This window comes from Truepera radiovictrix DSM 17093, assembly GCF_000092425.1.
GTDB classification, from domain to species: domain Bacteria; phylum Deinococcota; class Deinococci; order Deinococcales; family Trueperaceae; genus Truepera; species Truepera radiovictrix.
Window position 1 is genome coordinate 2,725,340 of record NC_014221.1, and the last position, 111,612, is coordinate 2,836,951.

The 111,612-nt window shown below is 69.0% G+C and carries 113 protein-coding genes and 3 tRNA genes (2 of these 116 only partly in view); 64 read left to right on the top strand and 52 right to left on the bottom strand.

Annotated features, from left to right (window positions below):
• A protein-coding gene (locus tag TRAD_RS12445; RefSeq protein WP_013178965.1) for a hypothetical protein crosses the window boundary here: on the bottom strand, positions 1–4 show its 5' portion. 461 nt of this gene lie to the left of the window's left edge; the window shows 4 of its 465 coding nt (coding positions 1–4); the start codon lies at positions 2–4; the stop codon falls past the left edge of the window.
• Between the two features lie 34 nt (positions 5–38).
• A complete protein-coding gene (locus tag TRAD_RS12450) occupies positions 39–320 on the bottom strand; it encodes a helix-turn-helix transcriptional regulator (RefSeq protein WP_013178966.1) in 282 nt (93 codons plus the stop codon).
• Positions 321–412: 92 nt separating this feature from the next.
• On the opposite strand from TRAD_RS12450, the gene truB reads away from it, so the two are divergent.
• Positions 413–1,318 (top strand): tRNA pseudouridine(55) synthase TruB, encoded by a 906-nt coding sequence (gene truB, locus TRAD_RS12455; RefSeq protein WP_013178967.1) that lies wholly within the window; start codon positions 413–415, stop codon positions 1,316–1,318.
• Positions 1,319–1,432: 114 nt separating this feature from the next.
• On the top strand, positions 1,433–2,560 hold the full coding sequence (gene ald, locus TRAD_RS12460) for an alanine dehydrogenase (protein WP_013178968.1): 1,128 nt from the start codon (positions 1,433–1,435) through the stop codon (positions 2,558–2,560).
• Between the two features lie 140 nt (positions 2,561–2,700).
• On the opposite strand, the gene TRAD_RS12465 is transcribed toward ald, so the two are convergent.
• Both TRAD_RS12465 and ruvA read right to left on the bottom strand, forming a co-directional pair.
• Positions 2,701–3,663 carry a peptidoglycan-binding domain-containing protein gene (locus TRAD_RS12465; RefSeq protein ID WP_185095170.1) on the bottom strand — a complete coding sequence of 321 codons (963 nt, stop codon included), beginning with the start codon at positions 3,661–3,663 and terminating at the stop codon, positions 2,701–2,703.
• 244 nt (positions 3,664–3,907) lie between these two features.
• Positions 3,908–4,501: a Holliday junction branch migration protein RuvA gene (gene ruvA, locus TRAD_RS12470; protein ID WP_041947290.1), complete on the bottom strand. Its 594-nt coding sequence runs from the start codon at positions 4,499–4,501 to the stop codon at positions 3,908–3,910.
• A 139-nt stretch (positions 4,502–4,640) separates the two neighbouring features.
• On the opposite strand from ruvA, the gene TRAD_RS12475 reads away from it, so the two are divergent.
• Positions 4,641–6,938 carry an endonuclease MutS2 gene (locus TRAD_RS12475; RefSeq protein WP_013178971.1) on the top strand — a complete coding sequence of 766 codons (2,298 nt, stop codon included), beginning with the start codon at positions 4,641–4,643 and terminating at the stop codon, positions 6,936–6,938.
• 50 nt (positions 6,939–6,988) lie between these two features.
• Here TRAD_RS12475 and TRAD_RS12480 read toward each other — a convergent pair whose 3' ends face one another.
• Positions 6,989–7,645 (bottom strand): hypothetical protein, encoded by a 657-nt coding sequence (locus TRAD_RS12480; RefSeq protein ID WP_148221249.1) that lies wholly within the window; start codon positions 7,643–7,645, stop codon positions 6,989–6,991.
• Positions 7,646–7,793: 148 nt separating this feature from the next.
• The gene (locus TRAD_RS12485) at positions 7,794–8,222 is read right to left on the bottom strand and encodes an acyl-CoA thioesterase (protein WP_013178973.1); all 429 of its coding nucleotides are present in this window, start codon (positions 8,220–8,222) and stop codon (positions 7,794–7,796) included.
• Positions 8,223–8,344: 122 nt separating this feature from the next.
• Between TRAD_RS12485 and TRAD_RS12490 the strand changes: the two genes are divergently transcribed.
• The gene (locus TRAD_RS12490; RefSeq protein WP_013178974.1) at positions 8,345–8,986 is read left to right on the top strand and encodes a DUF2270 domain-containing protein; all 642 of its coding nucleotides are present in this window, start codon (positions 8,345–8,347) and stop codon (positions 8,984–8,986) included.
• Between the two features lie 17 nt (positions 8,987–9,003).
• Here TRAD_RS12490 and TRAD_RS12495 read toward each other — a convergent pair whose 3' ends face one another.
• A complete protein-coding gene (locus TRAD_RS12495; protein ID WP_013178975.1) occupies positions 9,004–9,252 on the bottom strand; it encodes a hypothetical protein in 249 nt (82 codons plus the stop codon).
• A gap of 82 nt (positions 9,253–9,334) precedes the next feature.
• On the opposite strand from TRAD_RS12495, the gene TRAD_RS12500 reads away from it, so the two are divergent.
• On the top strand, positions 9,335–10,039 hold the full coding sequence (locus TRAD_RS12500) for an LOG family protein (protein ID WP_013178976.1): 705 nt from the start codon (positions 9,335–9,337) through the stop codon (positions 10,037–10,039).
• Between the two features lie 276 nt (positions 10,040–10,315).
• Here TRAD_RS12500 and TRAD_RS12505 read toward each other — a convergent pair whose 3' ends face one another.
• Both TRAD_RS12505 and TRAD_RS12510 read right to left on the bottom strand, forming a co-directional pair.
• Complete coding sequence (locus TRAD_RS12505; protein ID WP_013178977.1) at positions 10,316–10,948, bottom strand: response regulator; 633 nt, start codon at positions 10,946–10,948, stop codon at positions 10,316–10,318.
• A gap of 6 nt (positions 10,949–10,954) precedes the next feature.
• Positions 10,955–12,112, bottom strand: coding sequence for a sensor histidine kinase (locus tag TRAD_RS12510; protein WP_013178978.1), 1,158 nt, complete (start codon positions 12,110–12,112; stop codon positions 10,955–10,957).
• 122 nt (positions 12,113–12,234) lie between these two features.
• Here TRAD_RS12510 and TRAD_RS12515 point away from each other — a divergent pair, with 122 nt between their 5' ends.
• Entirely contained in the window at positions 12,235–12,729 is a 495-nt protein-coding gene (locus TRAD_RS12515; protein ID WP_013178979.1) for a hypothetical protein, read from the top strand.
• Complete coding sequence (locus TRAD_RS12520; protein WP_049773121.1) at positions 12,726–13,430, top strand: DUF2306 domain-containing protein; 705 nt, start codon at positions 12,726–12,728, stop codon at positions 13,428–13,430. The genes TRAD_RS12515 and TRAD_RS12520 overlap by 4 nt, the downstream gene beginning before the upstream one ends.
• Positions 13,431–13,485: 55 nt before the next feature.
• Here the strand turns inward: TRAD_RS12520 and TRAD_RS12525 are convergent, their stop codons facing one another.
• The 5 genes from TRAD_RS12525 to glpK all read right to left on the bottom strand — a co-directional run bounded on the left by TRAD_RS12525 (position 13,486) and on the right by glpK (position 18,845).
• Positions 13,486–14,883, bottom strand: coding sequence for a S8 family peptidase (locus TRAD_RS12525; RefSeq protein WP_013178981.1), 1,398 nt, complete (start codon positions 14,881–14,883; stop codon positions 13,486–13,488).
• Positions 14,884–15,207: 324 nt separating this feature from the next.
• Positions 15,208–15,903, bottom strand: coding sequence for an IS110 family RNA-guided transposase (locus TRAD_RS15420; RefSeq protein WP_342606920.1), 696 nt, complete (start codon positions 15,901–15,903; stop codon positions 15,208–15,210).
• A gap of 11 nt (positions 15,904–15,914) precedes the next feature.
• On the bottom strand, positions 15,915–16,205 hold the full coding sequence (locus TRAD_RS12535; protein WP_041947291.1) for an IS110 family transposase: 291 nt from the start codon (positions 16,203–16,205) through the stop codon (positions 15,915–15,917).
• A gap of 256 nt (positions 16,206–16,461) precedes the next feature.
• Positions 16,462–16,947, bottom strand: coding sequence for a hypothetical protein (locus TRAD_RS12540; protein ID WP_013178982.1), 486 nt, complete (start codon positions 16,945–16,947; stop codon positions 16,462–16,464).
• 383 nt (positions 16,948–17,330) lie between these two features.
• Positions 17,331–18,845: a glycerol kinase GlpK gene (glpK, locus tag TRAD_RS12545; protein WP_013178983.1), complete on the bottom strand. Its 1,515-nt coding sequence runs from the start codon at positions 18,843–18,845 to the stop codon at positions 17,331–17,333.
• Between the two features lie 337 nt (positions 18,846–19,182).
• Here glpK and TRAD_RS12550 point away from each other — a divergent pair, with 337 nt between their 5' ends.
• The 3 genes from TRAD_RS12550 (at position 19,183) to metH (ending at position 25,270) form a co-directional block, all read left to right on the top strand.
• Positions 19,183–20,373, top strand: coding sequence for a trans-sulfuration enzyme family protein (locus TRAD_RS12550; RefSeq protein WP_013178984.1), 1,191 nt, complete (start codon positions 19,183–19,185; stop codon positions 20,371–20,373).
• 398 nt (positions 20,374–20,771) lie between these two features.
• Positions 20,772–21,566: a methylenetetrahydrofolate reductase gene (locus TRAD_RS12555; RefSeq protein WP_013178985.1), complete on the top strand. Its 795-nt coding sequence runs from the start codon at positions 20,772–20,774 to the stop codon at positions 21,564–21,566.
• Complete coding sequence (gene metH, locus TRAD_RS12560; RefSeq protein ID WP_013178986.1) at positions 21,563–25,270, top strand: methionine synthase; 3,708 nt, start codon at positions 21,563–21,565, stop codon at positions 25,268–25,270. The genes TRAD_RS12555 and metH overlap by 4 nt, the downstream gene beginning before the upstream one ends.
• Here metH and TRAD_RS12565 read toward each other — a convergent pair.
• Positions 25,260–26,513, bottom strand: coding sequence for an MFS transporter (locus TRAD_RS12565; protein WP_185095171.1), 1,254 nt, complete (start codon positions 26,511–26,513; stop codon positions 25,260–25,262). The two genes, metH and TRAD_RS12565, sit on opposite strands and share 11 nt — an antisense overlap.
• Positions 26,514–26,840: 327 nt before the next feature.
• Between TRAD_RS12565 and TRAD_RS16405 the strand changes: the two genes are divergently transcribed.
• Positions 26,841–27,005, top strand: a complete 165-nt coding sequence (locus tag TRAD_RS16405) for a hypothetical protein (RefSeq protein WP_013178988.1) — start codon at positions 26,841–26,843, stop codon at positions 27,003–27,005.
• A gap of 66 nt (positions 27,006–27,071) precedes the next feature.
• On the opposite strand, the gene TRAD_RS12570 is transcribed toward TRAD_RS16405, so the two are convergent.
• A complete protein-coding gene (locus TRAD_RS12570) occupies positions 27,072–27,371 on the bottom strand; it encodes a hypothetical protein (protein WP_013178989.1) in 300 nt (99 codons plus the stop codon).
• Positions 27,372–27,540: 169 nt separating this feature from the next.
• Between TRAD_RS12570 and TRAD_RS16410 the strand changes: the two genes are divergently transcribed.
• Positions 27,541–27,690 (top strand): hypothetical protein, encoded by a 150-nt coding sequence (locus TRAD_RS16410; RefSeq protein WP_013178990.1) that lies wholly within the window; start codon positions 27,541–27,543, stop codon positions 27,688–27,690.
• Here the strand turns inward: TRAD_RS16410 and TRAD_RS16660 are convergent.
• The 5 genes from TRAD_RS16660 to TRAD_RS12595 form a co-directional block, all read right to left on the bottom strand.
• Positions 27,668–28,267, bottom strand: coding sequence for a response regulator transcription factor (locus TRAD_RS16660; RefSeq protein WP_013178991.1), 600 nt, complete (start codon positions 28,265–28,267; stop codon positions 27,668–27,670). The two genes, TRAD_RS16410 and TRAD_RS16660, sit on opposite strands and share 23 nt — an antisense overlap.
• 369 nt (positions 28,268–28,636) lie before the next feature.
• Entirely contained in the window at positions 28,637–28,882 is a 246-nt protein-coding gene (locus tag TRAD_RS12580) for a VOC family protein (protein WP_013178993.1), read from the bottom strand.
• On the bottom strand, positions 28,879–29,265 hold the full coding sequence (locus tag TRAD_RS12585; protein WP_013178994.1) for a luciferase domain-containing protein: 387 nt from the start codon (positions 29,263–29,265) through the stop codon (positions 28,879–28,881). Before TRAD_RS12585 ends, TRAD_RS12580 begins: the two co-directional genes overlap by 4 nt.
• Positions 29,262–30,356, bottom strand: coding sequence for an S-adenosylmethionine:tRNA ribosyltransferase-isomerase (locus tag TRAD_RS12590; protein ID WP_013178995.1), 1,095 nt, complete (start codon positions 30,354–30,356; stop codon positions 29,262–29,264). Before TRAD_RS12590 ends, TRAD_RS12585 begins: the two co-directional genes overlap by 4 nt.
• Positions 30,353–31,429, bottom strand: coding sequence for an SDR family NAD(P)-dependent oxidoreductase (locus TRAD_RS12595; protein ID WP_342606921.1), 1,077 nt, complete (start codon positions 31,427–31,429; stop codon positions 30,353–30,355). The genes TRAD_RS12590 and TRAD_RS12595 overlap by 4 nt, the downstream gene beginning before the upstream one ends.
• Positions 31,430–31,799: 370 nt before the next feature.
• On the opposite strand from TRAD_RS12595, the gene TRAD_RS12600 reads away from it, so the two are divergent.
• The 5 genes from TRAD_RS12600 to TRAD_RS12620 all read left to right on the top strand — a co-directional run bounded on the left by TRAD_RS12600 (position 31,800) and on the right by TRAD_RS12620 (position 35,789).
• Positions 31,800–32,159: a hypothetical protein gene (locus tag TRAD_RS12600; RefSeq protein WP_013178997.1), complete on the top strand. Its 360-nt coding sequence runs from the start codon at positions 31,800–31,802 to the stop codon at positions 32,157–32,159.
• A gap of 86 nt (positions 32,160–32,245) precedes the next feature.
• The gene (locus TRAD_RS12605; RefSeq protein ID WP_013178998.1) at positions 32,246–33,232 is read left to right on the top strand and encodes an aldo/keto reductase; all 987 of its coding nucleotides are present in this window, start codon (positions 32,246–32,248) and stop codon (positions 33,230–33,232) included.
• A gap of 6 nt (positions 33,233–33,238) precedes the next feature.
• On the top strand, positions 33,239–33,910 hold the full coding sequence (locus tag TRAD_RS15425; RefSeq protein WP_013178999.1) for an HAD family hydrolase: 672 nt from the start codon (positions 33,239–33,241) through the stop codon (positions 33,908–33,910).
• A 195-nt stretch (positions 33,911–34,105) separates the two neighbouring features.
• Positions 34,106–34,471, top strand: coding sequence for a hypothetical protein (locus TRAD_RS12615; protein WP_013179000.1), 366 nt, complete (start codon positions 34,106–34,108; stop codon positions 34,469–34,471).
• A 121-nt stretch (positions 34,472–34,592) separates the two neighbouring features.
• A complete protein-coding gene (locus TRAD_RS12620) occupies positions 34,593–35,789 on the top strand; it encodes a cytochrome P450 (RefSeq protein WP_013179001.1) in 1,197 nt (398 codons plus the stop codon).
• A 146-nt stretch (positions 35,790–35,935) separates the two neighbouring features.
• Here the strand turns inward: TRAD_RS12620 and TRAD_RS12625 are convergent, their stop codons facing one another.
• Positions 35,936–36,256: a hypothetical protein gene (locus TRAD_RS12625; protein ID WP_013179002.1), complete on the bottom strand. Its 321-nt coding sequence runs from the start codon at positions 36,254–36,256 to the stop codon at positions 35,936–35,938.
• 166 nt (positions 36,257–36,422) lie between these two features.
• Here TRAD_RS12625 and TRAD_RS12630 point away from each other — a divergent pair, with 166 nt between their 5' ends.
• The 3 genes from TRAD_RS12630 to TRAD_RS12640 all read left to right on the top strand — a co-directional run bounded on the left by TRAD_RS12630 (position 36,423) and on the right by TRAD_RS12640 (position 37,638).
• Complete coding sequence (locus TRAD_RS12630; RefSeq protein WP_013179003.1) at positions 36,423–36,941, top strand: NADH-quinone oxidoreductase subunit 15; 519 nt, start codon at positions 36,423–36,425, stop codon at positions 36,939–36,941.
• Positions 36,919–37,116: a hypothetical protein gene (locus tag TRAD_RS12635; protein WP_013179004.1), complete on the top strand. Its 198-nt coding sequence runs from the start codon at positions 36,919–36,921 to the stop codon at positions 37,114–37,116. The genes TRAD_RS12630 and TRAD_RS12635 overlap by 23 nt, the downstream gene beginning before the upstream one ends.
• 90 nt (positions 37,117–37,206) lie before the next feature.
• Positions 37,207–37,638 carry an RlpA-like double-psi beta-barrel domain-containing protein gene (locus TRAD_RS12640; RefSeq protein WP_041947293.1) on the top strand — a complete coding sequence of 144 codons (432 nt, stop codon included), beginning with the start codon at positions 37,207–37,209 and terminating at the stop codon, positions 37,636–37,638.
• A gap of 19 nt (positions 37,639–37,657) precedes the next feature.
• On the opposite strand, the gene TRAD_RS16550 is transcribed toward TRAD_RS12640, so the two are convergent.
• Positions 37,658–38,437, bottom strand: coding sequence for an E3 binding domain-containing protein (locus tag TRAD_RS16550; protein ID WP_013179006.1), 780 nt, complete (start codon positions 38,435–38,437; stop codon positions 37,658–37,660).
• Between the two features lie 141 nt (positions 38,438–38,578).
• Here TRAD_RS16550 and TRAD_RS12655 point away from each other — a divergent pair.
• From TRAD_RS12655 to TRAD_RS12665, 3 genes are all read left to right on the top strand, one after another.
• Positions 38,579–38,655: transfer RNA gene (locus TRAD_RS12655), tRNA-Pro, on the top strand.
• A 47-nt stretch (positions 38,656–38,702) separates the two neighbouring features.
• Positions 38,703–38,778 (top strand) — tRNA-Gly (locus tag TRAD_RS12660).
• Between the two features lie 89 nt (positions 38,779–38,867).
• Complete coding sequence (locus TRAD_RS12665) at positions 38,868–40,742, top strand: ABC transporter ATP-binding protein (protein ID WP_013179007.1); 1,875 nt, start codon at positions 38,868–38,870, stop codon at positions 40,740–40,742.
• A 76-nt stretch (positions 40,743–40,818) separates the two neighbouring features.
• On the opposite strand, the gene TRAD_RS12670 is transcribed toward TRAD_RS12665, so the two are convergent.
• The gene (locus TRAD_RS12670; RefSeq protein WP_013179008.1) at positions 40,819–41,235 is read right to left on the bottom strand and encodes an OsmC family protein; all 417 of its coding nucleotides are present in this window, start codon (positions 41,233–41,235) and stop codon (positions 40,819–40,821) included.
• Between the two features lie 117 nt (positions 41,236–41,352).
• Here TRAD_RS12670 and TRAD_RS12675 point away from each other — a divergent pair, with 117 nt between their 5' ends.
• From TRAD_RS12675 to TRAD_RS12715, 9 genes are all read left to right on the top strand, one after another.
• On the top strand, positions 41,353–41,607 hold the full coding sequence (locus tag TRAD_RS12675; RefSeq protein ID WP_013179009.1) for a DUF3072 domain-containing protein: 255 nt from the start codon (positions 41,353–41,355) through the stop codon (positions 41,605–41,607).
• Between the two features lie 81 nt (positions 41,608–41,688).
• Positions 41,689–43,737, top strand: a complete 2,049-nt coding sequence (gene uvrB, locus TRAD_RS12680; RefSeq protein ID WP_013179010.1) for an excinuclease ABC subunit UvrB — start codon at positions 41,689–41,691, stop codon at positions 43,735–43,737.
• A gap of 260 nt (positions 43,738–43,997) precedes the next feature.
• Complete coding sequence (locus TRAD_RS16130; protein ID WP_185095172.1) at positions 43,998–44,606, top strand: hypothetical protein; 609 nt, start codon at positions 43,998–44,000, stop codon at positions 44,604–44,606.
• Positions 44,607–44,661: 55 nt separating this feature from the next.
• Positions 44,662–45,159: a CarD family transcriptional regulator gene (locus TRAD_RS15790; protein WP_013179012.1), complete on the top strand. Its 498-nt coding sequence runs from the start codon at positions 44,662–44,664 to the stop codon at positions 45,157–45,159.
• A 29-nt stretch (positions 45,160–45,188) separates the two neighbouring features.
• The gene (gene rsmA / locus TRAD_RS12695; protein WP_013179013.1) at positions 45,189–45,983 is read left to right on the top strand and encodes a 16S rRNA (adenine(1518)-N(6)/adenine(1519)-N(6))-dimethyltransferase RsmA; all 795 of its coding nucleotides are present in this window, start codon (positions 45,189–45,191) and stop codon (positions 45,981–45,983) included.
• A 302-nt stretch (positions 45,984–46,285) separates the two neighbouring features.
• Complete coding sequence (locus TRAD_RS12700; RefSeq protein ID WP_013179014.1) at positions 46,286–47,233, top strand: carbohydrate kinase family protein; 948 nt, start codon at positions 46,286–46,288, stop codon at positions 47,231–47,233.
• A 48-nt stretch (positions 47,234–47,281) separates the two neighbouring features.
• Entirely contained in the window at positions 47,282–48,283 is a 1,002-nt protein-coding gene (locus TRAD_RS12705) for a S41 family peptidase (protein ID WP_013179015.1), read from the top strand.
• The gene (locus tag TRAD_RS12710; RefSeq protein ID WP_013179016.1) at positions 48,280–49,128 is read left to right on the top strand and encodes an MBL fold metallo-hydrolase; all 849 of its coding nucleotides are present in this window, start codon (positions 48,280–48,282) and stop codon (positions 49,126–49,128) included. The genes TRAD_RS12705 and TRAD_RS12710 overlap by 4 nt, the downstream gene beginning before the upstream one ends.
• Before the next feature lie 163 nt (positions 49,129–49,291).
• Entirely contained in the window at positions 49,292–50,758 is a 1,467-nt protein-coding gene (locus TRAD_RS12715) for a potassium/proton antiporter (RefSeq protein ID WP_013179017.1), read from the top strand.
• Between the two features lie 10 nt (positions 50,759–50,768).
• Here TRAD_RS12715 and thrC read toward each other — a convergent pair whose 3' ends face one another.
• From thrC to TRAD_RS12735, 4 genes are all read right to left on the bottom strand, one after another.
• The gene (gene thrC / locus TRAD_RS12720; protein ID WP_013179018.1) at positions 50,769–52,070 is read right to left on the bottom strand and encodes a threonine synthase; all 1,302 of its coding nucleotides are present in this window, start codon (positions 52,068–52,070) and stop codon (positions 50,769–50,771) included.
• 91 nt (positions 52,071–52,161) lie between these two features.
• On the bottom strand, positions 52,162–53,184 hold the full coding sequence (locus TRAD_RS12725; protein WP_013179019.1) for a homoserine dehydrogenase: 1,023 nt from the start codon (positions 53,182–53,184) through the stop codon (positions 52,162–52,164).
• Positions 53,185–53,223: 39 nt separating this feature from the next.
• On the bottom strand, positions 53,224–54,675 hold the full coding sequence (locus TRAD_RS12730; protein ID WP_013179020.1) for a sodium:solute symporter family protein: 1,452 nt from the start codon (positions 54,673–54,675) through the stop codon (positions 53,224–53,226).
• Positions 54,668–54,880, bottom strand: coding sequence for a hypothetical protein (locus TRAD_RS12735; RefSeq protein ID WP_013179021.1), 213 nt, complete (start codon positions 54,878–54,880; stop codon positions 54,668–54,670). The genes TRAD_RS12730 and TRAD_RS12735 overlap by 8 nt, the downstream gene beginning before the upstream one ends.
• A 500-nt stretch (positions 54,881–55,380) precedes the next feature.
• Here TRAD_RS12735 and ychF point away from each other — a divergent pair, with 500 nt between their 5' ends.
• Together ychF and TRAD_RS12745 are read left to right on the top strand one after the other, a co-directional pair.
• Positions 55,381–56,466: a redox-regulated ATPase YchF gene (gene ychF, locus TRAD_RS12740; protein WP_013179022.1), complete on the top strand. Its 1,086-nt coding sequence runs from the start codon at positions 55,381–55,383 to the stop codon at positions 56,464–56,466.
• A gap of 227 nt (positions 56,467–56,693) precedes the next feature.
• Positions 56,694–57,332 carry a helix-turn-helix domain-containing protein gene (locus TRAD_RS12745; protein WP_013179023.1) on the top strand — a complete coding sequence of 213 codons (639 nt, stop codon included), beginning with the start codon at positions 56,694–56,696 and terminating at the stop codon, positions 57,330–57,332.
• An 81-nt stretch (positions 57,333–57,413) separates the two neighbouring features.
• On the opposite strand, the gene TRAD_RS12750 is transcribed toward TRAD_RS12745, so the two are convergent.
• Positions 57,414–58,019 carry a biotin transporter BioY gene (locus tag TRAD_RS12750; RefSeq protein WP_041948062.1) on the bottom strand — a complete coding sequence of 202 codons (606 nt, stop codon included), beginning with the start codon at positions 58,017–58,019 and terminating at the stop codon, positions 57,414–57,416.
• A 230-nt stretch (positions 58,020–58,249) separates the two neighbouring features.
• On the opposite strand from TRAD_RS12750, the gene TRAD_RS12755 reads away from it, so the two are divergent.
• The 4 genes from TRAD_RS12755 (at position 58,250) to TRAD_RS12770 (ending at position 63,528) form a co-directional block, all read left to right on the top strand.
• A complete protein-coding gene (locus TRAD_RS12755) occupies positions 58,250–58,879 on the top strand; it encodes a hypothetical protein (RefSeq protein WP_013179025.1) in 630 nt (209 codons plus the stop codon).
• Between the two features lie 80 nt (positions 58,880–58,959).
• Positions 58,960–59,466 carry an acyl-CoA thioesterase gene (locus TRAD_RS12760; protein WP_013179026.1) on the top strand — a complete coding sequence of 169 codons (507 nt, stop codon included), beginning with the start codon at positions 58,960–58,962 and terminating at the stop codon, positions 59,464–59,466.
• 95 nt (positions 59,467–59,561) lie between these two features.
• On the top strand, positions 59,562–61,559 hold the full coding sequence (gene tkt / locus TRAD_RS12765; protein ID WP_013179027.1) for a transketolase: 1,998 nt from the start codon (positions 59,562–59,564) through the stop codon (positions 61,557–61,559).
• A gap of 175 nt (positions 61,560–61,734) precedes the next feature.
• Positions 61,735–63,528, top strand: a complete 1,794-nt coding sequence (locus TRAD_RS12770; protein WP_013179028.1) for a hypothetical protein — start codon at positions 61,735–61,737, stop codon at positions 63,526–63,528.
• A gap of 69 nt (positions 63,529–63,597) precedes the next feature.
• Here TRAD_RS12770 and coaE read toward each other — a convergent pair whose 3' ends face one another.
• Positions 63,598–64,215 (bottom strand): dephospho-CoA kinase, encoded by a 618-nt coding sequence (coaE, locus tag TRAD_RS12775; RefSeq protein WP_013179029.1) that lies wholly within the window; start codon positions 64,213–64,215, stop codon positions 63,598–63,600.
• A gap of 53 nt (positions 64,216–64,268) precedes the next feature.
• Between coaE and TRAD_RS12780 the strand changes: the two genes are divergently transcribed.
• Positions 64,269–65,615 (top strand): HD domain-containing protein, encoded by a 1,347-nt coding sequence (locus TRAD_RS12780; RefSeq protein ID WP_221401608.1) that lies wholly within the window; start codon positions 64,269–64,271, stop codon positions 65,613–65,615.
• Here the strand turns inward: TRAD_RS12780 and TRAD_RS12785 are convergent.
• Positions 65,569–66,726 carry an AI-2E family transporter gene (locus TRAD_RS12785; RefSeq protein ID WP_013179031.1) on the bottom strand — a complete coding sequence of 386 codons (1,158 nt, stop codon included), beginning with the start codon at positions 66,724–66,726 and terminating at the stop codon, positions 65,569–65,571. The two genes, TRAD_RS12780 and TRAD_RS12785, sit on opposite strands and share 47 nt — an antisense overlap.
• Positions 66,727–66,869: 143 nt before the next feature.
• On the opposite strand from TRAD_RS12785, the gene TRAD_RS12790 reads away from it, so the two are divergent.
• Together TRAD_RS12790 and TRAD_RS12795 are read left to right on the top strand one after the other, a co-directional pair.
• The gene (locus TRAD_RS12790) at positions 66,870–67,766 is read left to right on the top strand and encodes an ornithine cyclodeaminase/mu-crystallin (RefSeq protein ID WP_013179032.1); all 897 of its coding nucleotides are present in this window, start codon (positions 66,870–66,872) and stop codon (positions 67,764–67,766) included.
• A gap of 78 nt (positions 67,767–67,844) precedes the next feature.
• Positions 67,845–68,372: a CPBP family intramembrane glutamic endopeptidase gene (locus TRAD_RS12795; protein ID WP_049773124.1), complete on the top strand. Its 528-nt coding sequence runs from the start codon at positions 67,845–67,847 to the stop codon at positions 68,370–68,372.
• Positions 68,373–68,411: 39 nt separating this feature from the next.
• On the opposite strand, the gene TRAD_RS12800 is transcribed toward TRAD_RS12795, so the two are convergent.
• From TRAD_RS12800 to galE, 9 genes are all read right to left on the bottom strand, one after another.
• Positions 68,412–69,587, bottom strand: a complete 1,176-nt coding sequence (locus tag TRAD_RS12800; RefSeq protein WP_013179034.1) for an LL-diaminopimelate aminotransferase — start codon at positions 69,585–69,587, stop codon at positions 68,412–68,414.
• The gene (locus TRAD_RS12805; RefSeq protein ID WP_013179035.1) at positions 69,584–69,898 is read right to left on the bottom strand and encodes a hypothetical protein; all 315 of its coding nucleotides are present in this window, start codon (positions 69,896–69,898) and stop codon (positions 69,584–69,586) included. Before TRAD_RS12805 ends, TRAD_RS12800 begins: the two co-directional genes overlap by 4 nt.
• A 231-nt stretch (positions 69,899–70,129) precedes the next feature.
• On the bottom strand, positions 70,130–71,443 hold the full coding sequence (locus TRAD_RS15795) for a LuxR C-terminal-related transcriptional regulator (protein ID WP_013179036.1): 1,314 nt from the start codon (positions 71,441–71,443) through the stop codon (positions 70,130–70,132).
• A gap of 27 nt (positions 71,444–71,470) precedes the next feature.
• Positions 71,471–71,953 (bottom strand): carboxymuconolactone decarboxylase family protein, encoded by a 483-nt coding sequence (locus TRAD_RS12820; protein WP_013179037.1) that lies wholly within the window; start codon positions 71,951–71,953, stop codon positions 71,471–71,473.
• Between the two features lie 180 nt (positions 71,954–72,133).
• A complete protein-coding gene (locus TRAD_RS12825; RefSeq protein WP_013179038.1) occupies positions 72,134–72,922 on the bottom strand; it encodes an SDR family oxidoreductase in 789 nt (262 codons plus the stop codon).
• 1 nt (position 72,923) lies between these two features.
• On the bottom strand, positions 72,924–73,310 hold the full coding sequence (locus TRAD_RS12830; protein WP_013179039.1) for a hypothetical protein: 387 nt from the start codon (positions 73,308–73,310) through the stop codon (positions 72,924–72,926).
• A 57-nt stretch (positions 73,311–73,367) separates the two neighbouring features.
• The gene (gene ribH / locus TRAD_RS12835) at positions 73,368–73,841 is read right to left on the bottom strand and encodes a 6,7-dimethyl-8-ribityllumazine synthase (protein WP_013179040.1); all 474 of its coding nucleotides are present in this window, start codon (positions 73,839–73,841) and stop codon (positions 73,368–73,370) included.
• 20 nt (positions 73,842–73,861) lie between these two features.
• Positions 73,862–74,485 carry a hypothetical protein gene (locus TRAD_RS12840; RefSeq protein WP_013179041.1) on the bottom strand — a complete coding sequence of 208 codons (624 nt, stop codon included), beginning with the start codon at positions 74,483–74,485 and terminating at the stop codon, positions 73,862–73,864.
• A 153-nt stretch (positions 74,486–74,638) separates the two neighbouring features.
• Positions 74,639–75,619 (bottom strand): UDP-glucose 4-epimerase GalE, encoded by a 981-nt coding sequence (gene galE, locus TRAD_RS12845; protein ID WP_013179042.1) that lies wholly within the window; start codon positions 75,617–75,619, stop codon positions 74,639–74,641.
• 133 nt (positions 75,620–75,752) lie between these two features.
• Between galE and TRAD_RS12850 the strand changes: the two genes are divergently transcribed.
• The 3 genes from TRAD_RS12850 to TRAD_RS12860 all read left to right on the top strand — a co-directional run bounded on the left by TRAD_RS12850 (position 75,753) and on the right by TRAD_RS12860 (position 78,404).
• Positions 75,753–76,715 (top strand): branched-chain amino acid transaminase, encoded by a 963-nt coding sequence (locus tag TRAD_RS12850; RefSeq protein WP_013179043.1) that lies wholly within the window; start codon positions 75,753–75,755, stop codon positions 76,713–76,715.
• Positions 76,716–76,958: 243 nt separating this feature from the next.
• Positions 76,959–77,735 (top strand): HpcH/HpaI aldolase family protein, encoded by a 777-nt coding sequence (locus tag TRAD_RS12855; RefSeq protein ID WP_013179044.1) that lies wholly within the window; start codon positions 76,959–76,961, stop codon positions 77,733–77,735.
• A gap of 33 nt (positions 77,736–77,768) precedes the next feature.
• Positions 77,769–78,404, top strand: coding sequence for a DJ-1/PfpI family protein (locus TRAD_RS12860; RefSeq protein ID WP_013179045.1), 636 nt, complete (start codon positions 77,769–77,771; stop codon positions 78,402–78,404).
• A 120-nt stretch (positions 78,405–78,524) separates the two neighbouring features.
• Here the strand turns inward: TRAD_RS12860 and TRAD_RS16415 are convergent, their stop codons facing one another.
• Positions 78,525–78,665, bottom strand: coding sequence for a hypothetical protein (locus TRAD_RS16415; protein WP_185095174.1), 141 nt, complete (start codon positions 78,663–78,665; stop codon positions 78,525–78,527).
• Between TRAD_RS16415 and TRAD_RS12865 the strand changes: the two genes are divergently transcribed.
• The gene (locus TRAD_RS12865) at positions 78,660–79,418 is read left to right on the top strand and encodes a GNAT family N-acetyltransferase (RefSeq protein WP_041947301.1); all 759 of its coding nucleotides are present in this window, start codon (positions 78,660–78,662) and stop codon (positions 79,416–79,418) included. The two genes, TRAD_RS16415 and TRAD_RS12865, sit on opposite strands and share 6 nt — an antisense overlap.
• A gap of 227 nt (positions 79,419–79,645) precedes the next feature.
• On the opposite strand, the gene TRAD_RS16420 is transcribed toward TRAD_RS12865, so the two are convergent.
• From TRAD_RS16420 to TRAD_RS16430, 4 genes are all read right to left on the bottom strand, one after another.
• Positions 79,646–79,810: a hypothetical protein gene (locus tag TRAD_RS16420; protein ID WP_013179047.1), complete on the bottom strand. Its 165-nt coding sequence runs from the start codon at positions 79,808–79,810 to the stop codon at positions 79,646–79,648.
• A 49-nt stretch (positions 79,811–79,859) separates the two neighbouring features.
• Positions 79,860–80,006, bottom strand: a complete 147-nt coding sequence (locus tag TRAD_RS16425; protein WP_013179048.1) for a hypothetical protein — start codon at positions 80,004–80,006, stop codon at positions 79,860–79,862.
• Between the two features lie 441 nt (positions 80,007–80,447).
• A complete protein-coding gene (gene proS, locus TRAD_RS12870; RefSeq protein ID WP_013179049.1) occupies positions 80,448–81,902 on the bottom strand; it encodes a proline--tRNA ligase in 1,455 nt (484 codons plus the stop codon).
• A gap of 304 nt (positions 81,903–82,206) precedes the next feature.
• On the bottom strand, positions 82,207–82,488 hold the full coding sequence (locus TRAD_RS16430; protein WP_013179050.1) for a hypothetical protein: 282 nt from the start codon (positions 82,486–82,488) through the stop codon (positions 82,207–82,209).
• Positions 82,489–82,749: 261 nt separating this feature from the next.
• Between TRAD_RS16430 and TRAD_RS12880 the strand changes: the two genes are divergently transcribed.
• From TRAD_RS12880 to TRAD_RS12900, 5 genes are all read left to right on the top strand, one after another.
• Positions 82,750–83,523, top strand: a complete 774-nt coding sequence (locus TRAD_RS12880) for an SDR family NAD(P)-dependent oxidoreductase (protein ID WP_013179051.1) — start codon at positions 82,750–82,752, stop codon at positions 83,521–83,523.
• Positions 83,520–84,746, top strand: a complete 1,227-nt coding sequence (locus TRAD_RS12885) for a M20 family metallopeptidase (protein WP_013179052.1) — start codon at positions 83,520–83,522, stop codon at positions 84,744–84,746. Before TRAD_RS12880 ends, TRAD_RS12885 begins: the two co-directional genes overlap by 4 nt.
• A gap of 198 nt (positions 84,747–84,944) precedes the next feature.
• Entirely contained in the window at positions 84,945–86,423 is a 1,479-nt protein-coding gene (locus TRAD_RS12890) for an ABC transporter substrate-binding protein (protein WP_013179053.1), read from the top strand.
• Between the two features lie 15 nt (positions 86,424–86,438).
• Entirely contained in the window at positions 86,439–87,383 is a 945-nt protein-coding gene (locus TRAD_RS12895; RefSeq protein WP_013179054.1) for an ABC transporter permease, read from the top strand.
• 31 nt (positions 87,384–87,414) lie between these two features.
• Positions 87,415–88,227, top strand: coding sequence for an ABC transporter permease (locus TRAD_RS12900; RefSeq protein WP_013179055.1), 813 nt, complete (start codon positions 87,415–87,417; stop codon positions 88,225–88,227).
• Between the two features lie 7 nt (positions 88,228–88,234).
• Here the strand turns inward: TRAD_RS12900 and TRAD_RS12905 are convergent, their stop codons facing one another.
• Entirely contained in the window at positions 88,235–88,579 is a 345-nt protein-coding gene (locus tag TRAD_RS12905; RefSeq protein WP_013179056.1) for a hypothetical protein, read from the bottom strand.
• A gap of 161 nt (positions 88,580–88,740) precedes the next feature.
• On the opposite strand from TRAD_RS12905, the gene TRAD_RS12910 reads away from it, so the two are divergent.
• The gene (locus tag TRAD_RS12910; RefSeq protein ID WP_013179057.1) at positions 88,741–89,916 is read left to right on the top strand and encodes a THUMP domain-containing class I SAM-dependent RNA methyltransferase; all 1,176 of its coding nucleotides are present in this window, start codon (positions 88,741–88,743) and stop codon (positions 89,914–89,916) included.
• Positions 89,917–90,424: 508 nt separating this feature from the next.
• The gene (locus tag TRAD_RS12915) at positions 90,425–92,428 is read left to right on the top strand and encodes a 30S ribosomal protein S1 (protein WP_148221254.1); all 2,004 of its coding nucleotides are present in this window, start codon (positions 90,425–90,427) and stop codon (positions 92,426–92,428) included.
• A 197-nt stretch (positions 92,429–92,625) separates the two neighbouring features.
• Here TRAD_RS12915 and TRAD_RS12920 read toward each other — a convergent pair whose 3' ends face one another.
• The 5 genes from TRAD_RS12920 to hisIE all read right to left on the bottom strand — a co-directional run bounded on the left by TRAD_RS12920 (position 92,626) and on the right by hisIE (position 96,820).
• Entirely contained in the window at positions 92,626–93,171 is a 546-nt protein-coding gene (locus TRAD_RS12920; RefSeq protein ID WP_013179059.1) for a LemA family protein, read from the bottom strand.
• A 79-nt stretch (positions 93,172–93,250) separates the two neighbouring features.
• Positions 93,251–94,369, bottom strand: coding sequence for a tRNA 2-thiouridine(34) synthase MnmA (mnmA, locus tag TRAD_RS12925; protein ID WP_013179060.1), 1,119 nt, complete (start codon positions 94,367–94,369; stop codon positions 93,251–93,253).
• A 91-nt stretch (positions 94,370–94,460) separates the two neighbouring features.
• Positions 94,461–94,850 (bottom strand): nuclear transport factor 2 family protein, encoded by a 390-nt coding sequence (locus tag TRAD_RS12930; RefSeq protein ID WP_013179061.1) that lies wholly within the window; start codon positions 94,848–94,850, stop codon positions 94,461–94,463.
• Between the two features lie 197 nt (positions 94,851–95,047).
• Entirely contained in the window at positions 95,048–96,019 is a 972-nt protein-coding gene (gene glpX / locus TRAD_RS12935; protein ID WP_041948072.1) for a class II fructose-bisphosphatase, read from the bottom strand.
• A 138-nt stretch (positions 96,020–96,157) separates the two neighbouring features.
• Complete coding sequence (gene hisIE, locus TRAD_RS12940; protein ID WP_013179063.1) at positions 96,158–96,820, bottom strand: bifunctional phosphoribosyl-AMP cyclohydrolase/phosphoribosyl-ATP diphosphatase HisIE; 663 nt, start codon at positions 96,818–96,820, stop codon at positions 96,158–96,160.
• Positions 96,821–96,941: 121 nt separating this feature from the next.
• Between hisIE and dusA the strand changes: the two genes are divergently transcribed.
• The 9 genes from dusA (at position 96,942) to truD (ending at position 105,818) form a co-directional block, all read left to right on the top strand.
• Positions 96,942–98,006 (top strand): tRNA dihydrouridine(20/20a) synthase DusA, encoded by a 1,065-nt coding sequence (gene dusA / locus TRAD_RS12945; protein ID WP_013179064.1) that lies wholly within the window; start codon positions 96,942–96,944, stop codon positions 98,004–98,006.
• Between the two features lie 14 nt (positions 98,007–98,020).
• Positions 98,021–98,644 (top strand): phosphoribosylglycinamide formyltransferase, encoded by a 624-nt coding sequence (purN, locus tag TRAD_RS12950; protein ID WP_013179065.1) that lies wholly within the window; start codon positions 98,021–98,023, stop codon positions 98,642–98,644.
• Positions 98,641–99,897, top strand: coding sequence for a phosphoribosylamine--glycine ligase (gene purD / locus TRAD_RS12955; RefSeq protein WP_013179066.1), 1,257 nt, complete (start codon positions 98,641–98,643; stop codon positions 99,895–99,897). The genes purN and purD overlap by 4 nt, the downstream gene beginning before the upstream one ends.
• 4 nt (positions 99,898–99,901) lie before the next feature.
• Positions 99,902–100,801: an SIS domain-containing protein gene (locus TRAD_RS12960; protein ID WP_013179067.1), complete on the top strand. Its 900-nt coding sequence runs from the start codon at positions 99,902–99,904 to the stop codon at positions 100,799–100,801.
• A gap of 3 nt (positions 100,802–100,804) precedes the next feature.
• A complete protein-coding gene (locus TRAD_RS12965) occupies positions 100,805–101,521 on the top strand; it encodes a hypothetical protein (protein WP_013179068.1) in 717 nt (238 codons plus the stop codon).
• Positions 101,522–101,726: 205 nt separating this feature from the next.
• The gene (gene dxs / locus TRAD_RS12970) at positions 101,727–103,607 is read left to right on the top strand and encodes a 1-deoxy-D-xylulose-5-phosphate synthase (RefSeq protein ID WP_013179069.1); all 1,881 of its coding nucleotides are present in this window, start codon (positions 101,727–101,729) and stop codon (positions 103,605–103,607) included.
• An 85-nt stretch (positions 103,608–103,692) separates the two neighbouring features.
• Positions 103,693–103,768: transfer RNA gene (locus TRAD_RS12975), tRNA-Asp, on the top strand.
• Positions 103,769–103,981: 213 nt separating this feature from the next.
• On the top strand, positions 103,982–104,695 hold the full coding sequence (locus TRAD_RS12980) for an LON peptidase substrate-binding domain-containing protein (RefSeq protein ID WP_148221255.1): 714 nt from the start codon (positions 103,982–103,984) through the stop codon (positions 104,693–104,695).
• A gap of 31 nt (positions 104,696–104,726) precedes the next feature.
• A complete protein-coding gene (truD, locus tag TRAD_RS12985; RefSeq protein ID WP_013179071.1) occupies positions 104,727–105,818 on the top strand; it encodes a tRNA pseudouridine(13) synthase TruD in 1,092 nt (363 codons plus the stop codon).
• Between the two features lie 480 nt (positions 105,819–106,298).
• Here the strand turns inward: truD and TRAD_RS12990 are convergent, their stop codons facing one another.
• Positions 106,299–108,707 (bottom strand): vWA domain-containing protein, encoded by a 2,409-nt coding sequence (locus tag TRAD_RS12990; RefSeq protein ID WP_013179072.1) that lies wholly within the window; start codon positions 108,705–108,707, stop codon positions 106,299–106,301.
• Positions 108,708–108,895: 188 nt separating this feature from the next.
• Between TRAD_RS12990 and TRAD_RS12995 the strand changes: the two genes are divergently transcribed.
• From TRAD_RS12995 to TRAD_RS13005, 3 genes are all read left to right on the top strand, one after another.
• Entirely contained in the window at positions 108,896–110,050 is a 1,155-nt protein-coding gene (locus tag TRAD_RS12995) for a sensor histidine kinase (RefSeq protein ID WP_013179073.1), read from the top strand.
• Positions 110,051–110,141: 91 nt separating this feature from the next.
• Entirely contained in the window at positions 110,142–110,777 is a 636-nt protein-coding gene (locus TRAD_RS13000; protein WP_013179074.1) for a ribonuclease HII, read from the top strand.
• A 230-nt stretch (positions 110,778–111,007) separates the two neighbouring features.
• Positions 111,008–111,612, top strand: partial view of a PSP1 domain-containing protein gene (locus TRAD_RS13005; protein ID WP_013179075.1) — the 5' portion only. 223 nt of this gene lie beyond the right edge of the window; 605 of the gene's 828 nt are visible here — the first part of the coding sequence; it begins with the start codon at positions 111,008–111,010; the stop codon falls past the right edge of the window.

The following is a 111,612-nucleotide window of genomic DNA, read 5'->3' on the forward strand; positions in this document are numbered from 1 at the left end:
TCATCTCTCTCCTTTGGGGTAGCTGCGGCGGTGCCGGGTCAGCGGTCGGGGTCGTCGCTGGCCTCGCCGTTGCGGTGGGCGTAGAGCGATTCGCTCAAAGGTTTCAGCGGCTCCGTCGAAAAAATCGCCTCGATCGGCAGCCCGAAAAGCTTGGCGAAGCGAAAGGCGAGCTCGAGGCTGGGGTTGTAGTCGCCGCGCTCCAAGTAACCGATGGTTTGGTAGTTCACCCCCACGGCGTCCGCGAGCGCTTGCCGCGAGAGCCCCCGCTCGGCGCGCAACACGGCCAGGCGGTTGTAGATGGTGGTTTTCTGGGTCGGCACATCACCTCCTTATTTGCTTGATACGTATTGTTGTACATCTACAACAGAATGTCAAGTCCAACCGAAAGTGTCGCGGGTCGGTACAATGCGCCATGCCCGTCTACATCGTCGATAAACCCTTGGGGCTCACCTCGCACGACGTGGTCGCGCACGCGCGCAAGGCGCTTAGGACGCGTCAGGTCGGCCACGCGGGGACGCTCGACCCGCTCGCGACGGGGGTGCTCGTGCTGCTCACCCACGAGGCGACCAAGCTCTCCCCCTTTCTGAGCGGCTCGGACAAGGCGTACCTGGCGTGGGTCGCGTTCGGCGCGAGCACCCCGACCTTGGACACCGAGGGGCCCATCAGCGAGACGGGCGACGCCTCGCAGCTCACGGCCGAACGCGTCGCGGCGGCGCTGCCGCCCTTTTTAGCGCTCACCGAGCAGAGGCCGCCGCAGTACTCGGCGGTCAAGCGGGGCGGGGTCAAGGGGTATGAAGCGGCGCGACGCGGGGAGGCGCTCGAGCTCGGCGCGCGGCCGGCGGGGTACCGGCGGCTCGAGCTGCTCGGCTTCGCCCCCACCCGCGACGCCCTGCCTAGCCCCGTCCCCGCGACCCTACCCGAACCGCTCGGCGCTCTCCCCACAGCGCTCCTTAAGCTCGAGGTGCGAGCCGGCACCTACGTCCGCGCCTTCGCCAGGGATCTCGGCGCCGCGCTCGGCGTCCCCGCCCACCTCGCCGGCCTCGTCCGGACGCGCGCGGGGCGGTTTTCCCTCGCCGACGCGCTCCCCCTAACCGCGCTCGGCGAGGCCGCGGGTCGCCCCCTCGCCGACGCGCTCCCCTACCCCTTGCTCACGCTCAGCCAACAGGAGGCGCTGCGGGTGCGGCAGGGCCAACCCCCCGCGCTGCGTGAGGCGCTCGACGTCGGTGCCCGCGTCGGCCTCGTCGACCCCGAGGGCCAGCTCGTCGCCGTCGCCGAACGCCAGGAAGGCCGGCTTAAACTGCTGCGGGTGTGGGTGTAACGGCGCGTCGCCGTCAACCCCACAGGGGCGTTGTCTGGCAACCCAATGCGGGGCGTATACAGGCGCGCGCGCCTGACATAAACTGGGGCTAGTTCCGTATACAGGAGTGTAGCTATGAATATCGGTATCCCCAAAGAGGTCAAACGGCACGAGTACCGCGTCTCGGCCACCCCCGGCATCGTGGGGGCGCTCGTCAAGCGCGGGCACACGGTCGTGGTCGAGAGCGGCGCGGGCGAGGGCAGCTCGTTCGAGGACGCCGCCTACGAAGCGGCGGGCGCGCGCATCGTCGGGAGCGCGGCGGAGGCGTGGGCGCAGGAGATGGTCCTCAAGGTCAAAGAGCCCGTGGCGCAGGAGTACGGCTTTTTACGCGACGACCTGCTGCTCTTTACCTACCTCCACCTCGCCGCCGACAGACCTCTCACCGAGGCGCTCTTGGCCGCCGGAACGACCGCCATCGCCTACGAGACGGTGCAGCTCCCCAACGGGACGCTGCCGCTGCTCACGCCCATGAGCGAGGTCGCCGGGCGCATGGCCCCGCAGGTCGGCGCGTACCACTTGGAGCGCTTTCTGGGGGGTCGCGGGGTCCTCTTGGGGGGTGTACCGGGGGTCCAAGCGGGTGAGGTCGTCATCTTGGGGGGCGGCGTCGTCGGGACAAACGCCGCGAAGATCGCTCTCGGTCTGGGCGCGCGGGTGAGCATCATGGACATCTCGCACGCGCGGCTGCAGTACCTCGACGACGTCTTCGGCGGGCGCGTGCAGACCCTGGCCAGCAACCCGGGCAACATCGCCGAGGCCGTGCAGCGCGCCGACTTGCTGATCGGGGCGGTGCTCATCCCCGGCGCCAAAGCGCCGCACCTCGTCACCCGCGAGATGCTCGCGACCATGAAGCGCGGGAGCGTCATCGTCGACGTCGCCGTCGATCAGGGGGGGTGCATCGAGACGATCCGCCCGACCACCCACGACGAACCCACCTACGTGGTCGACGGGGTGGTTCACTACGGCGTCGCCAACATGCCGGGGGCGGTACCCAACACGAGCACGGTCGCGCTCTCCAACCAGACGCTGCCCTACACCCTCGCGCTCGCCGAAAAGGGCCTAGGGGCGCTTCACGAGGACCGCGCCCTGCTGCAGGGGCTCAACACCCACAAGGGGCAGCTGACCTACAAAGCCGTCGGGGAAGCGTTCGGCATCGCGACCGTGGCGCCGGAGACCGCGCTCGCCGAGGCGCCGCTGCTGGCCTGACGCGGGCCCCGACCCGGTGTTACCCAAAGCTCACCCAGAGCTCTCCCAAAGCTTTTAAGGTGGTGGCTTTAAGGTGGTGCGGTTTGGGCCGCACCACCTTATGTGGTTTCCTGATCTGGTTTGTACCTTTGGCGGCCACCCTACCGCGGCCAGGCGCAGTGCACGTGGCCCCAGTGCCCCGCGTCCCCCGGCCCCAACACCTCGTCGGCGCCGAGCTCACGGCAGAGCCGCATAAACCCAGCGACCACCGCGTCACGCCCACGCGCCCCGACGCTGACGCCGTTGATGACGTCCGTGTCGTACGCCAGCCCCGCGTAGTGGCGCGACGTCGCCGAGTGCGACCCTCCGGCGATGGAGGTCACGCGGAAGCGGTAGGTCTCAGCCGCTCTCAGCATCCCGCTAAGCATCCGCGGGTCCAAGTAGACGCTGCCGCCCGGCGCGGTCCCGTACGACGAGCGCCGCGCTGGGCCGCCGCTCGCGGTGTCACGGATGTTGCTGCGCGCGTCCGCCCCGTCGCTCGAGCTGCTGCTCACCGGGCTGTAGGGCCACAGCGTGATGTTGCCGCTCGCTAAAATGCGCTGCGCGAGACCGGCGCGGTCCGTCCCCCCGCCCACGTTGGTCACCAGGGCGTTCCACGTGCTCGGCCCCACCACGCCGTCTTGGGCCAGCCCCCATGACGCTTGAAAGCTCTTGACCGCAGCCTCGGTCGCCGGCCCGAAGACCCCGTCGACGGCGAGCGCGTAGCCGTAACGGTTGGCGAGCTGGTCTTGCACCGCCCGCACGGCGTTGTTGTTGTCGCCGCGGCGCACCACGGTGATGAGCGCGCCCCACGTGCTCGGCCCGACGACGCCGTCCACCGTAAGGTTGCGAGCGCTCTGAAAGCTCCTCACGGCGCTCTCGGTAGCGCTCCCGAAGCTGCCGTCGACGCTGAGGTTGCCCCCGTGGTGACGCAGCAGGTACTGCACCGTGACCACGGTGCGGCCCGCGTCGCCACGCCGCACCGTCGGCCAGGTCGCCTGGGGGCCGAGCTCCCCCCCACGCAGGTCGGCGCACCCGCCCAGGAGCGCCACGAGGGTGATGAGGACGCCTCCCCACACCCTCACACGCAGGGCCCTTACGCGTAACGACAAAGGGTCGATGGTTTGTCGCACAGCTTTCCTCCTTAGACCATTTTGGGGTAGCCAGCAGCACCCGCACCCTCTTTGGCCCAGCTGGAACGCCCGGCACAAGGATAGCAAACGTTAACAAAAAGCCGTCAGCCGCTCGTCACGCCCGGCCGTGTAGGGCCGCAGGCCCAGTCGTAGCGTCGGGCGCGGAGACCCCTTTCGCCTTCGCGACGCGCCGGGCTTACCGCAGCTGCGCGAGCGCCTTGCGAATGAGGGTCTCCGCGCCCGCCTCGGGCTCTTTGAGGGCGAGCTGCGCCACGACCCCTTTGACCTGCGTCTCGCGGTAGCCGAGCGCCAAAAGCGCCCCTACGGCGTCCTCGGCGGCCGGTGAGGAGAGGGTCGTCACCTTGCCGCGCGCGCCGGGGGCCAAAAGCTCCTCGGGTAGCTTGTTTTTGAGGTCCAAGATGATGCGCTCGGCCATCTTTTTGCCCACCCCCGGGGTGCTCGCCAACAGCCCCGCATCCCCTTGCAAGATCGCTCCGGCAAGTAGTGGCGTCTGCATCGATGACAGGAGCGCCAGGGCGAGCTTGGGCCCCACCCCCGAGACGCCGATCAGGTGGGTAAAGAGGGTGTGCAGGTCCCGGTCGTGAAAGCCGTAGAGCGCCAGAAGCTCCTCTTTGACCAGAAAGTAGGTGTGCAGCCGCACCGCCGAGCCCACGCGGCAGACCATCAGCGTGGGCTTGGGGGCGAAGACCTCGAGCCCAAAGGCGCCCGCTTGCACGATCAGGCTCCCCGCCCGGATCTCGGCGACGACTCCGTCTAGGTAGGCGATCACCTTATTAGTGTAGCCCTCCAAGGACTCCGCCAACGCCCCCTCCCCGACGTGCTGGGCGCGCGTGCAGCCCTTTTGCCCTCGCCGGTCTGGGTAAGCCTAAGCGCCAAAACGCCCCTCCAAACCCGTATAATCCCTCCTCGTGAACGTCACGGCCACCACGCTCCACAAGCTCGACTTCCCCCGCGTCCAGGGGGCGCTCGCCGCGCGCGCCGCCTCACCCTTGGGGGTCGAGCGCGCCCTCGCCGTCTCCCCCACGCTCGAGCCCGCCGCGGCCGAGCGGGCGTGGGCGCGGGTGTCCGAGGCGCTCTCGGGCCCCGAGCTCTCCTTGGGCGGGGTAAGCGACATCCGGCCCCTCATCGCGCGCATCAAGGAGGGGCAGGTGCTAGAGGGGCTCGAGCTCTTGGAGATCGCCTACACCATGGACGCCGCCGGCACCATCAAGCGCGCGGTCCTCGCTTCGGAACGCCCGGCGCTCGCCGAGCTCGCCGCACGGCTCGGCAGCTTTAGCGGCGCGCTTCGGCTCGTGCGCGAACAGCTCGACCCGGACGGCCGGGTGCGCGACGACGCGACGCCCAAGCTGCGCGAGATCCGCAGGCGGCTAAACCCACTGCGCGGCCGCATCCGCGAGCGCCTGCAGGAGCTCTTGGGGCGCTACGCCGATTACGTCCAGGAGGGGCTCATCACCCTGCGGCGCGACCGCTACGTGATCCCGGTGCGCGCTTCGGCGCAGTCGCGGGTGCCGGGCATCGTCCTCGACACCTCCGACTCGGGGGCGACGGTCTTTATCGAACCGCAGTCGGTGGTCCCCTTGAATAACGAGCTGGCGCTTTTGGAGTTCGAGGAGCGCGACGAGGTGCGGCGCATCCTGGTGGCGCTCGGGCAGCGCCTGGCGTTTGAACCGGCGCTCGAGGGGACGCTCGAGGCGCTCGCCGAGCTCGACGTGGTCGCGGCGAGCGCGCGGCTCGCCAAGGACTGGCGGCTCACCAAGCCAAGCTTCGACACCTCGGGCGCCGTGCGGCTCACCCGCGCCCGTCACCCCCTGGTCGACGGGTGCGTGCCGAACACCCTCGAGCTGGACGCCGAGCGGCGCCTGCTCATCGTCACCGGCCCCAACGCCGGCGGGAAGACGGTGCTCCTCAAGACCCTCGGGCTCGCCGCCGTGATGGCACGCAGCGGGCTCTTCGTCGCCGCCGAAACGGCCACGCTCCCCCCTTTCCGGGCGCTTTTGACCGACATCGGCGACGAACAGAGCATCGAGGCGAGCCTCAGCACCTACGCCGGGCACCTTAGAAACCTGAGAGCCATCGTCGAAGCGGCGGCGCCGGACGTGCTCGTGCTGGTCGACGAACTCGGCTCCGGCACCGACCCCGACGAGGGGGCGGCGCTCTCGCAAGCTATTGTGGAGCGGCTTTTGGAGAGCGGGGCGCGCGGCCTCATCAACACCCACCTCGCGCCCCTCAAGGTCTTCGCGTCGCAGACCCCGGGGGTGCAAAACGCCGCCATGAGCTTTGACGTCGGGGCGCTCTCGCCGCGCTTCGAGCTCATGGTCGGGCAACCGGGCCGGAGCTACGCGCTCGCCATCGCCGAGCGCTTGGGGCTGCCCGAAGCGCTCCTCGCGCGCGCTCACGACATCCTCGGGCCCGAGGGGGCGGCGCTGGAGACGCTCTTGCAGACCCTCGAGCGCCAGCGCGAGGCGCTTCAGGCCGAGCGCGACGAGCTCGCCGCCGCGCGCGAGGTCGCCGCGCGCGAGGCCGCGGTGCTGCGCGAGCAGATCGAGCGCCTACGCGAGCGCGAGGGGGAGGTTTTGGCCGCCGCCGCCGCGCGGGCCGACGAACTTTTGCAGGAGACGTTGCAGCGCGCCAAGGAGCTCAAGCGCACCGCCACCACCGACCCCGAAGCGAGGCCGCGCGCGCTCAGCGAGCTTCAGAGGCTGCGCAAGGAGGTGCAGGCGCGCACCCCGCACCGCACCCCGAAGGCCAAAGGCCCCGCCCCGAAACCGGCGCTAGCGCCGGGCGCGACGGTCTTCGTCGAGGCGTACGGCGCCAAGGGCCAGGTGCTGGAGCTGCGCGGCGACGACGTCGTGGTGCAGCTCGGCCTCCTCAAGGTGACGGTGCCCAAAAGCGGCGTAAGGCTCGACAGAGCGCCCAAACCCCAGCGCGGCGCGGGGGGTGGCTACAGCGCGCCGGCGCGCTTCGAGAGCGAGCTCAATATCCGCGGCGAACGGGTCGAGGCGGCGCTCGACAAGCTGCGCGACTTTTTGCTCGAGGCGCACGCGCTTAAGGCCGAGCGCGTCCGCATCCTCCACGGCAAGGGCACCGGTACCCTGCGCGACGTGGTGCGGAGCTTTCTTAAAGACGACAAACGGGTCGAGCGCTTCGAGGACGCCCCCCCCTACGAGGGGGGCCACGGGGTGACGGTCGCGCACCTGCGGCGCTGAGTCGCTCCTGGCACCGGCCTTTACGTTCACCTACAAAGTCGCTTGGAACGTCAGAAAGCGACGCCTAGCGCGGGCACGAGCCAGAAGCCGATGGGCTGCACCCCCTCGCGTGGCCCGAACCCGTTGAAGGTGGCCCCCTGCAGCGTGAGCTCGGCGAACACGCGCTGCGCGTCCGACACGGGGACCTGCACGCCGAGCGTGAGGGTACCGGCGCCGGCGAGCCCGGGTTCGCCCAACCAGGAGAGGGTGCCGAGGCCGCGCAGCGCGCCGTAGAGCTCGGCCGCCCCGAGGGGCGTCGCCGCCGAGACCCCGAGGTCTAGCGCGGCGTTCGACACGAAAAGGGCGGCGCCGTAGTCGAGCGCGAAAGGCCCCGCGCCGAGCCGCTCGGTCGCCCCGTAGCGGAGGCCCGGGGCGGGGAACGACGCGTAGGGAACGAGCAGCGCGGTGAGGTTGGTGGTGCGGCCCTCGGCGACGCCGCGCGCGAGGTTGAGCTGCACCGGCGTCGCTACCGGCCAGTACCCCGGGGCGACGATACCGGTAGCGCAGTCGGGGTTGGGCGGCATCCCCGTGCACGGCGCGACCGCCGTCAGCGGCGTGGGGTAGCCCAGCGCGACACGCGTCTCGCGCTGACCGGGCTCGAGCGGTTGGGGCGCGCGCCCCCAGATGACCGGCGCACACGCGCTCAGGGCGACGAGCAGGCTGGCCAAGATGATGACCCGCGCGTTTCGGCGAAGGTTTCGGTACGTGTCTCGGCAGGTATCGCGCACCAGCTACCCCCTCGTGCACCCCAACACCACCCCGTGGGGCGTGCGCTTAGCCTACCCCCGTAGGGTACTGCCGGGCTTCACCAAACCTTCACCCTTCCGCCGAGACCCCGAACGCCTCTAGGATCGCCGCCGGCGCCCGCGTCGGTCGCCCGCGCGCGGCGCTCACCCACACCCAGTCGGTCTCGACCTCGGCAAGGAGAGCGCGGTCGCGCTCGCGGTAGATGCGGGTGTGGCGGCCCGCGCGCGCCCCCGAAAACGCCTGTACCCGCGTCTCGACGCTGAGCGCGTCCCCCAAGACGGCCGATTGGAAGTAGGTGATGCGGTGCTGCCGCACCACCGGCACCACCCCGAGCGCCTGATAGGCGGCGAGCGAGAGCCCCTGCCGCTCGGAGTGCGCCCGCGCCACCTCCTCGGCGTAGCGCAAGTAGACGGTGTTGTTGACGTGGCCGAGCTCGTCGATGTCGGCGGGCGCTACGCTGACGGTGTGTGCGAAGCGGTTTTTGACGTTGCCTTCCATCTCCCCCACTCTACGTTCTGGCGGTCGCCAAGCGCGTGTCACGCGGCCGCGTGCCATACTACCCCTGTGGCGACCCGCTGCCGCATGGGCCGGCCCCACCCCGCTTAGTCCCCGCACCCGCTATGACGCCTACCAAACCCCCCAACCTCAGAGACACGAACACGGTCAACAGCCTTATCCACCTCTACCGCGGCGAGCTGGGCCGCATGGCGCTCTACCGCGTCCGCCTCGACACCACGACGAACTGGGCGATCGTGACAAACGCGGGCATCGTCACCTTCGTGCTCGGCAACGGCGCCTTATCGCACGCCGCCCTCCTTTTCGCGATGCTGCTGACGCTCTTTTTCCTCACCCTGGAGGCGCGCCGCTTTCGCGTCTACGAGGTGTCGCACCAACGCGTGCGGCTCTTTGAACGGGGCTTTTTCGCCGAGCAGCTGGGCGCCACGTGGGTTACCGATTGGCCCACGCGGCTTCTGCAGAGCCTTGAAGAGCCGCAACCCCCGATCTCCTGGGCGAGCGCCCTCGGTTGGCGGCTGCGGCGCAACTACCTCTGGCTCTACGCGGCGCTCGTCGCCGCTTGGGTCGGCAAGTTGGCGATCACCTCGGGCGAGGCGGTGACGGGCGCTTTACAACCGCTTCTCGCCGCCGCGCGGGTTGGACCCCTCCCTGGGGGTGCGGTCTGGGCGGCGGTCGGAGCGTTCTACGTGGGCCTCGTGCTCCTCGCCCTGTTCGGCAGCCAGACCTACCCGCTCGAGGCGGACTAAAAGCGAGCGCGGGGGCGCTAGGCTTGTAACCCCGGCCCGGCAGCGCCGCTCTCTCGGGCGATGAGCCGCAGCAGCTCCGCCATGTCAAAAGCGTCTAGCGCGTCTTGCACCCCTTGGAGATACGCGTAGGTGAGCACGTCTGCCGCCTGGCCCTTGAGGGCGTCGCCCCGAAACGCCCGGAGACGTTCGGGGAGCCTGTCGCGCAACCGGTCAAAGAGGCGGAGCTTGTAGGCGTCTGCCAGTTCGACGATGTCTCGAGCGTCCACACTTCACCCTAGCGCGCCCTCTAACTGCGAGCAACGGCGGAGGCTACCGCACGCGCGTCCACGGCGTGCGGTACGATGCGCCATGGACCGCATCGAGCAGGAGCGAGGCAAACCGGAGCAGCAGTACGTCATCGACGCGCTCGCGGCCGAATCGTGGCGCCTCTTTCGCATCATGGGGGAGTTTGTCCAGGGCTTTGAAGAGATGAGCGGGGTGCAAAAAGCCGTCACCATCTTCGGTTCGGCGCGGCTGGGACCCGAACACCCCTACTACCGCCAAGCCGAAAGCCTGGGGCGCGACCTCGCGCGCGCAGGGTACACGGTGATTACGGGGGGCGGCCCCGGCATCATGGAAGCGGGCAACAAAGGGGCCTTCGAGGCGCAGGGCAAGAGCGTCGGGCTCAATATCGACCTGCCCTTTGAGCAGGGGCCCAACCCCTATCAGACCACCGAGCTTAAGTTCCGCTACTTTTTCGTCCGCAAGGTGATGTTGGTCAAGTACTCCTCGGCGTTTGTCGTCTTTCCCGGCGGCTTCGGCACCATCGACGAGCTCTTCGAGGCGCTCACCCTGGTGCAGACGCGCAAGATCCACCCCTTTCCGGTCTATCTGGTCGGGGTGAGCTACTGGCAGGGGCTGACGGACTGGCTGCGGGACACGCTGCTGGCGGCGGGCACGATCGCGGCGAAGGACTTAGACCTCCTCAAGCTGGTGGACGACACCGCCAACATCCCCGACGAGATCAGCGCCTACTACCAAAGCGCGTCGCACGCGGGGTTCGAGGTGCCTTAGCACACGAGAACGTGTTCCAAAAACACGCCATGTCATTGCGAGCGTAAGCGGTGCCCACCTCTGGCGAAGCCGTTCCGCTAGCCTGCGGCTGAGAGCTGCTCGGACACTGCTTGCAATCTCTACTTGCAACCTCTAGTGGTAGCGCAGCAAGACGAGACTGCTTCGGCCTACGGCCGAGGCTTCGCCCGACTTCGTACGCTTTACAATCTGGAGCTGCGCGACCAACCTTCGGACAGAACGCAATGACGTAAGCGGGTATGGCTCTAAGACAAACGCTTACACGTAACCCAGCTCGAGCGCCTTCAAGACCGCCCGCGTCCGGTCGCGCACGCCGAGCTTTGAAAGAACCGACGAGACATGGTTTTTGACCGTCCCCTGGCTTATATGAAGCGCGAGCGCGATCTCCCGGTTCGAGTAGCCCCCCGCCATGAGGCGCACGACCTCGCGCTCGCGGCCCGTCAGGGGGTCGGGGGTCTCCAAGCTGGGGTAGTCGCGCGGCACACCCGACAGCCCACGCAAGACGCGCTCGGTGACGGCGGGCTGCACAAGCGTTCCGCCCGCCGCCAGGGTCCGCACCGCCGTGACGAGCTGCTCCAAGGACACGTCCTTGAGGAGGTAGCCCTTGGCACCGGCACGCAGGCCGTCAAGGACGAGCGCGTCGTCGTCAAAGGTGGTCAGGATCAGCGTGGGCGGCGGATGGGCAAGCGCGCGCAGCACCCCGAGGCCGTCCAGCTTGGGCATCCGCAGGTCGAGAAGCACCACGTCCGGGGCCGTTTCGGCGATGAGCCCCAACGCCGCCTCGCCGTCCGCCGCCTCACCGACGACCTGCATCTCGGGGGACAGCTCTAAGAGGCTGCGGATGCCCTGCCGCACCAGCGTCTGGTCGTCTACCAAGAGCACGCGGATCATCGCGCCTCAACCCGTCAGGCCGAGCGGCAGCCACGCCTCGAGCGAAAACCCCCGGCCCGGATTCGGGTGCAGCTCGAGCCGCCCGCCCAGGCCTTCTAGGCGCTCCCCCATCCCCGTGAGGCCGTTGCCGCGGCCCAGCGCGTGCGCCCCCCCGCCGTCGTCGCGAGCCGAGAGGGTCAGCCCGCGCTCCGTGCGCGCGACCCTTACCCAGAGGTTCCGGGCGCCCGCGTGCCGCACGGTATTCGTCACGACCTCCTGAACGCAGCGCAGCACCACCTGCGCCCGCTGCGGGTCGTCCACGCTCAAGTCCTCGGGAACGTCTAAGTGGATGCGGAGGTCGGGGATGCCTTGAATCAGCGTGCGCAGCGCCCCGGCGAGGTCTAAGCTGCTGCCCGCGCGCACCTCGCTCACGACCTCGCGCACGTCACCCAGGAGACCCTTAGCGAGCGACTGGGAGGTTCTCACGTGCGCCAAAGCCTTGCTCTCTCCCTGAGCTTCGAGCACAAAGCTGGCGACCTCGAGGTTGAGGCTTAAGGCCGTCAGGTGATGGCCGATGAGGTCGTGCAGCTCCCGCGCGATCCTGAGGCGCTCCGCGACGCGCGAGCTCTCGCTTAAGAGCGCCTGGGTGGCCCGCAGTTCGGCGTTGACCCGAGCGAGCGCCTCGCGGGCGCGGGCTTCGCTCAGCGCCGCGTGGCTGGTAAAGAGGGCGAAGGACTGAAACCCTAGATAGAGCGCCGCCTGGACGAGCGCCGGGACGGTCTCACCCGTCGCCAGGAAAAGCGCCCCCATCGCCACGGTCTGCCCCAGCACCCAGAGCGCGGCGTGCGGCAAGGACAGAAGGTGCGCCGCGTAGCTCGCCACGATGATCAGTAAAATGCCGCCCAGCCAGTAACCGGGTCCGAAGCCGATCACCCCCAAGCTGCACAGCGTCATGAGCGAGAGGGGCAGGAGGTGGACGCGGTGAACCCACGGGTCGAGGCGCGGCGCGTTGATCAGCGCGAAAAGGGCGCCGAAACCCACGAAACAGCCCCCCCAGAGCACGGAGAGCCACGCTGGACCCTGGGCGGGCTCGAGCGCCATCGGCACCCCGACCGCAAGCCAGGTGATGTAGCCCGCAACCTGCGACAAAACCTCGACGGGGAGGGCGGAGCGCGCGCTGGGCATACGCGCAGTATAGAGGACGCCTTGCGGGGTCACCCCTGCCGAAAGTCATGGCTTCTGGAGATGACCTTTCGCACATGCGCGCCGCCCGATCGCCCCGCTAGAGTCTCGTCCAGGAGGTTTCCATGCTGCACGCCAAAGCTTGCGAAGTCGTGCCCATCGGCCTCGTGCTGATCGTCCTCGGCGTCTTCTTTCTGCTCGCTCGCCTTATGGATACCGGCGTACTTACCCTGCCCCTACTCAGCGCCCTGCTGATCGCCGTGGGTCTCCTGCGCCGCGAGTCGGCCTGGTTCATCCCCGGCGGCATCCTGGCCGGGATCGGGCTGGGCGCGTTTCTCGTGGAGGCTTTGCCGCTCGCACCGGTTTTATCCGACGAGGCCGAGGGGGGCGTCTTTCTGCTCTCGTTCGCGCTCGGGTGGGTAGGGGTGTTCGCCCTGTCCTCACGTTTCGGCGACGAGAAGCTCACCTGGGCGCTCATCCCCGCGCTGGTGATGACGGTGATCGGCGGCCTCCTCCTCAGCGCCGGGGTAGGGGCGCGCATCCTGGAGGGGCTCTCGTATGCGTGGCCGCTCGCGCTGGTCGGCTTCGGCGCGTACCTGCTCTTTAGAGGGGAACGGTGATGCTTGAGACAGCGCTCGTGCTCCTGCACGTCGTGGCAGGCATCTTCGCGCTCGTATTGGCACCCGTGGCGATGGCGACGCGCAAAGGGGGGCGTGCGCACCGGCTGGGGGGCCGGGTGTACTTCTGGGCGATGGCCGTTCTTTTCGTCACCGCGCTCGGCCTCCTGGCGGTCCGCCCCAACGTGTTTCTGCTGATCATCTCCGTGCTGAGCTTCTACGGAGCGTTCTCCGGGTACCGCGTCCTCTCCCGCAAACGCCCCCAAGCCGAGCAAGGAGCGACCTGGCTCGATTGGGGCGGCGCGTGGGTCGCGCTCGCGGCGGGCGTCGGCTTTATCGCCTGGGGTGCGCTGACGCTTCTAGACGTCTGGGAGAGCGCTATACCGACCGCCTTCTCGTTTCTGGGGGTCGGCTTCGGCACCCTTTTGGGGCGCGAAGCCTGGAGCGACCTGACGAGCTTCCGGCAGCCCCCTGCGGACCCGAACTGGTGGTGGTTCTACCACATGGACCGGATGCTGGGCTCGTACGTTGCGGCCGTCACGGCCTTTATGGTGCAGACCGTGGGTCCGAGGCTGCCTTCGGGGCTCGAGTGGACCGTCTGGATCGCTCCCGCGCTCGTAGGGGGGCCGCTCATCGGGGTGTGGATCGGGCACTACAAAAAGCGGTTCAGCGCCCGCCCCCGAGTTGGGAAGGCTAAGGCGTGAACCGCTCGAACGTTAAAGCTTGCAAAAGGGGGAGGGTTCGCCCCTCCCCTAGCGCTTAGCGCGCGGCGTTAAAGGCGTTGACGATCCCCGCGCCAAAGCCCTGCGGGTTGCCCACCCGGTCGGCGGTGCGCTTGAGGCGCGCCTCGACCTGGTTCGGGCTCAGGTTCGGATGCTGGTCCATCACCAACCCGGCTACCCCGGCGACGTGCGGCGCGGCCATGCTGGTGCCCGCCTTCCAACCGTAGCCGACCGCACAGCTCTCGGTCGCGGCGCAGGTGAGGTTGGGGGCGACCGTCGTGCTCAGCACCAGGTGCTCAAACCAGTCGGCCGGACGGGTCGCCGGGTCGCAAGAACCGTCGATGCCGCAGTCGCCGCCGGGGGCGGCGAGGGTGATCGAGGCGCCGTAGTTGCTGTAGAAGGCCAGCACATCAAACGCGCCCGGCTGCGGAAAGCGCGGCTCGGGGCGGATACCCGTCGCGGACACGTTGACGATGCCGGGGATGCCGCCGGGGAGGTTGATCGGCTGGCCGTTGAGGTCGGTCGCCGAATTGCCCGCCGAGGCGATCATGATCGTCCCCTCGCGCTGCACAAAGCGCGCCACGCGGTTTTCCGCCCGGATAAAGGCGTTGAGGTCCTGCGTGCCCTGACCACCGCGCCGCCCCATGCTGCCCAGGCTCATGTTGATGACCTCGAAGCCGCGTTCGGCGGCGTCGATCATCGCGGCCCAGCGGGAGTCCGAAAAGGCGCAGACGCCGCAGCCGGGGATCGGTTCGAAGACGTTGTAGCCCGCCAGACCCAAGTTGGGTCCGACGCCGACCACCTCGCCCCCGTCAAACACAGCGGCGACCGTACCGGCAACGTGGGTACCGTGATCGCTGTAGGCGGGGTAGGCGGTGCACGCCCCCTCGGCTTTGCTCCCGGCCGAGGTGTGGCAGTCGGTGTAGACGATGTTCTCCTTCAGGTCGGGGTGGTTGGTCGCGATCCCGGTGTCGATCACCGCGACCACGGTGTCGTGCGAACCGGTGATCCCGGCTTCCCACGCCTGCGGCGCGTGAACGCGGTCGATCCCCCAGAGCAGCCCCTGGTTGTAGAGGGTGTCCGCTCCCGTGGGCGCCTCCTGCACGGCGGCGCTCGGCGTTTCGGGCACGGCGAAGGCGGGCGCAACCCCGACCTCCTGGACGTTACTCACACGCGACGCTTTGGCGACGAACGCTGGGTCGTCGGAGACCATCACGGCGACACCTACCTGAGGCAGCGTGCGCACCACCTGGCCGTGCGCCTCGAGCGCCCGCAACGCACCTGCCGGCGTCTCGTTCTGCCGGAAGACGACCAAATAGCGCTCGCCTTGGGCCGCCTCGGCCTGCGGCTCGAGCATGGGCTGATCGGTGCTACACGCAGCGATCAGCAGCGCGAGCGCGAGTAGCGCTGGATAAAGCGAAAAGCGTTTTATCATGTAGGGTCCCTCTCCTGGACGGTCTCTCCAAGTGCTACCCGGCAGGCACTTGAAGGTCATACCCTCACCGGACGAACGCGACCGCTTGCGAAGCTCATGCGGCCGGACGCGCGAGAGTGTAGGTGACCGTACCATCGGCTCTAAAACCGCTCTGGCACCAGGAAAAGTGTTGTACTTTAGTATGGGTAAATCATGAAAGCTAAGGAGATGGTAGGTAAGGCGAAAAGTCGACAGCAAAAGCTGTGTTCTCACCTTTACCTCATCCAAACGACAGCACTTTTTCAAAAGCTGGCACTGGTAACGCTAGAGATACTGTGATGAATGTCAAGCCCTGGCGTGGGCAGGGTCGAAGGGCCGCCCAGAGTGCAACACCCCATAGGTGATGCGCAGCAGCTTCGCCATGCAGGCGACCAGCGCAGCCTTTCTAGCTTTGCCCCTAGCGACTAGGCGCTCGAAGAACGCCTTAAGCAGCGGGTTGTAGCGCAACCCGCTGAGAGCGGGCATGTAGAGAAGACGACGCACGTGTGCCGAGCCCAGACGACTGATGTGGCTCTGTTTGTGGAGACTTGAACCCGACTCACAGCGCTCGGGGGTAAGGCCAGCATAGGCCACCAGGCTACGGGCGGTGGCAAAGCGCAAAGGGTCGCCTAACTCAGCGAGAAGTAAACAGGCCGTTCGTGTACCCATGCCAGGAATGCTCTGTAGGAGTCTAAGTTCTTGAGGCTTTTCCTGCTCGAGGTCGCCTTTGAGTTCGTCCTCTAGAGCTTGTTTCTCTTTCTCCAGAGCTTCGATACGCCGTCTGAGCGAGGTGACCACTTGAGGGTGGGTCACGCCAGCCTGGGCGGCCTCAAGCCGGTTCTTCAGGCGGGTTAGGTCGTGGCTCAGTGCTTCGAGTTCACGAGCCAGCGACTGCTGCACGCCAACCGGAGGGGGTGCTTGCTCGGGCTCACGTTCTCTGCCGTACTGGGCCAGCAGGAGAGCGTCCACAGCGTCAGTTTTGTTACGGCATAGCAGACCCACTAGGGTCGGGTCTAGTGACCCCTATGCTGGCGCTGGCTTTTAGCGTAGTCCCGAGCCTGGGCAGGGTTGATGACGCTCACCCATACGCCGCAAGCCTGAAGGTGCTTGACCAGGCGCTGATGGTAGCTGCCCGTCGCTTCACACACGACCTGGCACAACTCATACTTCCCCAGCCAGCTCACGAGCGCTTGGTGGGCGGCCTCATCGTTGCCCAACTGAACCCGTAAAATCTCCCCATCCCCTGAGAGAGCCGCTACCTCAAGGCTTTCCTTAGCCACATCAACCCCAACATAGGTGAGCATCTTCCCTCCTCTGAGCTGAGGTTCCCTCCTTACCCTCCTGTAACCAGCCTTGCCGATGCGACCTCGAAGGTCAGGATACTTGTTCGGTGTGACAGGCAGGGAGAAGGGGTGGGCCGATCTCTATGCACGAACTCGAGGTTCTGGGTCTATTGCGGCCTTACCCCGGCCCTCGTTCAACATACAAGGACCTGTTGCTGCTTTTTGAGCGTTACCCCCTCAACCGTACGGCCGCTGCTCATGGCAGGGTTAGTTCGGCTTAGGCGACGAACTCGAGCTTGAGGGACGTCTCGTCGACCTCGCGCTCTTCGGAGGCGCACACGAGCCGCGCGTCGTCGCCGTAGCGGGTACGCATCATGGCGATGATGCTCTCCAAAGAGGCCTGCGTCCGGGTCAAGAAGTCGCCGTTCAGATAGACCTCCTTGGCCATCGCCACCTCGCCGCCGACGAGGCCAAAAGACGCGTTGAGGTGCTCCAAAGCCGCTTGCGTCCGCGCCGCGAGGTCGCTCAGGTCGCGGTGCAGCACGAGAAACGCGATGAGCCGCTCGCGCTCCTCGGGGGTCATGTATTTTGCGCTGGTCGAACCCGTGAGGCGCTGCAACAAGCGCCGGTACTGCTGCGGGGTGAGCTCGAGCTCGTCGCGCAGCGCGTGGATCGCGCCGAGCTGGGAGAGGTAGTGCGGGTAGTCCTGGGGTTGGGTGCTGGAGGCGCCTTGCGGGGGGTGGTCCTGGAGGATCTGTGCCATGCCATTAGTATACACTAGAGTGCCTTAAATAATAAGGTATCAGGCGACATGAGCGCGGTGTGGGAGGCGTTTTCTGGGTGTTGGCGCGTGAGCGCCTCGCCACCCAAAAACGCCCGCCCCCTCAGGATCTCGAGCGGTCCCTCGCCGCGCCCCGCAGCGCCGCGTTGACGCACCACAGCACGGGCGGTCTTTGCAGCGCGCCGCCATCCAACGGCTCGCTACTATGCACGCGCAAAACGGTTCGCTCACCGGGCAGGAGCGTCACGAGCTGATCGCTCACGGTGGCGCACGGGTCTAAGCGGTCGGCGAACGAGGGCAGAGACCAGCGCCGGGGGCACCCCGCGCAAGGTGTATCCGGCAACGCACTACACTGCTAACATCCTTCAAACCCCGTTTTGTGTGCTCTCGAGCCAATCGAAGGTACGCGTCACGGCTTTTTTCCAACCGGCGTAGAGCGCCTCGCGCTGATCTTCGCTCATACGCGGCTCCCAACGCTTGTCCATGGCCCAGTTGGCGCGCATATCGTCGGTGTTCTTCCAGTAGCCCGTCGCTAGGCCAGCAGCGTACGCCGCGCCGAGCGCCGTCGTCTCGGCGACCTTCGGACGCACCACCGGTACGCCCAGGATGTCGGCCTGAAACTGCATCAGCAGGTCGTTGTACACCATGCCGCCGTCGACCTTGAGCTCTTTGAGCTCGACCCCCGAGTCTTGCTGCATCGCGTCCAGCACCTCGCGGGTTTGGTACGCGGTCGCTTCGAGCGCGGCGCGGGCGATGTGGTTTTTGTTGATGTAGCGCGTGAGACCGACCATGACGCCGCGCGCGTCGCTGCGCCAGTAGGGTGCGAACAGGCCGGAAAACGCCGGTACGATAAACATCCCCCCGTTGTCGTCGACCTTGCGGGCGAGGTCTTCGACCTCGGGCGCGCTGCTGATCAGGTTGAGGTTGTCGCGCAGCCACTGCACCAGCGAACCGGTCACGGCGATCGACCCCTCGAGCGCCCACACCGTCGGGTTGTCCCCGAACTTGTAAGCGGGCGTCGTCAGCAGGCCGCTCTTGGAGTGCACCAGCTTCTCCCCGGTGTTGATGAGCATGAAGTTGCCCGTACCGTAGGTGTTTTTCGATTCCCCGACCTCGAAGCAGGTTTGGCCGACGGTCGCCGCCTGCTGGTCGCCGAGGTCACCGGCCAGCGGTACACCTTGCAAAGCGCCGCGGCACTCGCCGTACACCTCGCTCGACGAACGAATCTCGGGGAGCATGGCGCGCGGCACCCCCATGACCTCCATGATCTCCGCGTCCCAGTCGAGCGTTTCGAGATTCATCAGCATGGTGCGGCTGGCGTTGGAGATGTCGGTCACGTGCACGCCACCATCGACCCCGCCCGTCAGGTTCCAGATCAACCAGGTGTCGATGTTGCCGAAGAGCAGGTCGCCGGCCTCGGCGCGCTCACGCGCTCCCGCGACGTTGTCCAAGATCCAGCGGATTTTAGGGCCTGAGAAGTAGGTCGCTAGCGGCAGGCCGACCTTGGCGCGGAAACGGTCCTGGCCGCCGTCGCGGGCCAGGCGGCGAATCAGCTGATCGGTGCGCGTATCTTGCCAGACGATCGCGTTGTAGACCGGTTCGCCCGTCTTGCGGTCCCACACGACCGCGGTTTCACGCTGATTGGTGATGCCGACCGCCGCCAGGTCGGTGCGGTTGAGCTGCGCCTTCTCGAGCGCGGCAACAACCACGCTCTGCGCGCGCTGCCAGATCTCCAGGGGGTCGTGCTCCACCCACCCCGACTGCGGAAAGATCTGCCCGTGCTCGCGCTGGTCTGATGCGATCACGTTGCCACCGTGATCGAAGATCATACAGCGCGTGCTGGTCGTTCCCTGGTCGATCGCTGCAATGTGCTTGGCCATGATCTTGCCTCCTCGTGACGATCTTGTCGACCACGTAGCTCGTGAATCACGCGTAGAAAGCGCGACCTGTACGCAACATCGAGCGCTCCCCGCGGCCCCGTGTGCCATAAAACGCCTGTTCCATCGCCCTCGCCACCGGATCGCGCGTGATCTGGATCATATAGCAGACCGGAGTCGCCCCCGGGCCCGCCACCTAGATGGACGCGTAGAGGGACGCGCGCCTCGTGGTCGCCAACCCGCGGGCTGTTCTCGGCTGCCGCAGCCTCGAGCCGCGCCCCGTGTACCCCTACGCGCCGCCGCGACGCCTAGAGGGCGCGCCGTTTTGCTGTAATAGACCATGACCCAACGACGTTTTGCGACCCGTGCGGTCCATAGCGGTCACGAACCCGACCCCGTGACCGGCGCGCACGCCCCGCCTGTCTACCAGACCTCGACGTTTGCCTACGGTTCGTTCGCGCGCGGCCGGCGGCTCTTCGCAGGCGAGGAGGAGGGTTACCTGTACGGCCGCATCGCCAACCCGACGACCCGCGCGTTTGAACGCAAGCTCGCCGACCTCGAGGGGGCCGAAGACGCCCTCGCGTTTTCGAGCGGGATGGCGGCAGTCGCCGCGCTCACGCTCACCTTTTTGCGCCCCGGCGACGAACTCCTCTTTATCGGCCCCCTCTATGGCGGCACCGAGGGGTTCTTCCACGACGTCCTGGCGCCCTTTGGCGTGCGCGTCACCGAGCTCGCGAGCGAGCGGGAGCTAGCGGCGGCTCTAAGCGAACGCACGCGCATGGTCTACCTCGAGACGCCGACCAACCCGACCCTGAAGCTTATCGACCTCGCCGAGGTCGCTCGCCTCACCGCCGGGCGCGAGGTGCTCACCGTCGCCGACAACACCTTCGCCACCCCCTACCTGACGCGGCCTTTGGAGCACGGCCTGACCTTCGCGCTCCACTCGGCCACCAAGTACCTGGGCGGTCACGGCGACGCCATCGGCGGCGTGCTCGCCGGCCCCGCCGCGCTGCTCGCCGAGGTGCGCAGCGAAGGCCTGCGGCACGTCGGCGGTTGTCTGGGGCCGTGGGAGAGCTTTTTGCTCCTGCGCGGCACCAAAACGCTCGCGCTCCGCATGGAGGCGCACTGCGCGGGCGCCGCGAGGGTCGCCGAGGCGCTCCGGGGGCATCCGGCCGTGGCGCGGGTCTTCTACCCCGGCCTCCCCGAGCACCCCGGTCACGAGGTCGCCCGCAAGCAGATGCGCCACTTCGGCGGGATGGTGTCGCTCGAGCTGCGCGGGGGGCTGCAGGCGGCGGAGCGCTTTTTAGACGGCCTGACGCTCTTTACCCAGGCGGTGTCTTTGGGCGACGTCGAATCGCTCGCCACGCACCCCGCGAGCACCACGCACCAGCTTTTAGACGCCGAGACCCGCGAGCGCCAAGGGATCACGGACGGCTTGGTGCGGCTCTCGGTCGGTATCGAAGACCCGCGCGACCTCTGTGACGACCTCTTGAGGAGCCTCGACAAGCTCGCCGAAAGCGTCGCGGTCTAGCCCCCTCTTGAGCCCCCGCGGCGGGCGCGCCCGTTTTGGGCTCACGGGTGTGAGGGCGGCGCAGCAGGTGACGCTAAAGCCGCCCTCTCGGCCGAACGCCGGGGTGGCGTTAGCCGACCCATTGACGCGCGCTCACGAGAGGGTGAGAATAGAGGCTCGAGCGCCCGCGCTCGAGCACCGCAACCGAGGGATCCGGCCCGAAACCCCGAGCCCACACCTACCCACCACACGGAGCGCCCGACCGAAGCGCCCCGCTTGCACGGGCTCGGTCAGAGGTTGCAGCGGCCCGCTTTCATCTAATCGGGCGCCCCTGCCGGCCAGCGCACGGCCACGATGACCCTGCTGGACTGATGAGAAGGGCGGGAAACCGCGCTTCTGCAGCTTTCGAGGAGGGCCTTTTGTCTTACCTGCAACCCGACTACACCCCCCGCGTCTCCATCGAACTCGTCGCCCGCAGCCTCGAAGGCTTGGCCGCAGAGCTCGAGACCATCCGGGCGCGCTTTCCCTTCGTGGACACCGTCAACATCCCCGACCTCACGCGCTTCGCGCTGCGCAGCACGGACGCCTGCGCGGCGGCCCAGCGGTGCGTGCGCCGCGCCATCCCGCACCTGCGGGCGGTCGCCACCGACCTCAAAGACCTCAGGCCCCTCCTGAGGCACCTCGACGAGGCCGAGCTCCACGAGGTGTTGGTGGTCGCGGGCGACCCCCCGGCCGACATGCGCTACGCGGTCTACCCCACGTCTAGCGTGCAGCTCATCCGAGCGATCAAGGCGGCGCTACCGCACGTCACGGTCTACGCCGCCCTCGACCCCTACCGCCAGTCGTTCGTCAGAGAACGTGACTACGCGCTTGAAAAGCTCGAGGCCGGCGCGAGCGGCCTCTTTACCCAACCCTTTTTCGACCTCAGGCTCATGCACGTCTACCGCGAGCTGCTCCCCGGCGTCACCCTCTACTGGGGCGTGACGACGGTGACCACGGCGCGCTCGCTGGGGTACTGGCAGACCCGCAACCGCGCGATCTTCCCCGCCGACTTCGCGCCGACGCTCGCCTGGAGCCGCGACTTCGCGGCGCGGGCGCTCGAGTTTGCGCGGCAGACCCGCAGCAACCTCTACTTCATGCCGATTAAAAGCCGTTTGGAGGACTTTTTGGGGGGCGTGCTGACGCCGCAGCGCCTGGGCGTGGGGGCGGTATGAAGCGCAAGGCCTCCGCAGCCGCCTTACAAGAGGCCCTCAAACGCCGCGTCCTGGTCTTAGACGGCGCCATGGGGACGATGATCCAGCGCCACAATCTTACGGAAGCCGACTTTCGCGGCGCGCGCTTTCGGAACCACGACCGGCCCCTGAGGGGCGCCAACGACCTTCTGACGCTGACGCAGCCCGAGCTGATCGAGGGGATTCACCGCGCTTACCTCGAGGCCGGCGCCGACATCATCGAGACGAACACCTTTAGCGCCACCCGGGTCGGTATGAGCGAGTACGGCGTCGACGAGGTCCTCTATGAGCTCAACGTCCAGGCCGCCCGCCTCGCCCGCCGCGCCGCCGACGCTCTTTCCACGCCCGACAAACCGCGCTTCGTCGCCGGGGCCTTGGGGCCGACGAACCGCACCGCGAGCATGTCGCCGGACGTCAACAACCCCGGCTTCCGGGCGGTCGACTTCGACACCCTGGTCGCGAGCTACTACGAGCAGGTGCGCGGACTTTTAGAGGGCGGCGCCGACATCATCTTGATCGAGACGGTGTTCGACACGCTCAACTGCAAAGCGGCGCTCTTTGCTGCCGAATCAGTTTTTGAGGACGTCGGCGTGCAGCTCCCGCTGATGGTCTCGGGGACCATCACCGACGCTTCGGGGCGGACGCTCTCAGGGCAGACCTTAGAGGCGTTTTTGATCTCCGTCTCGCACGCGCCGCTCTTGTCCGTGGGCCTCAACTGCGCGCTCGGGCCCAAGGAGCTGGGGCCTTACGTCGCCGAGCTCTCGCGGCTGACGGGGCTTTACACCAGCGTCTACCCCAACGCCGGGCTGCCGAACGCCTTCGGCGGCTACGACGAGACGCCCGCGTCGATGCAGCGGACTATGGCGGCGTGGCTCAACGAGGGCTGGGTCAACCTCATCGGCGGCTGCTGCGGCACCACGCCCGAGCACATCGCGGCGTTCGCCGAGGCCGCCGCCGGGGTGCCGCCGCGCGTGCCGCCCGAGCTGCCCCCCCTGAGCGCGTTCGCCGGGCTCGAGCCGCTCGTGCTGCGCAGTGACAGCAACTTCGTCAACGTCGGCGAGCGCACCAACGTCACCGGCTCGAAGAAGTTTTTGCGCCTGATTCGCGAGGAACGCTTCGACGAGGCGCTCTCGGTGGCGCGCGAGCAGGTCGAGGGCGGCGCGCAGATCATCGACGTCAACATGGACGAGGCGATGCTCGACGCGGAGCGCGCGATGGTGCGCTTTCTCAACCTCGTCGCCGCCGAACCCGACATCGCCCGCGTCCCGGTGATGCTCGACGCGTCGAAGTTCGAGGTTCTGGAGTCGGGCCTCAAACGCCTGCAGGGCAAGGGCATCGTCAACTCGCTCTCGCTTAAAGAGGGCGAGGCGGTCTTTCGCGAACAGGCGGCGCGGGTCCGGCGCTACGGCGCGGCGGTCGTGGTGATGGCCTTTGACGAGCGGGGCCAAGCGGACACCTTCGAGAGGCGCATCGAGATCTGCGCGCGGGCCTACCGCATCCTGGTCCACGAGGTGGGCTTCCCCCCCCAGGACATCATCTTCGACCCCAACATCTTCCCCGTCGCCACCGGCATCGAGGGGCACAACCGCTACGCGCTGGACTTTTTCCGCGCGACCCGCTGGATCAAAGAGCACCTGCCGGGGGCGCTCGTCTCGGGCGGGGTGTCTAACGTCTCGTTCTCTTTTCGGGGCAACACCCGGGTGCGCGAGGCGATGCACGCGGCTTTTCTCTACCACGCGCGGCAGGCGGGGATGGATATGGGCATCGTCAACCCGGCCATGCTGGAGGTCTACGAACAGATCCCCAAAGACCTCCTAGAGCACGTCGAGGACGTTCTCTTGGACCGCCGCCCGGACGCCACCGAACGGCTTTTGGCCTTCGCCGCGTCGGTCAAGGGGGGTGACCAAAAGGGGGCCAAGGACGAGGCGTGGCGGGCGCAGGGGGTCGAGAAGCGGCTCGAGCACGCGCTCGTCAAGGGCGTCACGGACTTTATCGAAGCCGACACCGAGGAGGCGCGGCAGCGTCTCGGGAGCCCCCTAGCGGTCATCGAGGGGCCTCTCATGGCCGGGATGAACGTCGTCGGCGACCTTTTCGGGAGCGGCAAGATGTTTTTGCCGCAAGTCGTCAAGAGCGCGCGGGTGATGAAGCGGGCGGTGGCGTACTTAACGCCTTACCTGGAGGCCGAAAAGGCTGGCGAGAGAACGAGCGCCGGCAAGGTCCTGCTCGCGACCGTCAAGGGCGACGTGCACGACATCGGCAAAAACATCGTCGGGGTGGTTCTGGCCTGCAACGGCTTCGAGGTTCTGGACCTCGGGGTGATGGTGCCCACCGAGAAAATCCTAGAGACGGCCGAAAGGGAAAACGTCGACGTCATCGGGCTCTCGGGGCTCATCACGCCGTCGCTCGACGAGATGGTGGAGGTCGCGCGCGCCTTGGAGCGCCGCGGCAGCCGCACCCCGCTCCTTATCGGCGGGGCGACGACGAGCCGGGTGCACACGGCGGTGAAGATCGCCCCGCAGTACAGCGGGCTGACGGTGCACGTCCTGGACGCCTCGAGGAGCGTCGGGGTGGCCGCGCGCGCGGCGAGCGCCACCGAGCGCCCCAAACTGCACGCGGAGGTGCGCGCGCAGTACGCCGAGCTGCGGCGCCAGCACGAAAGGCGGCAGCTCGGGCGGCAGCTCATCCCCTTGGCGCAGGCGCGCGCGAACGCGCCGCGGCTGACCTACGCCCCGACCCCCCCCAGCTTTCTGGGCGTGCGCGCCTTCGACGACTACCCGCTCTCGGAGCTCGTCGCCTACATCGACTGGACGCCCTTTTTCCTCGCGTGGGAGCTCTCGGGGCGCTACCCCCACATCCTCGACGACCCCGTGGTCGGCGAGGCGGCGCGGCGGCTCTTCGAGGACGCGCAAACCACGCTTGGCGAGCTGGTGGCAGGTGAGAAGTTGCGGGCCCGCGGGGTGGTCGGCTTCTTCCCGGCAGCGCGCGTCGGCGACGACATCGAGCTCTACATGGACGAGCGCCGCACGGAGGTGCGCGCGGTGCTCCACACCCTGCGCCAACAGGGGGGCAAACGCGAGGGGCAGCCGAACCTCGCGCTCGCCGACTTCGTCGCGCCCAAAGGCGAGCGCGACTACGTGGGGGGGTTCGCGGTCGCCATCCACGGGGCGGAGGCGCTCGCCGCCGCCTACGAGCGTCAGCACGACGACTACAGCGCGATCTTGGTCAAAGCCCTCGCTGACCGGCTCGCCGAGGCGTTCGCCGAAAGGCTCCACGAGCGCGTCCGGCGCGAGCTGTGGGGGTACGCGCCGGACGAAGCGCTCACGAACGACGACCTCATCCGCGAGCGCTACCGCGGCATCCGCCCCGCCCCGGGCTACCCGGCGCAGCCCGACCACACTGAAAAGGCGACCCTCTTCGGGCTCTTGGACGCAGAAACCCTAGCGGGCGTGCGCCTCACCGAAAGCTTCGCCATGCACCCCGGCGCGGCCGTGTCGGGTCTCTACTTCGCCCACCCCGAGGCGCGCTACTTCGGCGTCGGCAAACTCGGGCGCGACCAGGTCGCGGACTACGCGGCGCGCAAGGGGGCGGCGCTGCGGGAGGTCGAGAGGTGGCTCGCGCCGAACCTCGCCTACGACCCGAGCGCCCCCCAAGAGGCCGAGCCGGAGGTCCTAGCGCCTACTCCCTAGCCCGGACGGGTTGCTGCGGCTTTGCTAACGGCAACCGCACGAGCGCCAAAAGCGCCGCGAGGAGGAAAAAGCCGCTGGTGACCACAAAGATGCTGCGGTAGGCGTCGTCGAAACTTAGCCCCCACCCCAAACGCGGCCCCCCGACGCGCACGAGCTCGACCACGGCCGCCCCCAAGAGCGGCGCGACGGTGCGCGAGGCCGAGACGATGGCGTTGTCGAGCCCGTAGACCACCCCTTCGGCGCCCGGCTCGGTGTAGCGGGCCAAAAGCGCCGCGATCGCCGGGGTCATCCCGCCGACCGCGACGCCCGTCAAGGCCTGCAACACCAAGAGCTGCCACACCTGCGTCACCAGGCTCTGCGGCAGGTAGAGCAGCGCCGCCGCCGAGGCGCAGAGGATGAGGATCCAGCGGTGCCCGAGCCGGTCGCCGAGGCGCCCCAGATAGATGGCGCTTACCGTCCCCGTCGCCGCCGCGACGCCCACGATAAGGCCGATGGTGGTGTTTGCCCCGCCCGCCGCGAGGGGGAGCGTGGCGATAAAGAGCGGCAGGATAGGGGTCAGCATGTTGCGGCCGAGCCAGTTGAGAAAGCTCAGGCTGTAGAGCGTCCCCACCTGCGGCGCGCGCAGGATGCGCCCCCAACCGCGGAGGACGCCGCTTCTAGCCTTTTTAGGGGGGCGCACGAAGGTTTCGCGCACCCCGAAGGTGACCAAGAGCCCGGAGAGCGCGAGCAGCGCGGCGGTCACTAGAAACGCCGTGCGGTAGCCAAAAGCGTCCGAGAGCAGCCCGCCGATAAAGGGGCCGATCGCGACGCCGCTCCCGAGCCCGAGCTGCAAAAGCCCCATGGCGTAGCCCACCCGTTCGCGGGGGGCGCTCGCGGCGACCAGCGCGTTGCCCGCCGAGACGGTGCCGGTCAAAAAGCCCTGCAGCGCCCGCAGCAGCACCAAGGCTTCGGCGTTCGGCACGAACGCCATCAGCGCGAGCGTCACGGCGCCGCTATAGGCCGCGCGCTCGACCATCGGTTTGCGCCCGACGCGGTCTGAGACCGCCCCCCAGATGGGCGAGGCGATGGTCATGGTGAGCGCCTGGGCGGAAAAGACGAGCGCCGCCAGAAGCTCGAGACTCAGCCCCGTGCTCGAGCCCAAAAACGCCACGTAGCGGGGCAGAAAGGGGAACATGATGGAGAACCCGACCGACGAGGTGAGCTGCGCGAAGACCATGATGTAGAGGGTGCGCTGCCACGACATAGAGCCGAGCATACCGCCGCAGCGCGCCCACGATGTCGCGCGCGAGCCCCTGCAGACTTAGGGGAATGGGCGGGGTGGGCGCGGAAAGCGCCCCGCCTGACGGCAGGGGGGCTCGGCGTTCGGTCGCCGCCCCCGAGAGCTGTGTACGTTTTGCGTACCAGCACACGCCGCCGCGCGGCGAGCCGCGCTATCCTAAAGGCCTAAACAACAAGGAGCGCCCCGACTCGTTGCGGGTAGTCGCAGTGCCGCGCTTCCGGTAGGCGCGCCGCTCGCGGCGCACCCCCAGCGGCGAGGGGCACACGACACGTCACCCTAGAGGAGGTCACGGTGAACTTTCGAGAGGTCGCGAGAACGGGTTTTGAGGCGTACCGCGCCCACCGCGCCGTACGCGGCGACCGGCGCGCGTACGGACCGCTCGGTCAAGCGAGGACGCGGGAGCAAGACGTCGTGTACCGGTTTAGGCGGCGCTTTCGCAGAACCCTGGAGCGTTAGCTGGCCGTCCTAGCTAGCGGCACCGCGAGGCTCGAGCGGGGGGCGCGTCGTCATCGCGCCCCCCGCTCAACGCTGCTTTCTGGCCCACGCCAAAAACCGCTGCACCTCGGGGTGCTCGAGGATCGCCTCTTTGGTGTTGAGCGTCAAACCGAGCTCGCGCTCCGAGAAGGTCTTATGCAGCTGACGGTGGCACAAGCGGCAGAGCATCAACCCGCGCCGCCGCATCTCCTCTTTGGAGAAGCGCCGCTGAAACGCCCCCTTGCGGTGGTTGCGCTTGGGGATGAGGTGGTGGAAGGTGAGCGGCTGCTCCCTGCCGCACAGCTCGCAGCGCGCCCCCCCTTCGCCCTGTTTCGGCGCTGGGCTCATGTCGGCGACGCGCTCACCTTAAAAAGCGCCAGTGAGCACGCACGTCCCGAGAGGGTACCGGCGATCATGCGCCGCGCTGCTGTAGGTCGCGCCGCAGCGCCCTAGAGGCGCGCGTCTAGCGTAGAGTGTCGCCATAGGCCAAGCCTACGCAAAGCCCTTAGGAGGCACGGTGAAGCTCAACCGCTTTTTACGAACCGCTCTCAAACTCTTTGTCCTCACCCGCGGCTTTCGCGCCGCGCGGCGCGGCGTCGGGCGCTACGGTGGGCGGCGCGTCCGCGGAGGGGTCGTGCAGCAGCTTATGCGGCGCCTCCTGAGGTAACGCACGCCGGCACTCTCGGTTGTAGGCGCCGCGACCGCGCGTAGAGCGCCGCCTGCACGCGGTCACGCCACCCCAACTTGCTGAGCACGCTGCTCGCGTGCGTCTTGACCGTTTTCTCGGCGACGCCAAGGCGGGCGGCGATGGCTTTGTTGACAAGCCCTTCGGCGAGCAGGCCGAGCACCTCGCGCGCGCGCAGCAGGGCGGCGCGCGCGAAAGCCGTGCCGAGCTGCCGCCCCACGGCCGTCAAGAAGGCGAGCGTCTGCGGGTCGAAGCGCTCGCTCCCGGGGGCGGCGAGGTTGAGGACGCCGACCGGCCCTACGCGGCCCAAGAGCGGGATGCTGGCGTGCAGCTCGAGCCCCGCCTTGTCCCCCGTGGCCGCCTCTAGACGGCTGCAGTGCACGATGTTGACCCCCGCGTCGAGCCGCCCCTCCCGAAACCGCCACTGGCAGTCGCAACCGCCGCGGCAGAGCGGGGCGCTGTTCTCCCTCGCCAAAGCGGGTGGGAGCCCCGTGGCGGCGGCCAGCGAAAAGCCCCCGCGGTGACGGTCGCCCTGCGAAACGCACGACAAAAAACCCACCCCGCGCTCAAACCGAGCAGCGCGACGAGCTCGCGGAGCGCTTCGGAGAGCGCCCGCTCAAAGTCCGGCTCCCGGTTGAGCACCTCGCCGATGGCGTTAAGGGTCGAGAGTTCGCCCAAGCGGCGCTCGAGGGGCATCTCTCTTACGGCCTCCATGTGGTGCAGTGTAGCGCCCCTAGATGCGCTTCTGGGTCGCTCGAAAGGTCACAGCTCCTCAAACGTCAGCCTGCTTGCGCCCCCTGGCCACGCGCCGCGTTATACCGGAAGATCTTGACGCGGTAGCCGCTGGGGTCCAGCACGAAAAACCCGTGAGGGCCCCCTGCATTGCGGTACGCCTCCCTCAGGTCGCGCTCGATGGGCACCCGAGGGCTCAGCTGGCGGTGCATCCGGTCACGGCCCCGAAGCTCCCCAGCTCGAGCCCCAGGTACCGCACCGCCGTAGGGTCTACCGCTTCATGGGTGCGGTCGAAACGCAGCACGAAACCGTCCGCGAAGGTTACCCACAGGTGCCCGGACGCGGCGTCGCAACGTGCCGGAAGCTCGAGCCACTCCAAGTAGAAGGTGCGCGCCGCCTCTAAGGCGCTTGCCTTAAGCGCAAGGTGCTGAAGCCGAGTCACCTCGTCTCTCCTCCACGCGCGGCTCGCCGCTCGGCCTGCGCGGTCGCCAGCTCATAGGCGCGGCGCAGCAAGGCGACCGCTCGCCCGACGTCTTCCGGCCTACGCAGATAGATGCTTACCCACCCACTTTCAGTCAGCACGTGGTGCGCCTGCGCTGCCCCACGGTCAGCGCCACTGGGCGCACGGGCTGGGCCCGTAACCGAGCTCGCCAAAAGCCCATCGCGCACCCGTTTGGGAAAGGGGATGTCGACCAGGTGCTCGCCGTGGTGGTACCCCAGCTCGCGCGTACCCAAGCGGTATGCGGTGCCACCGAAGCGGTGCGGGTGCGCCGTGACCCCTTTCCAACGGCTCACGGCGCTGTCGATGCGTTCGCTGCTTTTCACGCTGGCCCCTCCGATGGACGCAACATGGACGGGTGCTCGCCTGAGCGGGGCAGGATCAGGTGGCTGTCGCCGAACTCGTGCCACAAGTACCCCTCCCGCACCGCTTCGGCGTAGGCACCCCGCACCAGCGCCTGACCCGCAACGGCGTAGAGCATGGCGAGGTGGCTCGCTTTAGGGTCGTGAAAGCCGGTCAGAAGCCCATCCACAACGTTTACGGCGCGACCCGGATGGAGGTAGAGGCGCGTAAAGCCCCGCGCGGGCTTCATCGTGCCGTCCCAGGCCGACTCCAAAGCCCTCACCACGGTCGTACCCACGGCGATCACCCGCCCCCCCGCCGCCTTCGTTTCACGCACGGCGTCGGCGGTCTCCGGGGGCACCTCGAAGGGTTCGGGGGGCAGCGGGTGCCGAGCAGCCTTATACTCGGTGACCTCGAGGCTGCTTACGCCCGTGTGCAGCGTGATGCGCGCCACCCCGACCCCTCTGGCCGCCAAGCAGCGCAGCACCCGCTTGGAGAAGGGCCGCGCGGCCGAGGGCATCTCGGCGCTGCCGGGGGCGTCGGCGAAGAGGGTCTGATAGGTGGCGAGCGGGTACGCCCTCGCCACGTAGCCGTAGCGGATGGGGGCGCCGAGGCGCTGCATCGCCGCCCCTACGTCCCCGTCGAAGCGCACGAACCAGAGCCTAGGCAGACCGGGATAGGGGTGCACGAGGGTAGCGCGGAGCCCGCCGGCCGTCACCACGTCCCCTAGCGCCAGCGGCAGCGGTCCAGGTTCGGCGAAGCTCCAGCGCGGTTCGGCGAGCCACGTCTCAGCGTTTGGACCGCGGCCATAGCGCGTCGCGAGGTTCAGCACGAAGGAGCCGAAGCCCCCTTCCGCGGGGAGGCTCGCGGGCAAGGTGGCGCTACGGTTGACGACCAGCAGGTCGCCCGGCTCCAAGAAGTTGGCGAGGTTGGCGAAGCAGCTGCCGTGATGCCCCTCGGGGGTGCTGACGAGAAGGCGCACGGCGTCCCGGGGGACCCCCCTTTGCTCCGGCGGTTCGGTCGCCTGGAGGTGCTCCGGGCGCTCAAAGGTAAGGTCGCTTAAGGTGAGGCTCATACGGCCTCCCGAAGGGCTTTCTGGGCGCGCTCCGGCGAGGTCAGCGCCTCCGGGCGCCCCGGCGATGCCGGTAACCTTGAGGTCAGCGCCTCCGGGCGCCCCGGCGATGCCGGTAACCTTGAGGTCAGCGCCTCCGGGCGCCCCGGCTGGGCCGGCAACCTAAGCGTCCAGGTGTCCCCCTGCGCCAGAAAGCGTTCGCCGGAGACCGAAAGCGGGTCCTGCCCTAAGAGCCACGCCCAAAAGGGCAGCGTCACCTCGGGGAGCGGACGGCCCGAAATGTCCTCGCCGGGAAAGGCGCGCTCGTGCATCTGCGTGCGCATGTCGCCGGGGTCGACGCTCACCGCGCCCACGCCCCTGCCTCGCAGCTCCGCCGCGAGCGTGCGGGTCAGCAGGTCCAACGCCGCTTTCGCAGCGCCGTAGCCGCCCCACCCCGGATAACCGCCCACGGCCGCGTCCGACGAAAGGTTGATGATGAGGCCACCCCGCATAAGCCGCGGCAGCGCCTCCTGAATGAGCCCTAGGGGCGCACACACGTTCGTCTTGAAAACCGCCTCCAACGCCTCCAAAGGGTAGTGCGCCAGCTCCGGCAGCGGACTGGGGCCCAAGTCGGAGGCGTTGTTGATGAGCAGGTTTAGACCGCCGTGCGCCGCCCCCACCAGGGCGCGGCGGTGACGTGGGTCGTTCACATCGCCGGGGATGGCGGTGACGGGATGGCCGTGGCGCCGTACGTGCGCGGCGACCTCCGCTAAAGCTTCGGGGCCGCGCGCGGTCAGGACGAGCGCGTAACCCTGCGCGGCCAGAAACTCGGCCAAAGTCGCCCCCAAACCGCGGCTAGCGCCGGTGACGAGGGCAGTTTGGGTCGCCGCCTGGTGGGACGCTATCCCTGAGCCAGTAGTTACATTGTTCATAGGGGTCATGCGGTCTCGTCTCCTTTGACGTGTAGGTTGGACGTGTAGCTCTGACGCACAGGTTCTGCGCGACAGAGGGGCGGTAGCGCGCACACCCCCGCGGGCCCCCTGCGCTTCCCTGCGCAGCTCGTCAACGTGGAGGCGGGCGAGAAAGTACTCGAGCATGACGTGACAGGTAGCTCACACCAGCGGATCTTTCTGCGGCTGCAAAGCGTTGACGCGCACGCTACCTGTCATCACCTCCTCAATGCACCAGCGGCCGCCGCTTCCCGGTTACGGGCCCAGCCCCGGAGTGCTTCGCGCTACTCGTGGTGCTGAGTGCCGACCCGCTGCCTCGCCTTAGCCTTCAGGTTAGGGGCGCTGCCGCCCCGAGGCATCGGTCCAAAGACCTAGAGGTGTGTAGAGGTGTGTTGCCCCTAAGAAACGCTTGAGAACCGCTCGACGTCAGGTGCTACCGGCCCCGCCCAAAAGCGACGCCGCACGCTATCTGCGCTTCGGGTGCATCTGCTAAGCTTCGGCATGAAAGGGGGAGCGTGTGGCCACCATTATCTTTCGCCGGGTCGTGCAGGACGCCGTGGAGTTTGGTAGCGACGACGAGCGTTCGGTCTCGAGGGTCTACTTCGACCTCGAGGCGGACGGCGAAACCCACAAAGACCTCTACGTGAACGTCGAGGAACCCGCCCACGGCACGCACCAGACCGACGAGATCACCGTCGGGGCACTGGCCTTTCACGGCGAACCGGTCAAGCTCGACCGGCAGGCGTTCGAGGCGGCGGTCAAAAGCTACTACCAGAGCCTGGTGGCCTCGGCAGGTTACGGCAAGCACCTCGCCAAGGACAAGGGCTTTCGCACCCACGGCGACGAGTTGGGCCGCACCCAGGTCGTCGAGCTTTAAAGAGACCGCGCGCCGAGGTGCAGGCTTCGGCGCGCTTTTTTGGGGTGCCGCACGCCCACACGCTCACTCGCCATGAAGGAGGCGCGATGCACTACCACAGGCTTGGCAAAACGGGCTGGCAGGTCTCCGCGATCAGCTTCGGGGCTTGGGCCATCGGGGCGGATTGGGGTGAGGTCGCCGAAGAGGACGCCATGGCGGCGCTGCACCGCGCGGTCGACGAGGGGATCAACTTTTTCGACACCGCCGACGTCTACGGCGACGGGCGCAGCGAGCGCCTCTTGGCCCGCCTCAAACGCGAACGGGGCGACGGGGAGCTCTACATCGCCACCAAAGCGGGGCGGCGCCTGCATCCTCACACCGCGGACGGTTACACGAAGGAGAACCTGCGGGGGTTTATCGAGCGGAGCCTTCAAAACCTGGAGACCGACGCGCTCGACCTCGTGCAGCTTCACTGCCCGCCGACCGAGGTGTACTACCGCCCGGAGGTCTTCGGGGCGCTCGACGAGCTAAAGCGTGAGGGGCTGATCCGGCACTACGGCGTCTCGGTTGAAAAGGTCGAGGAGGCGCTGAAAGCCATCCTCTACCCCGGTGTGGCCACGGTGCAGATCATCTTCAACGTCTTTCGCCAGCGCCCCGCCGAGCTGTTTTTCCGCGAGGCGCAAGCGAGAGACGTCGGCGTCCTCGCGCGCGTGCCCTTGGCGAGCGGGCTCCTCAGCGGCAAGATGACCCGGGAGCGCAGCTTTAGCGCCAGCGACCACCGTCAGTACAACCGCCACGGCGAGGCGTTCGACCGCGGCGAGACCTTTTCGGGGGTGGACTTTGACACCGGGCTGCAGGCCGTGGACGAACTTCGGCCGCTCGTCCCCGAAGGCGCTACGATGGCCCAGTTTGCCCTGCGCTGGATTCTCATGTTTGACGCGGTGAGCTGCGCGATCCCCGGCGGCAAAAACCCCGAGCAGGTGGCCGACAACGCGGCAGCGGCCACCCTCGCACCCCTACCCGAGGACGTGATGCGGCGCGCCAGGGAGGTCTACGACCGCTACCTCTACGATCAGGTCCACCACCGCTGGTGAAAGCTCGTGACAAGGGCGATCTGCTTCGACTTTGACGGGACGCTCGCGCACTACACGGGGGACTTCGCGGCCTTCGTGGCGGGGCTGCGCGCAGAGCTAAGCTTGACGCAGTGCGACATGCGCGGCTTCGGGGAGAGCCTGTCGCAGCACCTGCGCGCCGAGGGGGCGGTAACGCTTCGCAGCGCCCTTGAGGCGACCCTAGCGGGGCTCGAGCAGCGCCCTCCGCCAGACATCGAGGAGGTCGCCACGCGGGCGGTAGCGGCGTACGCCGCCCAGGTGGCGCTGCGGCCGGGTGCCCGCGAGGTGCTCGCCATGTGCGCGCAGCGCGTCCCCTTGGCGCTCGTTACCAACGGTCCCGAAGACATGCAGCGCGCGGCGGTGCGAGCGGTTGGGCTCGAGGCGTTTTTTCGTACCATCCTGATCTCAGGCGACCGTGACGTGGGGGTGCGCAAACCGCACCCGCGCCTCTTCGACCTCGCGTGTACGGGGTTGGAGCGTCGACCCGAGGAAACCCTGATGGTCGGCGACGATCTGCACGCGGATATCGAGGGGGCGCTCGTTTACGGCATGCGGGCGGTTTACGTGGGGGGTGATGGGGGTGAGGGCTTCGACGCCGTGCCCGATCTTTTCGCCTTGCACAAGTTTTTAGAAGCGCCCACGACACGTCTCGAAGGGTGAGGGCGCGCCGGCACTCTGCTCTTTGCTGCGAGCACCAACACTTCACGGCGTCCACCCGTCTGCACCCCCCGTCTACGCCCACGGCGGCCCGCACAGCCCGTTCCACGAACCTTTAGGGCCACCGCTCGGGAGTTTGCAGCGCTGCTTGCGGCCTAAGGCTAAACTACTACCATAGTCTCTTTGGAGGAGGTCACGATGGGTATCATTCTCGCCACGCTGCTTTTCCTGTTTCTCTGCTTTATCGGCTTTTTGCTGGTCGAACGCTTTGTCAAACCGTGGGTGCCCACCCGGGTGCTCGCGTCCTACTGGAGCGTGCGCACGATCAGCTTTCTTTTCATCTTGCTGGGCGCCTACTTCATTATGGCGTGGGGGTACAACCCAACGGTCATCACGCTCGGCATGAACCAGCTCATCCTCAACCCGCTGCGGTGGGTGAGCTGGACGGTGAGCGCCCTCTTCTTGGGTGCGAGTCAGGCGTTTTTGGTGGAGATCTTGCGCGAGGTGCGCCCCCGCAGGCAGCACCAGCTGCAGGACGTGCGCCAACCGCCCCCAGCGCCGTAACGCCGTCTCGGGGCGCCGCAGCGCGCCCCCGCCACGAGCACCGGCGTACCAACGTCTAGCGGCCCGAACACCGAGCAGCCCCTAAGAGCCTAGGGCGCGCCGTCAGGTTCTAAAGTGGGGTATGACGCCCCACTTCAACCCGACCGACGCCACTTTTCTGGACAACCCCTACCCCACCTACGCGCGGCTCCGTGAGGAGGCGCCGATCTTTTTTTACGAGCCCTGGGGCAAGTGGGTGCTCACCCGCTACGAGGACGTCAGCGCCCTCCTGCGCGACCGGCGTTTGGGGCGGGTGCTCGACAACGTGCGGGTGAGCGTCAACCCCGCTCACGCCCCCTTCGACGCGGTGCAGCAGGGTTCGCTCTTAGAGCTCGAGCCCCCCGACCACACCCGCATCCGCACCGCCGTCCAAGATGTCTTTACCCCCAAACACGTGCGGGCCTTGGAGGGCCGCATCGCGGCGCTCGCAGGCGCGCTCGCAGACGCGCTCGCGGCGCGCCCAGAGGGCGAAGCCGATCTGCTCACCGACTTTGCCGAACCGCTCCCGGTCACCGTCATCGCCGAGCTTCTGGGCGTCCCCGAAGCCGACCGCCATCACCTGGTGCCCTGGTCAAAGGCGATCATCGGCATGTTCGAGCCCGAGCGCACGCCGGCGATGGAGGCGGCGGCGGTGGCGGCGGCGCAGGCGTTCGCCGACTACGTGCGCTCTCTCATCGCGCAACGCAGGGGGCGCGCCCAGGAGGGTGACCTGATCAGCCGGATGGTGGCGCTCCACGAGCGCGACCCCGAACGCCTCAGCGAGAGCGAAATCGTCGCCAACGCGATTCTCTTTCTCGACGCCGGTCACGAGGCGGTCGTCAACGTCATCGGCAACGCGATGGTCGCGCTTCTGCAGCGCCCGGCCCTCTGGGAGCGGCTGCGGGCCGACCCCGCGCTTATCGCGGGCGCCGCCGAGGAGGCGATGCGCTTCGACACGCCGCTGCAGTTTTTCGAGCGCGTCGTCCGCCAAGACCTTCGCTACAAGGGGTTCAGCTGGCCCCGCGGTACGCGGCTCTGCCTCTTTTACGCCGCGGCCAACCGCGACCCGGCGGTGTTTCGCGACCCCGAGCGCTTCGACCTCACGCGGCACCCGAACCCGCACCTCGCGTTCGGTCTAGGGCTGCACTTTTGCATCGGGGCGCCCTTGGCGCGGCTCGAGCTCAAACACGCGCTGCGCGCCCTCACGCGCCTTCCCGGCCTGACGCTGGCTACCCCGCCCAGCTACCACCCCAAAAACGTCTTTCGCTACCCCAAGGCGGTGCGGGTGACGTTCGCGTAGACGGTTGCGGGGCGGGCTCGTGGTTCGTGGCTTGTGGGTAGGTGGCTTGTGGGTAGGTGGCTTGTGGTCGGTGGCTAGTGGGTGGCTTGTAGCGCCTAGACCACCGGCTACGAACCGTCACCAGTTAGACACAACGCGCAAAGAACCTAGTGGCCCCCCTCGGTCCCCTGCGCCGGCGCTTCGTGACCTTGCTCTTGACCGGTGTGCGCTGCGCCCTGCGCCCCGCCGTGGCTCTCTCCCTGCCCACCGGTGGGCGCGGCATCTTCGCCGTGAGCCGGCGTCTCGCCGTGCGCTTCACCGTCGGTTTCCCCGTGCGACGCGTCGTGCGCTTCGCTATGCGTGATCACCGGGACAAACGTCTTCGGCTCCCCCTGCTGGCGGTCCCAGGGGTCGTTACAGGCGACCAAGGCGAGCAAGGCGAGCGGGGCGAGGGGGACGAGGTAACGTTTCAAGGGCGAGTGGGTCATGGCTCGCATTGTAGCAGGGTAGGGCTCCGCGGACACCGCTGGCGGCGCACGGCTCAGCGGACCCGCTCCAGGGACGAGGATCACGCCGCTGACGCTCGCCAAGTAGCGCGAGGGCGACCCGGCACGAGGGCACGTTGGCAGGGAAGCCAAAAGGTAAACTAGCCCCATGAACGAGCGCGACTCGAGCCGCCACAGCCCCGAAAACCCCTACGCCCCTTCTCGCCCCTCCAAACCGGCGAGCGTCCCGAGCGAGAGCCCGACGCACGTGCAGGAGGGGGCGCCGCAACCCGAGGGCCAAGACGCCGCCTTCTACCGAGCGTGGAACGACCTACTGGGGTGGATGCGCGAGTACGCCGACGCGCACGACGGCGCCATCTTCGAAAAAGAGGCCGACTTTCCGGACTACATCTACCGCATGGAGCGCCCCTACGACCTCCCGACGACGATCATGTCCGCGAGCCTCTCCGACCCCAAGGGGCGCCCCGTGCTCTTGGTCAACGCGAGCCCGCGCCACGCGGTCTTTAAGGAGGTCGTCTTGCACCCCTTTGAGTCGCACACCTACCGCAAGCTGACCTACAACCCGCAAAAAGGCGCCCTCGCCGAGGGGAAGCGCCCCTTTACCAAGGCGATGCTCTTCGAGCTCGCGGACGCGCTCTTTCATAGTGACGCCCAAGTCCCCGAGTGAGGGCCGCGAGGAGCTGCAGCGTGCGGCGCTAGGGGGGCTCTGCGGCGCGTGCGCGCACGCGCGGCTCGTGCGCAGCAGCCGCGGCAGCCGCTTTGTGCGCTGCGCCCACCCCGACACCCCCAAGTATCCGGGGCTGCCGGTCGTGCGCTGCGCGGCTTTCGCGGGCACCCCTTGAGCAACTCGGCTCACCACCAAGCGAGCGGCGCGCCTTCGGTAGCGAAGCGCGCCGCTTAGACGCTGGAACGACAAGGAGACGTGAGACGTGATGCGTCGTCACCCCCTCTACCCCCTCTGCTGGACGCTGCTAGCGCTTCTGGCGCCCCTTGCAAAGGCCGCGCCCGAGGCGCTCCACACGCTCGAGGTCACCCTCACGGCGTACGCCTCGACCCCCGACCAGACCGAAGGCGACCCCACGGTGACCGCCACGGGACAGCGCGTGCGGCCCGGCATCGTGGCGGTGAGCCGCGACCTGTTAAAGACGCAGCTCCCCTACGGCACCCAGGTGCGCGTCGTGGAGATTCGCACGGACGACGAGGGCTGCGGCGGCTACCCCACGAGCACGGTCTTCGAGGTGCAAGACACCATGGCCCCCGAGCGCGTCAACGAGGTCGACATCTGGATGCCGACGCGCGAGGAGGCGCTGTCGTGGGGCCGGTGCGTGGCGACCCTCGAGGTCGTCGCCTACCCGGCGCGCTAGCGCTCGCCCGCTGCGGGCCTCAGCCCCAGAACTTCCAGCGGGGGCGCGTCTTGAGCGCCGCGAGCTCCCCTTCGAGCTGCGCGACGGTCTCCAAGAGCCGCTCGACCTCCGCTCTGGCCTTGGCTTTAAAGCGGCGCGCGCGCTCGAGGCGCGCCTCGCGCTCTTGCAGGGCCGCCTCGAGCTCACGCGCCCGCGCGGCCTCCCCCTGCGCCTGCGCGAGCGCCGCCCCGAGCCGCTGCACCTCGCGCTGGAGCGCCTCGAAGCGCCCCTGCTCCGCCCGCTGCGCGTCGATGGTCTCTTGCAGCCGGGCGAGCTGGTGCAGCTCCTCTATGTGCCGCTGCCGCTCCTCCTCGAGCTGCGCGACGCGCGCCCGTAGCACCACGACCTCCTCGCAAGCGGCGTGCAGCGCGTCCGCGTCGACCCCTGCCGCCCCCTTGCCCCAAACGGGGTTCGCTTCGGGGGGCGCGGCTGCTGGTGGCGGCGCAAGGTCGAAGACCAAGGCTTGCGGGGGCGGCTCCTGCACCTCCACCGCGTCGTCATCGGGCGCAGCGTCGAGCCGCCACGGGCTCGCCTCCGGCGCACCCCCCGCTAGCTCCTCGGGCCACGCCGAAAGCCCCTCCGGCAGCGGTTCGGGGGTCGGGTCGACAGGCGCCTCCCCCCGCATCACCTGCGCCAGGTAGGCGAGCACGTCGCGCTCCAAAACGCAGCCCCCGTCGCCGCTCCCCTTAAGACGGCGCCAGTCGACGTTGTTCTCTTCGGCTAAGCGCCGAGCGAGGGACCCAATGGGCGGTGCTGACATGCGTTTTACTATGGCTACGCCCCCGGGGCCGCTGCTATCTAAAACCGCACAGCCGCCCTGCCCCACCGCGCGCCGACCAGTAGAGGCGCTCACACCTTGTTCCGCAGCGCTCCCGTGCGGTATACTCTGGGCTGCTGCCGTCGGGGCGTAGCGCAGTCTGGTAGCGCACCTGGTTTGGGACCAGGGGGTCGTAAGTTCGAATCTTGCCGCCCCGACCAAGGTGAGGGGTGTTATCCCCCGTTGTTGGGGACAGTGCCCCTAAGACGCGGGAGTAGCTCAGTTGGTAGAGCGTCAGCCTTCCAAGCTGAATGTCGCGAGTTCGAATCTCGTCTCCCGCTCCAGAGAGAGGGGCCGGCTGAACGTTCAGCCGGCCCCTTCGTGATAGCCGAGCAAAACGCCCCCCGCGAGCCCTCGGGGGTAGACTTGGGGCATGTCACGCTATCTGCGGCGCTCGTCGGTGGCGCCGCCTCCCTCCAAACGGTCCGCGCGCAGTGCTACCTTGAGCGACGCGGCGCAGCTCCGGCGGCTTTTCGCCTTTACCCGCCCCTACCGCAAACAGCTCGCGCTCGGCATCTTGGCCGTGATGGTCTCGAGCGCCCTGACGCTCGCGGTGCCGCAGATCGTGCGGCGCTTTTTCGACACCTTCGTAGCGTCGCTAGAGGGCTCCGCGGTCAGCCTCAACCTCATCGTGCTCGCCCTCGTGGGGCTCTTTTTGGTGCAGGCGGGGTTTAACTTTCTGCGCACCTACATGATCGCGCAGGTCGGCGAGGGGGTCGTGGCCGACCTGCGCAAGGCGCTCTACCGCCACCTCTTGGGGCTCTCGGTGCGCTTTTTCGAGACGCGCAAAGTCGGCGAGATCACCTCGCGGCTCACCTCCGACGCCGCCGTCGTGCAGGGCGCGGTGTCGCAGGCGCTCGCGCAGCTCGTCAACCAGGTCGCGCTCCTTGTCGGCAGCGTCGTGCTGCTTTTCGTCACCAACTTGCAGCTCACCTTGCTCATGCTCGCCGTCGTCCCCGTGGTGGTGCTAGGGGCGCGCCTCTTCGGCGGCAAGCTGCGGCGCATCAGCACCGCGTTTCAAGACCTCGTCGCCGAGGCCAACGCGGGGGCCGAGGAGGCGCTCGTCGGGATGCGGGTCGTCAAAGCCTTTACCGCCGAGGAGCTCGAGGCCGAGCGTTACAGCGAGCGCATCGGCCGCGCCTACCGGGTGGCGCTGCGGCGCGCGGCCTTTCGGGCGGCCTTTTTCGCGGGCATCTTGTTCGCCATGTTTAGCGCGATCGGCGTGGTGCTCTGGATGGGGGGGCGGCTGGTGGTCGCGGGCGCGCTGAGCCCCGGCGCGCTGGTGCAGTTTCTCCTCTATACCCTCTTTGTGGCGGGGGCCGTGGGCGCCCTGACGGGGCTCTACAGCCAGTTTCAAGAGGCGCTCGGCGCGTCGCGGCGCATCTTCGAACTTCTCGACGAACGCAGCGACCTCCCCGCCCCGCAGGTGCCGCGGCCGCTCGTGTGGGTCAAAGGGCGCGTCGCGTTCGAAGGGGTGTCGTTTTGCTACGGCGCCGCTCACGGCGCGCCCGGCCTGGGGGCTAGCCCCACCTCCTCCGACCGGCGGGGAGAGACGGTGGTGCTGCGCGACCTCTCGTTCGTCGTGCAACCCGGTGAGGTGGTCGCCCTCGTCGGCCCTTCGGGCGCCGGCAAGAGCACGCTGGTGAGCCTTATCCCGCGTTTTTACGACCCGACCGAGGGCCGCATCACCCTCGACGGCACCGACCTACGCGCTTTTGACGAGCGCTCCTTGCGCGCCCAGATCGGCCTGGTACCGCAGGAGACGCAGCTCTTCTCGGGCACCGTGCGCGAGAACATCCGCTACGGCCGCCCCACGGCCAGCGACGACGAGGTCGAAGCGGCGGCGCGCTCAGCCAACGCGCACGATTTTATCGTGAGTTTCCCCGACGGCTACGACACGGTGGTCGGCGAACGCGGCGTCAAGCTCTCCGGGGGGCAGCGCCAACGCGTCGCCATCGCCCGCGCCCTCCTCAAGGGTCCCAGGATCTTGGTACTCGACGAGGCGACGAGCTCGCTCGACGCGGAGTCCGAGGCGCTCGTGCAGCAAGCTCTAGAGGTCCTGATGCGGGGGCGCACGGTGTTCGTCATCGCGCACCGCCTCTCGACCATCCGCAACGCCGACCGCATCTTCGTCCTGGACGAAGGGCGCATCGTGCAAGAGGGGACGCACGAGGTGCTCTTGGCCCAGGGGGGGCTCTACGCGGAGCTCTACCACAAGCAGTTTCGGGAGCGGACACCGGCGCGCTAGGGTCTTGCCAACCCCACGCGAAAGGCCAAAGGCCCCCGGGGGGCCTCTGGTGGTCAGCGGTAGGGGCCTAGACGTTCTAGGCGAGCTTGGCCTCGAGCTGGATCTCCACTGCGGCCAAAGCTTGCGACACCGGGCAGTGTTGCTTGGCGTTCTCCGCGTGCTCCAAAAAGCGCGCTTCGTCGAGCCCGGGCACGCGGCCCTCGGTGTGCAGCGTGATCTTGGTGATCTTGAGCCCCTGCATCTCGACCTTGGCCGTCGTGGCGATGCTCTCGGGGGTGTGCCCCGCTTCTGCGAGCATGTTCGCGAGCGCCATCGAAAAGCAGCCCGCGTGCGCCGCTGCGATCAGCTCTTCGGGGTTGGTCCCGGTCCCCTCCTCGAAGCGCGAGGTGTACGAGTACCGCCCCTCGTAGCCGCCTTTCGGGAGCGTGAGCGTCCCTTGGCCCCCTTTGAGGTCGCCTTGCCAGACTGCGTTTGCAGAACGAACGAGTGCCACCGTCTCCTCCTTTTCCCCCGCAGCTTAGCGGGGGCCCCGTAAAGCGCACTGTAAGTTTAGCGGCCGTTCGTGAGGGGTGCTACACGTATGCCTTAATTTTTAAGGTATTCTCCCCCCATGAGCGACAACCCTAAACGCCAAGACGAACCCCAAAGCGACGCGCTCGACAACACCATCAAAGACCCCAGCGAGTGGGTGACGGGTGACGAACCCGCGACGGGCGCGCAGCGCTCCTACCTCCACACGCTCGCCGAGGCCGCCGGCGAAAGGGTGCCCGAGGGGCTCACCAAAGCGCAGGCGTCCGAACTTATCGAGGCGCTGCAGGCCAAGACCGGGCGGGGCCAGCGCGCGCCGCACCAAAGCGAGCGGTAGCTGCCAAGAGGACGTTCTAGGCGGTGTCGGGCGCAGCTGCCCGACACCGCTATCGACGCTTGCGACGTACGATAGGAACCTATGGCGTTACGTGTCGAATCCCCCTTCTCCCCTAGAGGCGACCAGCCCCAAGCGATCGCCGAGCTCGTCGAGGGGTTGGGGGACGGTCTGCGCTTTCAAACCCTGCTGGGCGCCACGGGCACCGGTAAAACGTTCACCATGGCCAAGATTATCGAGGCGGCGCAGCGACCCGCCTTGATCCTCGCGCCCAACAAGATCCTCACCGCGCAGCTCGCGGCTGAGTTCCGCGACTTCTTCCCCGGCGCGGCGGTCGAGTTTTTCATCTCCTACTACGACTACTACCAGCCCGAAGCGTACGTCCCCGCGCGCGACCTCTTCATCGAAAAAGACGCCAACATCAACGCGGAGTTGGAGCGGTTGCGCCACTCCACGACCCGCAACCTCCTGACGCGGCGCGACACCATCGTGGTGGCGTCTGTCTCCGCCATCTACGGCCTCGGTTCGCCGGACACCTATCAGCAGCTCAACCTCATCTTGCGCGTCGGGATGCGCCGGAACCGCGACGAGATCTTGGAGCAGCTCGTCACGCAGCAGTACGAACGCAACGACGTCGAGCTCGCCGCCGGGCGCTTTCGGGTCAAGGGCGACGTCGTCGAGGTCTGGGCCGCCTACGACGAGGCACCCCTCAGGATCGAGCTCTTCGGCGACGAGATCGACCGCCTGACGATGACCGACCCCGTGACGGGGGCCGAGCTGGCCGAGCTCGAGACCACCACCGTCTTCCCCGCCAAGCACTACGTCACCCCCTACGAGCAGCTCGCCCCCGCCATTGCGCAGATCGAGCGCGACCTAGAGGCGCGGCTCGAGTTTTTCGAGCGCGCCGGCAAACTCTTGGAGAAGCAGCGGCTCAAAGAGCGCACGCTCTATGACCTCGAGATGCTTAAAACCCTCGGTTACTGCTCCGGCATCGAAAACTACTCGCGCTACCTCGACGGCCGCCAACCGGGGGAGCCGCCCCACACGCTCTTGGACTACTTCCCGGACGACTTCATCACCTTTTTAGACGAGTCGCACGTGATGCTGCCGCAGATCCGCGGGATGTATAACGGCGACCGCGCCCGCAAACAGACGCTGGTCGACTACGGCTTCCGGCTCCCCGCCGCGCTCGACAACCGCCCCCTCAAAGAGGACGAGTTTCTCGCGCGCATCGGCCAAGCGATCTTCGTCTCGGCTACCCCCGCCGACTGGGAGTACCGGCACTCGGACCGCGTCGCCGAGCAGATCATCCGGCCGACCGGTCTGGTCGACCCCAAGATCACCGTCAAACCCTCGAGGGGCCAGATCGACGACCTGGTGTTCGCCATCCGCGAGCGCGCAGCGCGGGGCGAGCGGGTGCTGGTGACGACCCTGACCAAAAAGATGGCCGAAGACCTCACCGAGTACTTCGCGCAGCAGGGCCTGCGGGTGCGCTACATGCACTCGGACATCGACGCGGTCGAGCGGCAGGTCATCATCCGCGACCTGCGGCTCGGGCACTTCGACGTGCTTATCGGCATCAACCTCCTGCGTGAGGGCCTCGACCTCCCCGAGGTCTCCTTGGTCGCTATCTTAGACGCCGACAAGACCGGCTTTTTGCGGAGCGGGAGAAGTCTCATCCAGACCATCGGGCGCGCCGCGCGCAACGTCAACGGCGAGGTCTTTTTGTACGCCGACGTGGTCTCCGAGGCGATGCAAGACGCCATCTCTGAGACCGAACGCCGCCGCGAAAAGCAGCTCGCTTACAACGCCGCGCACAACATCACCCCGGCGAGCGTGCAGAAAAGGATCCGCGACGTTATCCGCGGCGACGAGGAGGGGGCCGAGGCCGACGCGCAGCTGAGCCCGTGGGAGCGCGAGCTGGCCCAAGACGACCTCAAGCAGGAGCTCGCCGCGCTCGAGGTCGAGATGTGGCGCGCCTCTGAAGCGCTCGACTTCGAACGGGCGGCCGCCGTGCGCGACCGCATCCGCGAGCTAGAGGCCAAGCTGCAGGGCAAAGAGGTGCAGCTCGTCAGCGTGCCGGGCAAAGAGCCGAAGCGGGCAAAGGCGGCCAAGGCCAGGGCGCGGCGCTAAGCTGAGGGGTGAAAACGCTCGAGCAGGCCCGGAAGGAGGCCGACGCCCTCCTCGAGGGCCTACCCCTACCCGGCGATGCATGTTTCAGCGCCCTCCGCAAACGATGGAGGCAGCCCAGGGCGCGGGGACAGCCGACGCGGGGGTGGGGGGTGCTGGTCGAGGTTCGCACGCCCCGGACCCTTCTGGAAAAGGGGGTGGCTCAGGCAAGGTCGGCGTGGTTGAGGCTACGCCGCCGGGTGGTCGCGTACCTTTATGAAAGCTTGCCCCCGCTCTACGCGCCGCACCTCGTCAAGCCCCAACCGGGCGATCTTTCTCGCCACTGGGAGAAGCTGGCACGTTGCGCGGAAGCGGACCGGCTAGCGCGTGAAACCCTCTTCAAGGAGATGCGCGAGGACGACCCGACGTTAGCCGATGCTTGGTCTGAGTCGGGAGGGCTCGAGGACGAGGTGCGCGAGAGCTGGGAGCGGCTGCTCACGAGCTGCAGTGACCGCTACCTCTTCCCGCTGCGCTCGCGCCTGCAAAACCGCGTCTACCTCATCGAGGTCTCGGCTGAAGCCGACGTTCACGCAACCGGCTGGACCTACGCGGAGACCTTCGTGGGGGAGCCTCAGGCGCGGGAGCGGCTTGGGGCAGCGGCAACGCTCGTCACGCTGCCGCCTTTCGGCACACCTTACTGGCTCGCCGGGACGGTTCTGCTGGACGTGTGTACGGGCGAGGCGTGGCGAGTTTTAGATCGGCAGAGTCGGCCACTCGAGCTGCTCAAAAACCCGCCCTCACCGACGGTTGAGATAGAACCGGGCGGTATTCAGCCCTACCCCGTACTGGTGTTACCCATCCAACTCGAGCGGCTCGCCGATAGGCACCCCTAGAGGGTCTTCCAGAGCTTAAGGGCTATGGTAGGCTCTAGGCGGAGGCCCAAGTGTGATGTTTAAGGTCGGCGACAACGTGGTGTATCCCTCCCAGGGGGCGGGCCGGGTGGACGAGATCACCACGCGGGTGGTGCTCGGCGAACGGCACGAATACCTCAAGATCAGCTTTGTCCGCGGCGACATGGACGTGCTCGTACCCCTCAAAAAGGGGGAGGAGGTGGGGCTGCGCCACACCGTCGCTCTGGCCGAAGTCGGGGAGCTTCTAGCGGCGATCGCCCACTCCGACCTGTCGCTGCCGACCCAGTGGCCGCCCCGCCACCGCGCCGAGCAGGACATCCTCGCGGGCGGCGACGCCTACGCCCTCGCGCGCCTTATCGGGGTGCTCGCCCAACGCGACCTGGAAAAGGGCTTAGCGGCGACCGAGCGCGAGATGTTAGAGGGCGCCAAAGCGATGCTCGCGAGCGAGCTCGCCGTCGTGCAGAGCATCAGCCTCGAGGCCGCGCACGCGCAGATCGACGAGACCATCGCCACACAGCTAGGGGCGAGCGCCTGAGCGACCTGCCCCTTTATGCGCCGCGGCGGGTGCGCGAGCTTTTGGAGCGCCACGGCCTGCGCGCCGACAAGGGGTTCGGGCAGAACTTTCTCGTCGACGAAGGGGTGCTGCGGAGCATCGTCGCGGCCGCCGAGCTGGGCCCGCAGAGCACCGTGCTCGAGGTCGGCCCCGGGTTGGGCGTGCTCACCCGCGAGCTCGCCGCGCGCGCGGGGCGGGTCATCAGCGTCGAACTCGACCGGCGTCTGCTGCCGGTGTTGCAGGAGACGCTCGCCGGCCTCGGCAACGTCACGCTCGTGCACGGTGACGGGCTGACGTTTGACCTCAGCTGCTTGCCCGAGGGGAGCGCGATGGTCGCCAACTTGCCCTACAACGTCGGCACGCCCATCCTCGTGCGCGCCCTCGAGTCGGGGCGCTTTGCGCGGGTCGTGGTCCTGCTGCAGCGCGAGGTCGCCGAGCGCTTAAGCGCCACCCCCGGCACCCCCGCGTACGGCGCTCTTAGCGTCGTCGTCGCCCACTTCGGGCGGGCGCGCAGCGTGCGCCTCGTTAAACCGAGCGCCTTTAGCCCCCCCCCGGAGGTCACGAGCAGCGTGGTGCGGCTCGACCTCACGCCGGGCAGGGCGCCCGACCCGGCGCTCTTCCGGCTCGTGCGTCACGCTTTCGCGCACCGCCGCAAAACCCTCAAGAAAAACCTCCTGATGGCGGGCTACCCCGCCGAGCGCGTGGCGCGCGCGCTCCAGACGCTCGGGCTCGAGGCGCAGGTGCGCGCCGAGCGGCTCAGCGTCGAACAGTTCAGGGCGCTCCGGCAGGAGCTCGAAGGTGGTTAAAGGTTGCAAACGGATGCGTGCGCGCCGCTGACGAGAGCCGCAGCGAAAGTTTCAGCGACGAAATGACCGGGTACCGGGCTAAAAGCCCCGCTTTTGTAAGCAAAGAGGCGTAACGTCCGCCTTTTCGGTGACACTAGGTCACCGGACGAACCTTTCGCCACACTTGCACGTGTATCGGCACGGTATGCAAGCGGGGCCGGATAGGCTATACTGCAGATTATTTTCAACGCTGCGCCACGCTGCGTGCGCGTTTAGAGGCGCGTGAGGGGTTCTGGTGTTGCAGGCATCGACGGAGCCAGGGAATGACTAAGTTTTTTGTGGTGGGTGACGTGACCGTTGACCAGATGTACTTCGTCAACGCCCTGCCCGAGCCGGGCGGCGAAGTGACCGCGAGCCGCGCGGTGCTCGAGCCGGGGGGGGCGGGCGGTACCATCGCGGCGGCGCTCGCACGCCTCGGCAACGAGGTCGTGCTCGCCGCGCGCGTCGGCGAGGGGCCTTTCGCCGAACTGGCGCTTAAGCACGTGCGGCGCGCCGGCGTCGACCTCAGCCTGATCCAGACCGACCCCACCCACCAGACGAGCAGCGTCACGCTCCTTATCACCCCCGACACCCAGCGCACGATGATCGCGGGCGGGGGTGCGAGCCGCCACCTCGACGCTTCCAAGCTGCGCGACGAGCACGTCGCGAGCTGCGACGCGCTGGTGGTGAGCGCCTACAGCCTGGTGGGTGGGATGCAGCGCGAGTACGCCGTGCGCGCCCTCGAGATCGCCAAGCGCGAACGCCTCACGACCTTTATCGACATGGGTTCGGGGGCCGCCGACGCGCTGCGCGAACGCCTCCTAGCGACCATTCAAGACGTCGACTACCTGCTGATGAACCGCCGCGAGCTCTTCGCGCTGACCGGGGAGAGCTCCATCTCGGCGGCGGTCGCAGGGCTCGCCGAACGGAGCATCCAGCGCGTGCTCGTCAAGCTCGGCGAGATGGGGTCGATGGTGATCACCCCCGAACTCACCGAGCTCGTCGAGGCGCTCGAGATCGACGGGGTCGTCGAGTCGACCGGCGCGGGCGACTACTACACCGCCGCGTTCGCCCACGGCGTGATGGAGGGCTACGACCTGCACTACGCCGCGCGGCTCGGCAACGTCGCGGGCGCTTTAAACGTCACCGCCGTCGGCGCGCAGAGCTGCGAGATCGACGCGCCGACGCTCTACCGCTACGCCGAACAGATGCTCGCCGTCGAACCGGCGTAGCCCGACCCACGCTGCGCGGCCCCTTAAGGGGCCGCGCTAGACTAGGTCATGCCCTTTTTGCCCACCACGCGCGCCCGCCTCGCTGCGGGCGCGTCGCTGCTCTTCGTCGTCGCAGCGTCCGCCCTCGGCGCCCCCGCGGAGGCCGCTTTTGCCGAACGCTTCGACACCGCCTGGCGCCTCGTCGCCGAGCGCTACTGGGACCCCGACTACGGCGGTACCGATTGGGAGGCCGTGGGCGAGCGCTTCCGGCCGCGCGCGCTCGCCGCCGACACCGAGGCGCGTTTTTACGAGGTGTTGCAGCGCATGTACGCCGAGCTCGGCGACGACCACTCGGTGTTCGTACCGCCTTCTGAGGTCGCGCGTATCCGCCGCAGCTACGGCGACCTCCCCTGCTTGGGCGTCTTTGGCAGCCCCCCCGAGCTGCTGCAAGGCCCTTTGGAGCGCCACGGGGGGGTGCACTACCGGCTCGAGGGGGAGGTCGGCTACCTCGCGCTCCCCGACCTCGCGAGCCCCGGCGTCGCGGGCGACCTGCGCGGCGCGGTGCGGACGCTCGAGGCCGCCGGCGCCAAAGCTTACGTCCTCGACCTGCGCGGCAACCCCGGGGGGCGCCTGGTCACGATGATGCAGGCCACGGGGGTGTTTCGGAGCGGGTTTTTGTGGCGCACCCTGACCCGTTGGACGCTCCCGTTGCCCTACCCCGCCCTCGGCCCGGTCGAGACCGAAAAGCCGCTCGCCGTGCTTATCGACCGCCACGTCCATAGCGCCGCCGAGGGGATGGCGGGGGCTTTGCAGAGCAGCGGCCGGGCGCGCGTGTTCGGCGAGCGGAGCGCGGGCAACGTCGAGGCGGTGCTCCCCTTTTGCCTGCGCGACGGCTCGCAGGCGTGGATCGCGACCGGCGTGCTCGCGCCGCTCCGGGGGGCGACCTGGGAGGGGCGCGGCGTCGAACCGGACGAGGCGGTCGCCCCCGAGCGTGCCCTGGGGGCGGCGCTGGCGTACCTCGAGAGCTATGGCGTGGACGTCGGGGCGGCGGCGGGCGCCGCAGGACCGTGAGCGCTCCGCTCGTCCCCGAGCGCGTCGCCGCGCACGTCTGGCGCCTCGCGCTGCCGAGCCGCACGCTCCCCCCCTTCGACCACACCAACAGCTACGTGATCGCCGCAGGCGGCGAGGGGCTGCTCGTCGACCTCGGTTCGGACGACCCGGCGGTGCTCGCCGAGCTGCCGCAGCTGCTCGCCGGGCTCGGCGTGAAGGCCGTGAGCGCCCTTTTGCTGACCCACACCCACCCCGACCACTGCGTGGGCGTAGCGGCCTTTCGGGCGCGCTTCGGGGCGAGCGTCTACGTGCACCCGCTCGAGCAGCGGCGGCTGCCCGCTTGGGCGCAGCCCCTCGGGGACGCCCAAACGGTCGCGCTCGGCGCGCTGAGCGTGCGTGCGCTCCACACCCCCGGCCACTCCCCCGGCCACCTCGCCTTCTGGCTGCCGTGGGCGGAGGTGCTCCTCGTCGGCGACCTGCTGGCGGCGCGGGGCTCGACCTGGGTGGGCGTCCCCGAGGGGGACGTGGCGGCCTACCTCGCGTCGCTTACGAGGTTGTCGGCGCTGCCGAGCCGCCTGCTGGCCCCCGGCCACGGCGAGCTGGTGCGCGACCCGGCGCGCCGCCTCGCCGAGGTGCGGCAGCACCGCCTCGAGCGCGAAGCGCAGGTGCTGACGGCTTTGGCTTCCGAAACCCTCCTCGTCGCCGAGCTGCGCGCGCGGGTCTACCCCGAGCTGCACCCCGAAGCGCACCCCGAGCTCGCCGAGATGGCCGAGCGCTCCTTGCAGGCGCACCTCATCAAGCTGCAGCGCGAAGGGCGCGTCCTGGAGCGCGGCGGGCGGTACGCGCGCGTTCAAGGGGTGCCTTAGCGCCCGGGGCGCTTGTTTTGTTATAGTCACCTTGGGGCGCCCCAGCAGCCAACCCCTTCGTGCTGATCGGCCCGCGCCGCCGCGGGCGCTCTGGGTTCCGAGCGCCCCCGCCCCATAAGGCGCGTTTTAACGGGCTTTTAGGCGAGTTTTCCGACGAGGTGACGTGGACGTCTTTATCATCATCGGCAGCGTGCTGGTCATCGCCGCGATCATCAGCACCCGCTTCGCGCAGCACTTCGGCCTCCCCGCGTTGGTGCTCTTCGTGCTCATCGGGATGCTCGCGGGCAGCAGCGGCCCCGGCGGCCTCGAGTTCGCCGACTACCAGCTCAGCTTCTACGCGGGTCTGCTGGCGCTCGCCATCATCTTGTTTAGCGGGGGGCTCGACACGCGCTACCGGCTGTTTCGCGCCTCCTTGGTCCCCGGCGGGCTGCTCGCCACGCTAGGGATCTTTCTCACCATGCTCGTCGTGGGCCTTGTCGCGTGGGCGCTCACCCCGCTGAGCTTCCTCGAGGGGCTGCTCCTCGGCGCCGTCCTCGCGCCCACCGACGCCGCCGCCGTCTTTAGCGTGCTCAAGGGGCGCGGGCTGCCCTCGCGTTTGCGGGGGGTGCTCGAGACCGAATCGGGAACCAACGACCCCATGGGCATCTACCTCACGCTCGCCCTCACAGCGACCCTGGTGAGCGGTCAGGTCGGCGTCGGCGGGCTCGTCGCGGGGGTGGTCGTCCAGCTCACGCTGGGGGGGCTTTTGGGGTACGCCTTCGCGCGCGCCCTCGCCTGGCTGATTAACCACGTGCGGATGGACGCGTTCGGGCTCTATCCGGTGCTCGCGCTCGCCGGCGCGCTCCTCGCCTACGCCGGCACCAACCTCCTCGGGGGCAACGGCTTTCTCGCCATCTACGTCGTCGGGCTCGTGCTCGGCAACCGGCCCCTGTCGCACCGGCAGAACATCCGCGACTTCATGGACAGCGCCGCGTGGGGCGCGCAGATCCTCATGTTCGTGCTGCTGGGGCTCCTTGTGTTTCCCGATCAGCTGCCGGGCATCTTGCCGGTCGCGCTCCTCATGACCTTTACGCTCGTCTTTCTCGCCCGCCCGCTCGCCGTCGCGCTCACCCTGCTGCCGCTACGCCGCGTGACGCGGCACTACCACTTTAGCGGCAAAGAGCTCGCGCTGCTCTCGTGGGCGGGCCTCAAGGGGGCGGTGCCCATCATCTTGGCGCTGGTGCCGCTTTTAGAGCGCGCCCCCAACGGGCAGAGCCTCTTTAACATCGTCTTCGTGGTGGTGATCATCAGCACCGCCTTGCAGGGCTGGACAGTCGTCCCCATCGCACGCGCGCTGGGGCTCGCCAAAAAGGAGCCGCCGACGCCCCCCTTGCGGCTCGAGTTGGGCGGCGCCGCCCCCCCCGGCAGCGCCATCTACGACGTGTTTTTGGAACCCGATCACCCCGCCGTGGGGCACAGCTTGGCCGAGTTCCGGCAACCCGAGGGGGTGGTGGTGGTGGCGATCTACCGCGACGGCGCGCTGATCGCACCGCGCGGTTCGACCGTCTTTAGGGCGGGCGACCACGTCTACCTGCTCTTGGGCAGCGAGTCGGGGAGCGTGTCGGCGTTTTTTGCCGGGCGCGAGGACTAGCCGCGAGCGGCTAGAACGGTGAGAGGAGCGCGCGCCGCAGCGCCCCAAGCTGCGGTGCGATGACCGGCGCCTGCGCGTCCGGCCCCTGCAGCGCCTCCAGTGCCGGCACCTTGGGGAGCGCCACGCCGAGCGCCCCCTCGACGGTGTCCACGAACTTCGCCGGGTGCGCGGTCGCCAGGACGATCACCGGCCGTTCGTCCCCCGACGCGGCGCGGTAGCGCGCGGCCGCCTCGAGCCCGACCGCCGTGTGCGGGCACGCCACGTACCCGTAGGCTTCGTAGGTCGCGCGCAGCCGTTCTAGCGTCGCCGCGTCCGAGACCGAGGTGCCCCAGATGCGCTCGCGCGCCCCCTCGCCGAGGAGCGCGTGGAGCCGCTCGAAGTTGCTCGGCGCGCCCACGTCCATGGCGTTCGAGAGCGTCGCGACGGTCCTTTTAAAGGCGCTCGGGTCGTAGAGCAGCTGCAAGTAGCCGGGGAAAAAGTCGTTGGCGTTGTGCGCGGCGACAAACCGCCCGACCCCAAGGCCCATCTCGGCGGCCAAGACCCCCGCCGTGAGGTTGCCGAGGTTGCCGCTCGGCACGCAGAACACGGGGGGGGTGGTCTCGCCGTAACGCGACGCCAGGGAGAGCACAGCCCAGAAGTAGTACAGCATCTGCGGCAGCAGCCGCCCCAGGTTGATCGAGTTGGCCGACGAGAGCCCCAGCGCGCGCAGCTCGGGGTCGACGAACGCCGCCTTGACCAGGCGCTGGCAGTCGTCGAAGTCACCCGCGACGGCAAGGGCGCGCACGCCGGGGCGGGGGTGGACGAGCTGGCGCTCCTGCACCGCGCTCACCTTCCCTTTGGGGTAGAGGAGCACCACGCGGAGGTTCCCTAGCCCCGCGAACCCGTCGGCGACCGCGCTGCCGGTGTCCCCCGAGGTGGCCACCAAGATCGTGACCCTCTCCCCCCGACCGGCCAAAAAGGCGTTCATGAGGCGCGCCATGGTGCGCGCGCCGACGTCTTTAAACGACAGCGTGGGGCCGTGGAAGAGCTCGAGCACGTACACGCCGTCCCCGAGCGCTCGCAGGGGCACCGGGAAGGTGAGCGCGTCCTCGGCGACCGCCCGCAGCTGCGCGGCGCCGAGTTCGCCCCCTAGCCACGGCCCCAACACCGGCAGCGCGAGCGCCGCAAGGGTCTGCGCCTCGCGCCACGCCGCCTCGGCGCGCGGGACGCGCTCCGGCAGGTAGAGGCCGCCGTCGGGGGCGAGGCCCGAGAGCAGCGCCTCCCGGAAGGGAACGGGGCAGCGGTTGGGGTCGCGGGTGCTGTAAAAGTGCATCGGGGCTCCTCGTAGCGGTCTGCGGTGACGGCTCATCAGGCCAGAGGCGGCGCAGCGGAAGCGGCTGGGAGGCTGCCGCCCCGGGCACGCACTACTTGATCTCTCCCAGGGGGTGCGCTTCGTAGCCGTCGGGTTGGGGGGCGGCCGCGCGCAAGGGGCTCGGGCCGGGGCGGGCGGCGAGCGCGTCGAGGAGGTCGGCCAAGACCGCGCTCGCCGTCGGCGCCGCGCCCGCTCCGGCACCCGTGATGAGCACCTCGCCGACCGCGTCCCCGCGAAACAGCAGGCCGTTGCGGTTGCTCGCCGACCCGGCCAGCGCGTGCGACGGCGGCAGGTAGACGGGGCGCACGGCGGCGCGCCAGGCGCCCCCCTCGGGGTAGACGGAGCCCACCAGGCGGATGCGCCCGCCATCCTCCATCGCCTCTTTGATCACCGCCGGGGTGAGGTGCCGGATCCCGCGCGTGTTCGCCCGCACCGCCTCCCAGGAGAGTTCGGGGTCGAACGCGAGCCGCGCCAAGAGGGTGAGCTTGTGCGCGGCGTCGACGCCGTCGACGTCCAAGCTCGGGTCGGCCTCGGCGTAGCCGAGCCGCTGCGCCTCGGCGAGCGCCGTCTCGAAGTCGGCGCCCGTCTCGAGCTCCCCCAAGATGTAGTTGCAGGTGCCGTTTAAAATCGCGTGCAGCTCCAGGGGCCGCGAGCCGCGCAGCACCCCCGCGAGGGGGGCGACCGCGGGGGTCCCGGCCATCACCGCCGCCTCGAAGTAGAGCGTACCCGCCGCCAAAGCGGGCGCAAAGGCGTCCCAGCGCTCGGCGAGCACCGCCTTGTTGGCCGTCACCACCCGCTTGCCCGCCGCGAGCGCCCGCAGCATCAGGTCGCCGGCGAGCCCCGTACCCCCCATGAGCTCGACGATCACCTCGCTCCCCGCGAGCACCTCCTCGGGGTCGGTGGTTAGAGCGGCGGTCGGAACGCCCGCTGCGCGCGGTTTGTCGGGATCGCGCACCAGCACGTGCGCAACCTGCACGCCCAGTCGGCGCGCCGCGATGAGCTCGCATAGCGCGCCCCCTACCGTTCCCGCACCCAGGAGCCCAATCCGCGTCTGCCCTACGGCACCCCATGTCATGGCTGGAGAATATCACGTGTGGGGCTTGCGCCCGGCACCTCAGCGCCCCCCCCAGAGCTCGGCGTAGGCCGCCGAACGCTTGAGGTTGGGCTGCGTGAGCAGGCTGACGGCGACGAGCACCGCCCCGCCGAGCACCACCGCGGGCACCACGGGGATCCACCCGAAGGTCCAGGCGAGCGGCAGCAGCCCCGTGAGCCACCCGAGGGTGAGCCCCACGGAGACCACCGTACCGGCCACCGCGCCCGCCGTCGTGCAGCGCGGCCAGTAAAGCCCCGCGACGAGGAGCGGGAAAAACATCGCGCTCCCCTGAAAGCTCCAGGTCGCGATCTCGACGATGACCCCCGGGGGGTTGACCGCGATAGCAAACGACGCCACGGCGAGGACCACGACCGTCACGCGGCCGACGTAGGCCTCCCGATCAGGGGTTAGGTCGCGGCGCAACAGACGGGCGTAGAGGTCGCGGGTGACGAGCGCGCTCGAGGTGAGAAGCTGCGAATCCGCCGTCGACATAAGCGCGGCGATCGCCGCCGTTAACACCACCGCCGCCGCCACCGGTGGCAAAAAGGTGCTGAGCATCAGCGGCATCACCTGGTCGGCTTGCTCGAGCGCCGGGAACACTGCGCGCCCCCACACGCCGATAAGCGCCGCCGGGAAAAACAGCGCTAAGACCAAGGGGGGCCACACGACCATCATCTTTTTAAACACGTCGGCGTTTTTGGCGGCGAAAAAGCGCTGAAAGATCTGGGGAAAGAGCGGCACCGCCATAAAGATGAGCAGCTGATAGCCGACAAGCCCCCGCGCGCTCCAACGCCCCGTCGGCCCGGGGAGGCGCAGCCACGGCTCCAGCGCCGCGGTCTCACCAGGAGCGTTTAGCGCGATCAGCACGAAGGCGAGCCCCATCCCCGCGAGCATGATGAGGCCTTGTAGGGTGTCCGTCCAGGCGACCGCCCGCATCCCGCCGACGAGCACGTAGAGCGTGATAATGAGCGCCATGATGACCGCCGCGGGCAAGTAGGCGACCGCGCCGCCGGTTAAAACCTCGAGCGCGCGCCCCCCGCCGATAATCTGAATGCTGATGTAGGGCGCGGTAAACCCCAGCGCGCAGAGCGCGTAGAGCAGACCCAAAAAGGGGCTCTGAAAGCGGTGGCTGAAAAACTCCGAGGGGGTTACGAAGTCGAAGCGCTTCCCGGCGCGCCACAAGCGGTAGCCGAAAGCCAGAAAGAGCGCCGAGAGAAACGCGTCGGTAACGCCGACCCCCAAAAAGATGCCGAGCCCGTGCGTGTAGGCGTCGGCCGGAACGCCCAAAAAGGTAAAGGCGCTCATCAGCGTAGCGAGCAGGGTAAAGACCAACACGAGCGTGCCGAGCCCGCGGCTGGCTAAAAAGTAGCTCACCGGGTCCCGGCCGCTCCGCCCAAAGGTGTAGGCGCCGATGCCCACCAACACCAGCAGGTAGAGGCCGAGGACCGTGAGCTGCAACGCCGCGTCAGTCATCGCGCGGCTCCGGCGGCCAGAGGCGCCGCACGACAAAGAGGTTGAGCGGTACAAGGGCGAGCACGCACGCGCTCGCCCAGAGGTACCACCAGGGGACCCCCCAGAGCTGCGGTTCGGCGCGCGTGACGCCGACAAACGACAGCGCGTAGAGCGCGAGATAGGCTAGCGGCGTAGCGGCGCGCCAGCGGCGGTTGCGGTCGTGCATAAAAGCCTCCATCACGCCGACAAGGCCCGACACCACCGAGGCGTCAGCGCCCTCAGCGTCTCGTCGCGGAAGATACGAGCGTGCAGCGAGCACACCTGCTTTTAGGGGTTGCGCCTCTAAGCCTACGTTGTCGGGTACATGCTGACTCCCATTGTTGTAAGGTGCAACGGTTCGGGGCCGATTGGGCAACGCCTCGGCCTGCTTTCTTGCACCAGTTGCTTTCTTGCACCGACAAGGTGGTGCTGGCGTAACGAGCAGGCGCTCCGAACCGAGGACACGACGCGCGTGTGAGGCAGACTCTAACAGAGCTCCCCCCCGCTAAAGGTGCGTTTGGTCACGTTACGCCGCTGCCACAGCCGCTTGCGCGGCGTTGGCGCCGCAGGTCTAAGAGCCGGTATCCTGTTAAGGATGCGCTCGGCTAGCTGCGCCGAGCCCACGCAAGCCGGCCTCTCGTCGCTCACGTCCCTAGCGGCAAGGGGCGCGGCCCCTAAAGGAGTTTCATGCTAGGAATCGGTATCGTCGGGTTGCCCAACGTCGGCAAGTCGACGCTCTTTAACGCCATCACCAAAGCGGGCGCCTTGGCCGCCAACTACCCGTTTGCTACCATCGACAAAAACGTCGGCGTCGTCGCCGTACCCGACGAACGCCTCGCGGCCTTGCGCGACCTCTACACCAAAGGCGAGCGCGTCCCCCCCGTGGTGCCGACGACGGTCGAGTTCGTCGACATCGCGGGCCTCGTCAAGGGGGCGAGCCAGGGGGAGGGGTTGGGCAACCAGTTTCTCGCCAACATCCGTGAGGTCTCGGCGATCGCCCACGTCGTCCGCTGCTTCGACGACCCCAACGTGGTGCACGTCGCGGGCGCCGTGGACCCCTTGAGCGACATCGAGACGATCGAGACCGAGCTGGCGCTGGCCGACCTCGCGAGCCTTGAAAAGCGCGCTGAGCGGCTGCGGCGCAGCGCCAAGGGGAGCCAAGAGGACGCCGAGACGCTCGAGCTCACGCGCGCCCTGATCACCAAGCTCGCAGAGGGCGTACCGGCGCGTCTAAGCGGCCTTACGGTCCCCAAAGACTTCAACTTGCTCACCGCCAAACCCGTCATCTACGTCTGCAACGTCGCCGAAGCCGACGCCGCGAGCGGCAACGCCCTCTCCGAGGCCGTCGCGCAACACGCTAGCGCGCAGGGGGCGCAGGCCGTTGTCATCTCCGCGCAGCTCGAGGGTGAACTCAGCGAGCTCGACGACGCCGAGGCCGCCGAGTTTTTGCAGAGCTACGGGCTGAGCGAACCCGGCCTCAACCGTCTCGTCCGGAGCGGTTACGAGGTCCTGGGGCTGCTCACCTTTTTGACCGCGGGCGAAAAAGAGGTGCGCGCCTGGACCGTCCCCAAAGGGAGCAGAGCGCCCCAAGCCGCCGGCGAGATCCACACCGACTTCGAACGCGGCTTTATCCGCGCCGAGGTCATCGCTTGGGACAAGCTCGTCGAAGCGGGGAGCCTGGCCGCGGCCAAGAGCAAGGGTTGGGTGCGCACCGAAGGCAAAGAGTACGTGGTGCGCGACGGCGACGTGATGCACTTTCTCTTTAACGTCTAACCCCTCTAGGCGCCCCGTCCGGCGCTTTCACCCCCCGAAGGGCGCACCGCCAAAGGCGCGCAGCGCGCGGCTGGAGGGTCAGCGAGCGTGCCCGAAGCGGTTTGTGGCGCGCCCTGTGATTTTCGTAACGTACGCGTTTATCTGCCCCGCGAGGCTCCCGTATAGTTTGTGTTAAGCATGTCTGAGACGTTCCCCAGTACACCTACCGGCGGAAAGGAGGGGACCCCGTGAGCGGCAGACGCCCTTCTCAGACCGTGTCCAACGCCCCCGACGCAAAGGGCAACTTCACCGACGTGGTGACTTACGAAGCGGGTGAAGTCACCCTCTTCCCCGGCGCCCCCGACAGCCTCTACCGCGTTCAAGACGGCCTCATTCGCATCCACACGGTCGACGATGAGGGCAACGGTCTAACGCTGCGCTACGTCAAACCGGGTGGCTACTACGGTGAGGAGTCGCTCGTCGGCTTGCCGCGCCGCTACTTCGCGGAGGCGGTCACACCGAGCAGCGTCGAGGTCACGAGCCCCGCCACCTTGAGCCCCGAGGAGAACCTCGACCTCACCAATCACCTCGTCGAGGCGATTGAACGCCTTTACCGGTCGCTCTACAGGCTCTCGGGAAAACGGCTCAAAGCGCGCATCGCCGCCGAGCTCCTGGACCTACAAGACAGCGCTCTGGCCACCAGCGGCCCCAAGGGCGAGCGCATCGTGCACATCACCCACGACGACCTCGCCGCCGCCGTCGGGTCGGTCCGTGAAACCGTGACCAAGGTCGTCGGCGAGCTCGCCCGCCAAGGTGCGATCCAGGCGGGTTACGGCAAGATCGCGCTCATCGACCTCGAGCTCCTGCGCAGCATCGCGGGCGAGTAGGCGCCTTTCGCGTTGCGCCCCCCAAACCCCAAACAACGAGCGGCGCGCCCACGCGGGCGCGCCGCTCTCGCGACGGGGGCTCTAACGCCGGTAGCCGAGGAGGCGCCACGCCAGCGGCAACAGCGCCGCCGCCAAGGCGAGCTTGATGAGGTCGCCCGCGATAAAGGGGTAGAGCCCCACCGAGAGCGTCCAAGCGAGCGCCGAGGTCCCCGCGGGGGCGTAGCGCTCGGCGAAGGTGCTGAGCCACCACAGCCCCGGCAGGTAGATGAGCAGGTTGCCCAACGCCATCGCCAGGGCGGCGCTCGACACGCGGCGGTCTAGGCCGCGCTGCGCGAGGTAGCCGACAACCGCCGCGGCGACGGGAAAAGCGAGCAGATACCCCGCCGTGGTGCCGCTAAAGTGCGACCAACCGCTGCCGCCCCCCGCAAAGACGCCGACGCCAAAACCACCGGCGAGCAGGTAGAGGAGCATCGTAAGGGCGCCTAGCCGCAGACCGTAGGCCGCCCCGAGGAGCAAGACGCCGAGCGTCTGGCCGGTGATGGGCACGGGGCCGATCTCGAGACGAACTTGCGCGAGAAGCGCCATCAGGAGCACGCCGAGAGCGAGCTGCAGGGGCACGCGCAGCGCCGCGCGGCGCACCGGGACGAGGGCGTCGATCAGGGGGGGGGTGAGCGTCTGGGTCATCATCTCCTCCAAACTCTATAGAGCAACGCCGGCAGTATACCGGACGCCACCACGGGTGTGCGCTTGCGGGTGCGTGGCTGCGGGTGTGCGCCGTCACGGCCCTCCAAGCGTGATGAACTGGCCGCTTAGCCCCTCGCCGTCGTTTGCCGTTCGGTCTGTCATCCGCCACGCCAACGCTCGGGGGTAACCCGCGTAGGCTTAGGGCCACGGAGCTTTGTTCAAGGAGGCGTGTCATGAGACGGTTTGGCCTGGCGCTACTTCTACTCACCCTCGTCGCGTGCGGACCACAGGGCACGGGCGGCCCGACCCCCGAACCCCCGCAACCGCCGACCCACGGTACCCCTCCCGCCCCCCCACCCGGCTCCCCGCCGGGCAACGGCCACGGGGACGGCGACTGCAGCTTTACGGGCGAGGTCATCGGCGACAACTTCGAGGTGCCTAGCGGGCAGACCTGCACGCTCACCGGCACCACGGTCGAGGGCAACCTCCTCCTCGCGAGCGGTTCCAGCCTGATCGCGAGCAACGTCGACGTCGACGGCAACCTCCAGGGGCAAGGGGCAGCTCAGGTGAACGTCTTTGGGTCGCAAGTCGGCGGCGACATCCAGCTCGAGGGGGGGAGCGGCGTCACCTTGGAGGGCAACAGCGTCGGGGGCAACCTCCAGCTTGAAGACCACAGCGGAGCGCTCAACGTCACCGGCAACACCGTCGACGGCGACCTCCAGGTGTTTCAAAACAGCGGCGGCGCCACCTTGACGGACAACACCGTAAACGGCAACCTCCAGTGCCAGGGCAACGACCCCGCCCCCACGGGCACGGGCAACGTCGTCAGCGGCAGCAAAGAGGGGCAGTGTAGCGCGCTCTAGCCCGCAGCGCTGGCAGCCAGCCCCGCTGCGTTGAGGCAGCGAGGGACGCGGTCGGCGCCTCGCTGCCTATACTAGGCCCTATGGGCGACTTTGCGACGGGCACCGCTTCGGCCAAAGAGCAGACGCGCATCTCCGAATGGATCACCACCTTCGACACGGTGTTCCCCAACCACGTCAACCCTTTGGGCACGCTTTTCGGGGGGCGCGTGCTCGAACTCATGGACGTCAACGCCTCGATCGCCTGCTGGCGTTTTTCGCGCCTCCCTGCGGTGACGGCCTCGAGCGAACCCGTGGACTTTCGCGCGCCCATCTTTTTAGGCGAGATCATCGAGCTCCGCAGCCGCGTCGCCTACGCCGGCCGCACCAGCATGATCGTGCGCTGCGAGGTCTTCGGCGAAAACCCCAGCACCGGCGAAAGGCGTCTTTGCACGGTCGGGCACATGAACTTCGTGGCCCTAGGCCCCGACAAGCGCCCGACCCCCGTGCCCAAGCTGCGGGTCGAGACGGAGCTCGAGCGCTACCACTGGGAGATCGCCAAAACCATCCGAGAGGGCATCGCCAAAAGGCGGGCGCAAGCGCCCTTTTAGGGGGCAGCGGGGTTCGCGATGCGGGCGAATGCAACCCACTTCAGTATGGGCCCTGCGCGGGCGGTTTAAAGTGGGACGGGTTAAAGGAGGCCGTTGTGTCACAGACCACTACCAAACAGTCGCTCGAAGTCCGCGCGATCAACGCCATTCGGGCGCTCACCATCGACGCGACCCAAGCGGCCGGCTCCGGTCACCCCGGGATGCCGATGGGCGCCGCGCCGATGGGGTACCTTCTTTTCACCAAGTTTCTCAAGTTCAACCCCGCCAACGACCGCTGGGTCAACCGCGACGTCTACATCCAGTCGGCCGGGCACGGCTCGATGCTCCAGTACAGCCTCCTGCACCTAGTCGGGTACGACCTGCCGATGGAGGAGCTTAAACGCTACCGGCAGTGGAAGAGCAAGACGCCGGGGCACCCCGAGCACTTCGTCACCCCCGGCGTCGAGATCACCACGGGGCCGCTGGGGCAGGGGATCAGCACGGCCGTCGGGGTAGCGCTCGCCGAAGCGCACCTGGGCGCGACCTATAACCGCCCCGGGTTTAACATCATCGACCACTACACCTATGTGATCGCCTCGGACGGCGACCTCATGGAGGGGGTCTCCGCCGAAGCCTCCTCGCTGGCCGGTCACTGGGGTCTAGGCAAACTCATCGTCTTATACGACGACAACCAGATCACCATTGACGGAAAGACCGACATCGCTTTTACCGAGGACGTGCTGGGACGCTACGACGCCTACGGCTGGCACACCCAGCGCGTCGCGGACGGCAACGACCTCGAGGCTTTGGAGGCGGCCATTCGCGCCGCGCAAAGCGAGACAAACCGCCCCAGCCTGATCGCGGTGCGCACGGTTATCGGCTACGGCGCCCCCAACCGCCAGGGCACCCCCAAAGCGCACGGCTCACCCTTGGGCGACGAGGAGGCCAGAGCCGCCAAGGAGGCGCTCGGCATCGACTGGCCCGCTTTTACCGTACCCGAGGACGTGTTGGCGCACTACCGCCAAGCGGTCCCCCGTGGGGCGCAGCTCGAGGCCGAGTGGCGCGAGCTCTTTGGGCGCTACAAAGCGGCGCACCCCGAACTCGCCAAACGGTTTGAAACGGCGCTGCAAGGCGAGGCCGAGCGCGACTTCGAGGAGCTCTTGCCGCGTTTTCCGGTCGGTGAAAAGATGGCGACGCGCAAGAGCTCGGGGAAGGTGCTTAACCTGCTGGCTAAAGAGCTGCCACAGCTCATCGGCGGCTCGGCCGACCTCGCCGAATCGAACAACACCACCCTAGAGGGGATCCCCTTTATCTCCAAAGACGACTACACGGGCCGCAACATCCACTTCGGCGTCCGCGAGCACGGCATGGCGGCGATCGCCAACGGGCTTTCACTCCACGGCGGCCTCAAACCCTACGTCGCGACCTTTCTCATCTTTTCGGACTACCTGCGCCCCAGCCTGCGCCTCGCGGCGCTCATGGACCAGCCCGTCATCTACGTCTTTACCCACGACAGCATCGGGCTAGGCGGCGACGGGCCGACCCACCAACCGGTGTCGCAGCTCACGGCGCTGCGGGCGATTCCGAAGCTCACCGTGATCCGACCCGCCGACGCCAACGAGACCGCCCAGGCGTGGGCGCTCGCTGTGACCCACAAGTCCCCCGTGGCTCTGGCGCTGACGCGCCAGGACGTGCCGCACCTCGACGTCCCCAAGGGGAGCGTCAAACGCGGTGGGTACGTCCTCGCTGACTGTGAGGGGACGCCGGACGTGATCCTGATCGGCACCGGTTCGGAGGTGCACAAGTGCCTAGAGGCCAAGGCGCTTTTGGAGGAAGAAGGCACCAAGGTGCGCGTCGTCAGCCTTCCGTCGTTCGAGCTGTTCGAGGCGCAAGACGAGGCCTACCGCGAGTCGGTGCTCCCCAAAGCGGTCCGCGCGCGCGTCTCGGTCGAGGCCGGAGCGACCTTGGGCTGGTACAAGTACGTCGGCTTGGATGGCGCCACGGTCGGTTTGGACCGTTTCGGCGAGTCCGCCGACGGCGACGAGGTGATGGACAAGCTCGGCTTTAACGCCCGCAACATCGCCGACACGGCGCGCAAGCTCCTCGCACCGTAGCGCGCACGCACCCTCCGGGGGCCGGCTCGAGCCGGCCCTTTCGCGTGTCACCCTACGCCGCGCGTCGCCTCCGAGGTCGCTGTGACGCGCCGCGATCCTCTCGCGCCGCGCGTGTGCAGCATTTCTCAGCCACCGCGCCTGTAAGATACCTAAGGAGTTTAGACGAGGAGGCTCTATGGCGCTCGGCAGACGTTTGACCCACCCCCTAACGGCGTTCGCGCTGGCTTTCGGCGGCGCTGCGAGCGCCCAAGCGCTCGACGACCTGTTGCCCGCCGAAACGTTTTTCGCCCTCGGGATGCGCGACCTAGCGGGCGCCTCGGCGTACCTCGAGGACTTCGGCGCGGCGTTTGAGCGCCTAGGCGTCGCCGACGCCCTCGTGGCCCTCGGCGCGAGCGGTGAGGCGGCCCTTAACGACATGACGGGCGGGGCCATGACGGGGGGGGAGGTGACGGGTTCCGCCGACTTCGGTGAGGCCGACCTCGACGAGGCCGAAAAGCGGCTGCGCGCGCTCGCGACCCTCGACGTCTTCGGGCAAGAGGCGTGGATCGGCCTCTCCGCGACGCCGTACAACCCCGTACCCGCCGCCGTGCTGCTGACGCGGCTCACCCCCGAGGGCGCCGAGGAGGTGCGCGCGCTTCTCGACGACCCCGAGCTCGGTAACGGGGCCGAGGTGCAGACCTTCGAGGAGAGCGGCTACACCTTTTCGCAGGTCACGCTGGGCACCGACGGCCCGGTACCGGTCCTCGCCTACGCGCTCGCCGACGACGTGCTCGCGCTCGCCACCAACCCCGACGAGCTGCGCGGGGTGCTGCGCCGCCTGAGCGGCGCCGACGAACCGAACTTCGCCGCCAGCGCGGGGTTTGAGAGCACCCTCGGGACGCTCGAGGCGGGGACCTTTTACGGCTACCTCGACTACGCCCGCATCGCCGAAGCGGTCGGCCCCTACAGCCAAGGGCTCGGCTTCGACCGCCTCGCTACGCGCCTTAGCGAGGCGCTCGCGACCGCCGGGCGCGTCGGCGGCGTCGCACGGCTAACGGAGGCGGCGCTCGAAACGCAGAGCGTGCAGGTGCTCGACGAAGCGGGGGGCGACGCGCAGCTCTACGCCCTTTTAAGCGACGACACACCGGCCCAAACGGACGTCTTGGTGCCGCCAGAGGCGCTGAGCGCCAGCGTGAGCGCGCGCGACCTCAGCGGGTGGTACGACTACCTCAACGCGCTCGCGCTCAGCGTCCCCGAACTCGGCGGCGACCTCGACAGCCTGCTCCTCTCCATCGTCGGCGTCAACCTCCGCGACACCGTCTTCAACTGGACGGGGCGGCAAATCGTCACGATGAGCACCGGTTTCGGTGAGGTGATCCAACCGGGGGTGCCCAGCAACAACCTCCTCGGGGAGAGCGTCTACTTGCTCGAGGCGACCAACGAGAACGCCGCCGAACGCGGCCTGGGCACGCTCCTCACCAATCTCTCGCAGACCCTGGCGGCCTTCAGCAACCCGCAGGGCGTCGGGACGAGCGAGGCGCAGACCGAAGAGATCGCGGGGGTCACGGTCACGCGCTACGAAATCGCCGACGGCATCACCCTGCTCTACGCGGTAGCGGGCGGCTACGCGATCGTCGCGACCTCCGAAGACGCCATGCAGAGGGCGCTCGCCGCGCAATCCGAGGGCGCGGGGGTGCCCCTCAGCGAGCTTCTCGGCGACGTCCCGGAGGGGGCGACCGCCGTCTCCTACGCCGACGGACGGCGCACCTTCGAGGGCCTAGCCGCGCAGCTCAGCAACCAACTGCAGCTCGCCGCGGGCATGGGCGGCGCCGGCACGCTCGACTTTGACGCCGTCGACGAGGCGAGCGAGGCGCTAGAGGCGTTTTTCGCCTTTGTCGCCGAGCGTTTGGGGCCGAGCACCGGCTACAGCGAGCGCGCGGAGGGCACCATCCGCTCCTTTAGCGAAGCCGAGGTGCGGTGGCGGCAGTAGCGACCCAGGGCCCGTAACCCCCGAGCGACACCTAACGGGCGCCGCTCGGGGGTGATCCACCGATGTTTGTCAGGGCGCGACCAGCACCTGCCACAGCGCCTCGACCTGCCGCTCGAGCGCCCCGCGGTCGCCGCTATTGTCGATCACCACATCCGCGCGCCGCACCTTTTCGGCGAGCGGCAGCTGCGCGGCGTCGCGCGCGCGCACCTCCTCTTCGCTGAGGCCGCTGCGGGCGGCGACGCGCCTGACGCGCAGCTCGAGGGGGGCGTCGACCACGACGACGGTGTCAAAAGCGCCTTCGAGCCCCACCTCGAAAAGCAGCGGGATGTCGTGGACGATCACCCGCGGCGGCTCCGGCTGCGCCAAGAGCGCGGCGACCCGGCGCTCCCGCTCGCGCTGCACCCAAGGGTGAACGAGGCCGTTGAGGACCGAGCGCGCCGCCGGGTCGCGAAACACCCGCGCGGCGAGCGCCGCCCGGTCTAGTGCCCCGTCCACGACGAGGTCGGGCCCGAACGCCGCGGCGATGCGCGCGAGCACCGCCGGGTCGCGGGTCGCGTCGCGTGCCAAGGCGTCGGCGTCGATCACCGCGGCGCCCCGAGCCTGCAGAAGGCGCGCCACGGCGCTTTTACCCGACCCGATGTTGCCGGTCAGCCCCACCGAGCGCGGCTTGCTCCCCGAAAGGCTCACGGCACCCCCCCCGAGAACGTGAAAGGCACACGCGGGGTCATATAATCACCCGCATGGGTTGGTTCAGGCGGCGAACCGCGCGCGACATGGCCGTGCTCGACATGGGTCAGTTTACGCCGCTGCCGCGCGCCGGTTTCCTGGTCGGCGGCGCGGTGCGCGACACCCTCTTGGGGCGCGCGGTGCGCGACCTCGACTGGCTCGTACCGGACCCGGAGGAAGCGGCGGCGGCGGCGGCGGCCGCGCTCGGTACGCGCGCTTTCGCCCTCGACGCCACCCGCGGTCACTGGCGGGTCGCTGCTGGCGGGGTGACGCGCGACTACGCCCCCCTCGGCACCGACCTGGAGGCGAACTTACGCGCGCGCGACTTTTGCGCCAACGCGCTCGCCGCCGACCTTTCGGGGGCGCTCGTCGACCCCACCGGCGGTCGCGGCGACCTGCGCGCCAAACGGTTGCGGATGGTCGATGCCGCCAACCTTTGGGCCGACCCGCTGCGCGGGCTGCGCGGGGCGCGGCTCGCCGCCGAGCTGGGGTTTGACCTAGAGGCCGAGACGGCCGCCGCCATCGGCGAGCATAGCGGCGCCGTGGCCCGCGGCGAGGTCCCGCCCCCCGCCGCGGAGCGCGTCGGGGTCGAACTCTCGCGCCTGCTGCTCAGCGAGCGCGCCGGACCGGGGGCGGCGCTTTTACACCGCCTCGGGCTGCTGCGCGCCTACCTGCCCGAGCTCGAGCGCGCCGCGGGCGTCGCCCAGGGCGGGTTTCACCACCTCGACGTCTTGGCGCACTCGCTCGAGGCCCTCAACCAGCTTACGCAGGGCTTTCCCGAAGCCGACCTCGCGCTGCGCTGGGCGACGCTCCTACACGACGTCGGCAAACCGGACACCAAACGCTACGGCCCGTCGGGGCGTTTCCACTTCTACGGTCACGACACGCTGGGTGCTGAGATGACCAAGGACGTGTTGAAGCGCCTGCGTTTGCCGAGCGCCACGGTCGAGCGCGCGAGCGCCCTCGTGCGCCGCCACATGCTGCCCATCCCCAAAACGGCGCGCGAGGCGCGGCGCTTCGTCCACCGCCGCCGCGCCCTGTTGCCCGACCTTTTAAAGCTGATGATCGCCGACCGCGAGGCGGCGCGGGGGCCGCTGGCGAGCGAGGCCAACCGCCGGAGCTACCGGATCGCGCTCTCAAAGGTGCTCGAGATCCTCGCCGAGCCCCCCCCGAAAGCGCCCTTGCTCGATGGGCGCGCCGTGATGCGCCTTCTCGAGCTGCCGCCGGGACCGCGCGTCGGCGAGGCGGTGCGTTTCGTCCGGGAGGCCGAAGCGGTCGGCGACGTCAGCACCCCCGAGGAGGCGGCAGCCGCCCTTAAGCGTTACGCCGCCGCACGAGGATGGGGCGCCGGGGCGGGGTAGCGTCCTCGCCGGGCGCGTCGCCGAGGACGTCCTCGAGGTAGAGCTTGCGGACAAAGACCAAGAGCACCGCCATGAGCGGGGTCGACACCAAAAGCCCCCAGAGGCCGAAAAGTCCGCCGAAGCCGAAGATGGCGATCAGCGTCAGGATCGGTGGGAGCTCGACGGCGCGCTGCTGCACCACCGGCGTCACCAGGTAGCTCTCGATCTGCTGCACCGCGGTGTATAGGAGCGCGACCCAGACAAACGTCCAGGGCCCGACCGTAAAGGCGAGCAGCAGCGCCGGCACCGAGGCGGCAAAGGGGCCGACGTAGGGGATAAAGTCGAGCAAAAAGGCCAAAAACCCCAAAAGCAGCGCGAGCGGCATGTCGAGCGCCCAGAGGCCGAGCGTCACCATCAGCCCAACGGCGACCATCGCCACAAAGCGCCCCAGGAGCCAGAACCAGAGCGTCTCGCCCGCTGCGCGCAGCACCTCGTCGAGGCGCGCGCGCCGCGCTTTGGGGAAGAGCGCGACCACCCCACCCCGGTAGAAGTCGGGGTGCAGGGCGAAAAAGAGCGCCGTGAAAAAGAGAAAGACGAGGTTGGTCACCACCCCGGCGGTCGCGGCGAAGGTACCGAAGAGCTGCACCACGAACTGCCCAGCGAAGTCAGTCAGGCGCGGGAGGAGAAGGTCCATGACGGTCTCCTGGTCGGTCATGTCGGGCATCTCTCGGCGCAGAGCGCGGCCGAGCGGCGTGGTGGTGAGCGTCCGCTCGAGCTCCTCCAAGGCTTCGGGTACGGCGGCCGCGAGCAGCTGCAGCTGCGTCACCAGGGGGGGCGCGAAAAACCACCCGAGGAGCCCCACGAGAACCGTCAGCGACACGATCACCACCCCGACCGCCCAGGTCATGGGGAGCGGCGTCGAGCGCGCGAGCGGGCGCGCGAGGCCGCGCCAGAAAACCGCCAGCAGAATGCCCAAAAAGAGCAGAAAGACCACCGACTGCACCCGCCACGCCCCCAAGAGCAGGAGCACCGTGAGCGTGGTGAGGCCGATAACGATAAGCGCCCGCGCGACAAAGCCTCTGGTGTCCTGGACCCGGTCGCGCGGCGCCTTTGCCGCACCGTCTTGACTCATACCGTCTCCCCCAGCGCAAGCTCGTTCATCCCAGCACTCTACCCAACGCGGTCGCCGAAGAAGCTGGGCTCGCGTACCGAGGGACCGCTGCCACGGGGCGCGACACGCCGAGCGCACCGCCACCGACCGCGTACACTGAAGAGGTGTCGACGCTGCTGCTGACCCGCCACGAGGTTCGGGCGCTCCTCGAACCCACCGACGCGCTCGCTGCGCTCCTCGCCGACCTGCGCGCGGCTTTCGGGGCCACCCCGCAGACGCAGCACCCCACTGCCACGCCCCCCGCCCATCGGGTGAGCCTCGCGCCGGACCCCTCGAGCGACGAGAGAGACACCCTCGTGCTCCACGACCCCGCCACGGGCGTCCCGAGAGCCGTCATGGGCGCCTCCCCCTTGCGCGCGGCGCGCACCGCTGCCGCTGCCGCCCTCGCCGCGGCCCTTCTCAGCGAACCCGACGCTGCGCGCGTGGCGCTCGTCGGGACGGGGACCTTGGAGGCGTGGGTGCTCCGCCTCCTGCCGCTCGTGCGGCGCGTCCGGACGGTGACGGTGTTCGATCCCACACCGCTTAGAAGCGGCCCTTTCGTGCGGCGCCTCGCCGAGGGGATAGACGCCGCGCTCGTGCCGACCGACTCGCTCGCCGAAGCGGTCTTGGAGGCCGAGATCGTGGTCTGCGCGACCGGTTCGCGTGAGCCCTTTTTGTACCCCGGGATGGTCGCGCCGGGGGCGCACCTGATGACGCTCGGTACGGGCGAGGGGCCGCGGTGCGAGCTCGCCGCCGCGCTGCTACGCGAGAGCCGCGTTATCTGCGACGACCGCACCCTAGCGGTCGAGCGGGGCGGGGTCGGCGGCGCGGGGCTCGGCCCGGCGGCGGTCCACGCCGAACTCGGCGAGGTACTTTCGGGGCGACGACCGGGGCGCGAGCACCCGGAGCAGGTGACGGTCTACGACGGGGTTGGGGCGCCGTGGATGGACCTCGTCGCGGCGCGGCGGGTGCTGAGGCGGGCGCAGGAGGCGGGTGTGGGGAGGTGGGTGGCGGCCCCCTAACCCACCCCGCCGCGCCCTCGTCCCCACCTTCACCGCCGGCGTCTCCCCCACCCGAACGTCACGGGTATGATGCCCTCCATGCGCCGCTACCTGCCCTTCGTCCCGAGCGCGCTCACCGGCCTCGTCGGGGCGGTGTGGCTCCTGTTGAGGCCCTTTGAACTCCCCGCGCGCGCGGGACCCGGCGCCATCCTCCTCACCGCCACCCTCCTCACACTCCTCTTGCTGGGCGCGGCGTGGCTTTTGGAGCGAACGCTGCCGTCGTTTCGCTTCGCCAGCGCGCTCCTCGAGCGCGCGCTCGCGTCTTACGGGTTCTCGCGGCTCGAGGCCCTCGCGCTCGCCACCCTGACCGCCACCGCCGAGGAGCTCTTTTTCCGCGGCGCGCTGCTCCCCGTGTTGGGGGTCTGGGGGCAGGCTTTGGTGTTTGGCCTCCTCCACCCGATGCCCAAGCGGGGCTGGAGCTACCCGCTCTACACCTTCGTCGCCGGCGCCGCCTTCGGCTACGCGGTGCTCGTCACGGGGAGCCTCTGGACGAGCCTCTTGGCGCACTTCGCGGTCAACCTCTGGGGGCTTTTGACGGTGAGCCGGCGCGTCCGCGCTTCGGGGTAGACGCTTGGCCGCGCGGTTGTGCCAGCTCACCGAGGGTTCTCAGCCACGCTCCTCCAAAAACGTCGCGAGGCGCGCGGCGGCGCGCGCCAACACCGCCGCGTCGCGCACCAGCGCGAAGCGCACGTAGCCCTCGCCGCGCTCACCGAACGCCCGCCCCGGCGCCACGCAGACGCCCGTCTGCTCGGCTGCTGCGACGGCGAAGGCGAACGAATCGGTGCCCTTTGGTAGGGGCGCCCAGACGTACATGCTGGCCTGGGGCGTGGGAACCTCCCAACCCGCTCGCCGCAGCGCCCCCACGAGCGCGTCGCGCCGAGCTTCAAAGACGCGCGCGGCCTCCCGCGTCACCTCGGCGCCCGCCTCCAGAGCGGCCACCGCCATCGCCTGGATGCCGCGGTACTGGTTAAAGTCCACCGCCCCCTTGACCCGCGCGAGCGCCGCGATCGCCGCCGCGTTCCCCGCCGCCCAACCGATACGGAACCCGCCCATGTGAAAGCTTTTCGAGCAGCTGTAGAGCTCGACGGCCGTCTCCAACCCCCCGGGTTGCGCGAGCACCGAGGGGGCGCGGTAGTCGCCGTACACGGTGTCCACGTAGGGAAAGTCGTGGACGAGCAGGATGCGGTGCTCTCGGCAGAAGGCCACAGCCTCGCGCATCAGCTCGGGCGTCGCCACGGCGGCGGTCGGGTTGTTCGGGTACGAGAGGACGAGCACCTTGGCGCGGCGCGCGACCCGCTCGGGGATCGCCCCGAGCTCGGGCAAAAAACCGTTCTCGGCCTCGAGCGGGACAGCGTGCATCTCGAGCCCCGCGAGCGCCACCGCCCCGTAGTACGACGGGTAACCGGGGTCGGGGAGCAAGATGAGGTCGCCGGGGTCGGTCGTGGCCAAAAGCAGGTTGGCGAACCCCTCCTGCGAGCCAATCAGCGGGAGCACCTGCTCGTCGGCATCGAGAGAGACGCCGTAACGCGCCCCGAACCACGCCGCGACCGCGCGCCGCAGCGGCGCGGTCCCCGAAAAGAGGCAGTAGCCGTAGGTCTCGGGGTCATAGGTCGCGCGGCGCAGCGCCTCCAGGGCCACCGCGGGCGGGGCGAGGTCGGACGAACCGATGGAGAGGTCGATGAGTTCAAGCCCCTTGGCGCGCGCCCGCGCCTTGGCGGCGTCCATCGTCGCGAAGACGCTTCTAGGCATCGCCTGCGCCCGCCTCGAGGCCCACCCCGTCACGGCGCCCCCACCGCGGCCCCACCGGGTGGGGTCGCCGGCGACCGAGAGAGCCGGTTGGCGGCTTCGGTCCGGTTGACGGTGACGGCTCTTGCCGTGGGCGTAGCGCGCGTGTGCAGGGTTACAAGCCGCCGCAGGAGCGCCGCGCGGTGCGGCAAGAGCGCCCGCAGCAGCGCCTCCGAACCGGTGTGGGGGCGGTAAACGGCCTCTAGGAGCGCCTCGGCCGCCGCGCCCTCGTCGCCCAGCCGAAAGGCGTCCTCCAGAGCCGCCGTCAGCCCCGCGGAGCGGCGCGCGAGAAAGTCGTCTTGTGACATAGCGCCATTGTGACACCTCGCGCCGTTGTGACACCCCGTGTGACACCCCGTGCGCGCTTGACGGCGTGAAAACCCCAACGAGGCGCGCCCCAGAGAGCTCGGAGTGCCGGGGGTGCGATTCCGAGCCTCTGGGGCGGCGCCTCTTGAGCTACTCTAGAGTAACGACAGCGGGCGGTGTTAGGGGCTTTTTCCAACGCGCGTCGGGACGCTTTCCCGAACTGTGGCGCGGGTTCAAGGGGGCTCCAAGGCCTCTAACCTGCCGAGGTAGCGCAGCGCCAGCGCGACGCGGCTGCTCAGGTGCAGCTTCTCCTGAAGGCTCGTGACGTAGTTGGCAACCGTCTTCTCGCGGACCCCCAAAGCGCCGGCGATCTGCGCGTTTGAGAGCCCGCGCGCGACGAGCCGCCACACCTCGCGCTCGCGGGGAAAGAGGCCGTCGTCGCCGAGCGTCGGCCCCTGGTAGAAACGCTCACCAGCCGCGACGCGCTCGAGCGCGACCCTGACCTCCGCTTCGGTCACGCGCCCAGCGATAAGACCCTCGGGGGAGAGCGCGGCGAGGTCGCGCAGGTAGGGCTCGGACGCCCCCTCGGTGAGCACGAGCACAGGGCGTGCGGGCGCCCCCTCGCCGCTGAGGAGGTCAAAGGCGTAGCCGTGCGGCACGTCGATGACGAGCGAGGCGGGTGCGGGAAGGGGCCGCACCCACGAGGTGTAGAGCGTTTGGAGCGCGCCGAAGCCGCAGCGGACGACCGGCGGCGTCGCAGGGGGCGCTGGCGGGGCGGCCTCGAGCGCGGCCGAGGCGCGCGCCACGAGCGCGGCGAGGTCATCGCCCGCGCCAGGGTGCGCCCAACCGCTTTTGATGCCCAACGCGTCGCGCCTTAGAGCGGCCTCGAGCGCGTCCCAAGAGGGCGCCGCGGCGCTGAGCAAGACGGTGATCTGAAAGGTGCCCGTGCGAAACGCGCGTGCGCCCGCCGGTAGGGCGCGCGCGAGCGCCTCGGCAAAGCGCCTCAGGAGCAGGTCGCCACGCGCTCCAGAGGCGTCGTGGCAGCACTCGAGCACGCCGAGCGCCCCGACCTCGCTCAGCAGAGCGCCTTGGGGTGCGCGCGCGAGCTCCTCGAACGAGCGCTGGTTGGGGAGCCCCGTCAGCCAGTCCGTATGGGCCTGGCGCTCGAGCGCCTCGCGGTAGCCCGCGGCTTCGAGCGCAGCGATCAGGTGCTCGCAAAAAAGCGCCGCCAAGCGGAACTCCCGCGGCTCGCCCAGCGCGAGCCCCGTCAACGCGAGGTAACAGGGCGCCGGCGGTCCCGCAAAGAGGGCCACGTAAGCCTCACCGTCACCGGGGAGCACGACCCGTCCGCGGGACACCAGGGGGGCTGGCTCGAGCTCTCCCACCTCGAACACCCGCAGGGCGGCGCCGTCGAACACCCAGCCGACGCCTGCAGCGGCGCGGCGCAAGACCTCCTCGACGCGCAGCTTGCTAAGTCCCACCATCAGCTCCTGCAGCAGCAAGAGCCGGTTGGAGAGCAGCGCCCAGTCGGTCGGCGGGGTCAGCACCGTCTTTGTACCTGCACCGCTCTGGGGTCAGAGCGCGTCGACGGGTACAGCCAGGAGGTCCGTCCAGCAGTTGATCATGCGAAACACCCCCACGACCGCGACCGCCTCGACAACCTCGGCTTCGGAGAGACGCTCACGAAGCCCTTGGACGAGGGTCGCGTCGTTCGGCCGACGGGTCGCCTCCTGCGCGAACCGGAGAAGCAGCGCCACCTTGCGCGGCACGCCAGCGGGCACCTCGCCGCGCTCCAAAGCCTCTAAAAGCGGCGCCTCGACCCCCTGAAAGGTGAGCGCGTGGAGGTGGACGAGCGCGGCGTAGGGGCTGCCGGCCGTTTTGGAGATCATCACCCCCATCATCTCCTTGACGGTGCGGGGCAGCTCGCCGCGCAGCATGGTGTGCCGAAACGCCTGCCAGAGCGCGGTCTGCACCTCCGGGTTGGCGTCGGCAGCGGCGAACAGGTTGGGGACAAACCCGAAACCGAGCCCTTCTGCGATCTCTTGGCGTTGGTCCACGACACACCCCCTCGGTGCCCCCACTCTAACAGGTACCGCAACAGATACCACCCGTTCGGTACGCGCGCGGTCGCGCGACGAGCGCCCCACACGCGCGCCTCCATACGCTACCGGGGGCCCTCGCACCGCGCCGAACGTCCCCGCGGCCAGCCCAACTTTCGGGAGGCGCCAGGACGCGCGCTAGACGTAGATCATCTTGCGGGTCATCCCCCCGTCGACCACCAGGTTCTGGCCGGTGACGAACCCGCTCTCTGGCGACAGCAGGTACGCCACCGCCGCGGCGACGTCCTCGGGCGTGCCGACGCGCCCGACGGGGTGCTGCGCGTGGTCCTCCGGACGGTGCTCGGGGGGCGTGCGCGCGGCGCGCTTTTTAAGCGCGCCCACCTCGATCCACCCCGGGCTCACGCAGTTGACGCGCACGGCGGGGCCGAGCGAGATGGCGAGCGCGTGGGTCAGCGCGACGAGCCCCCCCTTGGAGGCGGCGTAGGCTTCGGTGTCGGGTTCGGACATCAGCGCGCGCGTCGACGCGACGTTGACGACGGCGCTGCTCACCGGTTCGGGGCCACCACGGGTCGCTCCGTAGGCCGCCCGAAGGTGCGGCAGGGCGTGTTTCACGCACAAAAAGGCACCCGTGAGGTTCGTGCCGAGCACCGCCTCCCACGCGCTCAAGCTGAGCGCTTCGAGGGGGGCGCTCACCATCACGCCGGCGTTATTCACCAGACCGTCTAGCCCGCCTAGGTGCGCGCTCACCGCCGCCATGAGTGCGGCGACCGACGGTTCGTCCGAGACGTCAGAGCGCTGCGCGTAGACCTCGGGGTGACGCGCGCGAAGCTCCGCCAGCGCCTCCTCGTCGCGGTCGGCGGCGGCGACGCGGGCGCCGCAGCGCAGCAGATACGCGACCGTCGCCAACCCGATACCCTGGGCGCCGCCGGTGACGAGGAGGCGCCGATCGCGCAGGGACAGGGCCACGCTAGCGCCCCAGCACGCGGCTAAGGAGCGCCTCGACGGGCCCGTCCTCGCCGCGGCGGCGCGCCTCACACCCTCTCGTGTCGCGGCAGAGGGTGACGTAGCGGTAACGCCGCCCCTTGGAGCCGGGCACCTCGGCGCGAAAGACCTGCAGGTAGGGGCGCGGCGCGCTCCGTTGGCAGAGGTCACAGAGGAGCTGCGTGCTCGCTCGGCCCGCGCTCGAGACGGCCGCGAGCAGCACCAGCTCGGCGCCGTCGCGGTGCACCCGTAAGCCCTCGGGGGTCGCTTCGAAGCGGTAGGGCTCAGGCCCCGGGACGAGCGCCGCGTCGGTCGCGGGAAAGAGCGACAGCACGATCTCGCGGGCGCTGTAGGTTTTGGCGTTCTCGCTCACTGAGGGGCAGTATACGCCCCCAGGGGGCTTTGTCGTGTTGGTAGGGGGCTACAGAACTCAGCCCTCCGCAGCGAGCTGCTTCATCAACGACGCCATCTCGATCGCCCCCAGGGCCGCCTCGGCGCCCTTGTTGCCCGCTTTCGTCCCCGCCCGCTCGATCGCCTGCTCGATGGTGTCGACCGTCAACACCCCGAAGATCACCGGTACGCCCGTCTCGAGCGCCGCGCTCGCCACGCCGCTCGCCACCATGCTGCAGACCACGTCGTAGTGCCCCGTCGCGCCGCGGATCACCGCGCCCAGGGTCACGACGGCGTCGTAGCGGCCGCTCGCGGCGAGGGTTCTAGCGACCACCGGGATCTCCACCGCGCCCGGCACCCACACCGCCGTCAGGTCGTCGGGGCGGGCGCCGTGGCGCACGAGCGCCTCCTCGGCCCCCTCGAGGAGCCGGCGCGTGATGAAGTCGTTGAAGCGGCTCGCCACGAGGGCGAACCTCAGCCCCTCGGCGTGCATCCCACCCTGTAGCGTTTTCACCTTGACCTCGCGTTCATGACCTACGGGGCGACGCTCAGCAGCACGTCGTCTAGGGACGCCGAGACGGCGTACTCGGGTTCGCCGTCCTCGGGGAAGCGGGCGGTAAAGAGGTTCCACCCCGCCCGGAACTCGAGCTCGCCCCCCTTGCTCGGCGCCACCACGACGTCACGGTCGACGTAGAGCAGGTTGAAAAAACCCGTCGGCGAGGTGACCATCGCCACCCCGCCATACGGCGTGTCGGTCCCTCTATCGAAGGTGCCGCTAGCGTTCTCGTCGAGGTACACGCTCACGACCGCACGCGCTACGCGCGCGCCCTCCGGCGCGACGCTGTACGCGTCTTGCAACCCGGGCAAGCTCACCTCACCGCTGCGAAAGGGCAGCAGCTCCGTCACCTCACCCGCGACGACAACGCGAAAGGTCAGCCCCTGGTCCGTCACCGTCGGCACCCCCCCGCCCACCTCGCGCCCCCACACGCCGCCGGGGTTGACGAGGTGCACGCCGACGCGCAGGGGCGCCCCCTCGGGTAGCGGCTCGAGGGTCTCGATCACACCAGCGACGGTGACGTCCCGCTGCGCCGCTGCCGCCGCTAGGCTCCCTAGCAGCAAGCACGCACCCACCGTCCTCAGCCAAGTTACGTGTCTCATATAGGCTCCTAATCGGGCAGCTTAACACGGCCGTGCGGGTGCGCCCCTAAGGGGGGCATGAGGGCCGCTTCACGCGCCTCCTATGTGGCGGCCACGTTGGACCAACCGCCGCCTTACGGGGTGCGCCGCTCGGCGCGCCCGGTCCCGCCGCGGCTACGCGTGATAGCCCTCTGGGTGCGCCTGAAACCACCGCCACGCCGACGCGACGATCTCGCGCAGGTCGGCGTGCTGCGGCCGCCAACCGAGCTCTTGGGTCAGCAGCGACGAGTCCGCTACCAACGCCGCCGGGTCGCCCGCGCGGCGCGGCAGCACCCGCTCCGGGATCTCGTGACCGGTCACCTCGCGGCAGACCTCGACCACCTCGCGGACGCTAAAGCCGGTGCCGTTACCCAAGTTGTACGCGTGCGCCTCGCCCGGCTCCAGCGCCTCGACCGCCAGCACGTGCGCCTCGGCGAGGTCGAGCACGTGGATGTAGTCGCGCACGCAGGTGCCGTCGCGGGTCGGGTAGTCGTCGCCAAAGATGGGGATGTAGGCGCGTTTGCCGCGCGCGACCTCTAGCACGATGGGGATGAGGTGGCTCTCGGGGCGGTGGTCCTCGCCGAAGCGCCCCGAGGCCCCGGCGGCGTTAAAGTAGCGCAGCGTGGTGTACCCGAGCCCCTGGGTCCGCTGCAGCCACGCGAGCATCCGCTCGATAAGGTACTTCGACTCGCCGTAGACGCTCTCGGGGCGGATAGGCGCGTCCGCCGGGATGGGGAGCGCGTCGGGGGTACCGAAAAGCGCCGCCGTCGAGGAGAGCACGAACCTCTTGACGCCGTGCCCCACGAGGGTCTCGAGCAGCTTTAGCGACCCCGCGCTGTTGTTGCCGAAGTACTTAAACGGCTGCTCCATCGACTCGCCGACGAGCGAGGAGGCGGCGAAGTGCAAGACCGCCTCGACGCCGTGCTCCTGCACCGCAAAACCCACCATCTCGGGGTCTTGGATGTCGCCGTGGACGAACGCGGCCGCCTCGTGAACCGCGTCGCGGTGCCCGGTGACGAGGTTGTCGAGCACCACCACCCGGTGGCCCCGGTTGACAAGCGCTTCGACCGTGACGCTGCCGATATACCCTGCTCCGCCTGTGACGAGAACGTTCATGAGGGCAGTGTACCGGGTTTGGAGCGGCGGGCTTTGGCGGCTGGGCGGCGCCGCGGCGGCGTGTCCTGGTAGCGCGCGAAACGGCGCGACACCGCCCCGAAGGGGCGTTATAGTGAGCGCACAGGAGGTTGACATGACCGTACCCCTAACCGAGAAGAGCGCTCCTGCGAGCACCTCGGCTTTAGACGCCGGCCTTATCTGGTTTGAAGGCGAACTCGTCCCCGCCGCCGAAGCCAAGGTGTCGGTGCTCACGCACGCGCTTCACTACGGCACCAGCGTCTTCGAGGGCATCCGCGCCTACAAGACGGCGCGCGGCCCGGCCGTCTTTCGCCTGCCCGAGCACTCGCAGCGCCTTATCGACTCGGCCAAGATCATCGGCATGCCCGTGCCCTATAGCGCCGACGAGATCAACCACGCGGTGCTCGAGACCATCCGTCACAACGGCCGCGACGCCTGCTATATCCGGCCGCTCCTCTGGTACGGCGCCGAGTCTTTGGGCGTCAACCCCGGCAGAAACCGCGTGCACTTTATGGTCGCAACCCTCCCCTGGGGCGTGTACCTGGGCGAAGAGGCGATCCGCGAGGGCGCCAAGCTCGTCACCAGCTCGTGGCGCCGGAGCCCTGGCGACGTCATGCCCACGAAGTCCAAAGCGGGGGGCAACTACATCAACTCGGTTCTGGCCAACCAAGAGGCGCGCGGGAGCGGTTTTGATGAGGCGCTCTTACTCGACAAAGAGGGGTTCGTCGCCGAGGGCTCCGGCGAGAACATCTTCTTCCTCAAGGGCGGCACCCTCTACCCCATCGCGCACTCGGTCAACCTGCGCGGCATCACCCGCGACACGGTCATCAAGATCGCCGAGTGGATGGGCACCCCCGTGGTGCCGACGATGGCGACCCGCGACGAGCTCTACACCGCCGACGAGGTCTTTATGGTCGGCACCGCCGCCGAGGTCACACCGGTCTCCTCCATCGACCGCCGCCCCATCGGCACCGGCAAAGCGGGCGAGTTCTCGCTCAAGATGCGCGAAACCTACCTCAAGGTGGTGAGCGGCGAGGTGCCCGAGTTCGACCACTGGCTGAGCTACGTCAACGGTTAGCGCAAGCTGCCGCACCGTGGTGGCGCCCCCGAAAGCGACGTTTCCGGCCTTTCGGGGGCCTTTGTCGAAGCTCTGCAGAGGTTTTCGCCCGGCCTCGGTGCATCCTCTTGACGAATGTCGCATATCGGTGTACACTACCCTTATCAGCGCTCGCAAGAGCGCTCTTTTTTTTACCCGCTTCACCCACCCCCCGCTACCGAGGCGCCATCCTCCCCCGTCGCACGCGGTAAGGTAAGAGCCCCCATGGACACCCCCCTCCGCCGCCTCTGGACCGAGGGCCGCTGCGCCCGCGCCGCCTGGGTCACCCTCAACCACCCCCTCGTCGCCGAGAGCCTCGCTCGCCTCGGCTTCGACGCCCTCTGCCTCGATCTGCAGCACGGCCTTCTCACCGAGAGCGACCTCCTGGGGATGCTGCAGGCCGTCTCGCAGACCGGTGCGAGCGCCCTCGTCCGCGTCCCGTCGCACGACCCGGCCCTCATCGGCAGAGCCCTCGACTTGGGCGCCGCGGGGGTCATCGTGCCGCTCGTCAACACCCCGGCGGAGGCGGCGGCGGTCGTCGCGGCCTGCCGCTACCCCCCTGCGGGGCGGCGCTCGTACGGCCCGGTGCGCGCGTCCCTACTCTACGGGAGCGACTACGCGGCTCGCGCGAACGACGCGGTGAGCGTCTTCGTGATGATCGAGACCGAACAGGGGCTCGCTAACCTCGAGGCCATCTGCGACACGCCGGGGCTAACGGGCGTGTTTATCGGCCCCATCGACCTCTCCTACGCGCTGGGGCTCCCGCCACAACCCGACAACCCGCACCCGGCGCACGTCGCGGCGGTGACGCGCATCCTGGAGGCGTGCCGCCGCCGGGGGCTGGTCGCGGGCAGCTTCTCCGACGACCCGAGCTTCGGGCGCGCGCTCGTCGAAAAGGGCGCGCAGCTCGTCGTGGTCGCTACCGACGCGCGCTGCTTGACCGAGGCGGCGAGCGCGCGGCTGCGGGCGTTTGACGCGCCCTCACGCACCTCACACACGTAGGCCCCCGCACAGGCCGTCCGGGTAAGCTAGAGCATGACCCCTACCCCCCCCAAGCGCCGAACGGTCGGTATCGTGATCTTCGACGACGTCGAGGTGCTCGACTTCTGCGGTCCCTTCGAGGTCTTTTCGGTCGCCCGCCCCCCCGGCCGCGAGGAGGACGAGGCGCGGCTCTTTGACGTCGTGACGCTTGCGGCGACGCCGGAGGTGGTGCGCGCGCGCTACGGGTTGCGGGTCGTCCCCGACCACACCCTCGACGACCACCCCCCTTTAGACCTCGTGGTCATCCCCGGCGGGCGCGGGACGCGGCGCGAGCGGCGTAACGGCGCCCTACTTCGGTGGCTCAAGCAGCAGCACGCGCGCGCGGAGCTCACCGCGAGCGTCTGCACGGGCGCCTTTTTGCTCGCCGAGTGCGGGCTACTCGATGGCCGGCGTGCCACCACGCACTGGGGGAGCGTGCAGGCGATGCGCGACAGGTACCCGCAGGTCGCGGTCGCCGAGGACGCGCGCTTCGTCGACGAGGGCCGCGTCCTGACCGCAGCGGGCATCTCGGCGGGGATCGACCTCGCCCTCTACCTCGTCGCCAAGCTGCACGGCGCCGAGGTCGCCGCCTGGACGGCGCGGCACATGGAGTACGACTGGAACCCCGCGTTCGCCGCCGAGGGGGCCTAGACGCCCCCCGAGTTTTTCAACCACCACGTCGTCCTGGCCGAGGGGTTCTGGGACCGGCGGGCGTTTGTCGGCAAGTGGCGCCGCCTCTACGCCCGCGACCCCAAGTGGCGCGCGCCGCACCTAGGGGCGCTGCGCCGCGCGCTGGGTGAGCTTGCGCCGCTGCGCGTCTGGGTCGAGGCGCTCCCCCGCACCCCGCTTTACGGGGCCTCGAGCTTCGATCAGCCAGTCGCCGCGGTTGCCGTGCGCCGCGACCCCGTGCAAAGGGGCACCGCCTACCTGACGATGCTGCACGCCGCCAACGACCGCGGTGCGTTGACCGTTTTGCTCGACGCCCTGGCCGAGCACCTGCGCCCGCAGGGGGTGCGGGCGCTCATCGGCCCGACCCACCTGCTGCCCCACTTGGGCGGCGGGGTGCTCGTCAGCCACTGGCACCGGCCGCCGCCCACCGACACCCCTTACGCGCCCCCCTACCTGGGCGAGCACTTGGGCGCGCTGATGGTGCCTCTTGGCGAGGCGCGCCTCGTCGAGCTCGAGGTGCCCGCCGCGCACCCAGGCCCCCCGCCCGCGGGGGCGCTCGAGCTCGCGCCGCTGGCGCTCGAGCGGCTGGCGGGCGACCTGCTCCCCCTCTTTCGCGCGGCGGTCGCCCCCTCACCGGCGCTCTCCCCCCCGGACGCGGCCGAAGTAGCGGCGGCCCTGAGGTGGTGGGAACCCCGCCGCCCCTTCGGCTATCTCGCCCTTGCCGGTGGGGCACCGGTCGGTTTCGCCCTCCTCTACGAGGACCCCGCGGCGCGCCCCGTCCGGTGCGGCCGCCTCCTCGGGGGTGTCGCGCCCGCGGCGAGGGGGCGGGGCGTCGGGCGCGCGCTTTTAGGGAGCGCGTTAGCGGCGGCCCGCGCGCGCGGCTGGGCGCGCCTCAGCGTCGGCCCCGTACCCACGACGTCGGCCGCCGAGGCCTTTTTGAGGGCGTGTGGCGGCGTGCCGGAGGGACGCTACACCCTCTACCAGGCGGCGCTCTAGGGGTGACCCTACGCTAGCGTTCATGGAGCAGCGCACGTGGGGCAGCGTTTGGCGGGCCTCGCCGCCTCGACGCGAGGACGGCCAAAAGCCGTTCGGTAGCGTCCGGGGGGCGGTCGCTACGCTTACCGTCTCGGCCTGACGCCGCTCGAAGACGACGCCCTCGGCGCTGAGGGCGCGCAAAAAACCCAGCCGCTGGGGGCTGGGCGAACCGTTGGGAGTTTTCGGGTCTAGAGCGACCGCTGGGGTGTGCGCGCTACAGGGCGCTTCGGCTGGCGCCGGAGGGCACGCGCCAAGCGGCTGCGGAAGCTCGGGGTCATACGGGCGGCGCGCGCTTCGGCGAGAAGTTCCCTCATGCGGTCTTGGGCGTAGTCGTAGTGAAAGTCTAGGTACATCGTTGTCTCCTTTGTAGACGAGGGGCCGGAGCGAACGGCGCGGGATGCGTTAGCGGTTCGCCCAGTGCCAGAGGACGCGGGGGGTACGTTCGCGGTCGGGGTACGCGGTGCGCGCGAGGCGCTGCGATTTGGCGTGGCGCTGGAGTTCGGCGATGTGGTTGCTGGCCAGCAGGGTAAAGCTCGTGTGCGACAGCATTAGGTGTCCTTTCTCGTGCTCCAAGCACGGGCGTTGTCGGGGGGGTGCCCAGAGCGGGCCGACCTCAGTGTAGCAGCTTCCTAGCGAATATGCAAGCGCATATTCAGAGGAAATGTCATCCCTTGGTCAACCCATCGGTCTTTTCAGGGAGAGAGTACACAGCGGCGTTGTCGACAGGGGCAGAGCTCATCAAACCGGCGCCGGGACAAAAAAGATCAGCGGAAAGCCGCCTTTGGACGACGCGGGCGCGCCCGAGCGGCAGCCGTCTCGGCGAGCCGTCGCAGCGACAGCGAAGCCTATGGGGGTCGAAGTACAACGGTCACTGCAGCTTGGGCCTGCGTGTTTAAGACCCCCCAGATGCCCACCGGTATGCAAAAAAGCAGGTAGCCCGAAGGCCACCTCTAGGTTAGGTCCTGGTTGGACGGGCGCAGCGGTACGCGCTCAGTAGGCTTTGCCGAAGATCACCTTGCGCGGGTAGCCGCTCGGCTTGCCGGTGTGGACGCACGTGCTCCCTTCGGCGCTCGGACCGTCGAAGGGGACGCAGCGCGCGGTCGCTTTGGTGTGCTCCTGGAGCCAGCGCTCGGAGTCGGCGTCGCCGCAGTGCGTGGCGTAGACGAAGCCCTCCTCGACCCCCTCCCTAAACTCCTCGAGGGTGTGCACCTCGCGGATGTGCGCGTCGCGAAAGTCACGGGCGCGCTCGAAGAGGGCCGCTTGAAAGCGCTCGAGCTCGTCGGGCAGGGTCTGCGCCAAGTTGGCGAGCTTGACGGGGCGCTTTTCGCCGGAGAGCCGGTCGGCGAGCAGCGCGGCGCCCGCCTCTAGGTCTTTGGGGCCGAGCTCGAGGCGCAGCGGCACCCCCTTTTGCTCCCACTCGTTAAACTTCCACCCCGGGCTCATCCCCTGGCGGTCGTCGACCTTGACCCGCACGCCCGCGTCTTTTAGAGCGGCGTGCAGCTTGCCTACCTCGGCGAGCACCGCCGCGCGCGCCGCGTCGTCGTCGGCGCGGTAGATGGGCACGACGACGACCTGATGGGGCGCCAGGGGGGGCGGCAGGATAAGCCCCTTGTCGTCGCCGTGGGTCATGATGAGCGCCCCGATAAAGCGCCACGAGAGCCCCCACGAGGTCGTGTGCACAAACGCCTGCTGGTTGTTGACGTCGTTAAAGGTGATGTTAAAGGCGCGCGCGAAGTTGTCGCCCATGTAGTGGCTCGTACCGGCCTGGAGCGCCTTGCCGTCGCGCATCATAGCCTCGATGGTGTAGGTGTTCTGGGCGCCCGCGAAGCGCTCGCCGGGGGTCTTTTCGCCCCTAAAGACGGGCAGCGCTCCGTAGCGCTCGGCGAACTCGGCGTAGATCTCGAGCATCTGCCGGGTCTCCGCCATCGCCTCTTCGGCCGTAGCGTGCGCGGTGTGACCCTCTTGCCACAAGAATTCGGTGGTGCGCAAAAAGGGCCGGGTGCGCAGCTCCCAGCGCAGCACGTTGCACCACTGGTTGTATAGCAGCGGCAGGTCGCGGTAGGACTGGATCCATTTGCTATAGGCCTCGCCGATGATGGTCTCGCTCGTCGGGCGAATCGCTAGGGGCTCCTCGAGCGCTTTGCCCCCCGCGTGCGTCACCACCGCCAGCTCCGGCGAAAACCCCTCGACGTGGTCCGCTTCGCGCTCGAAAAAGCTCGTGGGAATCAGCAGCGGGAAGTAGAGGTTTTCGTGCCCCGTGGCCTTGAACATCGCGTCGAGGTGACGCTGGATGTTCTCCCAGATGGCGTACCCGTAGGGTTTGACGATGATCGAACCACGCACCGGGCTGAGGTCGGCGAGGTCCGCTTTGTAGACCACTTCGTTGTACCAGGCGCTAAAGTCTTCGTGTTGCGGGGTGAGCCCGCGCTGCTTCGTCTTCGTCATGACGCCTAGCCTACCGCGAAAGCGTCGCGCGCGGCTTTGGGCCAAGGCCAGGGGTTTTAGCGCGTCAGCTGCTCGCCACCCAAGTGCCCTATAAACCGAGCCCGCGGCGGGTGCTGCGCAGCGCGGGCGCCAGCACCACGCTCAGCACCGGCGCAACAGAGGTGTCGTGGCGGCCGCCGCCGTAGCGACGAGACAGCAGCGCCCAAAGGCGGGCCGGTGAGGGTGCATCAAAACGGTGAGGGTGCGTCAAAAAGGGTGCCTTGCGGCACCCTCATCTCCGTCATGTCCTTGGCGCTACCAGCGGTTAGTTGCCGGTCGCGTCGTCCTGGTCATCAGCCGCGTCGTCGGCGTCGTCGGGAGTCACCGTGTCGGTCGTCGTGGTGGCCTCGGGCTGTGCGGGCTCGGTGACCGCCGGGTCGGTGGCGGGGTCGGTCGCCGCGGGATCGGTCGGTTCAGCCGTGTCCGTCGTCGTCGCGGGCGCGCCGGTGGTACCCGTGCCCGTGCCGGCCCCACCACCGGGCTCACACGCGACGAGGGCCAGAGAGACCGAAAGCGACGCTAGCAGGATGAGTAACTTTTTAGACATAGGTCAACGCCTCCTTTAGCGACACCGTAGCAAAGGGTGATATGGCAAACGTTAAGCCACACTGCAGTTTGATGAAAGGTAAACGCATAAAGCGTGCTTGCTACGCGCGTCGCTCCGCAGATTGGGTCAGGACGCCTAGGAGGGCAGTAGGTCGCGCCCCTAGCACCTACGACCCGACGCCACGCTGAGTTTAAGGGGGTCGCGCCGCCCTTTGTCAAGGGTTCATCTTGCGAACGGGAGAGCAACCTGATACAACCGCCTATGACCCCCTACCGAAGCCTTTTCGACCTCTCAGATAGGCGCGCGTTGGTCATCGGCGCGGGCTCGGGTATCGGTGCCGCCGTGGCGCAAGGGCTCTCGGCGTTCGGCGCCTTTGTCACCTGCGCCGACCTCGACCTCGGGGCCGCCGAGCGGGTGCGGGTTGGCCTCGAAGGCCCCGGTGAAGCGACGCGCCTCGACCTCACCGATAGCGCGCAGGTCGCCGCGGTTATAGGGGCGCTCCCCAAACTCGATATCCTCATCTGCACCCCCGCTATCAACGTGCGCAAACGGCTTTTGGAGCTCTCCGAGGCTGAGTTCGAGCGGGTTGTCAACCTTAACCTCAAGGGAAGTTTTTTTGCACTGCAGGCCGCCGGACGGCGGATGGCGGAGGCGGGGGGCGGGAGCATCGTGCTCTTTTCAAGTATCCGCGCGCAGGTCGTCGAACCGGGGCAAGGGGTCTACGCCGCGACGAAAGCGGGGGCCTTGCAGCTGGTGCGGGCGCTCGCCGCCGAACTTGGCCCCTACGGGGTGCGCGCCAACGCTATCGCCCCGGGGGTGGTCGAGACACCGCTCACCGCCCCCATCAAAGCGCACCCCGAGTGGTACCGCGCCTACGCCGACAAGGGTGCGCTCGGGCGTTGGGCGACGCCGGACGAAATGGTCGGCGCGGCGGTCTTTCTCGCGAGCCGCGCCGCCTCCTACGTCACCGGCACCCTCCTCGTCGTCGATGGCGGCTGGACGGCGGTCGACGGGCGCTTTACACCGCCCCTATGACCCCGTGTGAAGCGCTCGCCGCGCGCGCGGCGGCGGCGGTCGATCCGGAGCGGGCGGTCGCCCTCGCCCGGGCGCTGGTGCAGCGCCGCAGCGTCTTCGAACCGGAGCGGGGCTGCGCGGAGGCCGAAGCCGCGCGCTTTCTCGCCGCGACCTTGCGCGAGAGCGGCTTCTCGGTCACGCTCGAAGAGGTGGCGCCGGGGCGCCCCAACGTGATCGCCGACTGGAGCGGGTCGCGCTTCGACCCCAAACGCCACAAGACGCTGCTGTTTGGGGGGCACACCGACGTCGTCACCGAGGGCGACGCGGCGGCCTGGAAGCACCCCCCCTTCGCGGGGGTGCTCGAGGGGGGGCGCCTCTACGGCCGCGGCGCGTGCGACATGAAAGCGGGCGTCGCGGCGGCGGTCGTCGCGGCCGAGGCGGTGCGCGCAGCCGCGCCCGAGCTCGGCGGCCGCTTGCGCCTCGGCTTCGTGGTCGACGAAGAGGGGCTCATGCTCGGCGTCAAGCACTTTATCCGCCGGGGGTGGGCACGCGGGGTCGCTGGCGCGATCATCTGCGAACCCGAGGAGAACGAGCTGTGCCTGTGGCAAAAGGGGGCGCTGCGCGTCGAGGTGCGCGCGCGCGGCGTGATGGCGCACGGCGCGATGCCCTACGCGGGGGTGAATCCGGTGCCGCCGCTCGTGCGGTTTTTGGGGGCAGTGGGGGAGCTCGAGCACGACGAGCAGAGGCGTTTGGGCGCTCACCCCTTCCTGGGGCTCCCCTACCTCACCCCGACTATCTTGCGCGCGCCGGAGCGGGGCGAAGCGCAGCTCAACGTCCTGCCCGAAACCGCCCTCTGCGCCCTTGACATCCGCACGGTACCGGGGCAGGACCACCGCGCGCTCCTCGGGCGCCTCGGGGCGCTCGCCGAGCAGGTGCAGGGGGACGCGGCGCTCTCCTTGACGCTGCTCGAAGACCGCCCCTGGACGCAGACGCCCGCAGACGACCCCTTGGTACGGGCGCTAGAGGCCGCCTACGTCCACGTGTTCGGCACCCCGCCGCGCTACGGCGGCGTCCCCGGCGCTACCGACGGCACCTTTTTACACGCCTGGGCGGGCGTACCCGTCGTAACGGTCGGGCCGGGCGGGCGCACCGTGCCGCATCAGCGCGACGAATACGTGGCGGTCGATGACCTCGTGCAGGCAGCTAGGCTCTACGCGGCGGCCGCCGTCTACTTTCTCGCCTAAAGCAGCGCTCAAGGGGCGTTTCGGCCCTGAGAAGCCACCGACAACCCACACGACCGGCCACACGCTACCCGCCAGCCCCCGTCAAGCGGTGCGCCCTGGTCCGAGAACACTGGAGCCCTAGGAAAGCGGGCGCGGTAAACTAGCACGACATCACGTAGGGGCCGCAGCGCGGCCCGAGGAGACCCATAGAGGAGACCTATGAAACACCTTCTAGCGCTCTCTACGCTTCTTTTCGCCGCGTCCGCCGTGGGCGCTCCCCCACCCCAGCAGGGCGGCGAGATCACGGTGGCGATCGTCGTCGAACCCCCCGGTTGGGACCCGACGGTCTCCAACTCGCAGGAGATCAACCGCGTCACCTACGGCAACGTCTACGAAGGGCTGGTGATGCTGAACCGCCACGGTGAGATCACACCCGGGCTCGCCGAGTCGTGGGAGGTGTCCGAAGACGGCCTCAGCTGGACCTTTACCCTGCGCGAAGGGGTCACCTTTCACGATGGCAGCACCTTTACGGCCGAAGACGTCCTCGCCAAGTTCGAGCGGGCGCGTGACCCCGACGCAGGCCACACCCACCCCGAGTACTACACGGCGATCGACACCGTGAGCGCCGAGGGCAACACGGTGACCTTTACCCTCACCCACCCCTCCGCGAGCCTCCTTTACAACCTCGCGCGGCCCTCCTCGATCATCTACCCCGCGGGCACCGAAGAGACGCAGCGAACCGCCCCCGTCGGCACGGGGCCCTTCCGCTTCGCCGAGTGGGTGCGCGGCAGCGAGGTGCGCCTAGAGCGCTTTGACGACTACCACGGCGAAAGCGCCTACCTAGACGCTGTGACCTTTCGCATCATCGAAGACCCCAGCGCGCAGCTCGCCGCGCTCCAAGCGGGCGACATCGACATGGTGGGCGTCGCGCTGAGCCCCGAGAACGCGCTGCAGGTGCAGGCCGACCCCAACCTTAAACTCACCGAGGGTTCGGCGACGACCGAGATCACCCTGGCGATGAATAACGCCCGCGAACCCTTAAGCGACCTGCGGGTGCGCCAAGCGATAACCCACGCCATCGACAAGCAAGCCATCATCGAGGGGGCGCTTTTCGGTTTCGGCACCCCCATCGGCACGCACGCCAGCCCCATCGAGCCCTACTTTATCGACGTCGAGCCCTACCCGTACGACCCCGAGCGCGCCCGCGAACTGCTCGCCGAAGCGGGGTTCGAGGATGGCCTCACGCTCACCTTCGAGCTCCCCCCCTACCCCATCGAGCGCCGCGTCGGCGAGGTCATCGCGCAGCAGCTCGCCGACGTGGGTATCACCGCGAACGTCACCAACGTCGAGTGGACGACCTGGCTCGAGCGCATCTTTACGAACGCCGACTATGAACTCACCATCATCGGCCACTCCGAACCGCGCGACATCGGCATCTACGGCAACCCCGAGTACTACTTCCGCTACAACAACCGCGACGTGCAGGCGCTTTTGGAGCAGGCCGAACGCGCGGTGGACGAAACCGAACGAAACGAGCTCTTAAAGGAGGTCGCGCAACGCATCGCCGACGAAGCGGTCAACGTCTGGGTGCTGAGCCCGCCCTACCTGGTGGCGGCGCGGGCCGACCTGTACGGCTTCTGGGAGGACCAACCGACGCCCGCGATCAACCTCACCGAGGCGTACCTCGCCCAACCCTAACCCCGCTCTGGGTCCGTGCTCGCCTACCTCCTGCGCCGCCTCGCCTCCGCGCTCCTCAGCGTCACCCTGGCGGCGGCGCTCGTCTTCGGGGCGCTGCAGGCGATCCCCGGCGACCCCGCCGTGGCGATCTTGGGCCTGAACGCCTCCCCCGAGGCGGTCGCCGCGCTGCGCGCCCAGCTCGGCCTCGACGAGCCGCCGCTGACGCGCTTCGTAGGGTGGTTCGGCGGCGCCCTACGGGGCGACTTCGGCACCTCGCTCAACTACGGTACGCCCGTGCGGGCGCTTATCGCCGAGCGCCTCGCCGTCTCCTTGCCGCTCGCCTTGGGCGGGATGCTGCTCGCTTGCCTCATCGCCCTGCCGCTCGGGATCGCCGCGGCCTTGGCGCGCGGCACCCCGCTCGACCCCGCGCTGACCGCCCTCGCGCAGCTCGGCGCCGCCGTACCGTCGTTTTGGCTCGGGCTGCTGCTCATCCTGCTCTTTAGCGTGCAGCTCGGTTGGCTCCCCGCGGGCGGCTTCGTCCCCTGGTCGCGCGACCCCGCGGGGTACCTGCGGAGCCTCGCGCTGCCGACGCTGGCGCTCGGGCTCGGGCAAGCGGCGGTGATCATGCGGATGACGCGCGCGGCGATGCTCGAGACCCTCGCGCAAGACTTTGTCCGCACGGCCCGCGCCAAGGGCCTCCCCGCGCGCCGCGTGATCTTGGGGCACGGCCTGCGCAACGCCCTCGTCACGCTCGTGACGGTGTTTGGCCTGTCGTTTTCGCAGGTTCTGGTGGGCGCTATCGTCATCGAACAGGTGTTTTCGTTGCCGGGGCTCGGGCGCCTCGCACTCACCGCCATCGGCACCCGCGACTTCCCGCTGCTGCAGGGTGAAATCCTCGTCTACGCCAGCGTCATCGTCTTTATGAGCCTGCTCGTCGACCTCTCTTACGGCCTGCTCGACCCACGCATCCGCTACGACTGAGGCGCTCCCCCAAGGTCGCCCCGCAAAACCCATGCCCCAACGCCCCCCCCTCAACCTGCTCGTCGGCGCGCTCCTTATCGGCACCGTGACCGTGAGCGCGCTGCTCAGCTTTGTCTGGCTCCCGCACGACCCCAACGCGATGAACTTTGCCGCGCAGCTCGCGCCGCCGAGCGCCGCCCACCCTCTAGGCACCGACCAGTTCGGGCGCGACCTCTTAAGCCGCCTCATGGTGGGCTCGAGGGGGGCGCTCTTCGTCGGTTTTGTGGCGGTCAGCATCGCCCTCGGCGCGGGCTGCCTCATCGGCGCCCTGGCGGGGTTTGTCGGCGGGCTCCTCGACGAAGCCCTCATGCGCCTCGTCGACGTGCTCTACGCGTTTCCCCCCATCCTCATGGCGCTCCTCTTGGCCGCCGTGTACCAACCCGGCATCCTGACGGCGATGGTCGCGATCGGCATCGCCACCACCCCGGTCTTTACCCGGCTCATGCGGGCGGGCGTGTTGGAACTCAAGGGGCGCGACTTCGTCGAGGCGTCCTTTGCGCTCGGCTCGAGCCCCGCGCGCTTGCTGCTGCGCCACATCCTACCGAACGCGCTCTCGCCCATTATCGTGCAGGCGAGCCTCAGCTTCGCGGTCGCCGTGCTCGCGGAGGCGGCGCTGTCGTTTCTCGGCCTCGGCACCCCGCCGCGCACCCCGAGTTGGGGCAACATGCTCCGCGAGGCGCAGGGGTTTTTGGCGCTCAGCCCCTACCCGGTGCTCGTACCGGGGCTCGCCATCGTCGCCACGGTGCTCGGCTTTAGCCTCCTCGGCGACGGCCTGCGCGACCTGCGCGACCCGCGGGGGCGCTAGGCGCGGCTTACCCCGAGCCTCGCCGCGCTCGCCAGGCCGGTTTGTAGAGGTCGTCGTAGGCGGCGCGCACCACCTCCCGAAAGCGCGCGCGGTCGCCGGCGGCGACGACCGTCTGCTCCTCGAGAAGGCGCCGCACCGCGACCTCGAGCCCGTCACCCTTACGCAACTTGCGGAGGCTGCGAAGCACGATCTGCGCAAAGGGGATCTGCGCCCCGAGGTGAACGTGCAACCACCACAACAGGGGTCCCCAACCCATGAATTGCGGGCCTGGCCCCTCGACGTGGGCCGCGAAGTCCCAGTTCGTCAACGTTCGCAGCGCCGGCGTAAAGGCCCGCGCACCGATGGCAGGCACCCCGGTGGCGACAGCCGAAGCGTAGTCACAAAACCCCTCCTGAACGATGTGAAACGCCGTGTCGGGGGCGGTTGCGCCGCTTCGGCAGCGGCCCGCGCGCCGGACAAGGCGGCGTTAGCTATGATGGCTTTTATGTTCGCCGACTCCAGGAGGTGCTAGCCGTGCCGCCGCTAACGCCGCGCGCGCTCGAGCGCCGCCTCAAGCGCTACGTGTGGGGTGAGACGCACGACTTTCTAGCGGTGTGCGCCCCCGGCCTCGAGGCCGTCCTCTTAGGGGAGGTGCGGGGGCTCCCCGGGGTCACCGACCTCGTGCGCGTGCGCGGCGGGGTCAGCTTCCGGGGCCCCTTTGAAAGCCTCTACCACGCCAACTTGGAGCTTGCGACCGCGCACCGCGTGCTCTGGCGCATCGGCGCGTTTTTGGCGCAGTCCTACCCCATGCTCTTTAACAAGGCGCGCAGGCTCCCCTGGGAGCGCTTCGTGGGCTTTCAGCAGGAGGTGGCGTACCACGTCGCCGCGCGCGCCTCGAGGCTGCGCCACGGCCCCAAAATCGCCGCGACGCTCCACAGCGCCCTCTCGGACGCGCTCGCCCCTTTGGGCCTCGGCGCGGCGCACGTCGAGGCCGCCCCGCTCACCGTCCACGCGCGGCTCTTTCGCGACCGCTGCACCCTGAGCCTAGACACCAGCGGCGAGCACCTGCACCGGCGCGGCTACCGCACCCATGTCGGCGAGGCGCCTTTGCGCGAAACGTTGGCCGCCGGCATCCTGCTCGCTCTAGGCGCCCCCGCGTTCGACCTCATCGTCGACCCCATGTGCGGCAGCGGCACCCTGCTCATAGAGGCCGAGCGCCTCGCGCGCCGCCGCCCCCCCGGCGAGTTTCGGCGCTTCGCCTTCGAGCACTTCCCAAGTTTTCGCCCCCCCCGCTACGCGCGCCTTAGGGAAAAGGCGCTCAGCACCCCCGCGCCGGAGCGCCTGCCCCGCCTTTACGGCTTCGACCGCGACGCGAGGGTGTTGGAGGCGGCCACGCACAACGCCCGCGCGGCGGGGGTCGCGGGCGCGATCACGTTCACTCAGGCCGACGCGCTCACGCACCCGCTCGCACCCCTCCGAGCGCCCCACGAACGGGCGCTGCTGGTCTGCAACCCGCCCTACGGCCATCGCTTGGGCGAGGGTCGGGCGCTCTACCGCCGCCTCGCGACCGCCCTCAAACCGCTCTCGGGGTGGCGCGTCGCCATCTTGATGCCCGAACCCGCGTGGCTCGCCGAGCTCCCGCGAGCGCCGGCGCTGCGCTTTCAAAACGGCGGCCTAGACGTCGTGCTCGTCACCGGAAAGCTGCCCTAACACCCGGCGCTCGCGAAACCGCCCTGCCCCGAAGCGCCGCTCACCGGCGCGCAAAGCCCGCTCAAAACGTGACAACTGCCGTAACTTGTGCTCGCTACGCGAGGTGTGCTTTAATAGGAATGTTGCCACCAAGCTAGGCAAGGAGGAACCCCCCTACATGGATAAAGAGTTAAACCACGCTGGAGAGCACCCTGGCTCCAGCACCGACCAAGCCCCGAGCTCCGGTTCGACCGAGGCCCCGACCGAAGCAGCTCCGCAGGGTGGGGGCGCGACGTCGGCTGAGACCAGAGAAGCGCTCTCAGCAGAGGACACCTCAGCGTCCCCCACAGACGAGGACACCCGAGCTGAAGCGACACGTGCGCCAGCCGAAGATGCCCGGACGGGCGGCCCCAACTTGGGCGCCGCGGTCGTCGCGGGGGTCGCTGCGCTGGGACTGGCTGCGGTTTTCGGAGCCAATCGGGATAAACCCTCGCACGAAGAGGCCACCCCCGACAGGAACGATGACCGTATGACCCAAGCGACACCCACAGACGAACCCACCCAAACCGACGCCGAGCAGCCCGACGTGGTGCAGACCGCCGAGACGCGCACCGCCGCCCCCGAAGCAGCGGACGCGCCCGAGACACCTCCTGCCGAGCCGAGTGTGGACGCTAAAAGCACCGATAGCAGCGAGACCCGGAGCGGCGACGCAGCCGGTGACGCCGAGACCATGACCATGGAGGAGGTCATGGCGGCGTCTGATGAGCAGCTCGCGCGCAAACCGATCCACCGCGGGATGATCACGACGGGAACGGTGATCATGCTCTCGCAAGAGGGCCTCGTGGTCGACGTCGGCCAGAAGGTCGAGGGGCTCGTCCCCTACAACCAGCTCTTCGAGTTCGAGGTCGACGCCGCCGAGGCGGCCAAGTACTTTAAACCGGGCGACGAGCTGCAGGTCTACGCGGTCCGCGTCGACATCCCCAACAGCACCATCATCTTGTCGAAAAAGCGCGCCGACCAAGAGCGTGCTTGGAACCTGCTCCAGGACATCTACGACAAGAAGCTGCCGGTCGAGGTCGAGATCGTCGAAAAGGTCCGCGGCGGTCTGGTCGCCAACCTGGGCGTGCGCGCCTTTTTGCCGGCGAGCCAAGTTGACGTTCGCCGCGTCAACGACCTCTCCCCGTACGTGGGCAAGCGGCTCAAGGTGCGCATCATCGAGCTTAACCGCCGCCGCAACCGCGTCATCATCTCGCGCCGCTCAATCCTCGAAGAGGAGCTCGCCGAGCAGAAGGCCGAGACGCTTAAAAAGCTCGAGCCCGGCGCGCGCTTGGAGGGCGAAGTCGTCGAGATCACCGACTTCGGCGCTTTCGTCAACCTAGGCGGGATCGACGGCCTGGTACACCGCAGCGAGATCACCCACGGCCGCTTCAACCACCCGCGCGAAGTCTTAGAGGTCGGGCAGAAGGTCAAGGTCGAGGTGCTCGACATGGACTTGGAGCGCGAGCGCATCAACCTGTCCATGAAGTCGCTGCGCGCTGATCCCTGGGAGAACGTGCTGGCCAACTACCACATCGGCCAGAAAATCAGCGGCAAGGTCACCAACCTCACCCCGTTCGGCGCTTTCGTCGAGATCGAAGAGGGGTTAGAGGGGCTGATTCACGTCTCCGAGATGAGCTGGACGAAGCGCGTCCGCCACCCCAAAGAGCTGCTCGAAGAGGGCCAAGAGGTCGAGGCGATGATCCTCAAGATCGACGTGCAGCAGCAGCGCATCTCGCTCGGTATGCGCCAGACCCAACCGGACCCCTGGAGCAGCCTCCCCGACCGCTACCCGCCCGGCACCGAGGTCACGGGGCCGATCACCGGCCTTACCGACTTCGGCGTCTTTATGGAGATCGAAGAGGGCATCGAGGGCCTCGTGCACATCAGCGAGCTCGCCCACGAGCACATCGAGGACATCTCGGAGCACTTTAGCCGTGGCGACGAGATCACCGCCGTGATCCTCAACATCGACCCCGTCGAGCAGCGCGCGAGCCTGTCGCGCAAGCGCCTGCTGCCCTACAACGCCAGCATGAGCGACGACCTCGGGACCGTCCCGATGGGCGCCCCTCAGGGCCGTGGCGGGAGCCGCAAAGGGCGCCGCGGTGGCCGCCGCAGCCAGGGCATCGACTACGACTACTCGTACGCCGCTGCTGACGCGGGTGCCAAGACGACCACCAAGCTCGGCGACGTCTACGCCGACCTCTTCGCGCAGTTCGGGCTGACCGACGCCAAAGAGTCGGAGAAGGAGACCGCCGCCCAGGAGGCACCCAGCGAGCCGGAAGCGCCCAAGGCCGAAGCCGCTGCTAGCGCGCCGCCGGAGCGGGCGCCAGCCGAACCGCAGACGCCCAAACCGCAACCCCAGGCGAGCCATCAAGAGCCAGAGGTCGAGCCGGAGAACGCCATCGACGCGGCCGAAGCGGCGGCGCTCCTCACCGCCGCTTTCCGCCAGGGCAAACGCCCGACCACCGAGAAGACCGAGGATAACGAGGCGTAAGCCCCTACCCACGACCCCAAAAGAGGCGCAGCTTTAGGGCTGCGCCTCTTTGGTTAGGTCACACTTCACGCCGCTAGTAGCAGCTAGTCGGCAACGCCCCTACGTAAGAGCGTGAGAGTTCACCCTGCACGCTACCTTCCGAGGGCTGCCTGCAGCAACTCGCGGAGCTGCGGTGCGTCGTGACCACCCTTAAAGCCTTAAAACGCCACCTTCGGCGCGCGACGCTCCTCGGCGGGGGTCTCGAGCGGCTCCTGCTCGCGCTTACCCATCGGCCCCGCCAGGAAAACCCCCGGCACGGTCTGGATGGCGTTGTTAAACTGCAGCACCGCGTCGTTGTAGAACTGCCGCGCGTAGGCGATTTTGTTCTCCGTCTCCGCGAGCTCGCCCTGGAGCGCGAGGAAGTTTTCGTTCGCGCGCAGCTCGGGGTAGTTCTCCGCCACCGCGAACACGCTCCTCAGGGCCGCCGTGACCTGGTTGGCGGCGTCGGCCTGCTCGGGGATGCTGGTCGCACGCAGCGAGCGCTCGCGCGCCTCACCCAAGCGGGTAAACAGCTCGCGCTCGTGAACCGCGTACCCCTTGACGGTCTCCAACAGGTTGGGAATGAGGTCGTTGCGGCGCCTTAGCTGCACGTCGACCTGCGCCCAGGCGTTTTTCAGGCGGTTCTCGAGGACGATGATGCGGTTGTAGAGCGCGACCGCAGCGAGCGCCAGGACGACGAGCAACACGAGCAGGATCCAACCCACGGCTACCTCCTAGGCCCCCGAGACCAGTGTAGCGCGGCGGGCGCGTCCGGCGCTTTTGGCGCAGCTTTTTTGTGCAGCTTTACGGCAGGCGCTCGGTGATAACCCCGCCGCCCAAGAGCCGCGTGCCGTGGTAGAGCACCGCCGACTGACCGAGCGTGACGGCGAACATCGGTTCGTCAAAACGGAGTTCGAAGCTCGAGCCCGACAGGCGCACCGAAGCGGGCACCGGTCGCTGGCGGTAACGCGTCTGCACGAGCACCCGCTCGGGCACCTCCGCCGCGTCGAGCAGCCAGTTCGCCTGCTCCGCGCGGAGGCCGCGCCAGTGGCACATCTCGCGGGTTCCCACGATGACCTCGTTGGTCTCGGAGCGCAGGTCGACCACGAAGCGCTCGAGGTGCGAGTGGTAGAGCCCCAAGCCGCGCCGCTGCCCGATGGTGTAAAACTGCACGCCGCTATGCTCGCCCACCTTTTTAAAGCCGTCGGAAGCGTCCAAAACGGCTCCGGGGCGGCGCTCGCTAAAGTCACGCAGGTAGTCCTTGACGCTCGTGGTGATAAAGCAGAGCCCGTGTGACGACCTTTTGTCGGCGGTGGCAAACCCGCGCGCTTCGGCGAGTTCGCGTACCTGCGTTTTGCTAAGCGCGCCGAGCGGGAAGAGCAGGTGCGGCAAGATGCTGCGCTCTAACGCCCAGAGAAAGTACGTCTGGTCCTTTGTGTCGTCCTCGCCGCGGTGCAGCTCCACCCCCCCGGGGCCGTCGACCCGGCGCACGTAGTGCCCCGTGGCGATGTAGTCGCACCCGAGCCGCCGCGCTTTTTTGAGAAAGGTGCCGAACTTGATCTCGCGGTTGCACCACACGCACGGGTTCGGCGTCCGCCCCGCTTCGTAGGTGGGGACAAAGGGGCTAATAACCACCTCGTCAAACTGCTCGCGCGCGTCTAACAGGTAGAAGGGCACGTCGATCGCGTCGGCGACGCGGCGCGCGTCAAAAGCGGCGTCGGGGCTGCAGCAGAGGTCAAAAGCGCCCTTCGGGCGGTCGTCGGGCCAAAAGCGCAGCATCGCCCCCTGGACGGCGTACCCCGCCTCTTTCAGGAGCGCCGCCGCCAACGACGAATCCACCCCGCCCGACATGGCGCAGAGCACGCGGCCCTTGGGGGCCGCGTCGGTCGTTTGAGGTTCCAGAGTCGGCGAGGGAGCAAGCATCACGCCTTCTAGTGTAGCGGAGCGCCCCTTAGCGGCGCGGCGCGTCTGCGACATGGGCCGCGCGCCACGACGGCGCGCGCGGGCACGGCCGCTAGTGCCCCAGCGCCCTTTGCAGCGCCAAACGGTCGTAGTAGACCGTCACCGAGGTGATCTTGCCGTCACGCACCTCGTAGAAGGCGGCGACGGGTTGCGCCACCCATACGCCGTCAAATAAGCCGCTGTTGACGCCCTCGGTCGCGACGACGTCGCCGCTCGCGACGTAGCGGAGGTGACGGAAGCGGACCCGCGCCCGGCTGTCGGCCTCGAGGGTGCGCCTCAGAGCCGCCTTGCCGCGCCGGACTTTGAAGCCCAACCCCCCCGCCGCGTCCGGCGCGCGCTGGAGCACCGCGTCGTCGTAAAGAGCGAGCGCGCCCTCGACATCACCTGCGTTCAAGGCGGCGGTTGCCGCCTTGACGACAGCTACGGGATCTACTGGGTCCATGTGGATCCCCCCTAGCGCACCCCCACGCGCGCTCGAGCTGGAAGGCGACGGCGCTCGGGCAGCACCACGGCGGGTACGGGTATCGTCCGCAGCGCCGGTATCACCCACCAAACGCGCGGCTGAACGGCCCTCTGCCTGCCGCGCGTGTCACCGACCGATGCTACCGGCTACGGCTACCAATACCACGGCCACTGAGGCTAGATCTGAATCGTCACCCGCGCCCCGTCGCCCAGCAGGTGCACCGCGTCCGAAAAGCGCAGCACCCGCGACTTATACCCCATCGAGACGGTGTGCGTGCGCGCGCCGTCTTTAAAGAAGCGCACGCCTTTCAGCATGTCGCCGTCGGTGATGCCGGTCGCGCTAAAGACGATGTTTTCGCCCGGCGCGAGCTCCTCGGTGCGGTAGATCTTCTCCGTAGAGACGCCCATCGCCGCGAGGCGCTTCGCCTCCTCCTCGTTGCGGGGCCGGAAGCGCCCCTGGATCTCGCCGCCCAAACACTTGAGCGCCGCCGCCGCGAGCACCCCCTCGGGCGCGCCGCCGATACCCATCACCGCGTGCACCCCCGTGTTGCGCACCGCCGCCGCGAGCGCCGCGATGACGTCGCCGTCGCCGATGAGCTTGACCCGCGCCCCCGCCTCGCGCACCTCGCGCAAGAGCTCCTTGTGGCGCGGACGGTCGAGGATGACCACCGTGAGGTCTTCGATGCGGCGGTCGAGGCTCTGCGCCACGGTGTTGAGGTTCGCAGCGACCGGCCACGCCAGGTTCACCCGGCCCGCCGCGGGGGGCCCGACGATGAGCTTCTCCATATAGGTGTCGGGCGCCTGGAAGAGCCCCCCCTTCTCGGCGATGGCGATGACCGCGACCGAGTTGTTGACTAGCCGCGCGGTGATGCCGGTGCCCTCGACGGGGTCGACGGCGATGTCGACGGGCCACGCGCCCGGGCCGCCGCGCCCGACCTTTTCGCCGATAAAGAGCATCGGCGCCTCGTCGCGCTCACCCTCGCCGATGACGATCTCCCCGTCGATGTCGAGTTCGTTGAGCACGCGCCGCATGGCGTCGGTACCGGCTTGGTCGACGAGCTCGGAGTCGCCCTTGCCGGCGACGCGGCTCGCGGCGATGGCGGCTTGCTCGGTGACGCGCACCGTGTCGAGCACGAGCGCCCGCTCCATGTCCGTCCCGCTCACCGGCCGCGCAGCGGGGCTCGGCGGGGTGCTCGGGGTCTCTTTACGCGCTTTCTGGGTCATATCCCCATAGTGTGGCACAGCGCCCCTAAGCGCAGGCGGTGTGTATCGCGCGCGCGATAAACACTACCCCTGCCCTTTGTGCGGGGCGCCGTGCCGCGCGGCGAGCACGGCTGCGACGTCGTGCAGGCTAGAGCCGCTCTCGTGGAGCAGCACCGTGAGGTGAAAGAGCAAATCGGCGGCCTCCCCGGCGAGCTCCCCGCGCGCCTCGGTGAGGGCCGCCACGACGCTCTCCCCCGCCTCCTCGACGACCTTCTGCGCCACGTAGCCGAGGCCGCGCGCGTGGAGCTTGGTGACGTAAGAGCCTTCCGGCAGCTCGGCGAGGCGCGCCGCGACGACGTCCTCCAAGGTCGCCATCATCTCACCGATCCCGGGCTCGGCGCGCGCCGTGAGCGCCCGGTAAAAGCAGCTCCGCGCGCCCGTGTGGCACGCCGCGCCCGTCTGCACGACGCGGTAGAGCAGCGCGTCGGCGTCGCAGTCGACGCGCACCTCGACGACCCGCTGCACGTGCCCGCTCGTCGCCCCCTTGCGCCAGAGCTCGCCGCGCGAGCGGCTGTAGTAGTGCGCCTCGCCGGTCTCGAGGGTTTTCGCCACCGCCTCCCGGTTGGCGTACGCCAGCATCAAGACCTGGGCGGTGTGGGCGTCTTGCGTCACGACCGGGACGAGGCCGCGCTCGTCGAAGCGCAGCGCCTCGGGGCGCAGGGGGGGGTCTACGGGGGTGCGGTCCATAGGGGCTAGTCTAAGCCAGGTGGCGCCCCCGTACCGCACCAAGGGGCGCCCCCGTCCCCCTTGCGCAGCCACCCGCCGCTACGGGCGGAGCGACCGGGGGCGTCTACAATGGGGGGTGCTGATGACACCCCGCCGCCCCCCCTACCCCCTAAGCGTCGCCCCCATGATGGACTGGACCGACCGCCACTACCGCGCTTTTATGCGCGGCGTGACGCGGCGCACCCTGCTCTACACCGAGATGGTCCACGTCAACGCCGTGCTGCGCGGCGACCGGGAGCGGGTGCTGGGCTTTTCCGAGTTTGAAAAACCGCTCGCGCTGCAGCTCGGGGGGGACGACCCGCGAAAGCTCGCCGCGTGCGCGCGCGTCGCCGAGGACTGGGGCTACAGCGAACTCAACCTCAACGTCGGGTGCCCGTCGCCGCGGGTGCAGCGCGGCAACTTCGGCGCCTGCTTGATGGCGCAGCCGGAGCGGGTCGCCGCGTGCGTCGCGGCGATGCGCGAGGCCACCACCTTGCCGGTGACCGTAAAGCACCGCATCGGCATCGACGACCGCGACCGCTTCGACGACCTCGCACACTTCGTCGAGGTCGTCGCGCAGGCGGCTCCCGCCCGCTTCACCGTCCACGCGCGCAAGGCGTGGCTCTCGGGGCTCTCGCCGAAGGAGAACCGCACGGTGCCGCCGCTGCGCTACGAGGAGGTCTACCAGCTTAAACGCCTGCACCCCGAGCTCGAGATCGAGCTTAACGGCGGCGTGCGCAGCCTCGAGGCCGCCGCGGCGCACTTGGGGCGCGTCGACGCCGTGATGATCGGCCGCGCCGCCTACGAGGACCCCTACGCGCTCGCGCGCGCCGACGCCCTCTTTTACGGCGCGCCTCACGTGCCGACGCGCCGCGAGGTCGTCGAGGCGTTTTTACCCTACGCGAGCCGGCAGCTCGAGCGGGGCGTCCCGCTCGCCAGCTTGACGCGGCACCTCTTGGGGCTCTTTACGGGCGCGCCGGGCGCGCGGGCGTGGCGGCGCCTGCTCAGCGAGCAGGCCCACCAGCCGGGCGCGGGCGTCGAGGTTTTAGAGCGCGCCCTTGGGGCCCTTCCGGACGAGGTCCTCGACGCCCGCCCCGAGGTGAGCGCGCCCCAACCCGCCCCGACGCGAGCCCCGGCGACGGCCACGCAGGGGTTTGGGCAACGGTGATTGTAGAATCGGCCATGGTCTTTCCTCTCGGCCGCCCCGCACGCCTCGCCGTGCTCGCGTCGGGGCGGGGTTCGAATCTGCGCGCGCTCGCTGCCGCCTTCCCCCCGGGCGACCCGCTCGGGTCGGTCGTTTTGGTGCTGTCGAACCGGCGCGACGCACCCGTGCTGGCGCTGGCTCGCGACCTGGGGATCGAAGCCCGCTTCATCCCCTTCGGCGCCGATCGGGCGCGCTTCGAACGCGAGGCGACGGCGCAGCTGACGGCGGCGGGCATCGACCTCGTGCTCCTGGCGGGCTTTATGCGGGTGCTCTCGCCCGCCTTTACCGCGCGCTACGCGGGGCGGCTTGTGAACATCCACCCCTCGCTGCTCCCCCGCTTCCCGGGGTTGCACGCGCAGCGCCAGGCGCTCGAAGCGGGCGCGCGCGAGTCGGGCTGCACGGTGCACTTCGTCGACGCCGGCGTCGACACCGGCCCCGTCATCTTGCAGCGGCGCGTCCCCGTGTTGCCGGACGACACCGAGGAGCGCCTCGCCGCGCGCATCCTTGCCCAGGAGCACCGCGCCTACCCCGAGGCGGTTCGGCGGGTGCTCTTGGGCGAGGCGCGCTTCGAGGCTCCGCAGAACCAGGAGGCGACCCCGTGAAGGTCATGGTCGTCGGCAGCGGGGGGCGCGAACACGCGCTCGTCTGGAAGCTCGCCGCCTCGCCGCGCGTCAGTGAGCTGCTAGCTGTTCCCGGCAACGCGGGGATGGCGGCGCTCGCCCGCTGCGTCCCCTGCAGCCTGACGCCGGAGGCGCTGCTCGAGCTCGCCGAGCGCGAAGGGGTCGACTTTACCGTCGTCGGCCCCGAAGCGCCGCTCGTGGCGGGGGTCGCCGACGCCTTTGCGGGGGCGGGGCGGCGCCTTTTCGGCCCCGTGCGCGCGGCGGCGCTGCTCGAGGGTTCCAAAGCCCACGCGAAAGCCTTTATGGCGCGGCACGGCGTACCGACGGCGGCCCACGCGAGCTTTCGCGACCTCGCCGAGGCGCTCGCGTACCTTCGCGCCCAGCCTCTGCCGGTCGTGGTCAAGGATTCGGCGCTCGCCGCGGGCAAAGGGGTGACGGTGGCGCAGCGCTACGAGGAGGCCGAGCGCGCGCTCCGCGAGGTGCTGGGGCGCGGCGGCGAGGTCGTCATCGAGGCCTTTTTGCGCGGTCAAGAGCTCAGCCTCCTCGTGCTGACCGACGGCGACACGGCGCACGCGCTCCCGCTCGCGCAGGACTACAAGCAGGCCTTCGACGGCGACCGGGGGCCGATGACGGGGGGGATGGGGGCCGTGGCGCCCGCGCCGCTCCTCAGCGAAGCGGCGCTCGAGACCGTGATGCGCACCATCGTCGCGCCCACGCTCGCGGGGCTGCGGGCCGAGGGGGTCACCTACCGGGGCGTCCTCTTTATCGGCCTCATGGTGACCGAAGCGGGGGCCAAGGTGCTCGAGTACAACGTGCGCTTCGGCGACCCCGAGACGCAGGCCGTGCTGCCCTTGCTGCAGAGCGACCTGCTCGAGCTGCTCGAGGCGACGGCCGACGGGCGGCTCTGCGAGGTCACGCCCACCTGGTCGGACGCCGCCTCGGCGTGCGTGGTGCTCGCCGCGCCCGGCTACCCGGGGGCGTACGCCAAGGGGCTCCCCGTAGCGCTGCCGAGCACGCTCGAACCGGGGACGCTCATCTTTCACGCCGGTACGGCGCGCGACGGGGGCCGTTTGGTCTCCGCCGGCGGCCGCGTCCTCAATGTCGTCGCCGTGCGGCCGGCGCTCGCCGAGGCGGTCGCGGCGGCCTACCGCACCGTCGACCGCGTCACCCTCGAGGGGGCGCACGTCCGCCGCGACATCGGCGGGCGCCTCGGGGGCGACGTCGCGGTAGACTGACCCCATGCTCGACGACCTCAGCCGACTCCGAGCGGCCGACGAGGGCGGCTTTTTGGGCCGCCTCGCCGCTCTGCCCGGCTCCTACGACGGCCCCACGGGGGAGCGCCCCGGCCCCTACGGCCTCACCGGCTTCGGCGAGGCCGACGCGCTCGCGCGCGCGCTCTCGAGCTGGGTGGACGCGCCTTTGGTGACCAGTGGCACCCAGTTTCTGCTCGCCTCGGGCTTCGACTTCGGCGAGCTCGGGCCCCTCAAGCTCAGCCTCGAGCTCTCCCAGGCCGACCCCATCGTGCTCGGCTACGACGCGCACGAACCGGACGTGCGCATCCCGCCGGGGGTGCTGAGCCCGTACACCTACGCCGGCTACCTCGCGCACGCCACCGGCCACGGCGCGGCCTTTAGCGAGGCCGAACGGGCGATGCGCTCGCTTGCTGACGCCTTCGCCCCCGAACGCCCGACCGAAGACAACCCCGCCAAGGCGCTCGCCTGGGCGCTACTAAACCGCGTCCCGCTCCTTTTAGCGAGCCGCGCCGACGCGCCCGCTTTAGAGATCTGGCAGCGCCTTTTGGGCCGCGTCGGCAAAACGCTCGCCATCACCGTCGGCAGCCACCCCTTGGAGGTGCTGACCGGCGCTTTCGAGGCGCGCCACGCGCTGGCCGACGACATCGTCGGGGTGGTGCTCGGCGGCGGCGACGCCGAGACGCGGCTCGCGTGCGAGGTGCTCGCGACGCGGGCGGCGCAGCTCGAGCCCTTCGCGCTCCCGGACGCCCCGACCGACCCCGGGGCGCGCACCCTCGCCCTCTGGTACGCGGGGCTCTGGGTGGCGGCCTACCTCGCGCTGCTGCAGGGGCAGAGCCCTCAGGACACCCCCGTCTACGCGCGCGCGCAGCAGGCGGCGGCGGAGTAGTGGATGGACCCGCAGCAGCTCACCCGGTCGCCCGCCACCCTTAGGCAGCTCGCGCGGCGCGCGGCGTGGCTCCTCGCCCTGCTGAGCGCCTGCGCCCCCGCCCCGGCGCCCCGGACGCACGTCGTGCAGAGCGCGCAACCCGCGACCTACTACCCGCGGCAGACGGGGGCCACCTGGCGCTTTTTACCCGAGGGGGAGCGCCGCGACGCCCCCCCTTTGGTGCAGCGCGTCGAGGGACCGACGGTGGTTGACGGCGCGCGCCTCATCGCGTGGCGCACCTTCGGCCGCGGCCTCGACCTGCGCACCTACCGCGACTACCGGCCCGAGGGGGTCTTTATCGTCCGCGAGGAGGGTCCCGGTTACGTCACCACCACCTCCCCACCCATCCAGGAGTGGCCCGCCGAGGGGACGCTCGCCGTCGGTCTCAGCTGGGGTGGGCAGACGCGCGCGACGGTGCACTTTACGAGCGCCCAGGAGACGCGCGCGTTCGCGCTCACCTACCGCTTCGAGGTCGTCGACGCGCGCACCGTCACGGTCGACGCCGGCACCTTCGAGGTCTTCGTGGTCGCCTTTGAGAGCGCCTCGTTAGGCCCCGGCGGCGAGGTCCTCGAGACGCTGCGGCAAGAGGTGTGGTTTGCCCCCTTCGTCGGTGAGGTGCGCACCGACAGCGGGCTCTTCCTCGTGTCGACGACGCTACAGGCGGCGCCCACAGACCCCTGAAGCTCGCCCCTGGCGCCCACGCTCACGCGCAGCCGGAAGACTTTAGCTGCGCCTCGCGGCGCTACACAAAAGGTGAGCGTTATGCATTATGCAACCGTGTCCTACAAAGTGCTTAGAAGGGGTCTGCTAGACTGCCCTATGCTACAACGCACGCCGGAAGTGTCGGCGAACGCCACCTCCTCTTGGCGTTGGGAAACGGGGTCGCATGGGTGTTCTTGAACGGGTCAACTCGACCGACGACGTCTCCGCGCTTTCGCGCGACGAACTGCACGCGCTCGCAGCCGAGCTGCGCAGCGAAATTATCCGCGTCTGCTCGCTGGGCGGCGGTCACCTCGCCTCGAGCCTGGGCGCCGTCGAGCTGACCGTCGCGCTCCACCACCTCTACGACACCGCGCGCGACCGCATCGTCTGGGACGTCGGCCACCAGACCTACGGCCACAAGATCATCACCGGCCGCAAAGACCGCATCGACACGATCCGCCAACCGGGCGGCCTCGCGGGCTTTACCACCTCCTCGGAGTCGCCGCACGACGCCCTGACCGTCGGCCACGCCAGCACCAGCCTCGCCGCCGCGCTGGGCATGGCGCTCGCCAGGGACGCCCGGGGCGACGACTACAGCATCGTCGCCGTTATCGGCGACGGCGCGCTCACCGGCGGGATGGCGCTCGCCGCTCTCAACCAGATCGGCCACGTCAAACCGAAGATGACGATCGTGCTGAACGACAACGAGATGTCGATCAGCGAAAACGTCGGCGCTCTCAACACCTTTATGCGCTCCCTGCAGGTGCAGCCGTGGCTGCACGAGGTCGAAGCGCAGGGCAAAAGGACGCTCGGTCAGATCTCGCAGACGCTCGTCGACCTCGGCAGCCGCGCCAAAAAGGCCGCTCGGCGCTTTTTCGACCCCAACTCGGCCAACCCCTTTCACGCCATGGGGGTGCGCTACGTCGGCCCCATCGACGGCCACGACATCGACCAGCTCCTCTACTACCTCGCGCACGTCCAGGAGCTCAGCGGCCCCACGATGCTGCACATCGTCACCAAAAAGGGCAAGGGCTACAAGATCGCCGAGTCCGACCCCATCTACTGGCACGGGCCGCCCAAGTTCGACGCCAGCAAACCCGTCGCGGCGAGCAAGGGCTACACCTGGTCGAGCGCCTTTGGCGACGCCGCCTGCGCGCTGAGCAGCGCCGACGACCGCGTCTGGGTGATCACCCCGGCGATGCGCGAGGGGAGCGGGCTCGTCGCGTACTCGCAAAAGCACCCCGAGCGCTACCTCGACGTCGGCATCGCCGAGGACGTCGCCGTGACGACCGCCGCCGGTTTGGCCTTGCGCGGGGAAAAGCCCATCGTCGCTATCTACAGCACCTTTTTGCAGCGCGGTTTCGACCAGGTGATCCACGACGTCTGCCTGGAGAACCTCGACGTCGTCTTCGCGATCGACCGCGCCGGGCTCGTCGGCGGCGACGGGATGACCCACCAGGGGGTCTACGACCTCGCCTACTTGCGCGCGCTCCCCAACATGTCGGTCGCCATGCCCAAAGACGTACCGGAAATGCGCGCGATGCTTAAGACCGCCCTCAAGCTCGGGGGGCCCAAGGCGGTCCGCTGGCCGCGCGGGAAGGCCACCCCAGCGCCCGAAGCGCCGGTTGCGGCGTGGGAGGAGCTGACGTGGGGGAGCTGGGAGGTTCTTAAAGAGGGCTCGAGAGCCTTTATCTTGGCGCTCGGCCCCACCGTGGGCTACGCCCTGCAGGCGACCGCCGACTTGCCGGAGGTGGGGGTCGTCAACGCCCGCTTCGTCAAACCCCTCGACGAGGCGCTTTTGGAGCGGCTCGCGCGGCGCGCCGAGGTGCTCATCACCGCCGAGGATCACGTGCTCATGGGTGGCCTCGGGTCGGCGGTCGCGGAGACGCTCGTCGACAAGGGTCTTCGCGTCCCCCTGCACCGCCTCGGTATCCCCGACGTGCACGTCCCGCACGGCGACCCCGCGGCGCAGCACGAGGCGTTCGGCTACGGCCCGCGCGCGCTGCGGCGCACCCTCGAGGCGCTCGGCTTGGCCCAACCCACGCTCCTCGAGGCCTCGGACTAGGCCGCCACGGCGCGCCGCGCGCTTGACAGCCCCCGCGCGAACCCGGTAAGCTAGGCCTCTAGCGCCCGCAGGCGCCTAGAACCCTGGAGCCGTAGTGTAGGGGTTAGCATATCTGCCTGTCACGCAGAAGGTCGCGGGTTCAAATCCCGTCGGCTCCGCCAGAAAGCCGGGAAACCGGCTTTTTTTTGTTACCGGCGCTCGCTGCAGCTTCCCGGAGCCGGCCGCTACCGTGCAGGCCCAAGGCCGCAAGCGCCGTTTGGACCGCCTCAGGTGGCGTTTTGTGGGGCGAGACCGCTACCGCCTTCGCGCGTTGCTTTCAGCCAAACCTGTCATACCTTCCACTTTTTGAGGGGCACACTTGGTACGGTAGCCTTGTGACCGAACTGCCGCTCTTTCCCCTACCCAACATCGTGGTGTTCCCGGGGATGACGCTGCCGCTCTTTATCTTCGAGGAGCGCTACAAGCGGATGGTGCGGCTCTGCGTCGAGCAGAACCAACGGCGGTTGGTCATCGTGCTCGCCAAACAGGGGGCGAGCGTCAGCGACAGCGGCGTACACGAGATCTGCTACGACGTCGGCAGCTACGCCGACATCCTCTCGGTCGCCGAGAACCCAGACGGCACCTTTCACATCCTGACGCACGGCCAGGAGCGCTGCCGCGTCGCCGTAAGCCGCAGCGAGAGCGTCGGGGCGGGCCACGCCCCGTTGCACTTTACCCGCAACCTCCCCTACCCCCTCGCGCGCGACGACCCCAACCTCGAGCGCCTCGCCGCGTGGGACGCCCTGGAGGTGTTTCGCAGCTACTCCGAGGTGTTTTTTCCAACCGAGGTGCTCGAGCAGATCGAGAGCGCGCTCCCCGACGACCTGCTCTTTCAGGCCTCGTTTATCTGCGCCAACTTGCGCGCGCCCGCCGAGGCGCGCCAGCGGATGCTCGAGGCCCCCTCACTCATCGCCCGCTTCGGCGCCGCACAGGAGACCATGCAGGCGCTGCTCAAAGCCCACCGCCGCGACGCCCAGGACGCGGGGGGCGCCCTGGACGAAGAGGGCGCCGAACCGAGCTCCGGTTCCGGCGGCACACCCCAGGCGTAGGGCGCACGCGCCAAAGCGGGTAGAGTAAGGGGTGTCAGAAGCCGCGCGCGACCCCGAACTCGCCCCCTTTCTCTTTCGCTGGCGCGAGCTGCCCGCGCTCACGGCGGCGCTCCCCGGCACCGGCGGTAGGGTGCGCACCGTTCCGGAGGATTTCGTCGTCGAGGAGCGGCCGCTCTACCTGCCCGAGGGGTCGGGGTCGCACGCCTACGCGCTCATCGAAAAGCGCGGGCTGACCACCCGCGACCTCGTGCTGGCGCTCATGCGACAGGGGCTAAAAGAGGCCGAGATCGGCGTCGCGGGCCTTAAAGACAAGCACGCCGTCACGCGGCAGTGGCTGAGCGTCCCCAACCGCCACGCCGCCGCCCTCGACGCCCTCGCCGAACTCGAGGGGGTGCGGGTGCTCGAGCGGTCGCGGCACCGCAACAAGCTAGGCGTCGGGCACCTGCGCGGCAACCGCTTTACGCTGCGTGTCAGGGGAACGGAACCGGACGCCCCCGCGCGCGCCGCGGCCATCTTGGAGCGGCTCGCCGCCCAGGGGGTGCCCAACTACTTCGGCCCGCAGCGCTTCGGCCGCTTCGGTACAAACGCCGTAGACGGCCTTAAGCTCGTCCGCGGCGAACGGGTACCGGGGGGGCACCGTTTAAAGCGCTTTTTCCTCTCGGCGCTGCAGTCGCACCTCTTTAACCGCCTGGTGGCGCTGCGCGTCGAACGCGGCCTACTAGACCGCGTCCTCGTCGGCGATTGGGCGAAAAAACGCGACACCGGCGGCGTCTTCAAGGTCGAAGACGCCGAGCGTGAGAGCTTGCGGGCGCTTCGCGGCGAGATTAGCGCCACGGCTCCTCTGTACGGCAAAAAGGTCCGGGTCAGCGAAGGCGAGGCGGGCGCGCTCGAGACCGAAGTCCTGGACGCTTTCGGGCTGCGCTGGCTCGACTTCCGCGCGCGGCACGGCTCGAGGCGGCCGGTGCGCCTCTTTCTGGAGGACGTCGCGCTCACCCCCGAAGCGGACGGCTACACCCTCACCTTTTCGCTCCCCAAGGGGGCGTTTGCGACCACCGTCCTCCGCGAGGTGATGAAGGTCGAGGTCGACGACCCGGAAGACGGCGAACTCGAAGAGGACGCGTAACGCTCTGGATTCACCCCGGCGTTGCAGCGTCATGAGCCGGTTTGCCGAGAGCGGACCACACCCTTCGAGGTCGGTCTCGGCAGCGTCCTCGCCCGCGTAGAGAGGCCCTTGGGCGGCGAACTCGGCTGTCGCGTCGCTAGATACGCTGTTGCGTTGGCGGCCGAGCAAAGGGGCCAAAGCCGCGGGGAGCGCGTCACCACCAGGACGGGTCGGCGACGCTCGCATAGAAGGGGACGCTCTGCACGCACGTTCTGAGAGGCTACCGGTAGCCGGCTAGCAGACGGAGCTAAGCAGACGTTTTTCCCGCTTGAGCATGCGCGCGGGGCCGTTTATCGGTCGCCGAGGCTGCGCCCGGCAGGGTGCTCGTTGCGACCGTTATGGTCACAGCCCCATACCGCTCCACACCGGTGCTCAGCACTAAAGAACCTGTACCCCAAGCCCCCCTCGAGTCCAGCGCGGCGCCAATAGCGCCCCTGTGGGCTAGGCCCGCAGCGGGCCGAAGCGCCGCCAGAGGAGCTCGAGGAGAAACACCGCGGCGGCGGCTAACGCGGGCCAGGGCCAGATGGGGGTGGCGCGCGCGGGCATCTCGGGGGCGTAGCGCCCCGCTTCGGCGAGCACCTCGCCGCCGGTGCGGCGGGCGATCTCCTGCAGCAGGGCCTCGCCCCCGGCGGTGTCGAACTCCCCGCTCGGGGCGGTGACGGCAGCGCGCGCGACGACCTCGCCGTCGCCGACGACGAGCAGCGTGCCGCCCGCCGGCGGGGTGTCTAGGAAACCCTCGTAGCGGCCCGGGGCGACCTGCTCGAGCGGCACCTGCAGCCCCTCGTAGCGCGCTACGAGGGCTTCCCCGTCGATATACTCGCCCTCCTGTACGGCGTCCACGACGACCCGCAGGCCGTTGCCTTCGGGGCGGACGGTCGCGGCGTAGGTCGCCGGGCGCACCTGCAACCAGCGTGTGAGCGTGCCGAGCACGCCCGGCAGCGCCTCCCACGCGCCGAAGTCGCCCGCAAAGGCGTTGAGGTCGGTCGTCAAGGCGGCGCTGCGCCCGAGCCCCTGACGGCTCACCGCTAAGAGGGGCTCGCCGTCTAGGCCCTCTAAGATCATCTCCCCTTCGCCCTTGAGCGACGAAGCGATGTAGGCGCCCACCTCGGGCGCACCCCGCAAGGTGGCGGCGGGGGCCAAGGGGTGATCTCTGGGGGTGGGCGTGAGCGGCCCTTCGCGCAGGAGCGAGCGCGTCGCCGAGAGCGCTTCGGTGGTAAAGATGCGCGGCAGCGTCGAGACGTCGAGGGCTTCGTAGTAGCGCCCGCCGCCCGCGCGGGCGATGGTGGTGAGCTGCTGCGGGTCGGCCCCGTCGCCGATGGCAATGGTCGAGGTGGTGATGCCGCTGCGCCGACCCAAGGCTGCCAAGCGCCCGAAGTCGGGTGCGGGGCCGCGGCTAAAGGGGCCCGTACCGTCGGCGAACTTGCCGTCGGTCAGGACGATCACGTGCTTGACGGCGGCCTCTTGCGCCATGAGCACGTCGAGCGCCTCGCGGTAGGCCGGCTCGAAGATCGTCCCCCCCTGCGGCGCCACGTTGAGGATCGCGGCGGTCATCTCGCGTTTGCCCTGCAGGGTCGCCTGGCGCGGGCGAAACACCCATTCGGGACGGTCGCTAAAGGTGATAAAGCCCAGCATGTCGCGTTCGTAAGCGAGGTCGACGACCCCAACCGCGCCCTCCTTGGCCAGCTCGAGGCGGCTCGGGTTGCCCGCCGTCATCGACTGCGACACGTCCATGACGATGACCAGAGCGACCAAGGGCACCTCGACCTCGGTGCGCAAATCGGTCGTCACCGGCAGCACCGCCTCGACCGGGGTGCGGTACCACCCCCCCAATCCGAAGGCGTCGGGGCCGCCGGTCATCATCAGACCGCCGCCCCCCTGCACGTAGCTGCCGAGCAGCTCGAGCTGCCCCGGGGTAAAGGCGCCCGCGCCCTCGCGGAGCACCACGGCGCTGTAGTTGAGCGGCGCGGTCACGTCGGCGGGGCGGCCGCGCCGCACGTGAAACCCCTGCACCTCCAAAAGCTCGGCCATCGCCGGGTCGTTGATGACCAATACCGGTTCGTCCGCGGCGACCGCGATGTCGAGGCGCTGCAGGTCGTCTTGAAAGGGCTGCTCGAAGGGCACCTCGAGCCTGGCCTCGACGGCGACGCTGCCCGCCGCCCCCGCGCCGAGCTCGAGCGAGAAGCTTAGCGGCGTCCGGCCGGGGCTCACGGTGCGGGTTATAGGCGGGAGCGCCTCGCCGTCACGCGTCGCGCGCAGCGTCACCTCCGTCTCGAGGTCGCTCGCCACGACCGCGGTGACCTCGACCGTCTCGCCGGGGCGCGCGCTCTCGGGGGCGTGGAGCGCCTCGAGCCGCACGCTCTCGGGGCCCCTAACGTGCAGCACGTCGACGGGGAGCTCGGGGAGCGCCGCGAGCGCGTCGCCCGCCGACTCGGCGCCGTCACTTAAAAGGAGCAGCCGCCCCACCCCCGAAGCGCCCGCGACCTGCAGCGCCCGCGCGATGTCGGTGCGGTCGCGAAGGCCCTCGCGCTCGGCGTCGGCGGGCGTCGGCGGGGCGGCGTGGGCGCTGACGTCGCCGGCGAAGGTGTAAAACGCGAGCGGCTCCGCCGCCAGCTCGAGCTCGCCGAGCACCTCCACGGCGCGCGTGTCGAGGCTGTGCGAGACGTCTACCAACACCGCGACCCCCGCCCCCGGCAGCGGGAGCGCGGGGCGCGCGAGCGCGACAAGTAGTAGCGCGAGCGCGAGCACCCGCGCCCCCCACAGCGCGGGCGTCCGCCGCCCCGGCAACAGGAGCAGAAGGGGCAGCGCCAGCAGCAGCCAGGGTGCCCCGAAGCTGACCCCTAGCGCCGACACCCGTCCCCCCGCCCCGCTGCACCGGGGCGCGCGGTCGACCTCATGGCAATAAGCACGCCTTAGTCTACCATCCGCCCCCCGAGCCCCCCGTCAGCCCCCTTGCCGCGGTGCGGCGCGGTTTCCTCCAATCTGTGAAGTAGTTCACTTCGTGCCGCCCGTGAGGGGGGCCCTTGCTATAGTGACGGGGCATGGCCAGCGCGCCCTACCTGCTGTTTCTCGCGGCGTCCCCCGCTACGGCGCGGCTGCTGCCGCCGCTACAGGCGCTCGCGCCGGTGCAGCACCTCGAGAGCGTGCAGGCGCTCCTTTACAGCACGCGCGACGCGGCCCCCTTGGCGCTCGTGCTCGAAGACCGGCTGCTCGAGGAGGTCGCGCAGCTCGACCTCGTAGCCCTGCTGCGCCGTCGCCCCCACCTCGCCCGCACGCCGCTGGTCTGCTTGGGCGAGGGGCGCCCCGAACGCCACGCCGCCGTCGTCGCCTCCGGCGCCGACCTCTACTTAAGCCCGAGCGCCCCCGAGCTCGTGCAGGTGCACCTCACGCGGCTTTTGGAGCGCGAGCGGGCGGACGCCGCCCTGCGCGAGGCGCTCGCGCGGCTGCGCCAGTTCGAGGCCGCCTATCACGAATCCGAACGGGTCAAAGACGACCTCACGCACATGCTGGTGCACGACCTGAAAAGCCCCATCGCGAGCGTCATGGGGCTGTTGGAGCACGCGCTCGACCTTTTGGGCACCGACGACCCCCTCGGGCTCAGCGAGCTCCTCGCGCTCGCGCGCGGCGAGGCGCAGCACCTGTTGACCTTGGCCGCCAACATCCTCGACGTGCGCCGGATGAAAGACGGCCACATGCCTTACTACCCCGCGTGGATCGACTCGCTCGGTGAGCTCGTGCAGGTCGCGCTGCGCGACGTGCCCTACACCCCCAACGAACGGCACGTGTCGTGCCTGATTCACCCCGACGCCGAACGCCTCTACGCCGACGCCGCCCTTTTGCGCCGGATGCTCACCAACCTCCTCTCGAACGCCGTGCGCCACACCCGCTTGGGGGGCCACATCGACGTTCGGGCGTGGCGCGACGGCAACCGGGTGATCGTGTCGGTGCGCGACGACGGCGAGGGGATCCCCGAAGAGGATCAGAAGCGCATCTTTAACGCCTTCGAGCAGTCGCGCCACACCCTGCACGACCGCTTCGACACGGGGATGGGGCTGACCTTTTGCAAGCTGGCCGCCGAAAAGCACGGCGGCGACATCTGGGTCGAGTCCAAGGTGGGCTGCGGCAGCACCTTTTTCATCGCCCTGCCGCTTAACGTTGCGCTACCTTTGGAGCTCGGCGGGGCGTTCGTCGGCTGAGAATTGGGATGACCTCGAGGCGACAAGGCGCGCGCGGTGTGCAACCCCGAGGGGGCTGCGCCGCGTGCCCCCTTACGGATAGGTAACTGTCGTGACTATCCCTACCCCCCCCGACTGGCGGCTCGAGCACACCCTCTGGCAGCGTGGCTACGGCGTCCTCGCGGGGGTCGACGAAGCGGGGCGAGGGGCGCTCGCGGGCCCCGTCGTCGCCGCGGCCGTCGTGCTGCCCCGCGGCGACCACCCCTTTCGCGACTCCAAAACGCTCTCCCCAGCGGCGCGCGAGACGCTCGCCGAGGAGGTGCGGCGGCGCGCGCTCGCATGGGCCGTCGGGTGCGCGAGCGCGTCTGAAGTCGACCGCCTCAACGTGCTTCAAGCGACCCACCTAGCGGCGCAGCGCGCCCTCTGCGCCCTCGCCGGGCGCGTCGCCGTCGACGGCCTCGTCACCGACTTTTTAAAGCTGCCCTTCCCCGGACCCGTGCTGGCCGTTCCCAAAGCGGACGCCACGAGCGTGCAGGTCGCGGCGGCGAGCCTGCTCGCCAAAACGGTTCGCGACGCGCTGATGCGGCGCCTTGGCGAGCGCTACCCGGCGTACGGTTTCGCGCGCCACAAGGGCTACGGCTCGAGCACCCACCTGCGGGCGCTCGCCGCGCACGGCCCCTGCCCCGAACACCGCCGCTCGTTCGGACCGGTGCAGCGCTGCCTAACCCCTGCCGCAAAGCGGGGTTGAGGCTACGGCTGACCTAGGAGCGCCGCGCGCCACGCGGCGACCTGTATATCCACGCGATAGACGGTATACTACGTACTGTACTCCCCGCGCCTCGCTCTGCGCCCGCCTACAGACGACCGCAAACGCCGCTGCCGGGCGGAGCTCGAGGCGGCGGCCCTAGCGCAAACCGTGCGCGTTGAGCGCGCCACCGGTACCCGCGGCGCTGCGAGCGGGGAGGAACGGGAGGAAAGATGCCCGAATGCGTCGGCGTTCGGTTTGACAACGGTCCCAAACTGCACTTTCTCGAGGTGCCGAGCCACGCCCCAAAGGTCGGTTCGCGCTGCGTCGCCGCGACGCGGCGGGGCCTCGAGCTCGGCTTGGTGCGCACCGCGGTGCGCGAGGTCGAGCGTCCGAGCGGCCACTTCGTCCGCGACGCGCAACCCGACGACCTCGCCGCGCACGCCCGCCTCAAAGAGAAGGCCGAGGCGCTCAAGTGGCTTTTGCGCGCGCGGGCGCGCGAACGCAACCTCGCCGCCAAGATCGTCCACCTCGAATTTACCCTCGACGAGGCGCTGCTGCTCGTCACCTATAGCAGCGAAGCCCCCCTACCGCTGCGCGCCCTTACCCAGGAGCTGATGCAGCATACGGGCGCGCGCATCGAGTTCGACAACGTCGGCCCCCGCGACCAAGCGCGCATCCTCGGCACCCTGGGCGCCTGCGGGAGCGGTTCGTGCTCCTCGACCTGGCTGCAGAGCTTTAGCGCCGTCTCGATCCGCATGGCCCGCGATCAGCAGCTCCCCCTAAACCCCGAGAAGATCAGCGGCCCTTGCGGGCGGCTCATGTGCTGCTTGCAGTA

What these genes read in the sequence shown, in the direction of transcription:
- TRAD_RS12900 (WP_013179055.1), top strand. Translation starts at nt 87,415, where the DNA reads ATGCCCCAACGCCCCCCCCTCAACCTGCTCGTCGGCGCGCTCCTTATC.
- TRAD_RS12665 (WP_013179007.1), top strand. Translation starts at nt 38,868, where the DNA reads ATGTCACGCTATCTGCGGCGCTCGTCGGTGGCGCCGCCTCCCTCCAAA.
- metH (WP_013178986.1), top strand. Translation starts at nt 21,563, where the DNA reads ATGAAGCGCAAGGCCTCCGCAGCCGCCTTACAAGAGGCCCTCAAACGC.
- TRAD_RS16420 (WP_013179047.1), bottom strand. Translation starts at nt 79,810, where the DNA reads ATGTACCTAGACTTTCACTACGACTACGCCCAAGACCGCATGAGGGAA.
- TRAD_RS12855 (WP_013179044.1), top strand. Translation starts at nt 76,959, where the DNA reads ATGGACACCCCCCTCCGCCGCCTCTGGACCGAGGGCCGCTGCGCCCGC.
- TRAD_RS12500 (WP_013178976.1), top strand. Translation starts at nt 9,335, where the DNA reads ATGGACCGCATCGAGCAGGAGCGAGGCAAACCGGAGCAGCAGTACGTC.
- TRAD_RS12535 (WP_041947291.1), bottom strand. Translation starts at nt 16,205, where the DNA reads ATGCTCACCTATGTTGGGGTTGATGTGGCTAAGGAAAGCCTTGAGGTA.
- TRAD_RS12795 (WP_049773124.1), top strand. Translation starts at nt 67,845, where the DNA reads ATGCGCCGCTACCTGCCCTTCGTCCCGAGCGCGCTCACCGGCCTCGTC.
- TRAD_RS12505 (WP_013178977.1), bottom strand. Translation starts at nt 10,948, where the DNA reads ATGATCCGCGTGCTCTTGGTAGACGACCAGACGCTGGTGCGGCAGGGC.
- ychF (WP_013179022.1), top strand. Translation starts at nt 55,381, where the DNA reads ATGCTAGGAATCGGTATCGTCGGGTTGCCCAACGTCGGCAAGTCGACG.
- proS (WP_013179049.1), bottom strand. Translation starts at nt 81,902, where the DNA reads ATGACGAAGACGAAGCAGCGCGGGCTCACCCCGCAACACGAAGACTTT.
- TRAD_RS12770 (WP_013179028.1), top strand. Translation starts at nt 61,735, where the DNA reads ATGGCGCTCGGCAGACGTTTGACCCACCCCCTAACGGCGTTCGCGCTG.
- TRAD_RS12675 (WP_013179009.1), top strand. Translation starts at nt 41,353, where the DNA reads ATGAGCGACAACCCTAAACGCCAAGACGAACCCCAAAGCGACGCGCTC.
- mnmA (WP_013179060.1), bottom strand. Translation starts at nt 94,369, where the DNA reads ATGCTTGCTCCCTCGCCGACTCTGGAACCTCAAACGACCGACGCGGCC.
- glpK (WP_013178983.1), bottom strand. Translation starts at nt 18,845, where the DNA reads ATGGCCAAGCACATTGCAGCGATCGACCAGGGAACGACCAGCACGCGC.
- TRAD_RS12705 (WP_013179015.1), top strand. Translation starts at nt 47,282, where the DNA reads ATGCCCTTTTTGCCCACCACGCGCGCCCGCCTCGCTGCGGGCGCGTCG.
- TRAD_RS12840 (WP_013179041.1), bottom strand. Translation starts at nt 74,485, where the DNA reads ATGAGACACGTAACTTGGCTGAGGACGGTGGGTGCGTGCTTGCTGCTA.
- TRAD_RS12485 (WP_013178973.1), bottom strand. Translation starts at nt 8,222, where the DNA reads ATGGAAGGCAACGTCAAAAACCGCTTCGCACACACCGTCAGCGTAGCG.
- TRAD_RS12615 (WP_013179000.1), top strand. Translation starts at nt 34,106, where the DNA reads ATGGGTATCATTCTCGCCACGCTGCTTTTCCTGTTTCTCTGCTTTATC.
- TRAD_RS12735 (WP_013179021.1), bottom strand. Translation starts at nt 54,880, where the DNA reads ATGCACGACCGCAACCGCCGCTGGCGCGCCGCTACGCCGCTAGCCTAT.
- TRAD_RS12755 (WP_013179025.1), top strand. Translation starts at nt 58,250, where the DNA reads ATGAGACGGTTTGGCCTGGCGCTACTTCTACTCACCCTCGTCGCGTGC.
- TRAD_RS12570 (WP_013178989.1), bottom strand. Translation starts at nt 27,371, where the DNA reads ATGAGCCCAGCGCCGAAACAGGGCGAAGGGGGGGCGCGCTGCGAGCTG.
- TRAD_RS16430 (WP_013179050.1), bottom strand. Translation starts at nt 82,488, where the DNA reads ATGTCTAAAAAGTTACTCATCCTGCTAGCGTCGCTTTCGGTCTCTCTG.
- uvrB (WP_013179010.1), top strand. Translation starts at nt 41,689, where the DNA reads ATGGCGTTACGTGTCGAATCCCCCTTCTCCCCTAGAGGCGACCAGCCC.
- glpX (WP_041948072.1), bottom strand. Translation starts at nt 96,019, where the DNA reads ATGGAGCGGGCGCTCGTGCTCGACACGGTGCGCGTCACCGAGCAAGCC.
- TRAD_RS12640 (WP_041947293.1), top strand. Translation starts at nt 37,207, where the DNA reads ATGCGTCGTCACCCCCTCTACCCCCTCTGCTGGACGCTGCTAGCGCTT.
- TRAD_RS12700 (WP_013179014.1), top strand. Translation starts at nt 46,286, where the DNA reads ATGACTAAGTTTTTTGTGGTGGGTGACGTGACCGTTGACCAGATGTAC.
- TRAD_RS12525 (WP_013178981.1), bottom strand. Translation starts at nt 14,883, where the DNA reads ATGATAAAACGCTTTTCGCTTTATCCAGCGCTACTCGCGCTCGCGCTG.
- TRAD_RS12490 (WP_013178974.1), top strand. Translation starts at nt 8,345, where the DNA reads ATGACGCCTACCAAACCCCCCAACCTCAGAGACACGAACACGGTCAAC.
- TRAD_RS16425 (WP_013179048.1), bottom strand. Translation starts at nt 80,006, where the DNA reads ATGCTGTCGCACACGAGCTTTACCCTGCTGGCCAGCAACCACATCGCC.
- TRAD_RS12550 (WP_013178984.1), top strand. Translation starts at nt 19,183, where the DNA reads ATGACCCAACGACGTTTTGCGACCCGTGCGGTCCATAGCGGTCACGAA.
- TRAD_RS12780 (WP_221401608.1), top strand. Translation starts at nt 64,269, where the DNA reads ATGGGTTGGTTCAGGCGGCGAACCGCGCGCGACATGGCCGTGCTCGAC.
- TRAD_RS12625 (WP_013179002.1), bottom strand. Translation starts at nt 36,256, where the DNA reads ATGACCCACTCGCCCTTGAAACGTTACCTCGTCCCCCTCGCCCCGCTC.
- TRAD_RS12880 (WP_013179051.1), top strand. Translation starts at nt 82,750, where the DNA reads ATGACCCCCTACCGAAGCCTTTTCGACCTCTCAGATAGGCGCGCGTTG.
- TRAD_RS12785 (WP_013179031.1), bottom strand. Translation starts at nt 66,726, where the DNA reads ATGAGTCAAGACGGTGCGGCAAAGGCGCCGCGCGACCGGGTCCAGGAC.
- TRAD_RS12630 (WP_013179003.1), top strand. Translation starts at nt 36,423, where the DNA reads ATGAACGAGCGCGACTCGAGCCGCCACAGCCCCGAAAACCCCTACGCC.
- TRAD_RS12540 (WP_013178982.1), bottom strand. Translation starts at nt 16,947, where the DNA reads ATGGCACAGATCCTCCAGGACCACCCCCCGCAAGGCGCCTCCAGCACC.
- TRAD_RS12965 (WP_013179068.1), top strand. Translation starts at nt 100,805, where the DNA reads ATGGACCCGCAGCAGCTCACCCGGTCGCCCGCCACCCTTAGGCAGCTC.
- TRAD_RS12860 (WP_013179045.1), top strand. Translation starts at nt 77,769, where the DNA reads ATGACCCCTACCCCCCCCAAGCGCCGAACGGTCGGTATCGTGATCTTC.
- TRAD_RS12565 (WP_185095171.1), bottom strand. Translation starts at nt 26,513, where the DNA reads ATGTCGTGGCAGCGCACCCTCTACATCATGGTCTTCGCGCAGCTCACC.
- TRAD_RS12960 (WP_013179067.1), top strand. Translation starts at nt 99,902, where the DNA reads ATGCTCGACGACCTCAGCCGACTCCGAGCGGCCGACGAGGGCGGCTTT.
- dxs (WP_013179069.1), top strand. Translation starts at nt 101,727, where the DNA reads ATGGGTGTTCTTGAACGGGTCAACTCGACCGACGACGTCTCCGCGCTT.
- TRAD_RS12750 (WP_041948062.1), bottom strand. Translation starts at nt 58,019, where the DNA reads ATGATGACCCAGACGCTCACCCCCCCCCTGATCGACGCCCTCGTCCCG.
- TRAD_RS12805 (WP_013179035.1), bottom strand. Translation starts at nt 69,898, where the DNA reads ATGTCACAAGACGACTTTCTCGCGCGCCGCTCCGCGGGGCTGACGGCG.
- TRAD_RS12590 (WP_013178995.1), bottom strand. Translation starts at nt 30,356, where the DNA reads ATGAGCCTCACCTTAAGCGACCTTACCTTTGAGCGCCCGGAGCACCTC.
- thrC (WP_013179018.1), bottom strand. Translation starts at nt 52,070, where the DNA reads ATGCACTTTTACAGCACCCGCGACCCCAACCGCTGCCCCGTTCCCTTC.
- TRAD_RS12595 (WP_342606921.1), bottom strand. Translation starts at nt 31,429, where the DNA reads ATGCTCGAGTACTTTCTCGCCCGCCTCCACGTTGACGAGCTGCGCAGG.
- TRAD_RS15790 (WP_013179012.1), top strand. Translation starts at nt 44,662, where the DNA reads ATGTTTAAGGTCGGCGACAACGTGGTGTATCCCTCCCAGGGGGCGGGC.
- galE (WP_013179042.1), bottom strand. Translation starts at nt 75,619, where the DNA reads ATGAACGTTCTCGTCACAGGCGGAGCAGGGTATATCGGCAGCGTCACG.
- TRAD_RS12510 (WP_013178978.1), bottom strand. Translation starts at nt 12,112, where the DNA reads ATGCCCAGCGCGCGCTCCGCCCTCCCCGTCGAGGTTTTGTCGCAGGTT.
- TRAD_RS12915 (WP_148221254.1), top strand. Translation starts at nt 90,425, where the DNA reads ATGACCCAAGCGACACCCACAGACGAACCCACCCAAACCGACGCCGAG.
- TRAD_RS12995 (WP_013179073.1), top strand. Translation starts at nt 108,896, where the DNA reads ATGGCCAGCGCGCCCTACCTGCTGTTTCTCGCGGCGTCCCCCGCTACG.
- TRAD_RS12760 (WP_013179026.1), top strand. Translation starts at nt 58,960, where the DNA reads ATGGGCGACTTTGCGACGGGCACCGCTTCGGCCAAAGAGCAGACGCGC.
- TRAD_RS12605 (WP_013178998.1), top strand. Translation starts at nt 32,246, where the DNA reads ATGCACTACCACAGGCTTGGCAAAACGGGCTGGCAGGTCTCCGCGATC.
- truB (WP_013178967.1), top strand. Translation starts at nt 413, where the DNA reads ATGCCCGTCTACATCGTCGATAAACCCTTGGGGCTCACCTCGCACGAC.
- ald (WP_013178968.1), top strand. Translation starts at nt 1,433, where the DNA reads ATGAATATCGGTATCCCCAAAGAGGTCAAACGGCACGAGTACCGCGTC.
- TRAD_RS16550 (WP_013179006.1), bottom strand. Translation starts at nt 38,437, where the DNA reads ATGTCAGCACCGCCCATTGGGTCCCTCGCTCGGCGCTTAGCCGAAGAG.
- TRAD_RS12730 (WP_013179020.1), bottom strand. Translation starts at nt 54,675, where the DNA reads ATGACTGACGCGGCGTTGCAGCTCACGGTCCTCGGCCTCTACCTGCTG.
- TRAD_RS12850 (WP_013179043.1), top strand. Translation starts at nt 75,753, where the DNA reads ATGACCGTACCCCTAACCGAGAAGAGCGCTCCTGCGAGCACCTCGGCT.
- purN (WP_013179065.1), top strand. Translation starts at nt 98,021, where the DNA reads ATGGTCTTTCCTCTCGGCCGCCCCGCACGCCTCGCCGTGCTCGCGTCG.
- TRAD_RS12515 (WP_013178979.1), top strand. Translation starts at nt 12,235, where the DNA reads ATGCTGCACGCCAAAGCTTGCGAAGTCGTGCCCATCGGCCTCGTGCTG.
- TRAD_RS12930 (WP_013179061.1), bottom strand. Translation starts at nt 94,850, where the DNA reads ATGGACCCAGTAGATCCCGTAGCTGTCGTCAAGGCGGCAACCGCCGCC.
- dusA (WP_013179064.1), top strand. Translation starts at nt 96,942, where the DNA reads ATGACACCCCGCCGCCCCCCCTACCCCCTAAGCGTCGCCCCCATGATG.
- TRAD_RS12725 (WP_013179019.1), bottom strand. Translation starts at nt 53,184, where the DNA reads ATGACATGGGGTGCCGTAGGGCAGACGCGGATTGGGCTCCTGGGTGCG.
- hisIE (WP_013179063.1), bottom strand. Translation starts at nt 96,820, where the DNA reads ATGGACCGCACCCCCGTAGACCCCCCCCTGCGCCCCGAGGCGCTGCGC.
- TRAD_RS12885 (WP_013179052.1), top strand. Translation starts at nt 83,520, where the DNA reads ATGACCCCGTGTGAAGCGCTCGCCGCGCGCGCGGCGGCGGCGGTCGAT.
- TRAD_RS12890 (WP_013179053.1), top strand. Translation starts at nt 84,945, where the DNA reads ATGAAACACCTTCTAGCGCTCTCTACGCTTCTTTTCGCCGCGTCCGCC.
- TRAD_RS12620 (WP_013179001.1), top strand. Translation starts at nt 34,593, where the DNA reads ATGACGCCCCACTTCAACCCGACCGACGCCACTTTTCTGGACAACCCC.